Source organism: Pseudomonas fluorescens, assembly GCF_001307155.1.
In the GTDB taxonomy this organism is placed as follows: domain Bacteria; phylum Pseudomonadota; class Gammaproteobacteria; order Pseudomonadales; family Pseudomonadaceae; genus Aquipseudomonas; species Aquipseudomonas helvetica.
This window is the reverse complement of sequence record NZ_CP012830.1, coordinates 5,513,061-5,626,954: the sequence shown is the minus strand read 5'-3', so window position 1 is coordinate 5,626,954 and position 113,894 is coordinate 5,513,061. Positions and strand designations below refer to the sequence as shown.

Annotated in this window: 103 protein-coding genes, 1 tRNA gene, 7 pseudogenes and 2 riboswitches (2 of these 113 cut by a window edge); of the genes and pseudogenes, 53 read left to right on the top strand and 58 right to left on the bottom strand. The window is 58.3% G+C overall.

Features of this window, described 5'->3' with window-relative positions:
- The 5 genes from AO353_RS25510 to AO353_RS25490 form a co-directional block, all read right to left on the bottom strand.
- Positions 1-1,456: the 5' portion of an ArnT family glycosyltransferase gene (locus AO353_RS25510; protein WP_054597460.1), read on the bottom strand. The gene continues 80 nt to the left of window position 1, outside the view; 1,456 of the gene's 1,536 nt are visible here — the first part of the coding sequence; its start codon is at positions 1,454-1,456; its stop codon lies beyond the left edge, outside the window.
- 155 nt (positions 1,457-1,611) lie between these two features.
- The gene (gene arnT / locus AO353_RS25505) at positions 1,612-3,261 is read right to left on the bottom strand and encodes a lipid IV(A) 4-amino-4-deoxy-L-arabinosyltransferase (protein ID WP_054597459.1); all 1,650 of its coding nucleotides are present in this window, start codon (positions 3,259-3,261) and stop codon (positions 1,612-1,614) included.
- Between the two features lie 529 nt (positions 3,262-3,790).
- Entirely contained in the window at positions 3,791-4,471 is a 681-nt protein-coding gene (locus AO353_RS25500; protein ID WP_371917637.1) for a histidine phosphatase family protein, read from the bottom strand.
- A 296-nt stretch (positions 4,472-4,767) separates the two neighbouring features.
- Entirely contained in the window at positions 4,768-6,141 is a 1,374-nt protein-coding gene (locus tag AO353_RS25495; protein ID WP_054597457.1) for a sensor histidine kinase, read from the bottom strand.
- The gene (locus AO353_RS25490; RefSeq protein ID WP_054597456.1) at positions 6,119-6,811 is read right to left on the bottom strand and encodes a response regulator transcription factor; all 693 of its coding nucleotides are present in this window, start codon (positions 6,809-6,811) and stop codon (positions 6,119-6,121) included. The genes AO353_RS25495 and AO353_RS25490 overlap by 23 nt, the downstream gene beginning before the upstream one ends.
- 120 nt (positions 6,812-6,931) lie before the next feature.
- Here AO353_RS25490 and AO353_RS25485 point away from each other — a divergent pair, with 120 nt between their 5' ends.
- The 6 genes from AO353_RS25485 to AO353_RS25460 all read left to right on the top strand — a co-directional run bounded on the left by AO353_RS25485 (position 6,932) and on the right by AO353_RS25460 (position 15,173).
- On the top strand, positions 6,932-7,621 hold the full coding sequence (locus AO353_RS25485; protein ID WP_054597455.1) for a response regulator transcription factor: 690 nt from the start codon (positions 6,932-6,934) through the stop codon (positions 7,619-7,621).
- A 104-nt stretch (positions 7,622-7,725) separates the two neighbouring features.
- Entirely contained in the window at positions 7,726-9,126 is a 1,401-nt protein-coding gene (locus AO353_RS25480) for an efflux transporter outer membrane subunit (protein ID WP_054597454.1), read from the top strand.
- A complete protein-coding gene (locus AO353_RS25475) occupies positions 9,123-10,316 on the top strand; it encodes an efflux RND transporter periplasmic adaptor subunit (RefSeq protein ID WP_054597453.1) in 1,194 nt (397 codons plus the stop codon). Before AO353_RS25480 ends, AO353_RS25475 begins: the two co-directional genes overlap by 4 nt.
- Entirely contained in the window at positions 10,313-13,390 is a 3,078-nt protein-coding gene (locus AO353_RS25470; protein WP_054597452.1) for an efflux RND transporter permease subunit, read from the top strand. Before AO353_RS25475 ends, AO353_RS25470 begins: the two co-directional genes overlap by 4 nt.
- Positions 13,391-13,416: 26 nt before the next feature.
- Positions 13,417-14,709 carry a sensor histidine kinase gene (locus tag AO353_RS25465; RefSeq protein WP_054598336.1) on the top strand — a complete coding sequence of 431 codons (1,293 nt, stop codon included), beginning with the start codon at positions 13,417-13,419 and terminating at the stop codon, positions 14,707-14,709.
- 110 nt (positions 14,710-14,819) lie between these two features.
- Positions 14,820-15,173 (top strand): DUF1428 domain-containing protein, encoded by a 354-nt coding sequence (locus tag AO353_RS25460; protein WP_054597451.1) that lies wholly within the window; start codon positions 14,820-14,822, stop codon positions 15,171-15,173.
- Between the two features lie 70 nt (positions 15,174-15,243).
- On the opposite strand, the gene AO353_RS25455 is transcribed toward AO353_RS25460, so the two are convergent.
- The 8 genes from AO353_RS25455 to AO353_RS25420 all read right to left on the bottom strand — a co-directional run bounded on the left by AO353_RS25455 (position 15,244) and on the right by AO353_RS25420 (position 22,274).
- A complete protein-coding gene (locus tag AO353_RS25455) occupies positions 15,244-15,435 on the bottom strand; it encodes a hypothetical protein (protein WP_054597450.1) in 192 nt (63 codons plus the stop codon).
- 109 nt (positions 15,436-15,544) lie between these two features.
- Complete coding sequence (gene cynS, locus AO353_RS25450; protein ID WP_054597449.1) at positions 15,545-16,015, bottom strand: cyanase; 471 nt, start codon at positions 16,013-16,015, stop codon at positions 15,545-15,547.
- Between the two features lie 34 nt (positions 16,016-16,049).
- Positions 16,050-16,712, bottom strand: a complete 663-nt coding sequence (locus tag AO353_RS25445; protein WP_054597448.1) for a carbonic anhydrase — start codon at positions 16,710-16,712, stop codon at positions 16,050-16,052.
- A gap of 114 nt (positions 16,713-16,826) precedes the next feature.
- Positions 16,827-18,278 carry an amidase gene (locus tag AO353_RS25440; protein WP_054597447.1) on the bottom strand — a complete coding sequence of 484 codons (1,452 nt, stop codon included), beginning with the start codon at positions 18,276-18,278 and terminating at the stop codon, positions 16,827-16,829.
- A 61-nt stretch (positions 18,279-18,339) separates the two neighbouring features.
- Positions 18,340-19,386, bottom strand: coding sequence for an extracellular solute-binding protein (locus tag AO353_RS25435; RefSeq protein ID WP_054597446.1), 1,047 nt, complete (start codon positions 19,384-19,386; stop codon positions 18,340-18,342).
- A 27-nt stretch (positions 19,387-19,413) separates the two neighbouring features.
- The gene (locus tag AO353_RS25430) at positions 19,414-20,223 is read right to left on the bottom strand and encodes an ABC transporter permease (protein WP_162491293.1); all 810 of its coding nucleotides are present in this window, start codon (positions 20,221-20,223) and stop codon (positions 19,414-19,416) included.
- The gene (locus AO353_RS25425; protein ID WP_054597444.1) at positions 20,220-21,140 is read right to left on the bottom strand and encodes an ABC transporter permease; all 921 of its coding nucleotides are present in this window, start codon (positions 21,138-21,140) and stop codon (positions 20,220-20,222) included. Before AO353_RS25425 ends, AO353_RS25430 begins: the two co-directional genes overlap by 4 nt.
- A gap of 15 nt (positions 21,141-21,155) precedes the next feature.
- Complete coding sequence (locus tag AO353_RS25420) at positions 21,156-22,274, bottom strand: ABC transporter ATP-binding protein (protein ID WP_054597443.1); 1,119 nt, start codon at positions 22,272-22,274, stop codon at positions 21,156-21,158.
- Positions 22,275-22,523: 249 nt separating this feature from the next.
- On the opposite strand from AO353_RS25420, the gene AO353_RS25415 reads away from it, so the two are divergent.
- Positions 22,524-23,411, top strand: a complete 888-nt coding sequence (locus tag AO353_RS25415) for a LysR substrate-binding domain-containing protein (RefSeq protein ID WP_054597442.1) — start codon at positions 22,524-22,526, stop codon at positions 23,409-23,411.
- Between the two features lie 57 nt (positions 23,412-23,468).
- Here AO353_RS25415 and AO353_RS25410 read toward each other — a convergent pair whose 3' ends face one another.
- Positions 23,469-24,359 carry a LysR family transcriptional regulator gene (locus AO353_RS25410; RefSeq protein ID WP_054597441.1) on the bottom strand — a complete coding sequence of 297 codons (891 nt, stop codon included), beginning with the start codon at positions 24,357-24,359 and terminating at the stop codon, positions 23,469-23,471.
- Positions 24,360-24,663: 304 nt separating this feature from the next.
- On the opposite strand from AO353_RS25410, the gene moaB reads away from it, so the two are divergent.
- Positions 24,664-25,203 carry a molybdenum cofactor biosynthesis protein B gene (gene moaB / locus AO353_RS25405; RefSeq protein ID WP_054597440.1) on the top strand — a complete coding sequence of 180 codons (540 nt, stop codon included), beginning with the start codon at positions 24,664-24,666 and terminating at the stop codon, positions 25,201-25,203.
- Positions 25,200-26,405 (top strand): gephyrin-like molybdotransferase Glp, encoded by a 1,206-nt coding sequence (gene glp / locus AO353_RS25400; protein WP_054597439.1) that lies wholly within the window; start codon positions 25,200-25,202, stop codon positions 26,403-26,405. The genes moaB and glp overlap by 4 nt, the downstream gene beginning before the upstream one ends.
- 43 nt (positions 26,406-26,448) lie before the next feature.
- On the opposite strand, the gene moaE is transcribed toward glp, so the two are convergent.
- The 5 genes from moaE to moaA are packed head-to-tail and all read right to left on the bottom strand — an operon-like array spanning position 26,449 to position 29,660.
- The gene (moaE, locus tag AO353_RS25395) at positions 26,449-26,913 is read right to left on the bottom strand and encodes a molybdopterin synthase catalytic subunit MoaE (protein ID WP_054597438.1); all 465 of its coding nucleotides are present in this window, start codon (positions 26,911-26,913) and stop codon (positions 26,449-26,451) included.
- Positions 26,914-26,916: 3 nt separating this feature from the next.
- The gene (locus tag AO353_RS25390) at positions 26,917-27,168 is read right to left on the bottom strand and encodes a MoaD/ThiS family protein (RefSeq protein WP_054597437.1); all 252 of its coding nucleotides are present in this window, start codon (positions 27,166-27,168) and stop codon (positions 26,917-26,919) included.
- The gene (gene moaC / locus AO353_RS25385) at positions 27,165-27,671 is read right to left on the bottom strand and encodes a cyclic pyranopterin monophosphate synthase MoaC (RefSeq protein ID WP_054597436.1); all 507 of its coding nucleotides are present in this window, start codon (positions 27,669-27,671) and stop codon (positions 27,165-27,167) included. Before moaC ends, AO353_RS25390 begins: the two co-directional genes overlap by 4 nt.
- 46 nt (positions 27,672-27,717) lie before the next feature.
- Positions 27,718-28,617: a bestrophin family protein gene (locus AO353_RS25380; protein WP_054597435.1), complete on the bottom strand. Its 900-nt coding sequence runs from the start codon at positions 28,615-28,617 to the stop codon at positions 27,718-27,720.
- A gap of 44 nt (positions 28,618-28,661) precedes the next feature.
- A complete protein-coding gene (gene moaA / locus AO353_RS25375; RefSeq protein ID WP_054598335.1) occupies positions 28,662-29,660 on the bottom strand; it encodes a GTP 3',8-cyclase MoaA in 999 nt (332 codons plus the stop codon).
- 437 nt (positions 29,661-30,097) lie between these two features.
- Between moaA and AO353_RS25370 the strand changes: the two genes are divergently transcribed.
- The 4 genes from AO353_RS25370 (at position 30,098) to AO353_RS25355 (ending at position 35,179) form a co-directional block, all read left to right on the top strand.
- Positions 30,098-32,422: an FdhF/YdeP family oxidoreductase gene (locus AO353_RS25370; RefSeq protein ID WP_054597434.1), complete on the top strand. Its 2,325-nt coding sequence runs from the start codon at positions 30,098-30,100 to the stop codon at positions 32,420-32,422.
- 131 nt (positions 32,423-32,553) lie between these two features.
- Positions 32,554-33,975, top strand: coding sequence for a cytochrome ubiquinol oxidase subunit I (locus AO353_RS25365; protein ID WP_054597433.1), 1,422 nt, complete (start codon positions 32,554-32,556; stop codon positions 33,973-33,975).
- Positions 33,976-33,990: 15 nt separating this feature from the next.
- A complete protein-coding gene (gene cydB, locus AO353_RS25360; protein WP_054597432.1) occupies positions 33,991-35,007 on the top strand; it encodes a cytochrome d ubiquinol oxidase subunit II in 1,017 nt (338 codons plus the stop codon).
- Positions 34,994-35,179 (top strand): DUF2474 domain-containing protein, encoded by a 186-nt coding sequence (locus AO353_RS25355; protein ID WP_054597431.1) that lies wholly within the window; start codon positions 34,994-34,996, stop codon positions 35,177-35,179. The genes cydB and AO353_RS25355 overlap by 14 nt, the downstream gene beginning before the upstream one ends.
- 64 nt (positions 35,180-35,243) lie before the next feature.
- Here the strand turns inward: AO353_RS25355 and AO353_RS25350 are convergent, their stop codons facing one another.
- Positions 35,244-36,191: a Dyp-type peroxidase gene (locus AO353_RS25350; RefSeq protein WP_371917638.1), complete on the bottom strand. Its 948-nt coding sequence runs from the start codon at positions 36,189-36,191 to the stop codon at positions 35,244-35,246.
- 240 nt (positions 36,192-36,431) lie between these two features.
- Here AO353_RS25350 and mdcA point away from each other — a divergent pair, with 240 nt between their 5' ends.
- The 9 genes from mdcA (at position 36,432) to madM (ending at position 43,698) form a co-directional block, all read left to right on the top strand.
- Entirely contained in the window at positions 36,432-38,102 is a 1,671-nt protein-coding gene (gene mdcA / locus AO353_RS25345) for a malonate decarboxylase subunit alpha (protein ID WP_054597429.1), read from the top strand.
- A complete protein-coding gene (locus tag AO353_RS25340; RefSeq protein ID WP_054597428.1) occupies positions 38,102-38,977 on the top strand; it encodes a triphosphoribosyl-dephospho-CoA synthase in 876 nt (291 codons plus the stop codon). Before mdcA ends, AO353_RS25340 begins: the two co-directional genes overlap by 1 nt.
- Positions 38,977-39,276, top strand: a complete 300-nt coding sequence (locus AO353_RS25335) for a malonate decarboxylase subunit delta (protein WP_054597427.1) — start codon at positions 38,977-38,979, stop codon at positions 39,274-39,276. Before AO353_RS25340 ends, AO353_RS25335 begins: the two co-directional genes overlap by 1 nt.
- A complete protein-coding gene (locus tag AO353_RS25330; protein WP_054597426.1) occupies positions 39,269-40,120 on the top strand; it encodes a biotin-independent malonate decarboxylase subunit beta in 852 nt (283 codons plus the stop codon). The genes AO353_RS25335 and AO353_RS25330 overlap by 8 nt, the downstream gene beginning before the upstream one ends.
- Complete coding sequence (gene mdcE, locus AO353_RS25325; protein ID WP_054597425.1) at positions 40,117-40,920, top strand: biotin-independent malonate decarboxylase subunit gamma; 804 nt, start codon at positions 40,117-40,119, stop codon at positions 40,918-40,920. Before AO353_RS25330 ends, mdcE begins: the two co-directional genes overlap by 4 nt.
- Positions 40,914-41,534, top strand: coding sequence for a malonate decarboxylase holo-ACP synthase (locus AO353_RS25320; protein ID WP_054597424.1), 621 nt, complete (start codon positions 40,914-40,916; stop codon positions 41,532-41,534). The genes mdcE and AO353_RS25320 overlap by 7 nt, the downstream gene beginning before the upstream one ends.
- Positions 41,531-42,451: a malonate decarboxylase subunit epsilon gene (mdcH, locus tag AO353_RS25315; protein ID WP_054597423.1), complete on the top strand. Its 921-nt coding sequence runs from the start codon at positions 41,531-41,533 to the stop codon at positions 42,449-42,451. The genes AO353_RS25320 and mdcH overlap by 4 nt, the downstream gene beginning before the upstream one ends.
- A gap of 64 nt (positions 42,452-42,515) precedes the next feature.
- Positions 42,516-42,932, top strand: coding sequence for a malonate transporter subunit MadL (gene madL / locus AO353_RS25310; protein WP_054597422.1), 417 nt, complete (start codon positions 42,516-42,518; stop codon positions 42,930-42,932).
- A 1-nt stretch (position 42,933) separates the two neighbouring features.
- A complete protein-coding gene (gene madM, locus AO353_RS25305; protein WP_019690474.1) occupies positions 42,934-43,698 on the top strand; it encodes a malonate transporter subunit MadM in 765 nt (254 codons plus the stop codon).
- Between the two features lie 137 nt (positions 43,699-43,835).
- Here the strand turns inward: madM and AO353_RS25300 are convergent, their stop codons facing one another.
- The gene (locus AO353_RS25300) at positions 43,836-44,750 is read right to left on the bottom strand and encodes a LysR substrate-binding domain-containing protein (RefSeq protein WP_054597421.1); all 915 of its coding nucleotides are present in this window, start codon (positions 44,748-44,750) and stop codon (positions 43,836-43,838) included.
- 789 nt (positions 44,751-45,539) lie between these two features.
- On the opposite strand from AO353_RS25300, the gene AO353_RS25295 reads away from it, so the two are divergent.
- The 4 genes from AO353_RS25295 (at position 45,540) to AO353_RS25280 (ending at position 50,459) form a co-directional block, all read left to right on the top strand.
- Complete coding sequence (locus AO353_RS25295) at positions 45,540-46,949, top strand: circularly permuted type 2 ATP-grasp protein (protein WP_054597420.1); 1,410 nt, start codon at positions 45,540-45,542, stop codon at positions 46,947-46,949.
- A 3-nt stretch (positions 46,950-46,952) separates the two neighbouring features.
- Positions 46,953-47,903, top strand: a complete 951-nt coding sequence (locus tag AO353_RS25290) for an alpha-E domain-containing protein (protein ID WP_054597419.1) — start codon at positions 46,953-46,955, stop codon at positions 47,901-47,903.
- Entirely contained in the window at positions 47,900-48,697 is a 798-nt protein-coding gene (locus tag AO353_RS25285) for a transglutaminase family protein (RefSeq protein WP_054597418.1), read from the top strand. The genes AO353_RS25290 and AO353_RS25285 overlap by 4 nt, the downstream gene beginning before the upstream one ends.
- A 151-nt stretch (positions 48,698-48,848) precedes the next feature.
- Positions 48,849-50,459 carry a gamma-glutamyltransferase family protein gene (locus AO353_RS25280; protein ID WP_054597417.1) on the top strand — a complete coding sequence of 537 codons (1,611 nt, stop codon included), beginning with the start codon at positions 48,849-48,851 and terminating at the stop codon, positions 50,457-50,459.
- A 69-nt stretch (positions 50,460-50,528) separates the two neighbouring features.
- On the opposite strand, the gene AO353_RS25275 is transcribed toward AO353_RS25280, so the two are convergent.
- Complete coding sequence (locus AO353_RS25275) at positions 50,529-51,188, bottom strand: MliC family protein (RefSeq protein WP_054597416.1); 660 nt, start codon at positions 51,186-51,188, stop codon at positions 50,529-50,531.
- A gap of 500 nt (positions 51,189-51,688) precedes the next feature.
- On the opposite strand from AO353_RS25275, the gene AO353_RS25270 reads away from it, so the two are divergent.
- Entirely contained in the window at positions 51,689-52,129 is a 441-nt protein-coding gene (locus AO353_RS25270; protein WP_054597415.1) for a CBS domain-containing protein, read from the top strand.
- Positions 52,130-52,224: 95 nt separating this feature from the next.
- Positions 52,225-53,844 carry a methyl-accepting chemotaxis protein gene (locus AO353_RS25265; RefSeq protein ID WP_054597414.1) on the top strand — a complete coding sequence of 540 codons (1,620 nt, stop codon included), beginning with the start codon at positions 52,225-52,227 and terminating at the stop codon, positions 53,842-53,844.
- 112 nt (positions 53,845-53,956) lie between these two features.
- Here AO353_RS25265 and AO353_RS25260 read toward each other — a convergent pair whose 3' ends face one another.
- Together AO353_RS25260 and AO353_RS25255 are read right to left on the bottom strand one after the other, a co-directional pair.
- Positions 53,957-54,154 (bottom strand): YbdD/YjiX family protein, encoded by a 198-nt coding sequence (locus AO353_RS25260; protein ID WP_054597413.1) that lies wholly within the window; start codon positions 54,152-54,154, stop codon positions 53,957-53,959.
- Positions 54,155-54,169: 15 nt separating this feature from the next.
- Positions 54,170-56,227: a carbon starvation CstA family protein gene (locus AO353_RS25255; RefSeq protein ID WP_054597412.1), complete on the bottom strand. Its 2,058-nt coding sequence runs from the start codon at positions 56,225-56,227 to the stop codon at positions 54,170-54,172.
- 279 nt (positions 56,228-56,506) lie between these two features.
- Here AO353_RS25255 and AO353_RS25250 point away from each other — a divergent pair, with 279 nt between their 5' ends.
- Positions 56,507-57,868 (top strand): cache domain-containing protein, encoded by a 1,362-nt coding sequence (locus AO353_RS25250; RefSeq protein WP_054597411.1) that lies wholly within the window; start codon positions 56,507-56,509, stop codon positions 57,866-57,868.
- Between the two features lie 33 nt (positions 57,869-57,901).
- Positions 57,902-58,534, top strand: a complete 633-nt coding sequence (locus tag AO353_RS25245; protein WP_054597410.1) for a response regulator — start codon at positions 57,902-57,904, stop codon at positions 58,532-58,534.
- Between the two features lie 68 nt (positions 58,535-58,602).
- Here AO353_RS25245 and AO353_RS25240 read toward each other — a convergent pair whose 3' ends face one another.
- Both AO353_RS25240 and AO353_RS25235 read right to left on the bottom strand, forming a co-directional pair.
- Entirely contained in the window at positions 58,603-59,241 is a 639-nt protein-coding gene (locus AO353_RS25240) for a c-type cytochrome (protein WP_054597409.1), read from the bottom strand.
- Positions 59,242-59,252: 11 nt separating this feature from the next.
- Entirely contained in the window at positions 59,253-60,494 is a 1,242-nt protein-coding gene (locus AO353_RS25235; RefSeq protein WP_054597408.1) for a molybdopterin-dependent oxidoreductase, read from the bottom strand.
- A 363-nt stretch (positions 60,495-60,857) separates the two neighbouring features.
- Between AO353_RS25235 and AO353_RS25230 the strand changes: the two genes are divergently transcribed.
- From AO353_RS25230 to AO353_RS25220, 3 genes are read left to right on the top strand one after another with little or no spacing between them, the layout of a single operon-like run.
- Positions 60,858-61,526, top strand: a complete 669-nt coding sequence (locus tag AO353_RS25230; RefSeq protein WP_054597407.1) for a hypothetical protein — start codon at positions 60,858-60,860, stop codon at positions 61,524-61,526.
- Between the two features lie 30 nt (positions 61,527-61,556).
- On the top strand, positions 61,557-61,826 hold the full coding sequence (locus AO353_RS25225; RefSeq protein ID WP_054597406.1) for a hypothetical protein: 270 nt from the start codon (positions 61,557-61,559) through the stop codon (positions 61,824-61,826).
- A 57-nt stretch (positions 61,827-61,883) separates the two neighbouring features.
- Positions 61,884-62,153, top strand: a complete 270-nt coding sequence (locus AO353_RS25220; RefSeq protein WP_054597405.1) for a hypothetical protein — start codon at positions 61,884-61,886, stop codon at positions 62,151-62,153.
- 79 nt (positions 62,154-62,232) lie between these two features.
- Here the strand turns inward: AO353_RS25220 and dsdC are convergent, their stop codons facing one another.
- The 8 genes from dsdC to AO353_RS25180 all read right to left on the bottom strand — a co-directional run bounded on the left by dsdC (position 62,233) and on the right by AO353_RS25180 (position 71,544).
- Entirely contained in the window at positions 62,233-63,168 is a 936-nt protein-coding gene (gene dsdC, locus AO353_RS25215) for a DNA-binding transcriptional regulator DsdC (protein WP_054598334.1), read from the bottom strand.
- Between the two features lie 30 nt (positions 63,169-63,198).
- A complete protein-coding gene (locus AO353_RS25210; protein ID WP_054597404.1) occupies positions 63,199-64,551 on the bottom strand; it encodes a D-serine ammonia-lyase in 1,353 nt (450 codons plus the stop codon).
- Positions 64,552-64,595: 44 nt separating this feature from the next.
- Complete coding sequence (locus tag AO353_RS25205) at positions 64,596-65,939, bottom strand: gluconate:H+ symporter (protein WP_054597403.1); 1,344 nt, start codon at positions 65,937-65,939, stop codon at positions 64,596-64,598.
- A 391-nt stretch (positions 65,940-66,330) separates the two neighbouring features.
- On the bottom strand, positions 66,331-66,909 hold the full coding sequence (gfa, locus tag AO353_RS25200) for an S-(hydroxymethyl)glutathione synthase (protein ID WP_054597402.1): 579 nt from the start codon (positions 66,907-66,909) through the stop codon (positions 66,331-66,333).
- Positions 66,910-66,927: 18 nt separating this feature from the next.
- Positions 66,928-67,530: an NAD(P)H:quinone oxidoreductase gene (wrbA, locus tag AO353_RS25195; RefSeq protein WP_054597401.1), complete on the bottom strand. Its 603-nt coding sequence runs from the start codon at positions 67,528-67,530 to the stop codon at positions 66,928-66,930.
- A gap of 301 nt (positions 67,531-67,831) precedes the next feature.
- Positions 67,832-69,247: an amino acid permease gene (locus tag AO353_RS25190; protein ID WP_054597400.1), complete on the bottom strand. Its 1,416-nt coding sequence runs from the start codon at positions 69,245-69,247 to the stop codon at positions 67,832-67,834.
- A gap of 159 nt (positions 69,248-69,406) precedes the next feature.
- A complete protein-coding gene (locus AO353_RS25185; RefSeq protein ID WP_054597399.1) occupies positions 69,407-70,459 on the bottom strand; it encodes an ornithine cyclodeaminase in 1,053 nt (350 codons plus the stop codon).
- A 50-nt stretch (positions 70,460-70,509) separates the two neighbouring features.
- Complete coding sequence (locus AO353_RS25180) at positions 70,510-71,544, bottom strand: histone deacetylase family protein (protein WP_054597398.1); 1,035 nt, start codon at positions 71,542-71,544, stop codon at positions 70,510-70,512.
- Positions 71,545-71,663: 119 nt separating this feature from the next.
- On the opposite strand from AO353_RS25180, the gene AO353_RS25175 reads away from it, so the two are divergent.
- On the top strand, positions 71,664-72,164 hold the full coding sequence (locus AO353_RS25175; protein WP_054597397.1) for an Lrp/AsnC family transcriptional regulator: 501 nt from the start codon (positions 71,664-71,666) through the stop codon (positions 72,162-72,164).
- 177 nt (positions 72,165-72,341) lie between these two features.
- Here the strand turns inward: AO353_RS25175 and AO353_RS25170 are convergent, their stop codons facing one another.
- Positions 72,342-74,234, bottom strand: coding sequence for a sigma-54-dependent Fis family transcriptional regulator (locus tag AO353_RS25170; RefSeq protein ID WP_054597396.1), 1,893 nt, complete (start codon positions 74,232-74,234; stop codon positions 72,342-72,344).
- A gap of 343 nt (positions 74,235-74,577) precedes the next feature.
- Between AO353_RS25170 and AO353_RS25165 the strand changes: the two genes are divergently transcribed.
- From AO353_RS25165 to AO353_RS31715, 6 genes and pseudogenes are all read left to right on the top strand, one after another.
- Positions 74,578-75,678 carry an ATP-NAD kinase family protein gene (locus AO353_RS25165; protein WP_054597395.1) on the top strand — a complete coding sequence of 367 codons (1,101 nt, stop codon included), beginning with the start codon at positions 74,578-74,580 and terminating at the stop codon, positions 75,676-75,678.
- A complete protein-coding gene (locus AO353_RS25160; RefSeq protein WP_054597394.1) occupies positions 75,656-76,633 on the top strand; it encodes a thiamine pyrophosphate-dependent dehydrogenase E1 component subunit alpha in 978 nt (325 codons plus the stop codon). The genes AO353_RS25165 and AO353_RS25160 overlap by 23 nt, the downstream gene beginning before the upstream one ends.
- 33 nt (positions 76,634-76,666) lie before the next feature.
- Complete coding sequence (locus AO353_RS25155; RefSeq protein ID WP_054597393.1) at positions 76,667-77,686, top strand: alpha-ketoacid dehydrogenase subunit beta; 1,020 nt, start codon at positions 76,667-76,669, stop codon at positions 77,684-77,686.
- Positions 77,683-78,795, top strand: a complete 1,113-nt coding sequence (locus AO353_RS25150; RefSeq protein ID WP_054597392.1) for an acetoin dehydrogenase dihydrolipoyllysine-residue acetyltransferase subunit — start codon at positions 77,683-77,685, stop codon at positions 78,793-78,795. Before AO353_RS25155 ends, AO353_RS25150 begins: the two co-directional genes overlap by 4 nt.
- A 90-nt stretch (positions 78,796-78,885) precedes the next feature.
- The gene (locus tag AO353_RS25145; RefSeq protein WP_237143006.1) at positions 78,886-79,950 is read left to right on the top strand and encodes a 2,3-butanediol dehydrogenase; all 1,065 of its coding nucleotides are present in this window, start codon (positions 78,886-78,888) and stop codon (positions 79,948-79,950) included.
- A gap of 25 nt (positions 79,951-79,975) precedes the next feature.
- A pseudogene (locus tag AO353_RS31715) lies at positions 79,976-80,146 on the top strand (amino acid permease); the annotation flags it as partial.
- A 27-nt stretch (positions 80,147-80,173) separates the two neighbouring features.
- On the opposite strand, the gene AO353_RS25140 reads toward AO353_RS31715, so the two are convergent.
- The 6 genes from AO353_RS25140 to AO353_RS25115 all read right to left on the bottom strand — a co-directional run bounded on the left by AO353_RS25140 (position 80,174) and on the right by AO353_RS25115 (position 87,011).
- The gene (locus AO353_RS25140; RefSeq protein WP_054597390.1) at positions 80,174-81,166 is read right to left on the bottom strand and encodes a LacI family DNA-binding transcriptional regulator; all 993 of its coding nucleotides are present in this window, start codon (positions 81,164-81,166) and stop codon (positions 80,174-80,176) included.
- A gap of 75 nt (positions 81,167-81,241) precedes the next feature.
- On the bottom strand, positions 81,242-82,711 hold the full coding sequence (locus AO353_RS25135) for a glycoside hydrolase family 32 protein (RefSeq protein WP_054597389.1): 1,470 nt from the start codon (positions 82,709-82,711) through the stop codon (positions 81,242-81,244).
- A 29-nt stretch (positions 82,712-82,740) separates the two neighbouring features.
- Positions 82,741-83,886, bottom strand: a complete 1,146-nt coding sequence (locus AO353_RS25130) for an ABC transporter ATP-binding protein (protein WP_054597388.1) — start codon at positions 83,884-83,886, stop codon at positions 82,741-82,743.
- 27 nt (positions 83,887-83,913) lie between these two features.
- Positions 83,914-84,756, bottom strand: a complete 843-nt coding sequence (locus AO353_RS25125; protein WP_054597387.1) for a carbohydrate ABC transporter permease — start codon at positions 84,754-84,756, stop codon at positions 83,914-83,916.
- Positions 84,753-85,715 (bottom strand): carbohydrate ABC transporter permease, encoded by a 963-nt coding sequence (locus AO353_RS25120; RefSeq protein ID WP_054597386.1) that lies wholly within the window; start codon positions 85,713-85,715, stop codon positions 84,753-84,755. The genes AO353_RS25125 and AO353_RS25120 overlap by 4 nt, the downstream gene beginning before the upstream one ends.
- A gap of 21 nt (positions 85,716-85,736) precedes the next feature.
- Complete coding sequence (locus tag AO353_RS25115; RefSeq protein WP_054597385.1) at positions 85,737-87,011, bottom strand: ABC transporter substrate-binding protein; 1,275 nt, start codon at positions 87,009-87,011, stop codon at positions 85,737-85,739.
- Between the two features lie 168 nt (positions 87,012-87,179).
- Here AO353_RS25115 and AO353_RS25110 point away from each other — a divergent pair, with 168 nt between their 5' ends.
- The 4 genes and pseudogenes from AO353_RS25110 to AO353_RS25100 all read left to right on the top strand — a co-directional run bounded on the left by AO353_RS25110 (position 87,180) and on the right by AO353_RS25100 (position 91,738).
- Positions 87,180-88,745 carry a carbohydrate porin gene (locus AO353_RS25110; RefSeq protein ID WP_054597384.1) on the top strand — a complete coding sequence of 522 codons (1,566 nt, stop codon included), beginning with the start codon at positions 87,180-87,182 and terminating at the stop codon, positions 88,743-88,745.
- 13 nt (positions 88,746-88,758) lie between these two features.
- Positions 88,759-88,981, top strand: a pseudogene (locus tag AO353_RS30195) (helix-turn-helix domain-containing protein); the annotation flags it as partial.
- 64 nt (positions 88,982-89,045) lie between these two features.
- On the top strand, positions 89,046-89,954 hold the full coding sequence (locus tag AO353_RS25105; protein WP_054597383.1) for a carbohydrate kinase family protein: 909 nt from the start codon (positions 89,046-89,048) through the stop codon (positions 89,952-89,954).
- A gap of 569 nt (positions 89,955-90,523) precedes the next feature.
- Positions 90,524-91,738, top strand: a complete 1,215-nt coding sequence (locus AO353_RS25100; protein ID WP_237142930.1) for a sugar MFS transporter — start codon at positions 90,524-90,526, stop codon at positions 91,736-91,738.
- Positions 91,739-91,864: 126 nt separating this feature from the next.
- Here the strand turns inward: AO353_RS25100 and AO353_RS25095 are convergent.
- A pseudogene (locus tag AO353_RS25095) lies at positions 91,865-92,277 on the bottom strand (dihydrodipicolinate synthase family protein); the annotation flags it as partial.
- A gap of 309 nt (positions 92,278-92,586) precedes the next feature.
- Here AO353_RS25095 and AO353_RS25090 point away from each other — a divergent pair.
- From AO353_RS25090 to AO353_RS25080, 4 genes and pseudogenes are all read left to right on the top strand, one after another.
- Positions 92,587-93,218 (top strand): annotated as a pseudogene (locus tag AO353_RS25090) (dTMP kinase).
- 100 nt (positions 93,219-93,318) lie between these two features.
- Entirely contained in the window at positions 93,319-93,684 is a 366-nt protein-coding gene (locus tag AO353_RS25085; RefSeq protein WP_146016089.1) for a hypothetical protein, read from the top strand.
- 223 nt (positions 93,685-93,907) lie between these two features.
- A pseudogene (locus tag AO353_RS30975) lies at positions 93,908-94,137 on the top strand (IS3 family transposase); the annotation flags it as partial.
- Between the two features lie 16 nt (positions 94,138-94,153).
- Complete coding sequence (locus tag AO353_RS25080) at positions 94,154-94,480, top strand: histone-like nucleoid-structuring protein, MvaT/MvaU family (protein WP_054598333.1); 327 nt, start codon at positions 94,154-94,156, stop codon at positions 94,478-94,480.
- 231 nt (positions 94,481-94,711) lie between these two features.
- Here the strand turns inward: AO353_RS25080 and AO353_RS30970 are convergent.
- The 10 genes and pseudogenes from AO353_RS30970 to AO353_RS25045 all read right to left on the bottom strand — a co-directional run.
- A pseudogene (locus tag AO353_RS30970) lies at positions 94,712-94,842 on the bottom strand (short-chain dehydrogenase); the annotation flags it as partial.
- Between the two features lie 60 nt (positions 94,843-94,902).
- Positions 94,903-95,082: a DUF1289 domain-containing protein gene (locus AO353_RS30185; protein ID WP_081013822.1), complete on the bottom strand. Its 180-nt coding sequence runs from the start codon at positions 95,080-95,082 to the stop codon at positions 94,903-94,905.
- Positions 95,083-95,275: 193 nt separating this feature from the next.
- Positions 95,276-96,574: an MFS transporter gene (locus AO353_RS25075; RefSeq protein WP_054597380.1), complete on the bottom strand. Its 1,299-nt coding sequence runs from the start codon at positions 96,572-96,574 to the stop codon at positions 95,276-95,278.
- Positions 96,575-96,621: 47 nt separating this feature from the next.
- A complete protein-coding gene (tcuB, locus tag AO353_RS25070; protein WP_054597379.1) occupies positions 96,622-97,779 on the bottom strand; it encodes a tricarballylate utilization 4Fe-4S protein TcuB in 1,158 nt (385 codons plus the stop codon).
- Positions 97,766-99,217, bottom strand: coding sequence for an FAD-dependent tricarballylate dehydrogenase TcuA (gene tcuA / locus AO353_RS25065; RefSeq protein ID WP_054598332.1), 1,452 nt, complete (start codon positions 99,215-99,217; stop codon positions 97,766-97,768). The genes tcuB and tcuA overlap by 14 nt, the downstream gene beginning before the upstream one ends.
- 173 nt (positions 99,218-99,390) lie before the next feature.
- Positions 99,391-100,326, bottom strand: coding sequence for a LysR substrate-binding domain-containing protein (locus AO353_RS25060; RefSeq protein WP_054597378.1), 936 nt, complete (start codon positions 100,324-100,326; stop codon positions 99,391-99,393).
- 416 nt (positions 100,327-100,742) lie between these two features.
- On the bottom strand, positions 100,743-101,027 hold the full coding sequence (locus tag AO353_RS25055) for a hypothetical protein (RefSeq protein WP_237142928.1): 285 nt from the start codon (positions 101,025-101,027) through the stop codon (positions 100,743-100,745).
- Positions 101,020-101,154 (bottom strand): hypothetical protein, encoded by a 135-nt coding sequence (locus AO353_RS32270; protein ID WP_371917668.1) that lies wholly within the window; start codon positions 101,152-101,154, stop codon positions 101,020-101,022. Before AO353_RS32270 ends, AO353_RS25055 begins: the two co-directional genes overlap by 8 nt.
- A gap of 567 nt (positions 101,155-101,721) precedes the next feature.
- Positions 101,722-102,825, bottom strand: a complete 1,104-nt coding sequence (locus AO353_RS25050) for a GlxA family transcriptional regulator (RefSeq protein WP_054597377.1) — start codon at positions 102,823-102,825, stop codon at positions 101,722-101,724.
- A gap of 416 nt (positions 102,826-103,241) precedes the next feature.
- Positions 103,242-104,345 (bottom strand): GlxA family transcriptional regulator, encoded by a 1,104-nt coding sequence (locus AO353_RS25045; RefSeq protein ID WP_054597376.1) that lies wholly within the window; start codon positions 104,343-104,345, stop codon positions 103,242-103,244.
- 430 nt (positions 104,346-104,775) lie between these two features.
- Here AO353_RS25045 and AO353_RS25040 point away from each other — a divergent pair.
- Positions 104,776-105,062, top strand: a pseudogene (locus tag AO353_RS25040) (NAD(P)(+) transhydrogenase (Re/Si-specific) subunit beta); the annotation flags it as partial.
- 4 nt (positions 105,063-105,066) lie between these two features.
- On the opposite strand, the gene AO353_RS25035 reads toward AO353_RS25040, so the two are convergent.
- On the bottom strand, positions 105,067-106,035 hold the full coding sequence (locus tag AO353_RS25035) for a DNA-binding protein (protein WP_054597374.1): 969 nt from the start codon (positions 106,033-106,035) through the stop codon (positions 105,067-105,069).
- Between the two features lie 183 nt (positions 106,036-106,218).
- Between AO353_RS25035 and AO353_RS25030 the strand changes: the two genes are divergently transcribed.
- Entirely contained in the window at positions 106,219-107,199 is a 981-nt protein-coding gene (locus tag AO353_RS25030) for a site-specific integrase (protein WP_054597373.1), read from the top strand.
- A 47-nt stretch (positions 107,200-107,246) separates the two neighbouring features.
- Here AO353_RS25030 and AO353_RS25025 read toward each other — a convergent pair whose 3' ends face one another.
- On the bottom strand, positions 107,247-107,591 hold the full coding sequence (locus tag AO353_RS25025) for a cupin domain-containing protein (protein ID WP_054597372.1): 345 nt from the start codon (positions 107,589-107,591) through the stop codon (positions 107,247-107,249).
- A gap of 160 nt (positions 107,592-107,751) precedes the next feature.
- On the opposite strand from AO353_RS25025, the gene AO353_RS25020 reads away from it, so the two are divergent.
- Positions 107,752-108,381, top strand: coding sequence for a LysE family translocator (locus AO353_RS25020; RefSeq protein WP_054597371.1), 630 nt, complete (start codon positions 107,752-107,754; stop codon positions 108,379-108,381).
- A gap of 60 nt (positions 108,382-108,441) precedes the next feature.
- Here the strand turns inward: AO353_RS25020 and AO353_RS25015 are convergent, their stop codons facing one another.
- Positions 108,442-108,999 (bottom strand): ester cyclase, encoded by a 558-nt coding sequence (locus AO353_RS25015; protein WP_054597370.1) that lies wholly within the window; start codon positions 108,997-108,999, stop codon positions 108,442-108,444.
- A 103-nt stretch (positions 109,000-109,102) separates the two neighbouring features.
- On the opposite strand from AO353_RS25015, the gene AO353_RS25010 reads away from it, so the two are divergent.
- A complete protein-coding gene (locus tag AO353_RS25010; protein ID WP_054597369.1) occupies positions 109,103-110,026 on the top strand; it encodes a LysR family transcriptional regulator in 924 nt (307 codons plus the stop codon).
- A 3-nt stretch (positions 110,027-110,029) separates the two neighbouring features.
- On the opposite strand, the gene AO353_RS25005 is transcribed toward AO353_RS25010, so the two are convergent.
- Positions 110,030-111,022 (bottom strand): sodium:calcium antiporter, encoded by a 993-nt coding sequence (locus AO353_RS25005; RefSeq protein ID WP_237142927.1) that lies wholly within the window; start codon positions 111,020-111,022, stop codon positions 110,030-110,032.
- Positions 111,023-111,055: 33 nt separating this feature from the next.
- Positions 111,056-111,214: riboswitch (yybP-ykoY riboswitch) on the bottom strand.
- Positions 111,215-111,589: 375 nt separating this feature from the next.
- Positions 111,590-111,764, top strand: a riboswitch (M-box (ykoK) riboswitch).
- Between the two features lie 145 nt (positions 111,765-111,909).
- Between AO353_RS25005 and AO353_RS25000 the strand changes: the two genes are divergently transcribed.
- Complete coding sequence (locus AO353_RS25000; RefSeq protein ID WP_203226132.1) at positions 111,910-112,860, top strand: magnesium transporter; 951 nt, start codon at positions 111,910-111,912, stop codon at positions 112,858-112,860.
- Between the two features lie 59 nt (positions 112,861-112,919).
- On the opposite strand, the gene AO353_RS24995 is transcribed toward AO353_RS25000, so the two are convergent.
- Together AO353_RS24995 and selB are read right to left on the bottom strand one after the other, a co-directional pair.
- Positions 112,920-113,015 (bottom strand) — tRNA-Sec (locus tag AO353_RS24995).
- Positions 113,016-113,021: 6 nt separating this feature from the next.
- Positions 113,022-113,894, bottom strand: the 3' portion of a protein-coding gene (gene selB / locus AO353_RS24990) for a selenocysteine-specific translation elongation factor (RefSeq protein ID WP_054597368.1). The gene runs 1,047 nt beyond the window's last position; the window shows 873 of its 1,920 coding nt (coding positions 1,048-1,920); its start codon lies off the right edge, out of view; it ends in the stop codon at positions 113,022-113,024.

Here is a 113,894-nt window from a genome sequence, read left to right as displayed (position 1 = left end):
GCGTGACGACGGCCTGGTGGTCGACGCTGAGGTAGTTCAGCGGCAGCGTATCGCCACGTTTGTAGTGCGCGACAATGATGGTGCGCTGCGGGTTCCACTGCTGGCCGCTGTCCTTTTCCAGCCATGCCATGAACTGTGCGGTGGTGCCTTCGCGAGGGAAGTCCTTGCTTTCGGGCACGTAGTAGAAAGGCGCACCGTCGTTTTGCAGGTACATCGGGACTTTGTTGTCGACATCGACCATCACCATCCGCCATTGATTCCATGGCGCAATCAGGCTGGCCTGGGCCTTGACGTCCTTGCCGAATTGCACGACGCCGCCACCGGTGTTGCTCCAGGGCACGATAATCCCGAGGATCAGCAATAGCAGGGCCGTGGTGACGCCAAAGCCGATTTTCAGGCCGCGTCCTTCGGCTTTGCCGGCAGCGCGCCGTTCTTCCATGTGCCGGGTGACCCACCAGGCCGCCAACAGTTGGGCAAATGGTACCAGCGGCAAAACGTAGTAACTGCGTCGGCTACCACTGGCGGTGAAGAACAGGAACAACAAGCCCAAACCCCAGATCAACCAACGGGCATTGGGTTCGAGTGTGCGCCAGTTACGGGCCGCGACCCACAGCCCAAGCACCCAGTACGGTGCCCATGGCAGGGTATAAACCGGCAAGTAGATCAGGTAGGTGTAAATGGGCCCGATGTGGTCGAACGGCTGGAAAAACCGCACCACGTTTTCCCGGAAGACCAGCCCCAGACCGCTCTGGGCGGAGGTGGGCGCGCCGTAGATATTCGACAACACGAACGGCACCGCATAGACCAGGCCGGCAACCAGCAGGGCGACGCACAGGCGCAGGTTGAGGTGACGTTTCCAGCGGCCTTCTTGCAGCAGATGCGGCAACAGCACCAGGCCGGGCAGGATAAAGCCGATCAGGCCTTTGAACAGCGAGGTCACGGACAGCAGCAGGAAGAACACGCAGTAGCGCCCGAGTCGCGTGTCGTCCGGGCCGCGCCAATACCACCAGATTGCTGCCAGCACACCGCAGACGGTCAGAATGTCAGCCGTCGCGACTCGGGCCCAAAAGACGAAATAGAAGGTGGTTGCGAGCATCCAGCCGGCGATCAGACCGGTGCCTTTGCGAAACAGTTGCTCGCCGATCAAGTAGACCAGCCAGACACTCAGCCAGGCAGCAATCACCGAAGACAGACGCAAGGACCAGTGGCCCAGGCCGCCTGTAAACCAGGTGGTGGCGGTAATCAACCAGTAGGAGGGCAGTGGTTTGTCGTAATAGGAGCCGCCCATGAGGTACGGGTCGAAGTAGTTACCGCTTTGCAGCATCTGCAGCGTGATATTCGCCCAACGGGTTTCCGGGCCCCAAAGTTCCCGTGTGCCCAGTCCCAATAACAGGAGTAGCGCTGAAACCCCAAGCAGGATCAGCAGCGCGCGTGTTTCCGTTTCCCGCGACTTCATGTGGTATTTCCCTTCGGTCTCGACCGCCAGCTGCAGGATTGCGCCGTGCCTTTGAGCGCCGCGACCTGCGCGCCGGGGTCAGAAAATGCAGATCATCTACTTGCCGGGTGACGATCTGTAGATCGTCACCCGGTAAACCGGCGCATCAGGAATCGTCAGGGCAGTTTCGGGAAAATCAGGATCTCCAGTTCGCCCCGTTTGTAGTGCTTGCCGTCGATTGGCAGCAGCAAGACTTCCTGCTCTTCCAGGGCATTTTTCACCCGCATGACCACACCCACCGAACCCTTTTTACGGGCTTCGGTCATCCACTGCTGGACACTGTCCATGTCGACTTTGCGGTGTGCTGCCTCAGGGAAATCGGTACCGTACTTCAACTCACCCACAGTGTTGTACAGGTCAACTTGCGGGCGCTTCAGGCGCCAGGATAATGCCGAAGCCGCACCCAGGTCGTTACTCAGCAGCGAAGTGGTCTCGCTCAATTCCTGAACATGTTCGGCGATGAACTGGTCAGGCATTTTGCTGTTGACGATGACAGCTGGCATGGCGGCCGGCAACAGGGCGACCAGTAGCCAGATTCCCAGTGCCGGAGTGGCCCAATAGACCAGCGGCCGGAGTGCTTGCAAGGCGTTGGCGATGATCCAGCCGGCCAACACGATGAAGCCCAGCGACAGGGTGAACATTTCGGTGTTTTCAAAGATCGGCCGGGTGATCTGCAGATAGATCAGGACAATCAGGGCAATCGTCGCGATCGCTACGTTGATCAGGCCGTTGATACGAATCGCCCGGCCACGGGCCTCGCTCACCAGATCGATCAGGGTGCTGGCCATCAGCAAGGCCAGCGGCAGCAGGCACGGCATGATGTAGGTCGGCAGCTTGCCTTTGCTCAGGCTGAAAAATACCAGCGGCAGGAGCATCCACAGCAACAGGAAGCCGGTGGTGTTCTGAGTCTTGTTTTTCCAGGCCTGAACCAGTGTCGAGGGCAACAGGGCTGCCCACGGAAGGCTCGAAACCACCATGATTGGCAGGAAGAACCACCACGGCCGGGTGTGCTGGGCATCTTCGGCGGCGAACCGGCGAATGTGCTCGTGCCAGAAGAAGAACCGCCAGAAATCCGGTTCGTGACTATTGATCGCCAGTACCCACGGCAGGCTGACGATGATGGCGACGACCAGCGCTACCGGGCCATAGCGCAGCAACTCACCAAAGCGCTTTTGCCAGATCATGTAAGGCAGTGCGATCAACACCGGCAACAGCCAGGCAAGGAAGCCCTTGGTCAGGAAACCCATGCCGCAGGCGAAGCCGAGCAGGGCCCAGGCCCCGAGTTTGCTGCGTGGGGTTTTGTTATCCAGAGCAAACCACAGGGCAACCAGGCTCAGGTTGACCCAGAAGGTGAACTGCGGATCAAGGTTGGAGTAGCCAGCCTGGCCGGCGATCAGGCCGAAGCTCATGTAGAGCAGGGCAGCAGCGAAACTTTTGCGCGGATCGTTCCATAGGCGACGGGCGATCAGATACGCCAGCCACACACTCAGCCCGGTGGCGACTGCCGAGGCAATACGCACGCCAAACAGGTTCTCGCCGAAGATCGCCTGACCAATGGCAATCATCCAGTAACCGGCAATGGGCTTCTCGAAGTAGCGAAAACCCATGAAGTGCGGAGACACCCAGTCACCGCTCAGCAACATCTCCTGGCTGATCTGTGCGTAGCGGGGCTCGTCAGGAATCCATAGCCCGTGGCCGACCATCGGCAACAGGTAGAACAGGCCGAAGGCCAATAACAGGCAGGGTAGAGCCCAGCGCTTGATCATTTGACTCGTGCTCCCTGCGACTTCATTCGGCGGTTCGGATTGCTGCGAGAGCAATCAGTAAAGTGATGCGTAACGAATATTATTTTTCGCTTCATGGGACGGCCTTGATACCGGAAGACGTTGCTCGGTTTTTGGTGTTTTGGTTATGACGTTCGATGCTGCGCCGGCCTTCTTCAACAAAGACGCGTGCAGGGGCGCAGGCATCGCTGTGGCGAGCCGGCCGCATTACTCGGCAAAAGGATAAAGTCGGCGCATGACATTCCTGGGCCTCCTGGCAGCGGACTGGACGGGGGTAGGTGGGTAAGCCGCTGTGAGCGGGCACCGCATGCTACAAGTGGAGCGTCGAGTCTTCCATTGAGGATTTCCCCCAAACAGGCATTCAAGCGTGAAATCCCCGGATTTTCAGTAACTCGCTGAAAAAAATAAAGTTATTCAATTTGTTTCGAATGTACGCGAGCGCTGGCGAACTGCCGTAATGGCAATATTTTTTGAGTTCGTTAACAGCGCTGGCGTGTCCTGGCAAACCGTATTATTTGCTGGCGAATCGCTTATCAAGCACGGCTGGCCAGTCCCCGGAATTCACAATGCCGAGCACTTTCAGCTGCCCGTCAGCCGTCACCGAAACGAACAGGGAACTGGTGTACTGACTGGTGGGAGCATGCTTGAAGCCGGTTTGTTTCTCGAAGTCGCTGATACAGCCGCTGTGCGTGACCAGGACCAGGTTGCGATGTGCCGTTTTGTGTGCGACCACATCGTCACGCATGGTCTTGCCACATTGGGCCAGCCATTCCTGATTCGACGCCTCTTTGCCAAACATGTACTGCGCGGTTTGCATCGTGCGGGTCGCCGGGCTGCTGAACACATCCGCATGGTCCATGCCCAGGGCGTTGAACCCCTTGCCGACGTCCGTCGATGCCGCGCTGCCTACCTGGGTAATGCCATCGGCCGGGCCCAGGCACGGGTTTTTCGACTGATCGCAGCGTTCGGCATGTCGAACCAGCACCACCACATCGCCTGCCTGCCAGTGTTGGAATACGCCAGCCGTTGCCATGTGATCACTTTCCGCCAGCATCGCTGGAGACCGGGGCCACAAGGTGAACCCCGTGACCAGAGCGGCCACTATCACTGCCGACGCCGCTAGCGTGACCTTCAGAAACCGCTTGTTGACCGCTCGTTTAGGCGAGTCCTTGGGTAATACAGTATTAACCACGCCTTTCACCTGTAAGTCGTATTGAGACGAAGAATGTCGATTCCGTTCAAGCAGTCAGGATAGACAGTTCACGGAAAACGCGAGCATTGAAGGTCGATTTGTGATGATCAATGTAGAGGCGGGCAAGTGGGGGATAAGTGAAACGAATGTGAAAATTTCGCTGGAACGCTTAACCCACCCTTAACGACAGCTAATTGTTTGATTTTAATTGCATTGCCATCGACCAGAGAGGCCTGCGCCAAGACCTCGCGCGAGGTCGTCGGGAAGGCGGCAAGAGCCGCCCGAGACCGATTGTTTCAAGCTGTTTCGTGAGTCTGTTTTCCCAGCAGATCGATTCGGCAACCCGGGGCCGCGTCGTAGACCGCAAGCTTCATGTCGTGCAACCGCGCCACGGCCGACACCATGCTCAAGCCCAACCCGTTGCCGGGTGTGTGACGGCTCAGTTCTGAACGGTAGAGCCGGCGAAATACCGCCTCGCGCTCGTCTTCCGCAATTCCCGGACCGTTATCGACTACCCGAATACCGACGCCCGTTGCGTCGCTGATGACGCTGAGACTGACGCTGCTATGGTCGGGTGAGAACTTGATCGCGTTATCCAGCAGGTTGCAGCAGGCATCGAACAGCAGTTGCGCATCGCCAGCGATCAGCGTTGGCTGCGCGCCGGCATGGAACGCCAGGCTGATGCCGCGTTCCTCGGCCAGCGGTTCGTAGAGTTCGGTGGCATCGGCGCCAATCAGGTTCAGATCGACCGGCGCAAAGTGGCTGCGTCGTGCGCTGTCCTCAATCTCGGAAATGCGCAGCAAGGCACGGAACGTCAGCAGCAGGCCCTTGGCCTCGGTCAGGGCCGAATCAATGCTGGCGGCGTATTCGTCCTCGCGCAGACCCCGCCGTTGCGCGCGCTCAAGGCCGGCAATCAGCCGGGTCAGGGGCGTGCGCAGGTCGTGGGCGATGTCGTCGCAGACACCCTTGACCTCGCTCATCAAGCGTTCCAGTTCATCAAGCATGCCGTTGACGACGTTGGCGAGGCGGTCGATATCATCGTTGTTGCCCAGGGTGGGCAAGCGGCTGCTCAAGTCGCCCTCGATGATACCTTTGATCGAGTCGCTCAACTTGTCGAGACGGCGCCGCGCCGAGTAGCCGAGGCCGATCGCACCTAACAGGCCGACCACCAGCAGCAGGACCCCACCGGAAACCAGCGCATGAACCAAAAGTTCGTCGAACTCGCCGATATCATGCATGTCCTGGGCGACCAGCAAGGTTTTGCCGTCTTCCAGTTTATGAACGATGAACCGCACCGGACGGGAGCGATCATTGGTTTTTTGCCAGTCGAACTCGGCGGGGCGATCATATTTTCTGAACGGCGGCAGTTGATGAATGGCGCCGACAATGTACTGGCCGTTTTCATCGAACAAACTGTGGGGCAGGCGGCCTTCCGTGTCCGAAATGGCGTGTTTGCGGATTTCCTCTTCCCGCAGTTGCGGGGTTTGCTGACTGCGGTTCTCTACCTGACGATAGAGTGCAGTGTCGGCCTCGGTCTTCAGGTAAAACGCGGTCTGCCAGTAAATGTAGCCAAATAGCGCCAGAAACGAGCAACCGAACAGCCCCAGGAACATAAGGCCCGTACGAAAACTGATGGTGCGCGGAATCTCACTCAGGTGAACGGAGAACATAGCCGGCCCCCCGAATGGTGTGGATCATCTGCGGTTCACCTTCGGCGTCGATCTTGCGACGCAGGCGGCCGATGTGCACCTCGATGACATTGGTGCGCTCGTCGTAGCTGTAATTCCACACGGCTTCAAACAACATGGTGCGCGTGACCACCTGTTCGGCGTTGCGCATCAGGTGTTCCAGCAACGCGTATTCACGCGGAACCAGGTCGATGGTTCGATCGCCACGGCGCACACTGCGGCGTAACAGGTCGACGTGCAGGTTGCCGACGCGCAGTTGATTGTCCGGTTCGCGGGTGGCGGGTTCGGCACGGCGACGGCTTAAGGCGTCCAGCCGTGCGGTCAGCTCGATGAATTCGAAAGGCTTGGTCAGGTAGTCATCGCCACCGGCGCGCAAGCCTCGAACACGCTCATCCAGCGCGCTCAGGGCACTGAGGATCAACACCGGCGTGCTAACGCTCGCCGCTCGCAAGGCGGTCAATACGCCCAGCCCATCGATGCCGCCCGGCAGCATCCGGTCGAGCACGATCAGATCAAAGGGCTCGCTGAGGGCTTTGAGCAAACCGTCGCGGCCATTGTTCACGCACGTGACGGTAAACCCGTGGTCCTGCAGGGCTGCTTCAATTTCGCGGGCGGTGGAGCTGTCGTCTTCGACGACCAGAACATGGGTCATGGGAGTTGAACCGGTCACTTGAACGAGTGGAGAGATGGCATAGTGTGTCAAACCCAGGAAGACGCCAACGTCGCCGCCGGATAAATAAAAGTTTAGGTTCCTGTTAAGAGAGAAAGCTCCTTGCGCATTCTAGTCGTTGAAGACGATGCCCAGACCGCCACCTACCTGTTGCGTGGGCTGACGGAAAGCGGGCACGTGGTGGATGTCGCCGAAGACGGCAACGATGGTCTGGCCATGGCCCTGGAAGGTATTCATGACGCGTTGATTGTCGACCGACGCCTGCCGGGGCTCGACGGTATCGCCCTGGTGCGGGCGATACGCAGTCGCGGTTCACGTATTCCGGTGTTGATGCTCAGTGCTCAGTCGACCACTGCGCAAAAGGTCGAAGGCTTGCAAGCCGGTTGTGACGATTACCTGGCAAAACCCTACGCGTTCGCCGAGGTGCTGGCACGTCTCGACGCTTTATTGCGCGGCGCCGATCAACCGAGTGCAGCAGGGCGCAAGCTGCAAGTCGGCGAACTCGAACTCGACTGCGCGACCCGTACGGCGGTGCGTCAGGGCCGTAGCATTGTCTTGCAACAGCGAGAGGCGTTGCTGCTGGAAAAACTCATGCGCCACAGCGGTCAGGTGGTCACCCGCGACATGCTGCTCGACAGCGCCTGGGATTACGCCTTCGACCCCAATGACAATGTCATCGACAAACATATCCATCGCTTGCGGCGCAAACTCGATGAAGGTTTCGAGTACTCGCTGATCAGGACCATTCCGGGCGCGGGTTACAGTTTCCAGGGCCGTCGCGAGCCCGATTAAATAAAAGTTTACCTGCAGGCGAACGCTCTGCAAGGCGCTGTTGGCTATCTTCGGCTGATTCGTGGACAGGCTCCACAAACGTTTCAGCCGGAGATCGCGTGCCAATGTCAGTTGCAACCTCACCGAGGCGTAACTTTTTATCCCTATCGGTGCTGCTGGGCGTATTGATGCTCGGTGGCTGCTCGATGGTGCCCGCTTACCATCAACCGGAGCTGCCGCTGGCGGCAAACTGGAAGGGTACCGGGCAAACATCCGCCGCACGGGGAGGGCAGTGGTGGAGCGAATTCCACAGCGCTGAACTAAATGACCTGATCACCCGTGGCCTCTCGGCCAATTACACCCTTAAAGCCGCGGCCAGCCGCATCGAAGAGGCACGGGCTTCGGCTCAGGTGGTCGGCGCCGGGCAATATCCGACCCTGGCACTGGGCGGCAATGTCCAGCGTCAGAATAATTACGGCACCACCAAGAAAAGCAGCGTGTTCGCCCAAGCGACCTACGAGCTGGACTTCTGGGGCAAACAGCGCGCAGCCGCCGACTCAGCTGACGCGTTGGCCAATGCCAGTGTGTTCGACGCGCAAACCCTGCGCATGGGTCTGGGGGCGAGCATCGCCGACAGCTACTTCCAGGTCTTGTCACTGGAAGAACGGCTGCGCCTGGCCCAGTCAATTGCCGACGACGCCAAGCAGGTGCTAGATCTGGTCGAAGTCCAGGCCAGCCAGGGCGCCGTGTCCAATCTTGAAGTGGCGCAGCAACGAAACGCCCTGCAAACCTTCCAGGCGGCGATGCCACCTTTGCGTCAGCAGCGCGATCTGGCGCTCTACCAATTGGCGGTACTGGTGGGCGAGACGCCGCAAGGCTTTCACCTGAAAAGTTCCGGTCTTGACGGTTTGCAGATGCCGCGTCCGTCCGCTGGACTGCCCATCGGCCTGCTGCGTCAACGGCCTGATGTGCAAGCAGCCGAAGCGCGACTGGTTTCGGCCAACTTCGATGTCGGGGTCGCCCGTGCGGCGTTCTTGCCAAATCTGTCGCTGGACCTGATTGGCGGTATCGACACCATTGCTGGCGGCAACATCTGGAGCGTCGTCGGCACATTGACCCAACCGGTGTTCACCGGCGGCCAGCTCACGGGTCAATTGCACGTTGATCAGGCCCACGTGCAGGAACTCACCGCCAGTTACCGTGAATCGGTGATCGAGGCGCTGCAAGACGTCGAAACCCAACTGAGCGCTACCCGCGAACTGGATAAAAGCTTTGCCTTGAATCAGGCCGCAGTGGATTCCGCCCGCGAGGCTGCCAGGCTCGCGCAGGTGCGTTATCGACTGGGTTCCACCGATTTCCAGACCTTGTTGATCGTCGAGCGCACCCAGTATCAGGCCGAAGACACGCTGCTGCAGGTGCGCCTGCAACACCTGCAGGCCGCCGTCGGTTTGTTCCGGGCACTGGGCGGTGATTTCACCCCCGACACCCTTGCTTCCCTTTCTCCTTCTCAGGCGTCACACCCATGAATGCTAAGCAACGCGTTGCGAACCCTCGCCATCGAGCACTCTCTTGGGCGCTACTGATTCTCCTGTTGGGCGCAGGTGCAGGTGGATTTCAGTGGGTCAAGCGGGCTCAGGCGGCACCGGCCAAAACCGAGGCAGCCGCCGTGCCGGTGCAACTGACGCAAGTCAGCCAGCAGGACCTGCCGATCTGGCTCAGTGCGATTGGCAATGTCCAGCCGCTCAATAGCGTCAATGTGCGGGTTCGGGTGGATGGCGAGTTGCAGAAAGTCCTGTTCAAGGAAGGCCAGATGGTGAACGCCGGCAGTCTGCTGGCGGTGATCGATCCACGGGTTTACCAGGCTCAGGTGGCTCAGGCGCAAGCACTGGTGGCCAAGGATCAGGCGCAACTGTCGAACCTGCGGGTGAGCCTGGACCGGGCCAGCAAACTGGCGGCCGCCAAGGCCGGGCCGACCCAGGACGTCGACACCTATCGCGCCGAACTGGCAGCGCAACAGGCCACGGTGCAGGCTGATCAGGCGGCACTGGATAACGCGCGCCTGCAACTGGAGTTCACGCAGGTCAAGGCACCGCTGACCGGGCGTACCGGCCAGCGCTTGCTGGATGTCGGCGCCATCGCCCACGGAGCGGAAGCCACGGGCTTGGTGACCATTACCCAGATGAACCCGATCTCGGTGGCGTTCGCCGTTTCCCAGGACGAACTTCCACAGATCCTTGCAGAAAACGCCAAGGGCGCCTTGCAAGTGGTCGCCATGACCCGCGACGGCCATCAGGAAATCGCTCGCGGCCGTCTGAGCTTCATTGATAGCCAGGTCGCTGCCGCGAGTGGTCAGATCCAGTTGAAGGCCGAGTTCGACAACAGCACCAACCAGTTGTGGCCTGGCGAATTGGTCAGCGCACGCTTGCTGGTCAGCACCCGCCAGGACGTCACGGTAGTGCCGACCAATGCCGTGCAGTTCGGTCGTCAGGGCGACTTTGTCTATGTAGTCGGCGCCGATCAACGGGTGCAGCCGCGTCAGGTCGATGCCGCTGTGGTGGTCGATGGCAAGCAGTGGATTCGCCAGGGGCTGGCCGCTGGCGAAACGGTCGTCGTGCAAGGCCAGTCACGCATTGCACCGGGCGTCAAAGTTGCACCGATCAAGGCTGACGAAGCCGCTGCGCTGGCGGCCGCCACGCCAGTGGAGAGCGCACGATGAAAGGGCTCGCCGGACTGATTCAACGACGCGTGGGCCTGAGCCTGTTGGCGCTTGGGGTGATGTTGCTGGGGGCTTTCGCGTACTTCCAGTTGCCAGTGGCGCCTTTGCCTACGGTGGACTTTCCGACCATTCAAGTGACCGCCAAACTCTCCGGGGCCAGCGCCGAGACCATGGCTTCATCGGTTGCGACGCCACTGGAAAGAGCCTTTGCCGCGGTTCCGCAAGTCACCTCGATGACCTCCTCGAGCGCGGCCGGCAAGACTCAGGTGGTGTTGCAGTTCGACCTGTCACGGAACATCGACGGCGCTGCGCAGGATGTGCAGACCGCGATCAACACCGCGACCCCGAACCTGCCGAAGACCATGACCAGTACGCCGACCTTCAACAAGGTCAACCCGGCGGAAGGGACAGTGTTGTCACTGGCCGTGACCTCACCGACGCGCACGCTGCCGGAACTCGACCGTTACGCGGACAACTACATTGCCCAGCGTTTGTCGCAGATGCCCGGCGTCGGCCTGGTGGATTTCCACGGTGAGCAAAAACCGGCGGTGCGGATTCAGATCGATCCGGATGCGCTGGCCGCACGCGGCCTGAGCCTGGAAGACGTGCGCAGCGTGATCGGCGTCAGTACCGTCGATCAGCCCAAGGGCACCCTTGACGGGCAGACCCGTTCCGTCACGCTCGGCGCGACCGACCAGATGCTCGATCCACAGCATTATCGGGATCAGGTGATTGCCTATAAAAACGGCATGCCGATCAAGCTCGGTGACCTTGGCCGGGTAATTGCCGGTGCCGAAGATACCCAGCAAGCCGCGCAGTTGGGCGGCGAGCCGACAGTGATCGTCGACATTCACAAACAACCGGGTTTCAACCTGCTGTCGACCATCGCCACGATCAAGGCGAAGTTGTCCGAACTGACCGCGTCGTTGCCTCGCGACGTGCAGGTTCAGGTGGTCGGCGATCGTACCCAGACCATCGAAGCCTCGGTCAACGACATGCAATTCACCTTGCTGTTGTCGATTGCCCTGGTGGTTGTGGTGATCTTCGTGTTCCTGCGCAAGGCTACCGCCACGCTGATTCCCAGCCTGACCATTCCGTTGTCGCTGGTGTCGACCTTCGGCGTGATGTATTTGCTCGGCTACAGCCTCGACAATCTGTCGATCATGGGCCTGGCCATTGCCGTCGGCTTCGTGGTGGACGATGCCATCGTGGTGATGGAGAACATCGTGCGCCATCTGGAGATGGGCAAGTCGCGCCTGCAATCGGCGGTCGATGGTTTGCGCGAAGTGGCGTTCACCATTGTCTCGATGACGGTGTCGTTGATCGCGGTGTTCTTGCCGATCCTGTTGATGTCGGGGATCGTCGGGCGCTTGATGCGCGAGTTCGCGGTCACGGTCAGCGTGGCGATCATCATGTCTTGCATCGTCTCGCTTGCGATCACCCCGATGCTGTGTGCCTGGCTGCTCAAACCGCATGTCGAGAGCGAGGAGGGGCGTTTCGCCCAGGCTTGCGAGCGGGCGTTCACTGGCTTGCACAATGGCTATCGCCGCAGCCTCGACTGGGTGCTCGACCATCAGCGTCTGACCCTCGGCGTGGCATTGGCCACGCTATTGGCGACCGCAGTATTGTACGTGAGCATTCCCAAGGGCTTCTTCCCGCAGCAGGACAACGGCCTGATCCAGGGCGTTGCCGAAGCCGCTGCCGATATTTCGCCGATGGCCATGCGTGAACAGGTCAACCGTGTCGCTGAAGTCGTTGGTCATGACCCCGCGGTGGCCAAGGTGTATTTCTGGATCGGCCCGAACCCGACGGTCAGCCAGGGCAAGGTGATGATCAACCTCAAGCCGTTCGGCGAGCGCACCGACAGTGCCCAAAAGGTGATCAGTCGTTTGCAACCAGCGCTCGATCAGCTATCCGGGGTCAAGGTCTACTTGCAGGCTAACCAGGACATCCAGATCGGTGGCCGCGCCAGTAAAACCCAGTATCAGTACACCCTTCAGGACCCGGACAGCGCAGAGCTGGATCACTGGAGTGGGGTGCTGCTGGAAAAACTCAAGCGCTTGCCGCAACTGCAACATGTGACCTCTGACCAGCAACAGGCCATTGCTCAGGCAACCCTGGTGATCGACCGTGCCGCGGCGGCGCGTCTGGGCGTGACGGTGCAGGCCATCGACGACGTACTGTACGACGCCTTCGGCCAGCGTCAGGTCGCGACGATGTTCACCCAACTCGACCAGAACCATGTGGTTCTCGAACTGGACCCGCACTGGCAGACGTCCACGACCACGCTGGAACACTTATACGTACGCGCCAGCTCCGGAACCCTGGTGCCATTGAATCTGTTGGCGAGCATCAAGACCGAACAGGTGCCGATCATCATCAACCACCAAGGGGTATTCCCGGCCATTACCCTGTCGTTTGACCTGGCGCCAGGCCAAGCTCTGAGCGATGCGGTCAGTGCGATCAACCAGGCGTCTTTGGCGGTGGCGATGCCGGACTCTGTCGTCGGCAGTTTCCAGGGCACCGCCCAGGCGTTCCAGGACTCGTTGAAATCACAACCCTGGCTGATTCTGGCGGCGATCCTGACCGTCTACATCGTGCTGGGCGTGCTCTACGAGAACGCGATTCACCCGTTGACGATCATTTCGACCCTGCCGTCTGCCGGGTTCGGTGCACTGCTGGCATTGATGCTCTGTGGACAGGACCTGTCGGTCCTTGGGATGATCAGCATTATTTTGCTGATCGGCATCGTCAAGAAGAACGCGATCATGATCGTTGACTTCACGCTGTCGGCCCAGCAGCGTGGCTTGTCTGCCAGAGACGCCGTGCGTGAAGGGTGCCTGTTGCGCTTGCGGCCGATCCTGATGACCTCGCTGGCGGCACTGCTCGGCGCGGTGCCATTGGCGTTCGGCCACGGTGCCGGCTCGGAGCTTCGCCAGCCATTGGGCATTGCTATTGTCGGTGGCCTGGCGGTCTCGCAGATCCTGACGTTGTACACCACCCCGGTCGTCTACCTTTGGTTTGAGCGTCGGCGTCGCGGCCAAAAACTCGTCGCGCAGGACATCAAGGTGTGACGTCGGCATTCAAACACTGGAAAGACATGGATTCCAAACAAAGCCTGACAAAGAGGATTGTGATTGTTTTCGCACTGATGACTGCGTTTGTCGCAGGGGTCTTTGCGGTTGGCATTGTCGCGACTGTGCATATCGTTGAAAGAAAGCTCACCACCACCAGCCTGAGCGGTGGACTGCAACGCCTGCTGCTGATGGACAACACCGATGACTGGACCCATCGACCGGAAAAAGACGAGCTGTTTTTCTTTGAGGGCGGACTGGGTGAAATGACCCCGGACGAACAGCTCAAGGCGCTGCGGCCGGGGTTTCAGGAAATCGTCTTTGGCGGTGAGGACTACTACGCCATGGTGAAGGTGGTTGAAGGTCGCCAATACGTCCTGCTGAAAGATCAGCGAAGCCATGAACAACGCGAACGCGTGCTGTACGCGGTGGTGATTGTCGGGTTCGCGTTGAGCATTCTGCTGGCGATTCTGTTGGGCTGGCTGCTGGCGCGACGCGTCATGGCCCCGGTGGTCCGTTTGGCGCGTCAGGTGCGTCACCGTGATCAGCTACTGGAACTCGCGCCACCGCTGGCGCCCGAGTATGCCGTCGACGAGGTCGGCGAGCTGGCGATGTCCTTTGACCAAACCCTGGGCCGACTGCGCGAGGCGCTGGGCCGGGAAAAACTCTTCACCAGCGATGTCAGCCACGAATTGCGAACGCCGTTAATGGTGCTCGCCAGTTCCTGTGAGCTGTTGTTGAGCAATCGTGCCCTGGATCAGCGCTCGATGGCCCAGGTCAGCCGTATTGCCAGGGCCAGCGATGAAATGCGACAGCTGGTTGACACGTTCCTGATGCTGGCGCGTGACCGGGACAACGACTCCGCTAACGGTGGCAACGCCTCCTTGAAAGAGGTCGCCGATGCGTTGGCCGAGATTTGGGGCAGGCTGATCCGGGAAAAAGGCCTGGAGTTCATCTACCTCGACGAGCAGACCTCAAACAGCTACTACAACCTGACCTTCCTGCAATCGGTGATGGGCAACCTGCTGCGCAACGCCTGGCACTATACTGATCATGGCTTCATTCGCCTGACCCTGCGAGATCATGGCTTCAGCGTGGAAGACAGCGGTATCGGCATTCCGGAAGAAAAACGCCATGCGATGTTCCAGCCCTTTGTCAGGGGCGACGAACACCGGGGCGAAGGGCTGGGATTGGGGCTGTCGCTGGTTCAGCGGATCTGCACCAACCAGAACTGGCGAGTGGAACTCACCACCCGCGAACCCCACGGCTGTCATTTCGCCGTGGACCTGGCAGAGCGTCAGAAGCAACTCCTGCTCTAGCCAGAGCGGAAATGTCCGTTGGTCGGTTCGCCTGACAGGCCGGTCGATTTGCACGCTTGCAGATCGACTAACCGGTAAATCGATGACGCATTTCAAAGAGGAGAGTGATCATGTCCTATGTCGATGGCTTTGTTGCCGCCGTACCCACCGCCAACCGCGATAAATTCAAGCAGCACGCCGAGTTCATGGCCGGTATTTTCAAGGAAAACGGCGCACTGAGCGTGACCGAATGCTGGGGCGACGATGTGCCTCAAGGCAAACTGACCTCGTTCCCGATGGCGGTAAAACTCAAGGAAGACGAGACCGTGGTGTTCTCGTGGATCATCTGGCCGGACCGTCAGACGCGCGACACCGGTATGAAGAAGTTCATGGACGACCCCAGGCTTCAATCACTGGACAACTCAATGCCTTTCGATGGTCAACGGATGATCTTCGGCGGCTTCGAGATGATCGTAAACGTGTGAAGTATGTCGCAACATCCGGATGTCAGACGGGCCTGAAAAGGATGCAGGCCCGCCCCGGATGGCGCGCCGGTTATTCCGGAAGGGTGATTCGGCAGCTCTTGCGATTACGGATTTCGTTCTCCGTTGGCCGCTCTTTCACGAACTCGAAACGCGGCTCGCCCTCGTTGTAGGTGACCAGCCAACCCCACTCCAGTTCGGACTCATCTTGCCCAGGCTTCGGCGGTTCAGCCCACCAGGGTTCCTTGCTGACAATCTGGCGCATAGCCCCTCCACGTAGTTCGGGTCCTTTCAACTATAACGTGGATGACTGGAGGCGCCAGAAATGCGTTTTGAGTGGGCCGGCAGATTAATGTCAGCCCACGTTCGTCAGCTTAAAACGGTTTGTAAGGCAGGAATTTTCCGTCCAGGGTGATCACCGCGCGGGAGCCACCTTCGGGATCTTCGACCTTCTTGATGTCCATCTTGAAGTTGATGGCGCTGATAATGCCGTCACCGAACTGCTCGTGAACAATCGACTTCAGGGCGGTACCGTAGACCTGGATCATCTCGTAGAAGCGGTAGATGGTCGGGTCGGTCGGCACGCCGCTGGCAAGCGAGCCGCGAAGCGGGATGGTCTGCAATTGGGCGACGGCGTCGTTGTCCAGGCCCAGGTGCTGGACCACCACTTTGGCGGCCGCTTCCGGCAGTGGGTGTTGGCCGAGCAGGGCCGCCGTGACGTAGAGCAGGCTCAGGCCGGTGCCTTCGGTCAGGTTTTCCCAGGACAGGTCCTTGCGGGCCTTGGCTTCGAGGATTTTGCCGGTCAGGGCCAGCGTTGGGTCTTGATAAGCATGGGACTGTTGCATGGTGCTTCTCCTGCGGATTGATGGGGTGTGTGGTTCAAGCGACGTTGGCGACAGCCCGGGCAGGCATGGCGCAGGTGTCCGGGAAATCGGCAATCGATACAAATTGCCGAGAGACACCGTCGAGCGCGTCGATGCCGCCACTTTCGATGTCGTAGACCCAGCCGTGCAGATTCAACGCGCCTTGCTCCTGGGCCAGGCGAACGCTGGGATGAGTCTGCAGATTGGCCAGTTGAGCAATGACGTTCTCTTTGACCAGTGAGGTCAGGCGCGCTTCGTCACTGCTGTGAGGACGGCCGGCATTGATCACCTTGGCGCCTTCGGAGTAGCGCAACCAATTGGCGACGGCGGGCAAGTGGTCCAGGCATTTGCACTGGGCAATGGCGGTCATTGCACCGCAATCGGAGTGCCCGCAGATCACTACATCGGTGACGCCCAGCACGGCAACGGCGTACTCGACCGTGGCGGAGACACCGCCAGGCTCGGGCCCGTAGGACGGCACGATGTTGCCGGCATTGCGAATCACGAACAGTTCGCCGGGTTCTTGCTGAGTCAGCAACTCCGGCACGACTCGACTGTCGGAGCAGGCAATGAACAGTGTTTTAGGTGACTGGGTAGAGGCCAGGTGCTTGAACAGGCTGGAGCGCTGTGGAAACGCTTCACGCTGAAACTTGAGGAAGCCATCGATCAACTCTTTCATGGTGAAGTACCTTGCCGTTGTGGTTGGCTGAAAGAATGAACGCGCACAGCTATAGCGTCCAAGATCGATGACTTATGGTTTTTATAGGCTGGTCCTATAGCAGGAAGGGTTTGCTTATTTTAATAGCGGCGAAGGGCAGCGCTCGAACCAGCGGCTCGCCTGTTCGTAGGCATGGGCAAGCTGCAGCACCGCGAAGTCAGCCTGGTGTTTGCCGATGATTTGCAGCCCCATGGGCAGGCCGTTCCGGTTAAAACCTACTTGTACGTTTGCCACCGGACAGCCAGAGAGGGTGCCGGGAATCACCACCTCCATCCAGCGGTGATAGGTGTCCATGCTCACGCCTTCGATGGAGGTTGGCCAAGGGAGGTTTTTGTCGAACGGGAAGACCTGGGCGGTCGGTAGCAGCAGGTAGTCGAAGCGTTTGAACAGATTACTGATGGCGCGATACCAATGACTGCGTGCCACCGAGGCGGCGAACACGTCGCTGGCAGAGAGCCTGAGCCCGTTTTCCACTTCCCAGCATGCTTCCTCTTTCAGCCGTGCGCGTTGACTCGGGTTGGCGTAGGCGCTGCCGAGGGAGCCGGCGACCATCCAGTGCCGCAACGTGCGCCAGCTGTTCCAGAGCTGTTCCGGGGCGAAGTCGACAGAGGCCGGCTCGATGCTGCAGCCCAGGCTCTCGAAGTCGGTGAAGGCCTTTTGACACAAATCGAGAATGCCTTTTTCCATCGGCAGATAACCGTTGAAATCACCGAGCCAACCCAGGCGTGTGCCGCTGAAATCACGCTCCAGCGGAGCCGCGAACGCGGCACCGGACTCGGCGATCGACAGCGGTGCGCGAGCATCGGCGCCGGCCTGGACCGACAACAGCAACGCCGCATCGCGAACGCAGCGGCCCATGGGGCCTTCATAGCCGAGCTGGTCGATGAACAGGTCGGCGCTGTCGTCGAAGGGCACCCGGCCCTGGGACGGGCGAAAACCGAAGACATTGTTGAACGCCGCCGGATTGCGCAACGAACCCATCATGTCGCTACCGTCGGCCACCGGCACCAGGTGCATGGCCAGCGCCGAGGCGGCACCGCCACTGCTGCCGCCGGCGGTTTTGCTCGGGTCGTAGGCACAGCCGGTGGCACCGAACAGCGGGTTGTAGGTTTGCGAACCGAGGCCGAATTCCGGGGTGTTGGTCTTGCCGATAATGATTGCCCCGGCCGCCTTGATCCGCTCGCACATGATGCCGTCGCGGTCGGGCAGGAAATCCTCGAACAGCGGTGAACCGAAGGTGGTGCGAATGCCACGCGTCAGCGACAGATCCTTGATCGCGTGAGGCAGACCGTGCATCCAGCCACGGTACAGGCCGCTTGCCAGTTCGGCATCGCGCTGGTCGGCCTGGGCCAGAAGGTCTTCCGGTGCTTGCAGGCTGATCAGCGCATTGACCCACGGGTTGAAGCGCTCGATGTGGCTCAGGTAAGCCTGCATCACCTCCCGGCAGGAGACCTGACGCAGGCGAATGCAGTCGGCGAGTTCATGGGCCTTTAGCAGGACCAGTTCGCTGATAGGAGTAGAAGTCATTGCGACACTGCCTTGTAGACGACGGGAGAAACGCCCCGCTGCACCAGCGGGGCGGTAAGGATCAACGCATCAGGTTGGTCCACAGGCGGTCGGCCAGGCGGATCGCGCCTTCACCGCAGGTCTTGCTGAAGACCACCTGGGTGCCTGCCGGGATGTGCAGTTCCGGCGCGTCCTTGAGACCGGCGTCGAGGAACGGCTCCACGCCCTTGATCGGACTCTGGTGCTTGAGGAAGTTCTGGGTCATTGCAGCGTTTTCAGGCTGGCTGAGGAAGGCGATGAAGGCCTTGGCATTCGCCGGATTCTTGCTGCCGTTGGGAATGACCATGTTGTCGACCCAGGCCAGCACACCTTCTTTCGGGTAGAGGTATTTCAGGCTCGGTTTCATCTCCCGCGCCCGCATCGACGAACCGCCCCAGAAGGTCGACATGTCGATTTCACCCGAGGCCAGGTTCTCGCGGATCGAACCGGCCTTGGAACTGTAGGTTTTGATGAACGGTTTTTGCGCCTTGAGCAGGGTAAGCACTTGCTGCATCTGCTTCGGATCTTCACTGCACAGCGGAATGTTCAGGTACAGGCTGGCCATGTCCACCACGTCGCTGACCGAGTCGAACATATTGATCCGTCCTTGCAGCTCAGTCGGCGGTTCATAAAGCACCTTGTAGCTGTCGGCCGGGCCTTTATAACGCTCGGTGTTCAACACCACGCTGGTGGTGCCCCAGATGAAGGGCACCGAATATGCGCCTTCCGGGTCCCAGGTAGGTTTTTTCAGGTTGTCGACGACATTCGCGTAATAGGGCTCCTTGACCGGGTCGAAGCGTTCCAGCAACTGTTCCTTGATCAGGATCGGCACAAACTGGTGCGAAGGAATCGCCACGTCATAACCGGCGCCACCCTGTTTGAGCTTGGCCAGCAGGGTTTCGTTGGAATCGTAGGAGTCCACCGTGACTTCAATGCCGGTCTGCTTCTGGAACTTGGCAAGAATCTCTGGCGAGAAGTAGCCACTCCAGCTCACCACGTTGAGTTTTTCCGCGGCCTGAACGCTGCCGGCCATCGTCAGTGGCAATGTCAGTAACAACGAGGTGCCGATGCTTGCAATCAACTTGCTCATACTTATTCCCCACGGTGTTTGGAAGGTTCAGGTTTTCTTTTTGCCCAGCAGATAAGACAGGCTGACGAACAACACCGAGACGCCGAGGATCAGCGTTGAAACGGCGTTGACGTCGGGTGTCACGCCCATGCGCAACAGGCCGAAGATGAAGATTGGCAAGGTCGTGGTACCGGCCTGGGCGACCATCATCGAAATCACGAAGTTATCCAGCGAGACGATGAAGGCCAGCATTAGCCCGGAGACGATCCCCGGCATCAGCAGCGGCAGCGTGACCTTGCGAAAGGTCCGCCAGGGGCCGGCGTACAGGTCGGCCGAGGCTTGCTCCAGCGACAGGTCCATGTCATTGAGCCGTGCGCGGATCGGCAGGTAGGCGAAGGGAATGCAAAACACTGTATGAGCGATGATCAGGTTGCCGTATCCCAGCGACAGGCCGACCGTGGAAAACAGCGCCAGGGTGGCGACACCGACCACGATCTCCGGCAATACCAGCGGCAGCATGATTGCGCCCATCGACAGTTGCATGCCCTTGAATTTCGCACCCCGCGAGGTGCCGAGCGCGGCGAGGGTGGCAATCGCGGTGGCGATCATGCTCGCGCAGACCGCAATCAGCAGGCTGTTGCCGGCGGCCTGGCGCAAGGCCTGATTGGCAAATGCGGCGCGGTACCAGTCCAGGCTCAGGCCGGTCCAGACCGTGGCCGACTGGTTGGCGTTGAACGAGAACACCACCAGCACCACGATCGGCGCATAGAGGTACAGGTAGAACAGAAAACTGAAACCGCCGAAGCCCGGAAAGTCCTGAACGCTGAGGCCGGTTCGCTTGAATAGACGCTGCATTATTCACCTCCCTTGGCGATGCGCTGGCGCTCGGCGCGCAGGGCATACACGGTCAACACCAGCATCACCGCCGCCATCAGCACCAGCGACAGGGCGGCTCCGAACGGCCAGTTCCGCGCATCGCTGAACTGCCGGAAGATCAGGTTGCCAAGCATCATTTTGGTCCCGCCACCGAGCAGCTCCGGGGCAATCATCGCCCCCAGGCACGGTACGAAGGTGAGGATGGCGCCAGCGAAAATTCCCGGCTTGGCGATCGGCAGCACGACTTTGACCAGCGTTCGCCAGCGTCCGGCGTAGAGGTCTTGCGCCGCTTCCAGCAGGCGGATGTCCATCTTTTCCAGGGTCGCGTAGATCGGCAGCACCACGAACGGCGCGTAGGTGTAAACCAGCCCCAGCAGCACTGCGCCGTCGGTATAGAGCAACTGCAGCGGCTGATCGATAATGCCGAGTCCCATCAGGCTGTTGTTGATGACCCCGGTGTTGCGCAGCAGCAGAATCCAGGCGTAGGTGCGAATCAGCAGGTTGGCCCAGAACGGCACGGTGATCAGGAAAATCAGCAGCCCACGCCGGTGTGCCGGTTGCATCGCCAGCCAGACCGCGACCGGGAAGCCGATCAACAAGGTAATCACGGTTGTCAGCCCGGCGAGGCCAATCGAGCGCAGGGCAATGATCAGATAGGAATCGGCGAAAGCCAGGCTGTCATCCAGTTGTCGCTCGAACAGCAGGGAAGTGTAGGCATCGCTACTGAAGACCTTGTTGACCCCGCCATAGGGGTTGGCTTCCATCAGCGAATAACCGATGACGATCAGGATCGGCACGATCAGAAACAGGCCGATAGCGAGCAGTGCCGGAGTGACCCCGAGAAAACTGCCAAAGGCTTTACGTCGTGCCAGGGTGTTGGATATCGGTAGAACGTGCATGACAAACCCTCGTGCTCAATCCAGCAGGACACTGGCGCTACCGCGGTCGAACAGCAGGCCGGCCTGGCTGCCGACAGCAAAGCGCAGGCTTTGGTCGACGCTGTTGGGCGTGCGCACCGTCAGACGCGAACCGTCGTTCAGGCTGACCTGATATTGCAGGTCGGTGCCGAGGTAGATTTGCGCATCGATCCGGCACGGCAAGGCGCCGTCCGTGTTGGCGGGCAACAGATGCAGGCGCTCGGGACGCACCGAGAGCGCCACCGTTGCGCCCACGTTTACGTCGCTGCAGGGTTGAGCGGGAAGCGGGTGACCCGCCGGCCCGGCGAACCAGGCCAGGCCTGCTTCGACATGGGTGACCGTGCCTTCGATGAAGTTGGTCTCGCCGATGAAGTCCGCGACGAAGCGATTGCGCGGACGTTCGTAGATATCCTCTGGACGGCCAACCTGCTGCACCTCACCTTCGGACAACACGGCGATGCGGTCGGACATGGTCAGGGCTTCTTCCTGATCGTGAGTGACGAAGATAAAGGTGATGCCGGTCTTCGCCTGAATCGCCTTCAACTCTTCACGCATGGCCTGGCGCAGTTTGAGGTCAAGCGCCGAGAGCGGCTCGTCAAGCAGCAGCACTTTAGGATGGGGCGCCAGGGCCCGGGCCAGGGCGACTCGTTGTTGCTGGCCGCCGGACAGTTGCGTCGGGCGCCGCGTGGCGAAGCGTTCCATTTGCACCAGCGCCAGCATCTCGCGCACTCGTTCGGCGATCTGCGCCTTGCTCAAGACCTTGCCCATCGGGTGGGACTCAAGGCCGAATGCCAGGTTCTCGGCAATGGTCATGTGCGGAAACAGCGCGTAGTGCTGGAACACCGTATTGACCGGACGCTGGTAGGGCGGGCGGTCGGCGATGTTTTCGCCATAGAGCAGGATCTCGCCCTGGGTCGGAAATTCGAACCCGGCGATCATCCGCAGGAGGGTGGTTTTACCGCAGCCCGAAGGGCCGAGGAGGGTGAAGAACTCGTTGTCGCGGATATCCAGGTCGATGCTTTTCAGCGCCACCGGACCACTGTGAGGATCACCGTAGACTTTGCGTACAGCGCGAATTGACACAGCCAGCGTTTGCAGCGAATGCAGGGCATTCATGCGTTACCTCCGATTCCCCCATCGCCTGTGCCGGTATGCTGCAAACAGCCGTGCCGTCAGGCCATGGATATTATTTTTTTGGGCAGGATCGAGATCTGTTCGGGTGTGCAGCGAGCCGCTTCGTCGGGCTCTTTGGAGATTCTTGTTGTTCTTTAGTGGGTCGATTATCAGTGAGGGGTTGCGGGGGCGAAACTTCAATTTTAACATAGCACCTGTTAAATAATTTAATAGCAAAAGGCGTCCCAAGCCATGCCTGACCACCGTTTGCCACCGCTTAACGCGGTGCGTGCCTTTGATGCTGCTGCCCGCTTGGGCAGCTACGTCGAAGCCTCGAAGTCGCTGCACGTGACTCAGCCAGCCATTGGCCGACATGTGAAGCTGTTGGAGGAGTGGCTGGGGACCCAACTGTTTGAGCGCACCTCGCGCGGCGTCACGCTGACCACTGCCGGCGAGAAGTACCACCGCAAAATCGCTTCGGCGCTGCAATTGATCATCGAGGCCGGGAGGGAGCTGCAACCCAAAGACTCAGAGCGATGGCTGCGAATCATGGTCGTGCCGGGTTTCGCCAAACGCTGGTTGACCCCAAGATTGGAAGCGGCACGGCGTCTTCGCCCTGGATTGAAGTTCGCCATCGAACCTAACTCGACGTTCACCGATGTCGACGGCAAGACCGCTGACCTGGGGATTGTCTATGGCCTTGATGGGGAATACGCCCATTCCCGAGCCACCCTGATCTGCCCGCGGGTGTTTCCGATCTGTACGCCGGGCTACCTCGCCAGCATCGAACCGATCACCTGCCTCGCCGATCTGCTGAAACACAACCTGATTCACTTCGACGGCGAGTGGTGGAACATGTGGTTTGCCGCCAATGGCCTGGATGTTCACCTCACCTCGGACGTGTTGTACGTCAACAACGACCACGCGCTGTCGGTGGCGGAAAGCGGGCAAGGCATTGCGCTGGCGAATGAAGTGCTGGTGCGCGAAGAGCTCAAGGCCGGCACACTGGTGCGGGTGCTTGAAGAACAGGTAAAGCTGGAAAGCTACCGGGTGCTGACACCGTCGGCTGAACTGTCGGCGGATGCGCAGTGGTTCATCCAGTGGCTGACGACCGAGTTGGGACGCGAGTTTAGCGATTGAAGGCGCTTGAGAACCCACTGCACGGTCAATGCAGTGGGCGTGTGCCAAACCCTCGAATCAGCTCTTTGCAGCAAACAGCTTCAGGGCTTCAGCAAAACATTTCTCGGCAATGGCCGAGCGAGGTTCGGTTTTGCGCATCACCAGACCCAGGGGCGCGAGAACACTTGCATCTGGAAGGTTGATAAAGGCCAGATTCTCGATAGGGTTTTCCAGGCCACTGCCCAGCGGCATGATCGAGCAGCAAAAACCGTCGTGAATCGCCTGGAACAACTGATACGTCGAATCGGTTTCGAGTATTGGCTGTGGGTCCAGCCCACGGCTACGAAAACTCAGGTCAATGGATTTCCGATAGTGCATGCCATTGCTGATCATCCCCAATGGCAGCTCGGCAGCGTCTTCCCAGCTCATTTCCGTTCCTTCGAAATGGAAGTGGCGCGTGTCGTACAGCAAGCCGACGCGGGTTTCTCCAATTTCGAAAAAATCCAGATAGTTGGAATTCACGTGATCGAGATAACAGATGCCCAGATCCAGTTGGTTGTTACCAATCCCTTCGATTATTTGGTCCGAGCTCATCGATGACAGACTGAACTTGAGCTCCGGGAATGTACGGGAAAGCTCCTGAACGTAGCTGATCGGATTAAAGCCGCTGAGAGGCACCAGGCCCAGGCGCAAATTGCCGACTAACTGACCGCGACACGCGGCGGCTTCGGCGAACAGCCCGTCATGTGCGGCGAGCAGTGTTCTCGCCCAGGCCAGCACGCGTTCACCGGCCTGGGTGAAACCTTCAAAACGCTGGCCTCGAGTGACCAGTTCCAGACCCAATTCATCCTCAAGATTGCGCAAGCGCATGGACAGCGTCGGCTGAGTAATGTGGCAGCGCGCAGCGGCTTGCCCGAAATGTCGAGTCTGTTCCAGGGCGATCAGGAATTTGAGTTGCTTGATGTCCACAATGGCACCTGTCGAGGGATGAATGTGATGTCAGTAAAGCAGGTAAGTGTCCTGATTTAAAACACCGATAGTTGGGTCAGCAAACGATCTCACTGTCCCGCTTGTCAGTCCAATCACATGTATTGACCGACCGATTGGTTAGCTCTATCACGAGCGAATTTAGTTAAAACTACTAATCGTTGCGGGTGAGAAAGCTTTCGATAGAGGCGCTCGATAAACCGGTAGGCCAGAGTGATTAGACAGTGACTGTTTTAGCGAATTAGCCTCTGGCAATTGCTTTCATTATTGCCTGCCGGAGAATGACATGAGCGTTAAGTCGGATGCGTTATTTGTACCGTTGAATATGGCTGTGCTGACCGTCAGTGATACCCGTGAATATGCCAACGATACCTCTGGGCAATTGCTGGTCAGTCGATTGCTGGAGGCGGGGCACACCCTGAGTGAGCGTAACTTGCTCAAGGATGATCTGTATAAAATCCGCGCGCAGGTAGCCACCTGGATTGCCGATGAACATATTCAGGTCGTGCTGATTACCGGGGGGACCGGGTTTACCGGGCGCGACAGCACACCTGAGGCGGTGGCCTGCTTGCTGGATAAACAGATTGATGGCTTTGGTGAGCTGTTTCGGGCGATTTCCATCCTCGATATCGGCACCTCCACGGTTCAGAGCCGGGCCTTGGCCGGGCTGGCCAACGGCACGCTGGTGTGCTGCCTGCCAGGTTCGACCGGCGCCTGTCGAACTGCGTGGGAAGGCATTCTTGCCGAGCAGCTGGATGCACGTCACAGGCCGTGCAATTTCGTGCCGCACCTCAAGCCTGTGCAAGCCTGCGGGACACGGGGATGAGCCCGTCACAACTGATGCCTGTGGAGGAGGCCATCGACAGATTGCTGGCGATGGCCGAAGCGCAGCGTCTTCATGATAGCGAGTCGGTACCGCTGAGTGACGCACGGCAACGGGTGTTGGCCAGTGACCTGGTGGCAACTCTCGATCTTCCGCCTTGGCCGAACAGTGCCATGGATGGATATGCCTTGAATGTGGGCGACTGGAGCGGACAGCCGTTTGCCGTGTCACAACGAATTCTTGCCGGTCAGGCCCCCGAAGCGTTGCTACCGGGAACCTGTGCCCGAATCTTTACCGGAGCGCCGGTACCCGAGGGTGCCAACAGTGTCGAGATGCAGGAAAACGTCGAGCTTTTGGAGGACGGCCGGGTACGTTTCAAACAGTCGCTGACGGCAGGCCAGAATATTCGACCGCAGGGCCAGGAGAACCGTGTCGGGCAGGTTTTGCTTCGTGCGGGCAAACGACTGGGGCCTTTTGAGTTGGCTATCGCCGCGGCCCAGGGATATACGCATGTGCATGCCGTACGGCGCCCACGGGTTGCGCTGCTCTCCACAGGCGATGAACTGGCCGAACCGGGCACGCCTTTGAAGCCTGGCTGTATCTACAACAGCAATCGCACCTTGTTGAGCCACTGGTTAAGTGCACTGGGTTGTGAGGTCATCGATGCCGGCATTCTCCCCGATAGGCCACAGCAGACGCGGCTCAAACTCGAACAGTTGCAACACGCAGCGGACGTGATTCTCACCACTGGCGGCGTGTCCGCAGGTGACGCCGATTGTCTCGGGCAGGTGCTGCGTGAATGCGGTAAACCACTGTTCTGGAAGTTGTCGATCAAGCCGGGGAAACCACTGACAGTGGGACACTTTGGCACGGTGCCGGTCATTGGCCTGCCAGGAAACCCGACGTCGGCGCTGGTGACATTTGGACTGTTGGCCCGCGCCTATCTGTTGCGTATCCAGGGCGTCGAAGAAGTGACGCCATTGAGCTTCCCGATGAGCGTCGGTTTTGATTGGCCAAAAGCCGGAGGCCGCAGGGAATACCTCAGAGCCAGGCTGGAGGCGGGGCGCGCCATCCTCTATCCGAACCAGAGTTCAGGCGTGTTGCTCGGCGCATCCTGGGCTGATGGACTGGTCGAGATTCCAGAGGGTTGCACGCTGCAGGCCGGTGACACGGCGCGGTTTATTCCGTTCTGCGACTTGTTCTAATCGATCTATCCACCCCCTCAATTATTTGAGGGGGCTCCTACCGCTAGCACCCATCGCCACCTTCCCAGCGACGTGCTGCCAGCCGATCACTCTCTCTGCCGCATACCCAACGGTCACCGGAGCCGGTTTCTTCACGCTTCCAGAAGGGCGCTCGTGTTTTCAGGTAGTCCATTAAAAAAGCGCAGGCATCAAAGGCCGCCTGTCGATGCTCGCTGGCAACGCCGACAAACACGATGGGATCACCGACGTTCAAAAGACCCACGCGGTGAACGATGTTCACTCGCTGAAGAGGCCACCTGTCATTGGCCTGGTCGACGATGCGTTGCAATGATTGCTCGGTCATTCCTGGATAATGTTCGAGAAACAGGCTGCTGACCTTTTCCCCCTGATTGATATCCCGGACATAGCCGACGAAGGTGGCCACGGCACCAACGCCAGGGTCTTTGGCGTGCAAACGGCTGTTCAGTTCATTCAGGTTGAATAGCTCGGTCTGGACCTGAACAGTCATCGCTCAACCCCCCGTCACTTGAGGGAAGAAGGCGATCTCATCGAAGTCTTCGATGGCGGCGTCGAGCGTACACAACTCCTGGTTCAGCGCGCACATGAGGCTGGTTTCACCGAGGACTTGCTCCCACACCTCGCCTCTGGCGATCAGCAGTTTTCTGACATCGTCAATGCTCTGCAATGACGCGGTCAGCGCGATTTTTTCTCCGCCAATGCCGAGTTGTTCTCGATAACGCGCAAAGTAGTTGATAAGAATCATTGAGCGACACTCGCTTCAAAGTTACCGGATTTTCCGCCGTGTTTTCTGAGCAGCTGGATGTTCTCGATGATCATCCCTCGGTCGACGGCTTTGCACATGTCGTAGATCGTCAGTGCCGCCACACTCGCCGCCGTGAGGGCTTCCAGTTCGACACCTGTTCTGCCGTTAAGTCGGCAGGTGCTCACAATCCTTATGCGATCGGGCTCGATGGCCTGCAGTTCGATGTGAATGGCGCTGAGCATCAAGGGGTGGCATAGCGGGATGAGTTCATGGGTTTTCTTCGCCGCCATGATCCCGGCGATACGAGCGACCGCAAACACGTCGCCTTTGGGGTGCCCGTTTTGCTGGATAAGTTTCAACGTGGCGGGTTGCATCCGTATCCAGGCCTGCGCTTGAGCTTCACGGTTTGTCGGATCTTTTTCGCTGACATCGACCATGTTGGCCCGGCCCTCGGCATCCAGATGAGTCAGCGTCGCGGAATCGGATTGATTGAATTCGTTCATGTTTATCCTTCACCCCAGCGGGTGCCTGATGGGAAGTGGGGGCGAATCAGTCCAGCACGAAGTCCACTGGCTGAAGCAGCGGAGGGAGTTCTGTCGCACCCAAGGCGTCAAGCACTTCACGCTCGATGGTGCGCACAATGGCATTGGTTGGAAGGTCGTTTTCATCTCGACCAAAGGGGTCTTCCAATTCGTCGCCAATGGCATCCAGCCCAAAAAACGTATAACTCACAATCGCGGTGAACACCGGCGTTAGCCAACCCAGTGGCTCGGCCATCGCGAAGGGCAGCAAGATGCAAAATATGTAAATGGTCCTGTGCAGCAGGAGTGTGTAAGGGAACGGGAGTGGGGTGCTCTTGATTCGCTCACAGGTCGTTTGCGTGGTGGTCAGATTGGTCAGGTGATTGGCCATCAGCGTGTAACGCCATTCGTTGATCTCACCGGATTCGGCGAGCGTCGAGCACTGTTGGCCGACGTGGCGCAGGATCCGTTCAGGGATGTTCGGGGTGTTGGCTGAGGGCAACCTGCTGAGCCACGTACTCGCGGCACTGAGTTCGTCTTCTTTGCGAAGCTTGGCGTTAAGCGCATGGGCAAACCCGCAGAGGTCGAGCAATACCTTGCTGCGTTGCTGTTTGTCCTTGATGACCTGGGTTTCCCTGATCATCGAGCGTACATCCATCACCATCGCACCGAGCGCTTTGCGCGCTTCATACCAGCGGTCGTAGCAGGCGTTGTTGCGAAAGTTCATGAAGATTGAAAGTGATAACCCCAGCAGCGTGAAGGGGGTGGCATTGACCTTCGAGAAGTACGCGGGATGGAGTGTCTCGACCAGGACAATAGCAGAGGCCAGGAGAGTCACCAGAAGGCTGCGCAGCGCGATACGCTTGGCAATCGAGCCTTTGAGTGAAATCAGGACATTGATCAGATTAGGTTTGGCTCTAACGATCATGGGGGACAGCCTTCTAGAGAGTAATGATCTGAAAACGGGGCAGGCTATCCGCCGGTCATGTTCATGAAACGGACAACTTGCACCTCATCATTGAGTTCAAAGTTGTGTCGGTACGGCTTGATCTTCATCGACTCGATGATTGCCTTCTCCAGGCGCTCCGGCTCTCCTGGAAAGCGGCGAAGTACTTCCTTCAGGTCGACGGAATGCTCATTGCCCAGACACAGCAAGAGCCGGCCTTCGACGGTCAGCCGAACACGATTGCAGGTAGCGCAAAAGTTGTGGCTGTGGGGCGAGATGAACCCCAGGCGAATATCCGGTGCCTGGGCCAGGCGCCAATAGCGCGAAGGGCCTTGGGTCGATTCCGCGGATTCGATAAGGGTGTAGCGCTCGGCAATACGCTCGCGCACCTGCGCGCTTGAAAAGAACGCGTCGGCACGGCTGTGCTCGCTGATAACGCCTAGCGGCATCTCTTCAATGAAGGAAATATCCAGCCCACGATCAATCGCAAAGCCTACGAGATCATTTATCTCGTGATCATTGCGGCCTTTCATGACGACGCAGTTGAGTTTGGTATGTTGAAAACCTGCCGCATTCGCTGCGTCAATTCCGCCGATGACGGTAGCCAGATCACCCGTGCGGGTCAGTTCGCGGAAGCGCTTGGCGTCCAGGCTGTCGAGGCTGATATTGAGGCGCTTGAGCCCCGCATCGAATAACGGTGCCGCGAGCTTGCCCAGCTGTGAACCGTTTGTGGTCATGCACAGTTCACGCAGCCCCGGCAGCGCGGCAATCCGTTTACAGAGATCTACAACGCCGGGGCGAATCAACGGTTCACCACCGGTCAGGCGGATTTTACGGGTGCCCAGCGCCACAAAGCTTTCAGCTAATTGATAGATCTCTTCCAGCGTCAATACGCGCTGTCGCGGCAAAAACTCCATGTCCTCGGCCATGCAATAGACACAGCGGAAATCGCACCGGTCGGTCACAGACATTCTGAGATAGTCGACCCGCCGGGAAAAACCATCCATCAACATTCGATCTGACATCTCAACCTCCATCAGCGCTCCAGGTCTATCGAGCATGGCGCTGGTTTTGGAAAGCCACTGCTATATAGGGCCTTGTTGAGGCAAGACTAAGGTCATTTAAAGTCGTCGTCTAATCACTATTAACAACTGATTGATCAATGGGGTCTATCGAGAGAAAAGTGGTTCCTGTTTATGTTGATTTAAATATTTAACTCATTGATTTGTATTGATTATTTTGTTGATAGATTATTTTGATGATCTGGTCATTATTAACGATTAGACAGGCATGTAGTACGCGGAATAGTCTGGGTTCGTACCCCTGGGTCGGGCCCTTGAAGTGATTAACTGCGAATAACCTACCGCTAAATAAATCCGCATTTTTATAGGCGCACAACAACAGCAATTAACAACGACTTGACATCAGGTTGACGCCTGCGTGCACGTCTTGGAGAAGTATCATGAGCGAAGTTGAACGTTATAAACCGTATAAGGGGGCGGCCGCTGGCTGGGGCGCGCTGATTGCTGTGACCAAAAACTGGCTGGGCAGCGAAAACGCGTTCAAGAACATTCGAGCCATGCTCAAGACCAACCAGAACGGCGGCTTCGACTGCCCGGGCTGTGCCTGGGGCGAGTCGCCGGAAAATGGCATGGTCAAGTTCTGCGAGAACGGCGCCAAAGCGGTCAACTGGGAAGCTACCGGCCGCCTGGTCAACCCGGCGTTTTTCAACAAATACACGGTGTCGTCGCTGGCGGCGCAAAGTGACTATTGGCTTGAATACCAGGGGCGCCTGACTCACCCCATGCGCTATGACGCCTCTGCTGATCGTTACGTCGAAACCAGCTGGGACGATGCGTTTGCCTTGATCGCCAAACACTTGAAAGGGCTGACGTCGCCGGATCAGGCCGAGTTCTACACCTCCGGTCGGGCCAGCAACGAAGCGGCTTACCTCTATCAGCTATTCGTTCGCGCCTACGGCAGCAACAACTTCCCTGACTGTTCGAACATGTGCCATGAGGCGAGCGGCCTGGGCATGGATGACAGCGTCGGCGTGGGCAAAGGCACGGTCACGTTCGATGACCTGGAGGAAGCCGATGCGATTTTCGTCATCGGCCAGAACCCTGGTACCAATCACCCACGGATGCTTGAGCCTCTGCGCGAAGCGGTGAAGCGGGGCGCGCAGGTGATCTGTTTCAACCCCCTGAAAGAGCGTGGGCTGGAACGCTTCCAGCACCCGCAGCATCCACTGGAAATGCTCACCAACGGCTCCGAACCGACCTCGTCTGCGTACTTTCGTCCGGCATTGGGCGGTGACATGGCAGCGATGCGCGGCATCGCCAAGTTTTTGTTGCAGTGGGAGCGCGAAGCGCTGGCGAACAACAGCGAGGCAGTGTTCGACCGCGCGTTCATCGCCGAGCACACCTCGGGCCTGGACACCTACCTGGCCGAAGTCGACGCCACGACCTGGGAGCACATCGTCGAACAGTCCGGCCTGTCGCTGGCGGACATCGAACTGGCGGCCCGCATGTACCGCAAAGCCAAGCGGGTCATCATGTGTTGGGCGATGGGGGTGACCCAGCACACTCACTCGGTGGTGACCGTGCAAGAGATCATCAATGTGCAGTTGTTGCGTGGCAATATCGGTCGCCCGGGGGCAGGGCTGTCGCCGGTGCGCGGGCACAGTAATGTGCAGGGCGACCGCACCATGGGCATCAACGAACTGGCGCCGCCTGAGTTTATTGATGCGCTGGAAGCACGCTTTGCCTTCAAGGCACCGCGCCGACACGGGCATAACACGGTGATGGCGATTGCGGCGATGGAAGACGGGCGCTCGAAGGTCTTCATCGGCCTGGGCGGCAACTTTGCTCAGGCAACTCCCGACAGCCCGCGCACTCATGACGCACTGCGCAAGTGTGACCTCACGGTGCACATTGCGACAAAGCTCAATCGCAGCCATCTGGTCACTGGCCGTGAGGCCTTGATCTTGCCGTGCCTGGGGCGCACCGATATCGACATTCAAGAGGAAGGTCCGCAAGGCGTGACGGTAGAAGACACCTTCAGCATGGTGCACATTTCCCACGGCCAACTGAAACCCAAATCACCGCTGATGCGTTCGGAGCCGGCGATCATTGCCGGGATTGCCAACGCAACCCTGGGTAAGCACCCGATTGACTGGCTCTGGGCGGTCGCCGATTACAGTCGCATCCGTGACCTGATTGCCGACACCATTCCCGGTTTCGAGGATTTCAATAATAAACTGCTGCACCCCGGTGGCTTTCACCTGGGTAACGATGCCGCCAAACGCATCTGGAATACCTCGACTGGCAAAGCGCAGTTTGCCCCCAGCGAATTGCCGGAACACCTGGTCAGCGAAGGCGTGCGTAACCTGGACGTGAAGCCGGATCTGATCCTGCAAACCATGCGCTCCCACGATCAGTACAACACCACCTTGTACGGACTGGATGATCGTTATCGCGGCGTCTACGGCATGCGCGATGTGGTGTTCGTCAACGAGCAGGACATTCGCAAACTGGGTTACGAGCCGGGGCAAAAGGTCGACATGATCTCGCTGTGGGGCGATGGTCGTGAGCGTCGAGTGAGCGGTTTCACCTTGATCGCCTACGACATTCCGCCTGGTCAGGCCGCTGCCTATTACCCGGAAACCAACCCGCTGGTGCCGCTGGAAAGCTACGGCGACCGGACGTTCACGCCGACCTCGAAGTTCATCGCGATTCGCCTTGAACAGGCACAGGCCAGCAACCTGATCCAGTCCTTCGGCGCTTGAGTCTGGCCGGGGTGGCGTGATTACCACCCCGGCCTCACCAGATCATTGGAAATCTGTTCGCTGCGAGCCATGAGGCTCATTGCGGCCGGGCTCTGTGTGCACGTGCATCGGGCCACTATGAGGGTATTGTCATGTTAAATCCGGGAGCGCTCGACCTGGCGCGAATTCAATTCGCGTTTACGGTCTCGTTTCACATCATATTTCCCGCCATCACTATCGGGCTTGCCAGTTTCCTGGCGGTCCTCGAAGGGCTCTGGCTGAAAAGCAACAACTCGGTTTACAAGGACCTGTATCACTTCTGGTCGAAAATCTTTGCCGTCAACTTCGGTATGGGAGTGGTCTCCGGGCTGGTCATGGCCTACGAGTTCGGCACCAACTGGAGCCGGTTCTCTGACTTCGCCGGGAGTATTACCGGGCCATTGCTGACGTATGAGGTGTTGACGGCGTTTTTTCTCGAGGCCGGCTTCCTTGGGGTGATGTTGTTTGGCTGGAACCGGGTAGGGCGAGGGCTGCACTTCTTTGCCACGGTGATGGTCGCCATCGGTACGTTGATCTCGACCTTCTGGATTCTGGCCTCCAACAGCTGGATGCAGACGCCACAGGGGTTCTCGATCGTGGATGGGCGGATCATGCCGATGGACTGGCTGGCCATCGTCTTCAATCCGTCGTTCCCATTCCGACTGGCGCATATGGCCATCGCTGCGTTTGTGGCCACGGCGTTCTTTGTCGGCTCTTCCGCGGCCTGGCATTTGCTGCGCAAAAATGACACGCCGCAAGTGCGCAAGATGCTCTCGATGGCGTTGTGGATGGCGTTGATCGTGGCGCCGATCCAGGCGGTGGTCGGTGATGCCCATGGTTTGAATACCCTGGAACATCAACCGGCGAAAATTGCCGCCATGGAAGGGCACTGGGAAAACATCGGTAACGAGCCGACGCCGCTAGTGCTGTTCGGTATCCCGGACATGGCGGCCGAGAAGACCCGCTATGCGCTGGAAATCCCTTACCTGGGCAGCCTCATCCTGACTCACAGCCTGGATAAACAGATCCCCGCCCTCAAGAGTTTCCCAAAAGAGGACCGTCCTAACGCGACCATCATCTTCTTCAGCTTTCGGATTATGGCCGGGCTTGGAATGTTGATGATCCTCACCGGTTTGCTGGGTCTTGTTTTACGTCGTAACGAGGCGCTGTACCGCAACCGCCTGTTCCTGCGCCTGGTGTTGTTCATGGGGCCGACCGGTCTTATCGCGATGTTGGCGGGCTGGATCACCACAGAAGTAGGCCGTCAGCCATGGGTCGTCTACGGGCTTCTGCGAACCGCCGATGCGGCTTCCAACCACACGGTCACGCAGCTCAGCGTTTCGCTGGCGTTGTTTGTGTTGATCTACTTCTCGGTGTTCGCGGTGGGCATCGGCTACATGATGAAGCTGGTACGCAAAGGCCCGCAGCCACATCACGAGCATCCGCCTCAAGGCGGTCTGGACCAGGAGCGCACGCCACGCCGCCCCCTGTCCGCCATCTCCGAGACGTTCGCGTCCGGCGATCACGTCAACTGAGCAAGGGGATAGATCATGGGTATTCAAGGTATAGATCTGTCGTTGATCTGGGGCGTCATCATTGCCTTCGGGGTGATGATGTACGTGATCATGGACGGCTTCGATCTGGGGTTGGGCATCCTGTTCCCGCTGATCCCGGACAGGCAGGAACGCGATGTGATGATGAACACCGTCGCGCCGGTCTGGGACGGTAACGAAACCTGGCTGATACTCGGCGGGGCGGCACTTTACGGTGCGTTTCCGTTGGCTTACTCGGTGATTCTGGAGGCGTTGTATCTGCCGCTGATTTTCATGCTGGCCGGGTTGATATTTCGCGGTGTGGCGTTTGAATTCCGCTTCAAGGCCAGTCCTGAAAAACGTCACATCTGGGACATGGCCTTTATCGGCGGCTCGCTCCTGGCAACGTTTTGCCAAGGCATCGTGATTGGCGCCTATATCGCTGGAATTCCGGTGGTCAATAGGCAGTTTGCAGGCGGCACCCTGGACTGGCTGTCAGCCTTTCCACTGTTCTGCGGTTTCGGGTTGATCGTCGCCTACGCGCTGCTCGGCAGTACCTGGTTGCTGGTCAAGACCGAAGGCATGCTTGAATCACGCATGCGTCACTACACTCGCCCGCTGGCGTTCACCCTCACGGCGGTCGTGGCGGTGCTCTGTGTCTGGACACCGATGCTGCATCCGGAGATTGCGATTCGCTGGTTCACGCACGCGCATACCGTGGTCTTTGGCGGGTTGTTGATCCTCGGAGTGCTGGCGCTATTCGGGTTGCTCAGGTCGTTACGCCACTACCACTCGCACTGGCCATTTGTGTTCACGTTGGCGCTGGTTTTCCTGGGGTATATCGGTCTGGCCTTCAGCATCTGGCCGAATATCGTACCGCCCTCCATCAGCCTGTGGGAGGCCGCATCGCCGCCTTCAAGCCAGCTGTTCATCTTGATCGGCACGTTGTTCATTCTGCCAATCATCCTGATGTACACCTGCTGGAGCTACTACGTGTTCCGCGGAAAAGTGAGGATCGGCGATGGCTACCATTGACAGCAAAAGCGCTCTGACGAGTGAAGAGTCGGTCACGCAAAACCAATCCTCCCCTTGGTATCGACGGGTTCTTTGGTTGATCGCTATCTGGTTCGGCAGTGTGATTGCGCTGGGGGCAGTGGCGAGCTTGTTCCGGCTGATGATGCATATGGCCGGAATGACCACTCATTGATGACTGGTTTCATACGATAAAGGCCCGGCGCGATCTTTCGCGCCGGGCTTTTTTTACCAATGGCCTAAGGCTCGCGATCAGCGAGCTCTTCGAGCAGGTCTGCTGACGGAACGAAGAACAAGCCTCCGGTGACCGCCGTGCTGAAATCGAGCAACCGGTCATAGTTGCCCGCGGGTCTGCCGACAAACATGTTCTCGAGCATCTGCTCGATCGGTTCTGGGGAGCGCGCATAGCCGATGAAGTAGGTACCGAACTCGCCTGCGCCTGGCCGACCGAACGGCATGTTGTCGCGCAGGATTTTCACTTCCTGTCCGTCCTTGGTGATGGTCGTCAAGGAGCTGTGCGAACAGCTCGGTTTGACCGAGTCATCGAGTTCGATATCGGAGAGTTTTTTGCGTCCGATAATGCGTTCCTGAGCCTCGACGGATAACTCGTTCCACGCGCTCATCTTGTGCAGGTATTTCTGTACCAGCACATAGCTGCCACCGCTATACGACGGGTCTTCATCACCAATGATCGTGAAGTCGACAGCATGGCGACCGACCGGGTTTTCGGTGCCGTCGACAAAACCGACCATGCTGCGCATGTCGAAATAACGGAAACCCTGAACTTCATCAACGACCGAGACTGCATCGCCAAGCGCTGAGAGCAATTGCGTCGCCAATTCGAAACAGAGGTCCATTTGATCCGCACGAATGTGCAGCAAAATGTCGCCCGGCGTTGCGACGGCTCGACGTCCCTCTACACCGAACTCGCGGAATGGATGCAAAGAGGCGGGACGCGGGCTGCCGAACAAGGTATCCCAGGCACTGGAACCGATGCCGCAGACACACGACAAATTGCCCGAGGGAACACGTTTACCGACCGATCGCGTGAGGGCCGCGACGTCTGCGCACCAGGCCCGCACTTTAGCGGCAGATTCATTCCCAGGCGCTAGTGTGGCGACGATGAAAATCGCGCTGCTGGTAATGGGACTACAGACGGATTGAGGATCAGGCGTTTTATTATCCATTGGCATCAGTTTTGTCATTGATAATTCCACATGCGGCGCAGCGGGAGTGAAAGACAGTAGCAGGTAATGCTTTCAAAACAGCAATCGACGTGGACGAGCAGTCCATGCGGCGTACCTCACTCATCGTGGCTTTCATGGAAAACGTTAACCTGAGCGTAACGGTTCGCCGCTCATCTTGATTGATGCCTCCCTCCGTTAGCTCCTAAGGTAGCTCCACGTAAGCGAACCCGTGGAGTGAGCATGACAACAACAATATCCCCCGACTCGCGCTGGACGCGGCGGCGCAGTGAAAAACAGCGTCGCCTGGAGCAGGTGCGGGGTCTCGCCGATGGCGTGGTGTTGCCCACCGACAAGATCGTTGCGGCGCTGGAGGCATTGATTCTGCCTGGCGACCGCGTGGTGCTGGAGGGCAACAACCAGAAGCAGGCGGACTTTCTTTCCCGTTCCCTGGCCAAGGCCGATCCGGCCAAGCTGCATGACCTGCATATGATCATGCCCAGCGTCGGCCGCTCCGAGCACCTGGACCTGTTCGAACGAGGCATCGCGCGTAAGCTCGATTTCTCCTTCGCCGGCACCCAAAGTCTGCGCATCAGCCAGTTGCTTGAAGATGGTCTGCTGGAAATCGGCGCGATCCATACCTACATCGAACTCTACGCCCGACTGGTGGTGGACCTGATTCCCAACGTGGTGCTCTCGGCCGGTTTCATGGCCGACCGTGCCGGCAATATCTACACCGGGCCGAGCACCGAGGACACTCCGGCGCTGATCGAGCCGGCGGCCTTCAGCGACGGCATTGTGATCGTCCAGGTCAACCAGTTGGTGGACGACGTCAGCGAGTTGCCCCGCGTGGACATTCCCGCGTCCTGGGTGGATTTCGTGGTGGTGGCCGACAAGCCGTTCTACATCGAACCGTTGTTCACCCGCGACCCTCGGCACATCAAACCCGTGCATGTGCTGATGGCGATGATGGCGATCCGCGGGATTTATGAAAAACACAACGTTCAGTCGCTCAACCACGGTATCGGTTTCAACACTGCCGCCATCGAATTGATCTTGCCGACCTACGGCGAATCGCTTGGACTCAAGGGCAAGATCTGCCGCAACTGGACCCTTAACCCGCACCCGACGCTGATTCCGGCCATCGAAAGTGGCTGGGTCGAAAGCGTGCACTGCTTCGGTACCGAACTGGGGATGGAGAACTACATTGCTGCGCGCCCGGACGTGTTTTTCACCGGCCGCGACGGTTCCCTGCGTTCGAATCGAATGTTCTGCCAACTGGCCGGGCAGTACGCGGTGGACCTGTTTATCGGCGCAACCTTGCAGGTGGACGGCGACGGCCATTCTTCCACCGTGACCCGTGGACGCCTGGCCGGTTTTGGCGGCGCGCCGAACATGGGCCACGACCCGCGTGGCCGCCGCCACGGGACCCCGGCCTGGCTCGACATGCGCCACGACGATGCCCCCGAAGCGCTGCTCGAACGGGGCAAGAAGCTGGTGGTGCAAATGGTCGAGACTTTCCAGGAGGGCGGCAAACCGACTTTCGTTGAAACCCTCGATGCGGTTGAAGTGGCGAAGAAAAGCGGCATGCCGCTGGCGCCGATCATGATCTACGGCGACGACGTCACTCACCTGCTCACCGAAGAAGGCATCGCCTATTTGTACAAGGCGCGCTCCCTGGAAGAACGCCAGGCAATGATCGCGGCCGTGGCCGGGGTCACCGCCATCGGCCTGCGCCATAACCCCAAAGACACTGCGCGGATGCGCCGCGAGGGCCTGATCGCCTTGCCCGAAGACCTCGGCATCCGCCGCACCGACGCCACCCGCGAATTGCTGGCGGCGAAAAGCGTCGCCGATCTGGTGGAGTGGTCGGGTGGCTTGTACAACCCGCCCGCCAAATTCAGGAGCTGGTAATGCACGCACTTAATCTGCAACCCAAGCGCCTGACCCTGGCCGAACGGCTGGCGGACCTGGCTGTAGACGCGCTGATCGACGAAGCCGACCTGTCACCCAAACCGGCGCTGGTCGATCGTCGCGGCAACGGTGCCCACAGCGATTTGCACCTGGGGCTGATGCACGCTTCGGCACTGTCGCTGTGGCCGGCCTTCAAGGACATGGCGCAAGCAGCTATCACGTTTGGCGAAGTCGGTCTGCCGCTGCGCGAGGCCCTCGGGCAAATCGGTCGCGACGGTGAACAAACGATGCTGGCCACCACCGATGGCGTGAACACCCATCGCGGAGCGATCTGGGCCTTGGGCCTGTTGGTCGCGGCCGCCGCGCTGGAACCTGAATCCAGTGGTGCCAGCGCGGTCACTGTGCGCGCCGCGCGTCTGGCTTTACTCGAGGATCGCCATGCGCCACGGCCGTTCAGCCACGGCGCTCAAGTAGCACAACGTTACGGGGCGCGGGGCGCTCGGGAAGAGGCACAACTAGGCTTTCCGGCCGTGATGCAATTCGGCTTGCCGCAACTCCAACGTAGCCGCGCCAATGGCAGCGGCGAACAGAACGCCCGGCTCGATGCCTTGCTGGCGATCATGAGCACGCTCGCCGATACCTGCGTGCTGTACCGCGCAGGCGAGCAGGGGTTGCAAACGATGCAACTCGGCGCCCGCTCGGTGCTGGAGGCGGGCGGCAGTGCCAGCCTGGCCGGTCGGCGCCGGTTGCATGAGCTGGACCAACAATTAATTGCGTTGAATGCCTCACCCGGCGGCGCTGCGGATTTGCTCGCAGCCTGCCTGCTTATCGACCGCATCTCATCCTGCGACGGCGTCACCCAGGGAGCTTTCTGATGGAAACCTTATCCTTTGAATTCCCCGCCGGGCAGCCGGCGCGGGGCAGGGCGCTGGTCGGCTGTGTCGGCTCGGGCGATCTCGAAGTACTGCTCGAACCGGGACAGGCCGGCACCCTGACGATCCAGGTGCAGACCTCGGTCAATGGCAGCCAACAGCGCTGGCAGCATGTGTTCGCACGGATGTTCGACGGCCAGACACCGCCGGCGATGACCATCGATATTCATGATTTCGGGGCCACGCCCGGCGTGGTGCGTTTGCGTCTGGAACAAGGCTTCGAGGAGATCGGCCATGACTGACAGCGCAGCGCTCCTGAACAAACACAGTTTCGTCGAACTTGGCGCTCGGCAACGCGCCAAGGCCTTGCTCGACGCCGGGACCTTCCGTGAATTGCTCGACCCGTTCCAGCGCGTCATGTCGCCATGGCTGTCGCGTCAGGGCGTGGTACCGCAAGCCGATGACGGTGTGGTCATCGCCAAGGGCAGCATCGGCGGTTTGCCAGTGGTGATCGCCGCCATCGAAGGCGCCTTTCAGGGCGGCAGCCTGGGTGAAGTCGGCGGGGCGAAAATTGCCGGCGCGCTGGAACTGGCAGCCGAGGACAACCGCAAGGGCATCGCCACCCGCGCCGTGCTGTTGCTGGAAACCGGCGGCGTGCGTTTGCAGGAAGCCAACCTCGGGCTGGCAGCGATTGCCGATATTCACGCGGCGATTGTCGATTTGCGCCAGTACCAGCCGGTGATCGGTGTGGTGGCCGGCAGCGTCGGTTGTTTTGGCGGCATGTCGATTGCCGCCGGGTTGTGCAGTTATCTACTGGTCACTCAGGAAGCGCGCCTTGGCCTTAATGGTCCGCAGGTGATCGAACAGGAAGCCGGGATCGAGGAATACGACTCGCGCGACCGTCCGTTCATCTGGAGCCTGACCGGCGGCGAGCAACGGTTCGCCAGTGGGCTGGTGGATCGGTATGTCGCCGATGACGTGGCGCAGATTCAGCAACAGGTCAGCGAGTTGTTGCAGCAGGGGTTACCCGCTGAACAGCGCAGTCGCCAGGCGGATCTTTTCCTGCAACGCCTCGCGCGCCTGGACGCGGTGCCACAAATCGAGCCGGTGACGGTTCGCGATCTGTACCAAGGAGCGCACTCATGAGCAGTTATTCCCTGAGAGGTTTGCACTGGTTTGACGCCTTGAGTGCCGGCGCCACCGTCGTCGACGGATTGCCCGCTTCGTTGAAAGTCGCCGATGGCGTGCTGCGCGAGCAGCCCGTGCGGTTTATCGCGGTGGTGGCCGATCCGCAGAACCGCTTTGTCCGCGCCCGTCACGGCGAGGTCGGTTTGTTGGAGGGCTGGGGTCTGGCCAAAGCGGTGGATGAAGTCATTGAAGCCGATCGCGCCAAACCGCAAAAACGCGCATTGATCGCCATCGTCGATGTGCCGAGCCAGGCCTACGGTCGTCGCGAAGAAGCCTTGGGCATCCACCAGGCGCTGGCCGCTGCTGCGGACAGTTATGCCCGTGCACGACTGGCCGGGCATGCGGTGATTGGTTTGCTGGTGGGCAAGGCGATGTCCGGGGCGTTTCTGGCCCACGGTTATCAGGCCAACCGGCTGATTGCCTTGCGTGACCCAGGGGTAATGGTTCACGCCATGGGCAAGGTCTCGGCTGCGCGGGTCACCCTGCGCAGTGTTGAAGAACTCGAAGTGCTGGCTGCCAGCGTACCGCCGATGGCCTATGACATCGACAGCTATGCCAGCCTTGGCCTGCTTTGGGAAACCCTGACGGTGGAGCAGATCGAGCAGCCGACCGCGAGCGATCTGGCTCGGGTCAGCGACTGTTTACGCCAGGCCATTGGCGACGTTGAAAGCACCGGGGCTGATTTGAGCTCGCGTCTGGGGGCGGCCAATCGTGCGGCGTCAAGCAAGGTTCGCCAACTGTTGCGTGAGCAATGGTGAACGCGTTTCTGGCCCATGACCTGCTCTGGGGCCTGACCGCGGAGCAGTTGCCAGCGGACGCGCCACGCTGGGCCGTCGAGGTGACACGCAAGGGTCACCCCGTCGTGGTTCGACGCGCCATGAGTGCCGCCGATCAGATTGCGGTGGGTGTACGAGGAGCGTTGCGCGAGCAACGTTATGCCACGTGGATGGCGGTCGAGGCGATCCGGCAGCGGATTCGACCGGAAGATCTTTGCCATGTCGAGGGTGATCGCGATCTGCCGGCCTTGCAGGCCCTGGTGCAATTGCGACCGATGCTCGATGCCTGCGGTTGGGTCTGGGGCGTCAGCGGCAGCGCCGGGTTTGAATTGGCCTGTGGTGTGACGGCCTTGCATGAGCGCAGCGATCTCGACTTGATCCTGCGTACGCCGCAACCGTTGGATCGGGTTAAGGCTCGGGAACTGCTGACGTGGCTGGACGCCGCTGCGTGCCCGGTGGATATGCAATTGCAAACGCCACTGGGCGCGGTTGCCTTGCGCGAATGGGCCGGTCCGGCACAGCGGGTGCTGCTCAAAAATGCCCACGAAGCACGGTTGGTGACCGACCCTTGGTATCCACAGGAGCAAACGGCGTGAGCAGCCTGTTGGTGTTTCCCGGCCAGGGCGCGCAGCAGCCGGGCATGCTCCATCGTTTGCCCAAGGCGACCGTGATCGAGGCGAGCGAGGTGCTGGGCGAAGATGTTTTGCTACTCGATTCCACCCAGGCGCTGAAGTCGACCCGTGCGGTTCAGTTGTGTCTGCTGATCGCGGGAACCGCGGCGGCGCGCAGCTTGTTGCAGCAGGGATGTACAGCGGATTACGTGGCCGGGCTGTCCATCGGCGCGTACCCGGCGGCGGTGGTGGCGGGGGCATTGCGTTTCAGCGATGCGCTGCATCTGGTCAGCCTGCGGGGTGAGTTGATGCAACAGGCCTGGCCGCAGGGCTACGGCATGACCGCGATCATCGGTCTGGACCTTGCGACCGTGGAAGGCTTGCTGGCGCAGGTTCACAGCAGCGAGACGCCGGTTTACCTGGCCAACATCAATGCCGATAACCAGCTGGTGATTGCCGGCAGTGATGCGGCGATGAACGCTGTCGCTGAATTGGCCAAAGGCTGTGGCGCAGGGTTGGCTAAACGGCTGTCGGTCAGCGTGCCGTCGCATTGCCCGCTGCTCGATGAGCCCGCGCAGGTACTGGCCGAGGCGTTTGCCAAAGTGCCATTGAAGCTACCGACAATCGGCTACCTGAGTGGCAGCCGCGCCCGGCCGATCCGTTCGGTCGAGGCGTTGCGCGAGGATCTGGCGTTCAACATGTGCCGGGTGGTGGACTGGCGCGGCACCGTACAAAGCGCCTACGAGCGTGGCGTGCGGTTGCACATCGAACTGCCGCCCGGTGCAGTGCTGACAGGATTGGCCCGACGGGTGTTTGAACAAGGCACGGTCATCGCCTTCGATGGTGCTCGCCTGGACACGTTGCAAGCACTGCTGCGTGAGGAGGGACGTCGCCAACCCTAGACACCGCTCACGCTGCGAAGGACAAAAACAATAACTTCGACGATGCACTTTGAGGATAACAACAATGATTATTTACGGTGTGGCGCTGCTGGCGATCTGTACGCTGGCAGGGGTGATCATGGGTGACATGCTCGGCGTGTTGCTGGGCGTCAAGTCCAATGTCGGCGGGGTTGGTATTGCGATGATCCTGCTGATTTTCGCGAAGCTGTGGATGCACAAGCGCGGCGGCATGACCAAGGATTGCGAGTTGGGTGTCGGCTTCTGGGGCGCCATGTACATTCCGGTGGTGGTGGCCATGGCTGCACAACAGAACGTTGTCGCCGCCTTGCACGGCGGCCCGGTGGCGGTGTTGGCGGCCATCGGTTCAGTGGTGATCTGTGGTTGCACTATCGCCTTGATCAGCCGGACCCACAAAGGCGAACCGTTGCCGGACGAGCCGGTCGACAGTGTCTCGATCACCGCTCCAGCAGGAGGTCGCTGATATGTGGAACCTCATGGAAGCGGGTCTGAAACATAACGATCTGGTCACCGCGTTCGCATTCGTCGGGGTGATCATGTGGATCTCCGTCGTGCTCTCCAAACGCCTGACGTTCGGACGGATTCATGGCTCGGCGATTGCCATCGTCATCGGCTTGGTGCTGGCCTGGGTCGGCGGCACGCTCACCGGTGGGCAGAAAGGCCTGGCGGACGTCGCGGTGTTTTCCGGCATCGGCCTGATGGGCGGCGCCATGCTGCGGGACTTTGCGATCGTCGCCACGGCGTTCGAGGTGCAGGCCACCGAAGCACGCAAGGCCGGGCTGATCGGCGCGCTCGCGCTGCTGCTGGGTACCGTGCTGCCGTTTATTGTCGGGGCGAGCATCGCCTGGATGTTCGGCTATCGCGATGCGGTGAGCATGACCACCATTGGCGCCGGTGCGGTGACCTACATCGTTGGCCCGGTGACGGGCGCGGCGATTGGCGCCAGTTCCGACGTGGTCGCGCTATCGATTGCCACCGGCTTGATCAAGGCGATTCTGGTGATGGTCGGCACACCGATGGCGGCGCGATGGATGGGGCTTGATAACCCGCGCTCGGCGATGGTCTTCGGTGGGTTGGCCGGCACCGTCAGCGGTGTGACGGCGGGCCTGGCGGCGACGGATCGGCGGTTGGTGCCTTATGGGGCGCTGACGGCGACCTTTCATACCGGGCTGGGCTGCCTGCTGGGGCCGTCGTTGCTGTACTTCATCGTTCGCGGGATTGTCGGCTAGGTTGAGGATTTGACTCGCCTGTGATGCCGTCATCGCGGGCAAGCCTTGCTCCTACTGGTTTTGCGTAAGCCGCAGGATTTTGGCGCGACATATGACCCGTAGGAGCAAGGCTTGCCCGCGATGGGCTCGCCTCGGTTTCAGGCCTGCCGATTGGCATACATCCGACACTCCGCCAACAACGCCAGCAGGTTCGGGTCGCGTTCCTTGGCTTTCAGAAACACCACCCCAATGTGCTGCTGCAACCGATAGCGTTCCTGCAACGGGATCAGCTTCACCCGGTTCTCGTACACCGCAGCAATCCGCCCTGGCAGCAGCGCATAACCGACCCCGGAGCTGACCATGCTCAGCAGGGTGAAGATGTCGTTGACCTGCATCGCCACCTTGGGCTCGAACCCCGCCTGTTGGAAAACCCGAATCCCGTCCTGGTGCGTGGCGAAGCCCTGGGTCAGGGTAATGAAGGTCTCGTTGCGCACTTCGGCGAGGTCGACTTCGGCGCGTTGGGCAAACGGTGAGTCGGCCGGTGTGGCAAGGAAGATGTCGTCGGAAAACAGCGGGATCTGCTCGCAGTCCGGGTCGTTGACGGTGTCGTCCAGGGACACCAGGATCGCGTCGACTTCCATGTTCTTGAGCTTGTACAGCAGGTCGATGTTCGAACCGAGGATCAGGTCGATGTTGAGTTCGCTGCGGCGGATCTTCAGGCCCATGATCAGCTGCGGCACAGTCTTGACCGTCAGTGAATACAGCGAGCCGAGTTTGAAACGTTCGGCCGAGAACCCCGCGGCTTCGCGGGTCAGGCGTACGCTTTCGAGCACATCCTGAATCAGCTTCTGCGCCCGCTCTTCGAGTACATAGGCGCTTTCCAGCGGCGTCAGGTTACGCCCTTCATGCTTGAACAGCGGGCAGCGCAGTGCGCTTTCCAGCGAGTGAATGGCCCGGTGCACGCTGACGTTGCTGGTCTGCAGTTCGGCCGCCGCACGGGCCAGATTGCCGGTGCGCATGAACGCCAGGAACACTTCCAGTTTTTTCAGGGTCAGTTCTTCGTCGATCAGCATGGCCATCACTCTTTTTCAGTCCGCTGATTATGCCCATGCGCTGTTGCGTTGTCCGATGTGCGGTTGCGTTCCTGTCAGGTCGGTGTTGACCGTCGTAACCTGCGACTTGAAGCGCTCATTCAACCGAATAATGTGATGAGTGCTTTTATGCGTCATCAGCAGGCACTTCGGTTCCATGCGCAGCCATAGTGTGCGTTTGTGTGCGCATTAATGGTGCAAGGATGAAATTTGATGTACGGGTCTGAAGGTTTGGTATTACAAAGCTCATAAAAAAGAGTGGGTAAAAATTTCCCGTTTACAGGGCAATAAAGTCAACTTATTTACCCAATGCACCGATTTTGTTCGCGCCAGAGTTGTGCAAACGATAAGTGCAATAAACGTTTCAGCGTGTTACGAGAAAAACACCGTAAAAATGAACGGAAATGTCGCCTCAATATCATTGCTGGGGCTTTTTCCGATTTTTAGCGGCCCTGGCGTTGCGTGGGCACAGCCCTTGCAAAAGCACTTTCAAACCACCGGAAGTGTGGTTTTTGCGAAAAAAAGAAACTGGGGGCGTTACAAGTAGGAGCGCCAGTAAGCTAATCCGGAAACGGCCAGATCTCTGACGCCAGAATGCGTCAAGACGCTGTCGGAATCGTGAGCTTCCAGCTTCATAAAGGGACAGGAAGTTCACGGTGCACACTGAGGTGCTTTACAGAAACAGTACTCACTAAAACAACGTAAGGCTTCATCTATTGGAATGACAAAGTTATAAAAAAATGCCGGCTGTATCGCGGCAAGGAGTGGGGTATGTCCCGAGCTTTTTTTAATGAAATGTATGATGCGAGTGGTGGCTGCCGGCCACATTACCAGGAGTTTGCGCGCTGGTTGGCGGACACGCCCCTGGAGCTGCTGGATCAGCGTCGTCGCGAAGCCGACCTGCTGTTCCATCGAGCCGGCATCACCTTCACGTTATATGGGGACGAGCAGGGCACCGAGCGGTTGATTCCGTTCGACATCATTCCACGCAGCATCAAGGCCAGCGAATGGCAGATGGTCGAGCGTGGCTGCATTCAGCGGGTCCAGGCCTTGAACATGTTCCTGGCCGATATCTATCACGGGCAACGGATTCTCAAGGAGGGCATTATTCCGGCCGAACAGGTGTTGGCCAACGAGGGTTATCAGGTCGCCATGCAGGGCCTGAATCTGCACCGCGGTATCTATGCGCACATCTCCGGGGTCGATCTGGTGCGCGATGGCGACGGCAGTTACTACGTACTCGAAGACAATCTGCGCACGCCCAGCGGCGTCAGCTACATGCTCGAAGACCGCAAGATGATGATGCGCCTGTTTCCCGAACTCTTCGCCGCCCAGCGTGTGGCGCCCATCGACCACTACCCGAACCTGCTGCTGGACACCCTCAAGAGCTCCAGCCCCCTGGACAACCCGACGACCGTGGTACTGACCCCCGGCCGCTTCAACAGCGCCTACTTCGAACACGCGTTCCTGGCCCGTGAAATGGGTGTGGAACTGGTTGAAGGCGCCGATCTGTTCGTTCGCGACGATCATGTCTACATGCGCACCACCGCCGGCCCGAAACAGGTGGATGTGATTTATCGGCGCCTCGACGATGCGTTTCTCGACCCGCTGTCCTTCAACCCGGACTCCATGCTGGGCGTGCCCGGGCTGGTGACGGTTTATCGCGCAGGGAACGTGATCCTCGCCAATGCCATAGGCACCGGCGTGGCGGATGACAAGTCGATCTACCCGTATGTCGGTGACATGATCCGCTTCTACCTCGCCGAGGAACCGATCCTCAAGAACGTACCGACCTGGCAGTGTCGCAAACCGGAAGAGCTGTCCCACGTGCTGGCCAATCTTCCCGAACTGGTGGTCAAGGAGACCCAGGGTTCCGGTGGCTACGGGATGCTGGTCGGCCCGGCGGCCACAGCGGCGGAAATCGAGGACTTCCGCGCGCGTCTCAAGGCCCGCCCCGAAGCGTATATCGCCCAGCCGACGCTGTGCCTGTCCACGTGTCCGACCTTTGTCGAAAGCGGCATCGCCCCACGCCACATCGACCTGCGCCCGTTTGTGCTGTCGGGCCGTGAAACCCGCCTGGTGCCCGGCGGCCTGACCCGCGTGGCATTGCGCGAAGGCTCGCTGGTGGTGAACTCGTCCCAGGGCGGCGGCACCAAAGACACTTGGGTAGTGGAGGACTAAGACATGCTTTCAAGAACCGCTTCGGACCTCTACTGGATGTCCCGTTATCTGGAGCGCGCCGAAAACCTGGCGCGCATGCTCGAAGTCAGTTACTCGCTGTCGCTGATGCCCCAGGCCGGGCGCACCGATGGCCATGCCGAGCTGTCGATGTCGCTGTTGGCCGCCGGCACGCTGGACGACTACAACCAGCGCTACGGCGAACTCAACACCGAACGCATGCTGCATTTTTTCGCGCTGGATGAAACCAACCCCGGCAGTATCTATTGCTGCCTGCAGGCGGCGCGGGCCAATGCCCACGCGGTACGTGGACGGATCACCGCCGACATGTGGGAGAACATCAACGCCACCTGGCTGGAGATGCGCAACATCGCCCGCAATGGCCTGGGACGTTATGGCATCAGCCATTTCTGCGAGTGGGTCAAGGAGCGTTCGCACCTGTTCCGCGGGGCAACCTCCGGCACCATCATGCGCAACGATGCCTACTGCTTCATTCGACTGGGCACCTTCCTCGAACGCGCCGACAACACCCTGCGCCTGCTGGATGCGCGCTACGAAATGTACGGCGAGGAGTCGGAGGAGGTGAGCGACAACTCGGCCCGCGGCTATTACCAATGGAGCGCCTTGCTGCGTGCCTTGTCGTCTTTCGAGGCGTTCAACGAGCTCTATCGCAATGCGCCGAACGCCGAGCAGGTTTCCGAGATGCTGCTGTTGCGCGCCGCCGTTCCGCGTTCGCTGCACGCTTGCATCGAGGAACTGGACCAGATCCTCGCCAGCCTGCCAGGCAGTAACGGGCGGGCGGCCCAGCGGCTGGCCGCCGAACTGAATGCGCGGCTGCGCTACACCGGGATCGACGAGATTCTCGGTTTCGGTCTGCACCTCTGGCTGACTGATTTCATCTCCCAGGTTCGCCATCTCGGCCAGACCGTCCACGAATCCTATCTGGAGGTCGTATGAAACTGTCCATACGCCACGACACCACCTACAGCTACACCGACGAAGTCTGCACCAGCATCCAGTTCCTGCGTTTGACGCCCAAGAACACCGAGCGCCAGCACATTCTGGAATGGCACCTGGAACTGCCGCGCCTGGTACGTAGCCAGCTCGACCCTTACGGCAACATCCTGCACGTATTGACGATGGATGAGCCTCACGGCGCCCTCGTGCTGACCGCTTATGGTCAGGTTGAAATCGACCAGATGCTGGAGGTGGAACACGACAGTCAGTCGCCGTTGCCGTTCTTGCGCACCAGCCATCTGACCAAGGCTGACGACGCCCTCAATGCCTTTGCCATACAGCGGTGCGGCACGCGGCGTGATCGCAGGGCGTTGATTGACTTGATGCATGGCCTCGCCGAACACATGGTCTACAGCCCGGGCGCTACAGCGGTGGACACCACCGCAGCCGAAGCCTTTGCCGCCGGCGTCGGGGTCTGCCAGGACCATACCCATGCCTTCCTGGCCTGCGCTCGCAGCCTGGGCATTCCTGCGCGCTACGTCTCCGGTTATCTGTGCACAGAAGATGAAAGCCATTTGGCCAGCCATGCCTGGGCCGAAGCCTGGCTCGACGATGGTTGGTACAGCTTCGACGTCACCAACCGATTGGCGCGACCCGAGCGCCATCTGAAACTGGCGGTGGGCCTCGAGTACCTTGACGCTTGCCCGGTGCGCGGCATGCGTCGCGGGGGAGGGGCCGAGCACATGCTCGCGCGGGTCCAGGTGTCGTCCCAGTTGCAGGTTCAGCACCAATAAAACTCGTTCGCACCGTCACCATAACCGGCTATACCGTCTCCATGACGGTATGGCCGCTCATCATTCAGATCTTCGGCCAGCCGCGCCCGCACCCACGCCTTTCTTGGTCGGGTGCTGTGAGCCCGAGCATCCCTAATGTGTGAGACCTGCCATGTTCAAATTTTCTGCCCATGAGTATCCCTACGCCTCACAGCGCCAAAGTGTTTTCGCAAAACGCGGCATGGTCGCGGCCTCGCAGCCGTTGGCTGCCGAAGCCGGTATCGAGATCATGCGGCGTGGTGGCAACGCGATTGACGCCGCGATTGCCACCGCAGCAGCGTTGACCGTGGTCGAGCCGACCGGTTGCGGTATCGGTGGCGACGCCTTTGCACTGGTCTGGACTCAGAACAAACTGCATGGTTTGAGCGCCAATGGCGGCGCCCCGCAGGCCCTGAGCATTGAAGCGGTGAGAGCCGCCGGCCACAAAAAAATGCCATTGCATGGATGGACACCCGTGACAGTTCCAGGCTGCCCGTCGGCCTGGGCTGAGCTGTCCAAACGGTTCGGTCGTCTGCCCTTTGCCGATGTGTTGCAGCCAGCCATCAGTTTGGCAGGCGACGGCTTTCCGGTTTCGCCAGTGGTTGCTCTTCAATGGCAAACCGCGTTGGAGAACTTCACCCCGAGCCGCAACGAAGTGCTCGATAGCTGGTTCGAAACCTTCTTGATTGACGGACGAGCGCCCCGCGCCGGCGAGATGTTTTACAACCCGGCCCAGGCGCGGACCTTGACGGAACTCGCGGCCACAGGTTGCGAAAGCTTTTATCGGGGGGCGCTGGCGCAACGGTTGGACGCCCATTCCAGGGCGACCGGCGGGTATTTGCGCGCCAGTGATTTACAAGGTTACCGCGCCCAATGGGTCGAGCCGATCAAGGTCAATTATCGAGGCTATGACGTCTGGGAGATTCCGCCGAGCGGCCAGGGCCTCGTGGCCTTGATGGCCTTGAAGATTCTCGAGGGTTTCGACTTCGATCACCGCGACAGTCAGCAGACCTGGCACCGTCAGCTTGAGGCCATGAAACTCGCTTACAGCGACGGCCTGCATTACATCACTGACCCGCAGCACATGCGGGTCGCGGTGGAGGATTTACTCAGCGAAAACTATGTTGCCCATCGTCGGGCACAGATCGGTGAGCAGGCGATGGCCCCACAACCGGGTGATCCTCACGCCAGCGGCACGGTGTACCTGGCCACCGCCGATGCCGAAGGCAACATGGTTTCGTTCATCCAGAGCAACTACCACGGCTTTGGCTCCGGCGTGGTGTTGCCCGACAGCGGCATCGCCCTGCAAAACCGCGGTGAAGAGTTCAGCCTTGATCCGGCGCACTCGAACTGCCTGGCGCCCGGCAAGAAAACCTTCCACACCATTATCCCGGGGTTTCTCAGCAAGGACGGTGTGGCGATGGGCCCCTTTGGCGTGATGGGCGGCTACATGCAGCCCCAAGGGCATGTGCAGATGGTCATGAACCTGGTGGATTTTGGCCTCAACCCGCAAGCGGCGCTGGATGCACCGCGTTGGCAGTGGCTGGGCGGGCTGCAGGTCGGCATCGAGCAGGACGCTTCGCGGGACATGGCTGCAGCGTTGGCGCGCCGGGGGCATCAAGTGCAAGTGGCCTGCGACCGGACCCATTATGGGCGTGGACAAATCATCCTGCGCGATGCTGAAACGGGCGTGTTATGTGGCGGAACCGAGCCGCGAACGGACTCGCATATCGCTGTTTTTTGAGGGACAGGTGAGTGGCGAGGGTGCTGCATCCTCGCCTGCCGGTCTCCAAACGACCTTGCGCCAGAGCCATCAGCCGGCCGGCTCGGCCGTACAGCTCATTTCGGCGGAGCCTGGTTTTTGGAAAAGGACCACGTTGTCGTTTTGCCAGAAGCTGTAGTTGCCCTGGAAATCCTTGCCCGTGTATTGGGTTCCCGAGTCACTCGGCACCTGGCTCAGGGTGATCGAAGTATTTGCCCATTTCAGGTACACGACACCCGGTTGCGTGCTGAAGAAGGTGGCGGTAATCAGCGTGTTAAACCCCGTACAACGAATAGCCAGGGGGCCTTCGGTGAGCCGGTCTGGATCCTTGGTTCTCACAATTGCCGAGCCTCGGCGCAACTGGTGCGCGCGTTCGGCATAACTTCGGATCGTGCACGCCTTGGGCGCAGGCGCGGAGGCGCATTGATTACGGGACTTGATCCAGAACTGCTGGTCGATCATGACGGTGTCTGGAGGCGGTACTGAATGTTCATCCGTGAGCGCCAGGCGATAAAGACGCGTCAGTTCGATATCCATCTGTGCCAGTTGCGGATCGCGACAGATCAGCTTTTCGATGGATGCCCTTGCCTGGGCGCAGTCGAAACTGGTCTTGAAGATTGGCGAAGGAGGGGCCGCGTTCACACAGGTGCTTGTCGCCGCGCACACGCTGGCAGCGAGCAGACAGGTGAAAAGGGCCATGACCGTCTTCATGTTGGTTTCACCCGGATCATGAGGTGATGCCACGGATTGCCGTGGGACCTGTCGATCCGTTGAACAGTCGTATTGGGTGTATCGCAGTGTAAGGCAGTGCTCAGAACTTGCCACACCGCTCGGCGGTACCGGGTCAACCGCCTGGATGCACTTTTATAAAGCGCTATGCGTAACGATTTGCACCAGCGGGAGACAGTGCAATGAGCTTTCGCCTCCCTCTAACGCTCGGGAGCCTGGGTTCGCACACTGGATGAAGCTTCCTGCCGCCGACTGGCACAAAGGCTGCAAGGCTCGTATCAAGTTCATCTGGAACGGACTCCAGTGGACAGCCCCTCGGTCAACGATGATCGATTGGCCGAACAGGTCATGGGCAACTTCGCAGCATCAGGCATGGACGTCTGGTTTTAACACCGCACAAGAACAGGCAAAGGCGCCTGGAACCGAAAGGTTTCAGGCGTTTTTTTTTGCTTTTTTAAGCGTGATTGACGTCGGAGGTCCGTATGAAAACAGCCGCACAATTGCTGAAGCTGAAGGTCGTGCAAAACCAGCAAGTACATAGCATCGCGCCAGACCAGATGGTCCTTGAAGCGCTGAAATTCATGGCCGAAAAGAACGTCGGTGCTCTGCCCGTCATAGAGGAGGGGCAGGTAGTCGGCGTCATCAGCGAACGCGACTATGCGCGCAAGGTTGTTTTGCAGGGGCGCTCTTCGGTCGGTACGCCGGTCAGGGACATCATGAGCGCGCCCGTGGTGACGGCAGACAGTCAGCAGAGCATCGAGCGTTGCATGGAGGTCATGACCGACAGTCATTTGCGCCATTTACCGGTGCTGGAAGGCGACCAGTTGATTGGCCTGTTGTCGATTGGTGATCTGGTCAAAGAAGCGATCGCCGAGCAGGCCGACCTGATACGGCAACTGGAACACTACATTCGCGGACATTAAAGCGACCATGGGCGAGCTGGATTCAAGGCTTATTGGTACATGAAGTTTTCAAGTGCGCTGTCCGTCGGGCAGGTACTCATCAGGGAGCATTTGATTTGGCCAAGTTAAGCACGGCTCAACGTATCGTCATCGGCTTTGCAATCGCGCCGTTGGTACTGACAGGCCTGGCGTTCTATGCGTTGCACGATCTGGCAACGCTGAAGGACCAGGCGATGGTGATCGTCAAACAGGACTGGCCGAAAATCGATCCGATCATGGTCATTGCCACAGGTGTTCGGGACAACGCCAGGAACACCCGGGACCTGTTGATCGACAAAGACAATCAGCAAGCGCAACAGGCCATCGATGCCACCAAAAAGCGCATCAGCCAGGCACTTGAAGCGCTTGAGCCGTTGTTCGACCTGCCAGAAGGCAAGACTGCGTATATGGCCCTGAAAAGGGATCGCGAAGCTTATGTCGCCGCATTCACCCAGGTGCAGGCGTTGATCAGGCAAGGTGCCTTTGATGCTGCGATGGCGCAGTTGAAACAGCAAGTGATCCCCGCCGAACAGCAGGTTTATAAAAGCCTGGACATGCTGATGGCACAGCAAGGGCAGATCTTCGCCGATCGTGAAAGGTCGGCGCAGGCCCTGTACAGCGATGCGCGCCTGAACATGCTGGGGTTGCTGGTTTTCTGCCTGGCCTCGGTCATCGCCGCGGCGGTCATTGTGACGCGCAGTGTTACCCGGCCCTTGGGGGGAGAACCCGATGTTGCTGCGCGGGCACTGAGTCAAATTGCGCAGGGCGATCTGACGACTCAAGTGCCAGTGAAGGCCAATGCCGACGGTAGCGTGATGATGAACATGCACCAGATGCAGCAAAGCCTGAACGCGATGGTTAAACACATCGCGGCGTCGGTCGATCAGGTGGCCAGTTCGTCCGAAGAGCTGAGTGCGGTCAGCAGCCAGACCCGTGACAGTTTGCAGTTGCAGGGCCTGGAGATCGAGCAGGCTGCGGCGGCGATCAATCAAATGACCGCGGCCGTCGACGAGGTCGCACGCAATGCCGTCAGTACCAGCGAGGCGTCCCGGGTGTCCGAGCAAACCGCGCAGCGCGGCCGCGAACACGTTCAGGAAACAGTGGCCTCGATAGGCACGCTGGCTGATGGCATGACGGATACCTCACAGCGTATCCAGCAATTGGCCGGGCGCGTACAAGACATCAGCACGGTGCTGGAGGTGATTCGCAGCATTGCCGAGCAAACCAATTTGCTGGCCCTCAACGCTGCGATTGAAGCAGCCCGTGCCGGCGATGCCGGACGTGGTTTTGCGGTGGTCGCCGATGAGGTGCGGGCACTGGCCCATCGCACTCAGGTGTCGACCCAGGAAATCGAGCAGATGATTGGCAACATTCGGCTCGATACCGGGCACGCGGTGACCGCCATGCAAAGCAGCGGTTACTTGGTGCAGGCAACCCTGGAAGTCGCGCAACGCTCCGGCGAGGCACTGGAAGCGATCACCCGGTCAATCTCGCAGATCAATGAGCGCAATTTGATGATCGCCAGCGCCACGGAGGAGCAGGCATTGGTTGCTCGTGAGGTGGATCGCAATCTGGTACGCATTCGTAACGTGTCCGGGCAGGTCTTGCTGGGTGCCCAGCATACCCACACCGCCGGTCTGGAATTGGCGCAGATGGCAGGAACACTGCACCAGACGGTGGCGCGGTTCAAAATCTAGAATGGAATGGATCACTAACGAAAAATGGGAGCTGCTCCGTGTGGGAGCGAGCAGGCTCGCTCCCACAAAAAACCTGCTCCCACATCACATTTGGTAACCCGCCGTCAGCGGGTCAACAGCACTTCGGCCCAGCCTTGCTGCCATAACGAGCCTCCTGGCGTTCCCGGAAGAACGCCTCGTAGCTCATCACCGGCTTGTCCGGGTGTTGGGTTTGCAAATGCTCGACGTAGGTGTCGTAGTCGGGCATGCCGACCATCAGGCGCGCGGCCTGACCGAGGTATTTACCGAGGCGACTCAGGTCATTGAACATGCTTTCAACCCTCGATTACGCTTCTGGAATCGCCTGGAATGGCGATTCTTTATCCGTGCGTTCTTTGCTGCCCCAGGCCGAGATACCGACCTTGATCGCATAGAACAGGATGCTGAAGACCACGAAGAGGAACAGCGCCGTCAGCGTTGCGTTGGTGTAGGCGTTGTAGATCACGTGCTGCATCTGCGTGATGTCCTTGGCCGGGGCGAGGATCTGACCGTTGGCCAGGGCATCGCTGTATTTCTTCGCCAGCGACAGGAAGCCGATCGCCGGGTTGGCGTCGAACAGCTTGATGAAGCCTGCGGTGGTGGTGCAGATCAGCAGCCAGGCGGCTGGCAGCAAGGTCACCCAGATGTAGCGTTGGCGTTTCATTTTGATCAGCACCACCGTGCTAAGCATCAGCGCGATACCGGCCAGCATCTGGTTGGAGATACCGAACAGCGGCCACAAGGTGTTGATGCCGCCCAACGGGTCGATCACGCCTTGGTACAGCAGGTAACCCCACATTGCCACGCAACCGGCGGTCGCGATCAGGTTGGCGGTCCAGGACTCGGTGCGTTTGAGCGCCGGAACAAAGGAGCCGAGCAAGTCCTGCAGCATGAAACGCCCGGCACGGGTGCCGGCGTCGACCGCCGTCAGGATGAACAGCGCTTCGAACAGGATCGCGAAGTGGTACCAGAACGCCATGGTGTTTTCGCCTGGCAGAACGCTGTGCAGGATCTGCGCGATACCGACCGCCAGGGTTGGCGCACCGCCGGCACGGGCCAGCACGGTGGTTTCACCGATGTCCTTGGCCACCGCTTGCAGGGCTTCGGGGGTAATCATGAAGCCCCAGCTGCTGACAGTCTGAGCCACCTGTACCACGTCACCGCCGACGATTGCCGCCGGGCTGTTCATCGCGAAGTACACACCCGGTTCGATCACCGAAGCCGCCACCATCGCCATGATGGCCACGAAGGACTCCATCAGCATGCCGCCGTAACCGATGTAACGGGCATGGCCTTCACTGGCCAACAGTTTCGGGGTGGTCCCGGAAGCGATCAGCGCATGGAAACCCGAGACTGCACCGCAAGCGATGGTAATGAATAGGAACGGAAACAACCCGCCTTTCCACACCGGTCCGGTGCCATCGATGAACTGGGTCAGCGCCGGCATTTTCAGCTCGGGCATGGTAATCAGAATGCCGATTGCCAGGGCCATGATGGTGCCGATCTTGAGGAAGGTCGACAGGTAGTCACGTGGCGCCAGGATCAGCCAGACCGGCATTACTGCCGCGACGAAACCGTAGCCGATCAGCATCCAGGTGATCTGGATCCCAGTGAAGGAGAAGGCCTTGGCCCAGACCGGATCAGCGGCAATCTGACCGCCCAGCCAGATCGAGCCGAGCAACAGCAGCACGCCGACAACGGAAATCTCACCGATGCGGCCCGGGCGGATGTAGCGCATGTACACGCCCATGAACATCGCGATCGGGATGGTCGCCATCACCGTGAACATGCCCCACGGGCTATCAGCCAGGGCCTTGACCACGATCAGCGCCAGCACCGCGAGGATGATGATCATGATCAGGAAGCAGCCAAACAGCGCGATGGTCCCGGGGACACGGCCCATTTCTTCCCGGACCATGTCGCCCAGGGAGCGACCGTTGCGGCGGGTCGACATGAACAGGACCATGAAGTCCTGAACGGCACCGGCCAATACCACGCCGGCGATCAGCCAGAGCGTACCGGGCAGGTAACCCATTTGCGCCGCCAGTACCGGGCCGACCAGTGGCCCGGCGCCGGCAATGGCCGCAAAGTGGTGACCGAAAAGAATGTGTTTGTTGGTGGGTACGTAGTCCAGACCATCGTTGTTGACGACGGCGGGGGTGGCTCGACCGGGATCGAGCTGCATCACCTTGTTGGCGATAAACAGGCTGTAATAGCGGTATGCGACAAGATAGATAGCGACTGCTGCGACTACGATCCAGAGGGCGTTGATGGCTTCGCCGCGGCGCAGGGCCACGACACTCAGCGCAAAAGCTCCCAGGACAGCCACGGCAAACCAGGCGAGGTGTTTAGCCAGACGGGTCATTGCGTGTCTCCTGCCGACAGCCAGTGGACTGCGGCGGTAATTTTTATAATTGTGTCCGCTATGCGGAGCTGACCCAATATCCACGCATGCCGTCCACAAATAAATCCGCACGACTACGTACGCACAATCTGCGTAGTTCTACGTAGACGTCGCCGCTCCCACAGATTTTGTATTTCAACTGAGCCACAGGTCATTCCGTCCAGCGCCGCTACTGGGCGCGCGTATCTTTGGCATATGATGCCGAGCCTTCGTTTTCCCTCGGTCCGGTCAGGAGCACAGATGCAGCTCAAACATAAAATCGTCGCGCTCGGGATTCTGCCGCTGGTGTTGGCGATTGCTGTCATCTGCGCGCTGGTGATTTCCCTGAACCGCCAACTGGGTGATCAACAGACGCAACTGATCGAAGACAGCATTCTGGCCAGCAAGCGTGCAGAACTGAAAAACTACGTCGAAATGGCGCAAAGCCTGATCGCGCCGCTGTACGACAACGGCAAGGGTGACGCGCACGCACAGCAACAAGTCCTGGAAGAACTGCGCAAGCTCAGCTTTGGTATCAATGGCTACTTCTTCGTCTACGACCGTCAGGGTCGTAGCCTGATGCACTCGCGACAGTCGGAACTGGTGGGCAAATACCTGTGGGACATGAAAGACCCACACGGTCTGCCGGTGATCCAGGCGCTACTGAAAAGTGCGGAATCAGGAGAAGGCTTTCAACGCTACGCCTGGAACAAACCCTCTTCCGGTCAAGTGACCGACAAGCTCGCCTATGTCGTGATGCTGGATCGTTGGGGCTGGATGCTCGGTACCGGCATCTACCTCGAGGACGTTGAGCGCGCCACACAGCAGGCGCGTGACGAGGTGGCTCAGGGCATCCGCAAAACGATGCTCGCCATTGCCATCGTAGCCCTCGTGGCAGTGCTGTTGGTCTTTGCCAGCGGCATGACGCTGAACGTCAGCGAACATCGCTTGGCCGACAAAAAACTCCAGCGGTTGACCCAGCGTATCGTCAGTTTGCAAGAAGAAGAGCGATCACGGGTTTCCCGTGAGTTGCACGACGGTATCAGCCAGGTACTGGTGTCCATCAAGTTTCAGTTCGAACTGGCCAGCCATGTGCTGGAGAGTGGGCAGGACACGGGCTTGAGCATTTTAAGAGAGGCCACGGAGCGTCTCGGAGAAGCGATTGGCGAGGTTCGCAGCCTTTCACACAACCTGCGCTCGTCGCTGCTCGACACGCTGGGTCTGTCGGCGGCGATTGGTCAACTCGCCGCAGAGTTCGAGCAACGTAGCGGACTCGTGGTGACCTACAACAACAACGAATTCGAGTGCCATCTGGTCGACGGCGCAGCGGTCTCGTTGTTTCGCATTGTGCAAGAAGGCCTGACCAACATCGAACGACATGCCCGGGCCCAAAACGTATCCATTACACTGCACGGGTCCGAAGAGTCCCTACGGCTGACGGTGGTCGATGACGGTGTCGGTTTCAACGTCGCTCAAATCGAACGCCGTCACTCCGGTATAGGGCTGCGGAACATCCGCGAGCGGGTCGAGCATTTTGGCGGGCGATTCGAGCTTGCATCGACGCCGGGAAGAAGTGTCCTGGAGGTTCTGCTGCCAATGAAAATGCCCGGTCCGAAACACTGACTCAGCCAATAACAACAAGAGTGAATGCCCCTGATGAACCTGTCCTACCCAATCCGCGTCGCCCTGGTCGACGATCATTCCCTGGTCCGTGACGGGATCAAGGCGCTGCTGGCGGTCATGTCTCCCCTGGAAGTGGTGGGGGAAGCCGAGAGTGGAGCCGAAGCGATTGAGATGGTGAGACTCTGTCAGCCGGACCTGTTACTCGTCGACATCAGTCTGAAGGACATGAACGGACTTGAGCTGACCCGGGTGTTGAGCAAGCAATATCCGTTGCTCAAGATCCTGGTACTCAGCATGTACGACAACTATGAGTACGTGAGTGAGTCTGTGCGTTCTGGCGCCAGCGGCTATGTGCTGAAGAACGCACCTTCACGGGAAATCATTGCGGCCATTGAAGCGATTGCCAGCGGTGGAACGTTTTACAGTGCAGAGATCGCACAGAGGCTCATCGCCGACAAGAACACCGAGAACGAGCTGACGCCGCGCGAGAGTCAAGTGCTGTGCAAGATGGCTCTGGGAATGAACAACAAGGAAATGGCCCGCGAGCTGGACATCAGCGTTCGGACGGTGGAAACCCATCGTTTGAGCATCCGTCGCAAACTCAACATCGACAAGCCCGCGGCCTTGGTCAAGTACGCGATGGACCACGGGATCATTTCGCATTAGAGCCTGTCAGGCCCGATCGTTTGGTGAGGCTAATCAGTCGCTGATACCTCACCGAGCCGCAAGTGTGCTCATTGACGCAGCACAAAAGTCGCCAGGGTGTGCAGATCGTCCGGGCTTAACTGCGTGAAAGGCGGCATCGGGATATTCCCCCATTTGCCGGTACCGCCTTGCTGAATGCTGGACGTTACCTTGGCCAGTGCCTGCGGGTCATTGGCATACTTTGCAGCCACATCGTGATAGGCCGGGCCTACAACCTTATGATCGGTCGCATGACAGGACAGGCAGGAGTTGCTCTGTAGCAAGGCCATGGCGTCGACTTTGGCTAAAGGCGCAGCCGGGGTTTGGCCTGCCGATGGATTTGAGGCTGCCTGTACATCGGCATCGCTCGCATGGGCACTGCCGTAGGTCACCGCAAGATAAGCGCCGATGATGCTCACATCCTGATCGCTGATCGGAGCACCATATACATGCTGCATCTTGCTCGCTTCCCCAGTCCACTGCGCCAGGCTCATGCCGGGAGGCTGGAAGTTGATGTAGTCGGCAGAATGGCAGGTGGAGCACTTCTGTTGAGCCAATGGGTAGCCGGGCAGGGCATTGGGTTTGAGCACAGCCGTTTCGGGCGGCAAGGTGATCGACAGTGGCGCTGCGTTAGCCATGGTCGCCAAACAAACCTGAACTGCGCAGAGCAAGGTGGTCATGCGTTTCATGCGGGGCCCCCTCAGGCGACGGTCACGTGGCTGGTTTCTACAACGTGGCGGCGGTAGCCACCGGGGTTCCAGTCGGCTCGCAACGGCTGTGTCTCGCCCGCACGGTTACTGGCCCGCACCATCAATTGTGTGGCGCCCTTGCTGGTAAAGGTGATCGGCAGGGTCCACTCACGGAAGGAGAAACGGCCAAGATCCTGCCCAAGCTTGGCTTCGCGCCAACTTTTCCCGCCGTCGATCGACACTTCCACCTTGTTGACCCCAACGCCACCGTCGAACGCAATGCCCTTGAGCAGCACGCTTTTTTTCAAGGGCAACACATCGCCGTGTTTGACGCTGGTGATAAAGCTGCGTACCGGCAACCTGGAAATTGGCGTCGTTTGCGCGGCAGTGGTGCCGGGGGCGACACAGAAACAATCGTTGTCCGGAACGCGGTAACCTTTAGCCATGAAGAAACCGTCGTAGGTATGGTCGACGACTTCGATCTCACTTAGGTGCTTGACCCAGTACGTACCGAAATAGCCTGGCACCACCAGACGTATCGGGTAACCGTTGAGGAATGGCAGGTCGGCACCGTTCATCGACCAGGCGATCATGGGCTCGCCGTCCATGGCATGGCTGATGTCCAGGGCCTTGATGTACTCCGGCGTGCTCGGCAGCACTGGCTTGTCGAGACCACGGAATGTCACTTGCCTGGCCTCGGTTTTCACCCCGGCCTTTTCCAATACCGCCTTGAGCGGTATTCCCACCCAGCGGGCATTGCCCATTGAACCATTGCCCAGTTGAGCGCCGAACACGCGAGGCATCGAGAAGCCGCGGCTGTTACCCGAGCATTGATTGACGGCCACCACTTCTACCGGTTCGGCCAAAGCCTTGAGTTCTGCCAGGGAAAGCGACAGCGGCGTGTTGACCGAGCCCTTGATCGTCAGGCGGTAACTGTCCGGATCGATGCTGGTAGGGATATTGGCCAAATGGTAACGCACAAAAAACGCGTCATTCGGCGTGAGGGGCCCTTCGTTGAAGATGGGAAATGGCGTCTCAAGGTGCGGCGGGCGGGTGGTCACCAGGGTCAACGGACGTTTTTGCGGGTATTGCACCAGCGGCCGTGGACCGGCAGCAAAGGTCACTTCTTCCGGTGTTTCGTCGGCTGCCTTGGCAAGGTTAGCCAATGGCGAAGCTGCCAAAGCCAGGGCGAAGGCATCGCGTAGAACGCGTCGGCGACTCGGGTTGCCGTTATCAACAAGACTGAACTTCATGCTGTTCTCTCTTTGTTTTTTTACTGAGATGTAACTGACAGCACCCCCACATACACGAACGGGGAGGAGGGCATCCGACGTCATGGGTATATGGGATTTCAATTAACTGATCGACGTCGATCAGCAAGCCAGTATCGTCACGCGCAAAGCGACTGCTTTTCATTGAGCGTCAGTGACTTGGCATTTGATGACAAACGATACCGACAAGTGAGGTATAGCCTGTCCGGGCTCACCACAACTGTAGCTCATGGGTTTTCCACCATTCGTTCAGTCGATAGTTATCATCACGGAATGCAAGTTCTGTTTTTCCGCCAAAGGAGGAGGATGGCGCTATACCGAAGCCGCTTCTGAAGGAACTGCGCGATGAGAATCTCTACCTTGCTGGCACTTGTCGCCGTTTTGACCGGCAGTGTAGCCGCCACAGCACCGACCTACGCGGCCGAACAGTCCTGCCATTTTCTACCCATGGCCGACAGCACCATCGGCCTGCAGCACACTCAATCGGTGGGCGTGCTCTACAGCGAAAACACCCTCAACACCCTCGAATACCTGGAGCAGTACCATTCGGTAGCGCTGAACGGCGCGAAGAACCCTGCGCTCGATTCGCGTATCAGCAACGCGTTCGTCAACAGCTCCGATCCGAAACTCGCGATCAACTGGCTCATGGCTTCGCTACAGAAAGAGTTCGCCTCGGTGACCGTCTACGACAACCTCGACGCGGTGGTGCAAGCCCATCCTGACGTGGTGGTGATGCTGGACACCTACAGCCGTCTGGTGTCCAAGCGCAACAACCAGGTTGAAGCGCGATTCATGGCCAAGTTCTACGACTCGAACCTGCAGTACATCGGCAAGGCCGAAGGCTCGCGTGAACAGCAAATGCCTTCGGTCTGGGTTCATGGCAAAGCGGCGCCAGAGATCGCCGCGCAAATCGACCAGCAGACGGCGTTGCAATTGAACGCGCTGAAGCAGTTTGATGCGTCACTGAAGGCGCTTGTGTCGTCCAGCGAAGTGGCTCAGCTCGCAAATAACTGATGAGCGCGATTACGCATTTATGAATAGCCAATGCCTTACATCTCGCACAGTCAAATGCGGACATACATTCCACTTGAGTTTGATAGCTTAAAGCCATTCAGCGGCGTACCCAATAAGCAAAAACCGCTCAGACAAGACACGGAGGTCTGGCTGTCGTCATTCATTGATGACCGTTTCTGTCAGGGACAAGGATCTGAAGCTGGCGACTACTACCTTTTCCTCCATGGCCATACGTTCGCGCATGCCTGCCACTTGATGGCCTGCGTTGCAGCACAATGGATTCCGGAAACCATCAAATAAACGGGGCGAACTCCGAAAAGCCAGACGAGTAGGAACTTATATATGGAGATATATCGTATGTCGGCTCAAGAAAATCTTGTTGGCGGATGGACTCCTTACCACGAACTGACTCCAAAGGATCAGGAAGTATTCGATGAAGCCCTGGCCGGGCTCGTGGGTGTGCACTACACCGCTGAGCTGGTTTCGACCCAGGTCGTTAATGGCACCAACTATCGTTATCAGGCGAAAGCAACGCAGCCTGGTTCGCCAAACAGCTGGCAAGCGGTCGTGGAGATTTACGCGCCGATTAACGGCAAGCCGTATGTCACCCAGATCATCCGGATCTAAGCACGTCTCAACCCCGTCGGGTCGCGCATGGGATGCGCGACCCGACGTCTACATTTCTGTGTTCAGAATCCATGAAACGTCACATATCCACTTGCTCGATAAGCCAATCGATCAGCACCTGGAGCCTTCTTGGCATCGTTTCGTGAGCCGGATGAACCAGGTAGTAGCCATAGTTAACCGCTTCTCTAAATCCACCGAACGGAAGTACGAGTTCGCCATCCTGAATTCGCTTGCGAACCAGTTGTTCCCGTCCAATCGCCACACCTGCATGATTGATTGCGGCCAGGGTGCTCAAGTCCGAGCGGTCAAACGTCATGAAACGACTGGGAAGCTCGGTGGGCTCGCCAACCGCATCAAGCCATAGACGCCATTCCGCATCGAATGAAATGTTGTCCCACGCCGCGACATCATGCAGCGCAGTGCATTGTGACAGGCGCTCCGGATGTCCCACCAGACCATGTGCCTCGGCGTATTGCGGGCTGCACACTGGCGCAATTCGCTCTGGCATCAGTCGAACGCTTTCAAGGCCAGGGTGCTCGCCATTCGAATAGCAAAGCACCAGGTCAATACGTCGGGTTCGATAGTCGATCGGTTCATTGCCAACCCGAACATCCAGTTGAATCCCGGGATAGCGTGTAGTGAAATCGGATAGCCTCGGAACCAGCCAGCACTGTGCTACCGAAGGTCTGGCATAGAAGCACAGTTGCCCTTCGATCTGAGCGTGCGAACGCTCCTGCACAGCCTCGGACAGCTTATCCATGGTCTGCTGCATGACCTTGAAAATCCGCTCACCATCATCGGTCAGCTCGACCTTTCTAGGTAAACGGTGGAAAAGCTTGAGCGATAGCTCCTCCTCCAGACGAGCTATCCGGTGACTGACTGCGCTGGCGGTCAGGCACAGCTCCTCCGCTGCGCGGGCGAAACTGAGATGGCGCGCGGCGACGAGAAAAGTATGCAGGTTGGACAGATGGGCTCCGTTAAGCTTCGGAGCTTTCGTAAGACCAAGTTCTGGCATTGCTGTACCCCCACGAACCATGCGTTGTCATTACTGCGCAGGATGTTGCAGAGCACGGCCCTTATCAAGGTAGGTGGCGAACTCTGCGGCGGGCACCATGCTTCCGCCTGTTCCCCAAATCAAGTGCGTTGCGTTGGCTAACTTAGCCGTAGAGACACCGATGCGCTCCAGATACTTCTCATCATTGAGTACCCGCACAACTCCTGGCGCACCTGCCAAGGCCGATGGTTCCAGTTTTACATTTTCAAGCTCATGGGCCAGGAACATCAGGCGATAAAGCTCTTCATCCGTGACGGTATAGTAACCATCGATAAGTCGCTGCATCGCCTTTCCTACGAAGCCGGAGGGGCGGCCAACAGCTAATCCGTCAGCTGCGGTGACGTTGTCGATGCCGAACTCCTGGACACTCACCTCATCATGCAGGCCGGTGTAGACCCCGAGCATCATGCAGGGGGAGTGGGTCGGTTCTGCGAAAACACAGTGCACCGCGTCGCCAAAGGCAAGCTTCAATCCAAACGCAACGCCTCCAGGGCCTCCGCCAACACCGCAGGGCAGATAAACGAAGAGAGGATGATCGGCGTCCACTCGCACACCCGCGAATTCGAACTGTCGAGCCAGGCGCTCGGCTGCAACCGCATAGCCCAGGAACAGATGTGGCGAGTTCTCATCGTCTATGAAGTAGCAGGCAGGATCTTTTTCGGCTTGCAGGCGCCCGTTTTCGACCGCAACGCTGTAGTCGGACTCGTACTCGACCACTGTCACACCACTGGCCCGTAGCTTATCCTTCTTCCATTGGCGGGCATCCGACGACATGTGGACAGTTGCCTGAAAGCCCAGCTTGGCGCTCATGATGCCGATGGATAGTCCAAGATTGCCCGTGGAGCCGACCGCAATCTTGTAGCGGCTGAAGAACTCAAGCGCGGAGTCGCTGGCCAATGCCTCGTAGTTATCGTCCAGCTTGATCAACCCTGCTTGCAGGGCGAGGTCTTCAGCGTGTTTGAGCACTTCATGGATACCCCCTCTCGCCTTGATCGAGCCAGAGATAGGCAAATCGCTGTCTTTCTTGAGCCACAGCGAACCGACGCCAGGAAGGCCGGCTTCACTCAGAAGCCTTTGCTGGAATTTTTTCAGTGGCTGGATACCGGACTCGATGATCCCGTCCGCCGCTGCCGTTTCCGGAAACACCTTGGCGATGTAGGGTGCAAAGCGGCGGAGGCGTTCACTGGCATCTTTGACGTCGTTATGGTTCAGGCCTACATCGCCCAGTGCGATGGACACCGATGCAATAGCTGGATTGAACCAGGTGATTTCCTGAAGTGAAACCAGCTCCTTGATAATGGGATGGCTTTCATACCAGGCGTCTAGTGTTTTACCTTGAATCATAGGAACTACCTTTCGATAAGTCGTAGGTGAAGAGGGAAGGCTCATCATACAAATCTGGAAAGTATTAGCGTAAATACCAGCGCCGCAGAGGAGGCGAGTACGGTGGCGCCAGTGAATTTCTTGATGGCCTCAGACAAGGGAATACCCAGGTATTCTTTTACGACCCAGAACGCTGAGTCAGTGACATGGGTCCAGCCGATTGCACCTGCACCGATGGCGATAACAAGGATTTCAGGGCTGTATTCAGGGTGCTGACCCAAGATAGGTAGAACCATGCCTGCGGTGCTAATCATGGCGACCGTGGCGGAGCCAACAGCGAAGTGCATTAACCCAGCGATCAGCCATGCCAAAATGATCGGGTTGATTTGGGACTGCCCCAGCACGTCCGCCAGCGCCTTCCCAATACCGCTGCCTACCAACATGTCGTTGAACGCGCCGCCGGCTCCGATAATCAAGAGAATGCCAGCCAGTGGCGGGAAGCAGCGGTTGGTCAGATTGAGCAGGGCGCCCATGCCAAGCCCACGTCGCAGGCCTAGCGACCAGTACGCGAAGCAAATCGACAGCGCGAGAGCAATCAGCGGGTTGCCAATGAAAGAGACCCACTCAAGCGTCATTGAGCCTTTCGTTAGCAAAGGTGCAGCAAGTGTCTTGCCCACCATCAGTGCCAACGGCAGAAGCACCGTCACCATCGCAATACCGAAGCTTGGTGCCTTGCTGTCGTCTATGACCGCTTCGCTACGGGCAGCCAGAAACTGAGCTTGCCCCTCAGGGGCCTCCCGAGTGCAGGTCAGCCTCACCCAGATAGGCCCGGCAATAACCGCCGTTGGCAAGCCGACGATAAGGCCGTACAGAATCACCTTACCGATGTCGGCATTCAGCATGCCTGTAATGGCAGTGGCGGCTGGGTGCGGAGGGAGAATGCAGTGGACAACCATCAGTGAGATGGCCAACGGTACTCCCAGGTACAACACGTTGATCCTGGTCTGACGGGCGACGACATAGATCAGGGGAATCAGGAGGACAAATCCGACCTCGAAGAAAACGGGAATACCTGCGATGAAGCCGACCAGCATCATTGCCCAAGAGGCATTCTTCTCACCCAGCACCCTCAAGAGTGTGGTCGCAATACGTTTGGCGCCACCAGACTCCTCAAGCAGCTTGCCGAGAATGCTGCCTAAACCGATGATGCCGGCAAGGAAACCTAGCGTGCTGCCCATGCCTTTCTCAAAAGCCGAGACGATTGCCGTTGGGGCCATTCCTGTCCCGATCCCCACTAGCAGGCTTGCTGCGATAAGGGATAGGAACGGATGGACACGGAATTTACCGATCAGGACTACGATCAGCAGGATTGACGCTCCCAGGGTCAGTAGGGAATACGTAGGGGTCATGTTTGGATCTGCTCCATCGCAGTTCACATCCTTGCGAGTTATTGTTAGTTGTTTGCGATGGATTAGATTTCAGGGCTATAGCTGGTACAAACGATGATTCCTCAGGCTGTAGATGACGCTCCGTCACTTATCGTTTTTACACATCACTTCCTAAGAGGAGGTATGACAGTGCATAACACGATCTTCGCCCAGACACTGGCGCATAGCGTCGGTGTAGATTCGGGCGACAGGAGCGGGGTGGGTGTAGACGCCGACGCACATACCGATGTCGTCCGGCAGCCACTGCTTGAGCCGAAGGCCACGGCTCGAACCTGTGGGTACGATCCGCTCAGACGCGTTTTTTGGGATGCCGGGGCCGCGGCCCGACGAAGAAACCGCGGCGGCCGATCACTCAGGCGGCGGGGAGCAGGCCTTTCTGTTTGGCGACATGAGTCGCCATTGCGTCCATCAAGTCCGGGGACAGGCAGTCATAGGGCTCCAGGCCGATCGAGCGCAGGCGTTCACGGATGGCCTTCATTTGCGCTGGCGGCGTGCCGGTTTCGATGATGGAGGACACGAACGCTGCGAAGCTCGGCGCAGCCCATCCGCTCTGGGGAGAGAGTTCGGTGTGGACGAAGTCCAGACCATAAAACGCATGGTCCTTGTTCTCGATGCGTCCGAAGAGATGGGCGTGGCACTGCTTGCAGGCGTGCCGCTGGATGGTGGCGGTTTCGTCGACAATTGACAGTTTTTCACCGTGGGCAGTGACGCTGACCTTATCCCGAGGTACTACGGCAATGACGGCGAATATCGCGTTTTGCGGTTTCCAGCATTTGCTGCAGCCACACGCGTGGTTATGCAGGGTTTGTGCGTCTATCTTGATCTCGACCTTATCGGTCGCACACAGGCATTGCAGGGTGCCACCTGTGAAATTAGCGGCAGCAGGTTGGATACCATTGTCCAGTGCAGGGTGAAGTTTCAAGGTGCTCACGTTGGCTTCTCCGTTTCGTTAACCCGCGATCTTTATTGCAAGCTCAGCGACGTGTTTACCCTGGAAACGCGCAATATCCAGTTCATTTTGTGACGGTTGCCGTTTACCGTCAGTGCCTGCCAGGGTGGTCGCGCCATAGGGCGTACCGCCGGTGATCTCGCTCATGTTGGTCAGCCCTGCGCAGGTGTAAGGCACACCCACGATGACCATCCCCTGATGCAGGAGTGTGCTGTGAAACGACGTAATAGTGGTTTCCTGGCCACCGTGCTGGGTGCCGGTCGATGCAAAGACACTGCCGATTTTTCCGACCAGCGCGCCGCTCATCCACAGTCCGCCGGTCTGATCGAGAAATGTGCGCATCTGTCCCGCCATATTGCCGAAGCGCGTCGGTGTGCCAAAGATGATGGCATCGTAATTGCCCAGCTCGTCAGGTGTTGCCACCGGTGCCTTCTGGTCAAGTTTGACGCCAATGGCTGCTGCCTGTTCGGCCGGAATGGTTTCAGCGACACGCTTGAGCGTTACGTCGGTGCCGGGTACAGATCGTGCGCCTTCGGCTACTGCGCCAGCCATCGTTTCGAGGTGACCGTACATTGAGTAATAGAGAACCAGTACCTTCGCCATGATTTTTCTCCTGGATTAAGCTCCATTCGATGGATTAAGAAAATCTTGGGTACACCACTGCCAACGAACCGCAGCGGCAGGCGTAGCACTTGGTCACGAACAAAACTGCGGCTCACACCCACCCGACTGCTGGGACTTTGACGGCATGCGGATTAACACTAGCAGCTCCGTATGCTGCCTGCTGGGCAGACAGAGACGCTTTTATTGCCCCTCCGCCTCGAGATAGAGAGGAAGGGTGCGCAGCAAATCCCGCATTGCGCTCAAGCTTACTGCGTCGGCACCTAAAGGCAGCAGGTGAACATCAGCTGTACTGATTGGCCGAACCAGCAGCGGATCTTAGCTTCCTGGAATGGGTCAGCTGATAAGCAATGGCCAGCCAAATGAACCACCCTGGCATGACCAGTAGGGCAATACGAGTGTCAGGTCTTAATGCCAGCAGGCAGAGTACAAATCCCAGGAACGTCAACGAAAACCAGGCCATCGGCACGCCACCAGGCATCTTGTAGACCGATTTCGCATGCAGGTCGGGTCGGCTTTTACGATAGGCAATGTACGACGCGAGGATGGTCGACCAAGTGAAAATCACCAGGATTGCCGACACGGTAGAGACGATGGTAAACGCTGTCATGACCTCCGGAACGATGAACAGCAAAAGTACCCCAACCAGCATCAACAATGTGGTGAACGCCAAGCTCAGCAGAGGCACGCTATTACGCGACAAATGCCGAAATATCCCGGGAGCATTGTCGTGACTGGCCAGTCCAAACAGCATGCGACTCGATGAAAATACGCCACTGTTAGCCGATGAGGCGGCAGACGTCAGTACCACAAAGTTGACGATACCTGCTGCTGCGGGAAACCCTGCCACCAGAAACAGTTCGACGAAAGGGCTCTTGTTGGGCGAAACCTGTTGCCAGGAAGTCACCGCAATAATGCAGGCCAGTGCCAGCACATAAAACAGGATGATTCTCAGCGGAATCGAGTTGATGGCTTTCGGCAGAGTCTTCTCGGGGGAGCGAGTTTCGGCGGCAGCAGTACCGATCAGCTCGGTGCCGGCAAAGGAGAAAATTGCCATCTGGAATCCGGCAAAGAAACCAAACAGGCCGTTGGGGAAGGCTGCCTGTTTATCCAGCAGGTGGTTCAGGGATGCAGTAACGCCACTGGGTGATACAAAGGAGCTGGCAATCATCACCAGGCTAACGCCAATCAGGGTGACGACGGCAATGATTTTGATGATTGCGAACCAGAACTCCACTTCACCAAAAAGCCTGACGGTCAGCACGTTTAAGGCGAACAGCGTCATTAACATACCGACGGCTGGAATCCAGGCGGGTACATCGGGGAACCAGTACTGAAAGAATCCACCGACCACTACGGCATCACCCACCACCGCGACGCTCCAGCTCAGCCAGTACGACCAGCCGAGGAAGAATGCCGCTCGCGGGCCCAGGTAGGCACCGGTAAAGTCCGCGAAGGTTTTGAAGTTCAAGTTGGAGAGCAACAGTTCGCCCATGGCGCGCATGACGAAGTAGACGAACATCCCGATGATCATATAAATGAGGATGATCGACGTGCCTGAGAGGGCAATGATCTTCCCGGAACCCATGAACAGACCTGTACCGATGGCACCTCCCATGGCCATTAACTGAATGTGACGATTGCTGAGCGTGCGCTGCAGCGCGGGCTGTTCAACCCGCTCGGACGGAGTAGATTTCATTACAAAACCTCTTGATTTTATGTTTTTGAGTTTTGGCAGAAAGTCGGTGTCTAGCGTTGTTGTTAGAGATGCAACGGCTACTGACGGTGGTGGTTTTTGGGGTTTACAGGACGGTGAGTGGCCCCTTGGCACGCTGCTCGGAGGCATCACCTGCGGTTATCAGGTGGCTGTGCGCAGACGCGCCGGTTTGGCCGGTTGCTGATCAAGCAGTTGGTAAAGGTCTTTTATGTTGGCGGGTGTCGGCACTAGATGGATGCGCTCGCCGATCCCGTGCTCTCGCGCCAGGTCGTGCAGGTAGCGCAGCGACGAAAAATCTTCGAGAGCAAAACCCACCGAATCGAACACGGTGACTTGGGCATCATTCTCACGCCCCGGAACTTCGCCCAGCACAATGCGGAAAAACTCGACGACGGGCGAGTCGGCTTCCAGTTGTTGAATGTCGCCTTCAATCCGGGTTTGCGGTTCAAATTCAACGATGATCCGGGCGTTGCGCAGGATCTCGGCGTGCAGTTCGGTTTTTCCCGGGCAGTCACCACCGACAGCGTTGATATGCATGCCGGGTTCGATCATCTCGGGTGTCAGAATCGTTGCATAAGCCTTGTCGGCGGTGACTGTAGTGACAATGTGCGCGCCCTTGACCGCTTCCTGTACAGAGCTGGACAGAATCACTTCAATACCCGGGAATGCCGACAGGTTGTGCTTCAACTTGAGTGACGCATCACGATCAATATCGAAAATGCGGATTTCCCTGATCGACAGCATTTCGTGGAAGGCGATGGCTTGAAATTCGCTTTGAGCGCCGTTGCCAATGATTGCCATGACACTTGCACCAGGGCGTGCCAGGGACTGCGCGACCAGCGCGGATGTCGCGGCGGTGCGCACGGCAGTGGTCAGCGTCAATTCACTGAGCAAGGTTGGATAGCCACTGTGGACATCGGCGAGAACACCGAAAGCCATCACGGTCAGCAAGTCCCTTTGACCATTGCCCGGGTGGCCATTCACGTATTTGAACGAGTACTGTTGGCCATCGTCGGTGGGCATCAACTCGATCACACCGTCGGCGGAATGATTGGCGGTGCGAGGCGACTTATCAAACTGCGCCCAGCGTGAATAGTCAGCTTCGATGTATGTGGCCATCTCGCGGATTGCCCGACGGATACCCACCTTGGCGAACAGGCGTGCGGCATGATCGACATCGATAAAAAGAGTCATGTTTTTATTTTCCGATTCAGTAATTGAAATGCTGTAGGGCAGGGGATGGCTCAGGCGCGTTTGCTCTCGAAGCCATGCAGCACGTTGACCGCATTGATCCCGATTTCATCGACCATGTAGCCACCTTCCATCACGAACAGGGTGGGGCAGCCGACGCCTGCTATCAGTTCGCCAATGCCGATGAAGTCTTCGCTTTCCAGCAGGAAGTGGCTGATCGGGTCGTCCTTGAACGTGTCGACGCCGAGTGAAATAACCAGCACTTCAGGGGCGAATTGCTGGAGTTTCTTGCAGGCGTGGAGCAGGGCATTGCGGTAGCTTTCCCAGGTGGTGTTCTTCGGCAGCGGATAGTTCAGGTTGTAACCTTCGCCGTGGCCTGCACCGACTTCGTGGCTGAAGCCTGAGTAGTACGGATAGGACACCGTCGGCTCACCGTGTAGCGAGACAAACATGACGTCACTGCGCCCGTAGAAAATGTTTTGGGTGCCGTTGCCGTGATGAAAGTCGACGTCCAGTACTGCAACACGTTTGGAACCTTGGGTAATGGCCTGTTGTGCAGCAATGGCGGCGTTGTTGAGATAGCAATAGCCGCCCATGTATTCACGCGCTGCGTGATGGCCGGGCGGACGGCACAGGGCAAAGGCACTGTCGTGGCCTTCATCGATCAGCGCCAGGCCGGTGAGGGCGATGTCTGCACTGGTTTTTACCGCTTGCCAAGTGGTGGCGGTAATCGGGGAGCCGGCGTCCATGGCGTAGAAACCGAGCTTGCCGTCGATGAACGTCGGGACTTGCTCGTTGGACAGGTCGCGCACTGGCCATACCAGCGGCAGCGCATCGTGGGTGCGCCCAGTCGCGCACCATTCCGACCAGGCGCTCTCCAGAAAACTGACGTAGCGCTCGCTGTGCGCATTGACGTAACACGACCGGTCAAATATTCGCGGTTCGACGATCTGGCCAAGGCCTACCTGCTTGACGCGGTTATGGACAGTATCGGCCCTACTGGGCTGTTCGAACGACGGCTTGAGCACACCGTCTTTCAATTCGGTGCCGTGGTGCAAGCGATGGGAATCACTGAAAACTGTAAACATTCTGCGCATCCGTTAATGTGAGCCAGTGCAAATATTCTGTTCCGGCCGGGACGCGCTTTCTTTGCTTTGTTTTCGTGGTTTGCTAGATTATTCGGGCGTTTTTACTCAGGAATGGCGTAATGCAGAAAAAATCATCCAAACGCATCAGCCTCGACGAGACCGACCTGGCGATACTCACGTTGCTGCAGGAAGATGCGAGCATTTCCAACGCCGAGCTCAGTGAGCGTCTGTCGTTAAGCCTGACGCCTTGCTGGCGAAGGCGTAAGAGAATGGAGGAGGCTGGCGTAATCAAGGGCTACCAGGCCAATCTTGATCGACGCATGCTTGGGCTGGACATTTTGGCGTTCGTGCACATCCGTTTTTCCACCCATGCGGATCATGCTCCCGACGCCTTCGAGGCGGTGATTGCGCAATTGCCCGAGGTGTTGTCTTGTCACAAGATCACTGGAGATGCCGATTACGTGTTGCAAGTGTTGGCAGAGGATCTTGATAGTTACAGCGACTTTATCGAGCACGTGCTCAGGCGTCAGATGGGTATTGCATCCATTCAGTCCAGTCTGGCTTTGCGCGAGGTTAAGACCAGTAGCCGTATTGCGATACCCAAATCGCTCAAGGACTGAACGGGCAGATGGCGTCAGGTGAGCATCTCATGGGCCGAGGTAGCGCCGGCAGACGTGCCGGACGTGTGTTCCATGCCAAGGTTTTAGCCGCACCCTGATGCCGCAGTGACGAGTGCATTTCTGTTGAACGGGTCGATACGCGCGCTCATTAAAGCGGCTTGCCAGGGGCACCAGGCTTTACACCTGGCTTCTGCCAGGCATGTCGATGCCATGCTGATGCACCCGCCGATACAGGGTTGCCCGGGAGATGCCCAAAGACTTTGCAGCAGCGGTGGGTTTCCAGCGGTGACGCACCAAGGCATCGAGCAATGCCTGGCGCTCCGGGCTCGCGCAGCAATCAATGGTGTCGCCAGAGCCTGGGCCATCAAGTCGGTGATCTTGCAGTTGCTCGGGCAAATGGCTGACCTGAATCAGGTTTGAATCGCACACCGCACAGGCATATCGCAGCACGTGCCGCAACTGGCGAACGTTACCTGGCCAGCGGTAGCCAAGCAGGCATTCCAGAGCTGCACCTCCCAGGTGCATAGGTTCTGCGCAAAGCGTCGATTCCTCATCGAGAATCCGGTTGATCAGCGCCAGCCGGTCACTGCGTTCGCGCAGCGGCGGCAACTGGAAGCGCGCTCCATTCAAACGAAAGTAGAGGTCTTCGCGAAACTCGCCCGCGGCGACCAGTCCTTCCAGATCGCGGTGGCTCGCGCAGACGACCTGAAGGTCGATCGCTTTGCGCCGTGAGGCTCCCAGAGGCGCCACTTCACCCTCGGCCAGAACCCGCAGCAGCCGGGTTTGCAAGGACAGGGGCATGTCGCCGATTTCATCGAGAAACAGAGTGCCGCCATCGGCCTGTTCCAGCAGACCTTGCATGCCCTTGCTCGAGGCGCCGGTAAAGGCGCCAGCGACATAGCCAAATAATTCGCTTTCGATCAGGTTCTCGGGGATCGCCGCGCAGTTTACTGCAACGAACGGCCGCTCGCGGCGCTGGCTGGCTTGGTGCAACTGACGGGCGAAGACTTCCTTGCCGGAGCCGGTCTCGCCCTGGATCAGCACCGGCAGGTTGCGGTCTTTAACCCGCACTGCAAGGCGCAGGCTTTCTTCCAGTCGCGGGTCGAGTTCGGCGGGTGTCAGTGCCAGTCGCGAAGCGTTGCGATTCACCCGCCGTGGCACGCTGAGGCGACCATGCAATTGCGTGTGGCCACCCTGGCTGTGCAACAGGCATAGCGATTCGTCACTGATCCGATGCAGCAACTGCTGATCGAACACTTGGCCAATGTGTTCCGGCAGTTGACCAAAACGGTGCAACAGCCATTGCCGCGCAGCCGGGTTCAACGCCTGCAAGCAGCCGTCGTTGTCCCAGGCGAGCAAGTAATCGGGTTGGCTGTCGACGTAGCCAGGGCTGCTGTGGGCTCGCAGCACCCAGTAACCCTGGGCGCTGCTCATGAAGAATGCCTGTTCGATTTCACGCGCGCTCTGCACCACCATCTGCCGGATCAGGTGTTGGGAGCGGCGGTCGTCGGGTGAGCGCACCGCCGACACATCAAGCACCCCGAGCAGCTCGCCCTTGGGGTCGAAGACTGGCGCCGCTGAGCAGGTGAGTCCGATAAACGCGGCGCGAAAATGATCGCGCTTGTGAACAGTGACCGGCGTTCGCGCAGTCAGTACCGCCGCCACGCCACACGTACCTTCCTCACCTTCCGACCAGCAAGTGCCCAAGTAAAGACCGGCCTTGCGGCAGTCATTGCGAATGGAAGTTTCGACGCGGTAGTCGATGGTCTGGCCCTGAGCGTCTGTGAGCAGGACGCAGTAGTCGGCATCGCGGACCCGACCGTGGAGGCGGGCGACTTCCTCACTGGCGATGCGCAAGAACAACTCGGAGCGCTCGCGGCATTCCTGCAGCACGTTCTGCGAGAGGATCCGTGGTCCTTGTAGCGAGCCGGGATCCAGGTGGTGTTGCTCCATGGAGCGACGCCAGGAGTCGAGAATCAAGTCCGACACAGGCAGCTGCGGCAGGTGCCCGGCATTCTTCAAAACACGGCTGACGCAATCCACATGCGCCTTTGAGTGTGCGGAAAGCATTCAGGCCTCCGGTTCCATCTTCTTTTAGTTGTGCGGCTATTAAGCGCCGTTCATTGACCGCAGACAAGCGTCGGGTCAACCGGGGCTGGCGGTGAGACGCGATGTCTCACGGTCTCGCCGCCACCTCGTGCAGCCTGACATCACGCGTTTCATTCGGGTTTGATTTCGGCCACCCCCGGGGTCCCATCGGAGCGCTCTACGACGGGGTTGTGCAGGTTTTTTTGCGGATCTGGCACCGGCCTTGCTCTAGCTCTGGCAACCAGCCTGACTGGCAACCCAATAATAAAAAGAGGTGCCCGATGTCCTGCCGAAATCCTTTTCCTGTTCTGCCCGTGGTGGCGTCATGAGTCGTGCGCCGCTGACCGTAGGTATCATTGCCAATCCGGCATCCGGCCGGGACGTGCGGCGCCTGACCGCCAACGCCGGGTTGTTTTCCAGCACCGACAAGGTCTCGGTGATCCAGCGCTTGCTGGCAGCCTTTGGCGCCACGGGTGTCGAACGGGTGCTGATGCCCACAGACATGACCGGCATCGCCGCCGCCGTGCTGAAAAACAGCCACGGCCGCCAGGCTCGCAGCAGTCACTGGCCAACCCTTGAGTTCCTCGACCTGACCCTGCGCCAAAGCGTCGAGGATACCCGTCACGCGGCACGCTGGATGGCCGAACGGGGCGTTGCGCTGATCGCCGTGTTGGGTGGCGACGGTACTCACAAGGCGGTGGCCGCCGAGGTCGGCGACATTCCGCTGCTGACGCTGTCCACCGGCACCAACAACGCCTTTCCGGAGCTACGTGAAGCCACCAGCGCCGGGTTGGCCGGCGGGCTGTTTGTCAGTGGGCGGATCCCGCTCGAGATCGCTTTGCGCCGCAATAAACGCTTGTTGGTGCGCGAGCCGAGTCGTGGCCTGTGCGAGATGGCCCTGGTGGACGTGGCGGTGTCCTCGTTGCCCTTCGTCGGCGCACGGGCCATCAGTCGCGGGGGCGATCTGGCCGAGGTGTTTGTGACCTTCGCCGAACCTCAGTCCATTGGCATCTCGGCCCTTTGCGGCTTGTGGTTTCCCGTATCGCGTCAGGCTCCGGGTGGGGCCTGGATGCGCCTCGATGCGCAATCTCCGAAAGCGCTGCTGGTGCCTCTGGCTCCCGGCCTGCTGCAAGGCTGCGGCGTACTCGCTGCGGGAAGCCTTGAACCCGGTGTCGCCCATAGTCTGTGCCTGGCCAGCGGAACCCTCGCTCTGGATGGCGAGCGCGAGATCGAATTCAACACCCATGACCGGCCCACGGTCACCCTCGATTCCAGCGGTCCGCTCAGCATCGATGTCAATGCGGTCCTGGACTATGCAGCGCAACAGCGACTTCTGGCCATCGGCCGTGAACACCCGCAGCACCCTCTGAACCTCTCGTCTCAAGACACCCTGGAGAATAAAAATGTCGACACAGCTAACCGCTGATCAATTGCTGCATGCCTATCAGGTGATGCGCACTATCCGCGTCTTTGAAGAGCGCCTGCACGTGGAATTCGCCACCGGTGAGATTCCCGGTTTTGTCCATCTGTATGCCGGCGAAGAGGCCTCGGCCGCCGGGGTCATGGCTCATTTGAGGGATGACGATTGCATTGCCTCCAACCACCGTGGTCACGGCCACTGCATCGCCAAAGGCGTCGATGTAGACGGGATGATGGCCGAGATCTACGGCAAGAAAACCGGGGTCTGCCAAGGCAAGGGTGGCTCCATGCACATCGCCGATTTCGAGAAGGGCATGCTCGGTGCCAATGGCATTGTGGGGGCCGGTGCGCCGCTGGTCGTGGGCGCGGCCCTGGCCGCCAAACTCAAGGGCACCGACAGTGTTGCGGTGGTGTTCTTTGGTGATGGCGGCTCCAACGAAGGGGCGGTGTTCGAAGCGATGAACATGGCCTCGGTATGGAATCTGCCGTGCCTGTTCATTGCCGAGAACAACGGTTACGCCGAAGCCACGGCTTCCAACTGGTCGGTGGCCTGCGATCACATCGCCGACCGCGCTGCCGGTTTCGGCATGCCCGGGGTCACGGTGGACGGTTTCGACTTCTTCGCCGTTCACGAAGCCGCCGGTGCCGCAGTGGAGCGGGCCAGGGCCGGGGAGGGGCCATCGCTGATCGAGGTCAAGCTGACTCGCTATTACGGTCACTTTGAGGGCGACGCCCAGACCTATCGGGCGCCGGACGAGGTCAAGCATTTCCGCGAGCACAACGACTGCTTGATGCAGTTCCGCGAACGCATCATCCGTGCCGGGCGGGCGCAGGCCAGCCAGTTGGACCAGATCGACAGCGAGGTGGAGCTGCTGATCGAGAACGCCGTGCTCAAGGCCAAGTCCGCCCCCAAGCCGAGCGCGGCCGATCTGCTCTCCGACGTCTACGTTTCCTATCCCTGAACGCCCCCTATAACAAGAATCGAGACCTTCATCATGGCGAGAAAAATCAGTTATCAGCAGGCAATCAACGAAGCTCTGGCCCAGGAAATGCGCCGCGATCCCAGCGTGTTCATCATGGGTGAGGACGTCGCCGGCGGTGCCGGTGCCCCCGGTGAAAACGACGCCTGGGGCGGGGTGCTGGGCGTGACCAAGGGCCTCTATCACCAATTCCCTGGACGAGTGCTGGACACGCCATTGTCGGAGTTGGGCTATGTCGGTGCTGCAGTGGGCGCCGCGACCTGTGGCGTGCGCCCGGTATGTGAGTTGATGTTCGTCGACTTCGCCGGTTGCTGCCTGGACCAGATCCTCAATCAGGCAGCCAAGTTTCGCTACATGTTCGGCGGCAAGGCCTCCACGCCACTGGTGATCCGCACGATGGTCGGCGCCGGGTTGCGAGCCGCTGCCCAGCACTCGCAAATGCTGACCTCGTTGTGGACCCACATTCCAGGGCTGAAAGTGGTCTGCCCGTCGTCACCTTATGACGCCAAGGGTTTGCTTATCCAGGCAATCCGCGACAACGACCCGGTGATCTTCTGTGAACACAAAATGCTCTACAGCATGCAGGGTGAAGTACCGGAAGAGCTCTATACCATCCCCTTCGGCGAAGCCAACTTCCTGCGTGATGGCAAGGACGTGACGCTGGTCTCCTATGGCCGCACGGTCAACACCGCGATGGACGCCGCGCGCAATTTGGCCGCGCGCGGCATCGACTGCGAGGTGATCGACCTGCGCACCACCAGCCCGCTGGACGAAGACAGTATTTTGGAAAGTGTGGAGAAGACCGGACGCCTGGTAGTCATCGACGAAGCCAATCCGCGTTGCTCCATGGCGACTGATATTTCGGCGTTGGTGGCGCAAAAAGCATTCGCCTCGCTCAAGGCGCCGATCGAGATGGTGACTGCTCCGCATACGCCGGTACCGTTCTCCGACGCCCTGGAAGACCTCTACATTCCCGACGCGGCGAAGATCGAGAGCGCCGTGCTCAAGCTGATCGAGTGGAGCAAGCGTTCATGAGCCAGATCCATACCTTGACCATGCCCAAGTGGGGCCTGTCCATGACCGAGGGCCGGGTCGATGCCTGGCTCAAGGAGGAAGGCCAGGTCATCGCCAAGGGTGACGAAGTGCTGGATGTCGAAACCGACAAAATCTCCAGCAGTGTCGAGGCGCCTTTTTCTGGAGTGCTTCGTCGGCAGATCGCCCGCCAGGATGAAACCCTCGCGGTGGGCGCATTGCTCGGCATCGTGGTCGACGGCGAGGCCAGCGAGGTCGAGATCGATGCAGTCGTCGAGCAGTTTCAGGCCACGTTCGTGCCCGGGGACGACGCCGAGGAGGACCGCGGGCCGAAGCCGCAAAAAGTCGAGCTGGACGGGCGGTTGATCCGTTACTTCGAGCGCGGCGAAGGCGGGGTGCCGTTGGTGCTGGTGCACGGCTTTGGCGGTGACCTGAATAACTGGATGTTCAATCATGAAGCATTGGCCGCCGGGCGCCGGGTGGTTGCCCTGGACCTGCCGGGCCATGGCGAGTCTACCAAGCAGCTTGAGCGCGGAGACCTGGATGAGCTGAGCGGCATAGTGCTGGCACTGCTTGATCACCTGGACATTCCCGCAGCGCATCTGGTGGGTCATTCCATGGGCGGAGCGGTGTCGCTGAACATTGCGCGTCTGGAACCGCAGCGGGTACGGTCCTTGATCTTGATCGGCAGCGCAGGTCTGGGGGAGGGCATCAACGGCGATTACCTGGAAGGTTTTGTCGAGGCTGCCAACCGCAATGCCCTCAAGTCACAGTTGGTGAAACTGTTCTCCAATCCCGAGCTGGTCAACCGGCAGATGCTCGAAGACATGCTCAAGTACAAGCGCCTGGAAGGAGTGGGTGCGGCCCTGCGCCTGCTGGTATCAGGCGTGTTCAAAGACGGATCGCAACAGCTCGATCTGCGCGGCGTGGTGCAGGACGGCCAGCAGCCAGTGTTGCTGATCTGGGGCAGTGACGACGCGATTATTCCGGCGAACCATAGCGCCGGGCTGAAGGCTCAGGTCGAGGTCCTGCCAGGTCAGGCGCACATGGTGCAGATGGAAGCGGCCGAGCAAGTCAATCGATTGATTCTGGACTTTGTACAACAGCACTGACGCCCCTCCTGGCGACCTCTCGCGGGGTGCCAGGAGCAACTATTTCAAGGAGATTTCGCTATGAGCATTTCAATCAATCCGCAACGCAGTATGCGTGCCGCTGTCTGGCACGGCCGCCACGATATCCGTGTCGAAGACGTTCCGCTGCCAATAGCGCCACCTGCCGGCTGGGTGCAGATCCGCGTGCAGTGGTGCGGCATTTGTGGGTCCGATCTGCATGAGTACGTGGCTGGGCCGGTGTTCATACCGGTTGACGCACCGCACCCGCTGACCGGGATCAAAGGCCAGTGCATTCTCGGTCATGAGTTTTGTGGCGAAATCGTCGAGCTCGGTGCCGGTGTTCAGGGTTTCAGTGTCGGCGAACCGGTGGCGGCCGATGCCTGCCAACATTGCGGCACCTGCTACTACTGCACCCACGGGCTGTACAACATCTGCGAGAACCTGGCGTTCACCGGGCTGATGAATAATGGTGCCTTCGCTGAACTGGTCAACGTGCCGGCCAACCTGTTGTACAAGTTACCGGCGAACTTTCCTGCTGAAGCCGGGGCACTGATCGAGCCCCTGGCGGTGGGCATGCACGCGGTGAAAAAAGCCGGGAGCCTGCTCGGGCAGAACGTTGTAGTCGTTGGTGCAGGCACCATTGGCTTGTGCACCATCATGTGCGCCAAGGCTGCCGGTGCGGCTCAGGTGATCACTCTGGAAATGTCTGGAGCGCGCAAGGCCAAGGCCCTGGAAGTGGGTGCGACCCATGTGCTCGATCCCAATGAATGCGATGCCTTGGCTGAGGTACGGCGCCTGACGGGTGGGCTCGGGGCAGATGTCAGCTTCGAATGCATCGGCAACAAACACACCGCCAAGCTCGCGATCGATCTGATCCGCAAGGCCGGAAAATGCGTACTGGTGGGGATCTTTGAGGAGCCCAGCGAGTTCAACTTTTTCGAGTTGGTAGCTACCGAAAAACAGGTGCTGGGTGCGCTGGCCTATAACGGTGAGTTTGCGGACGTGATCGCTTTTATCGCTGATGGTCGGCTGGACATCACTCCGCTGGTGACTGGGCGCATTCAGTTGGAGCAGATCGTGGGGCAGGGCTTCGAGGAGCTGGTCAACAACAAGGAGCACAACGTCAAAATCATCGTGTCGCCCGCTCGAGTCTGAAGCGGCTGAGTCGGACGATGGACTCTTCGTTGTGATTACTGCTGCCTTGTCATCGTGCAATGGCAGCATTTACAGCACTGGCCGTATGCTCATGAACCTGACTGAGCAAAAGCAGGCTCCTGCTCTTTTTGAGAAAACCGCCGTCCACGTTGTGCCCCGACGGGCGTTGGTGCTGACGGTGGCTGGAAAATTGATCGCGGCTTTCCCCGAATCAACCAATCCCTTATAGCGATGCCCTGGCAACCAATGGACAATCAACTGGCCGGGTTCCTGATACGTCGAGGGCTTCGATCAGGTGCCGGGCAGCCCTGCGACCGATCTCGTAGTACGGCAGTTGTACCGTTGTCAGCGGTGGGATGAACAGTTCAGCGATACCGATCATATTGTCATAGCCGAGCACGGCGACATCATTGGGGATTTTCAGCCCACGGCCCAACAACACCTGATAGGCACAAAAAGCAATACGGTCGTTGCCACAGATCAGAATGTCGAATTGGGGACGACTATCAATGATGTGCCGGTCGAGGATGGCTGCGGTTTCACCATAGGCGTCATGATCGGCAAGGTCATATTGCAGGAGTGCGTCAGGCAACAGCCCGAATGCCTGACAGGCACGCTGCATGCCTCTTTGTCGCAGACCCCAGGCCAGGCTCTGTTTTGGAAGATTGATAAACAGAGGGCGCCGATAGCCTCGACTCAATGCGTGATGTACGGCTCGATACTGCCCCATTTCGTCGTCGGGCACATAACTGACCAGGCGACTGTCATCCGCCAGGCAATTGGCGAGTACCAGGGGGGTGCTCTTCAATCGCTCGGGAATGCACACCTGGCGCAGCCCCATGGCGCTGAAGATCAACCCGTCGGGACGGTGCGATAACATCAGGTCGATGTTCTGGTCGGTGGGCGGGTTGCTTAACAGGTTGAGGATAAATACATTCCAGCCTGCTTGCTGCGCAGTCTGTTCGATGGACAGCAGCAGCTCGACGGCGAACGGTGTAGTTGCGGTGTCCAACGCGAACACACCGATGGTTCGCGTCTGGAGGTTGTCGCCGCGAATTCTTCGCGCTGATAGGCTCGGCACGAATTGCAATTCGTCAATGGCGCGACGCACCCGTTGATAGGTTTCGGGGCTCAATTTTTCCGGATTGTTGAGTGCTCGAGAAACCGTCATCAGGGACACGCCGGCTAGCTGTGCAACGTCTTTCACTGAAGTCATGCGAGGCGAAGCCGGTCAGGTTGAGGCAGAATCATGACACATGGCCTGCGCTTCTCGCGATACGAATGACGCTGCTCATAGCCATCCCGAGGCAAGTGGCCACGCCCTTGGAATGGAGACACGCCCGCCGCTCCCGCTTGCAAGGAGCTTCACGCCCAGACTGCCGGGCTGCGGATAGAGGCGACTGCTGAGGCTGAAGCGCCCGTTTTCGTCAAACACCTCGATGGACGAGCGATCGAGGAACACACGCAGTTCGAGTCGCTCTTGTGTCGGGTCTATCGACACGCTTCGCTGACCTGTGGCTTGCGCACCCGAGCGGCTACGGTCAAGCACCAGACGCTGTAGCGACGCATCGTAGTAGAGCAGGGTTTCTTCATAGCCATCGTCGCTGCAGCGCAAGGCGATTCCCAGGTGGCCGTCGGTGCAGCCGAGCAAATCCAGATGCACATGGATTTCGAGCATATCGCCTTTTACCTCCGGCACCCACCGGGTTCCCGACTCATCCCACCAGGGTGTACCAGGCAATGGCGCCTTGCGTAGAGCGGTGAGCTCCCGTGCCGGATACACACAAAGGCGATCTGCGCGCAGTTCAAGTTCGCGCGGCAAACCGAGCATGCCGCACCAGTGATGGGCCTTGCTCGGCATCGGGCTTTCCCACATGTCGAGCCACGCCCACAAAAGTCGCCGACCATCGGCGGCCAGTAGCGTTTGCGCTGCATAGAAATCGTGACCGTTATCGAGCTCGATAAAAGGCCCGCCAGTGAAGTGCCATTCGCTATCGAGTCGACCCACTCGATAACCAGTCTGGTACTTGTTGAGCCGTTCGTAACCTTGGGGTTGCATGCCTTGGGGGGAGTACAGCAGTACATCGCGTCCGTTCAGTCGAAACAGATCCGGGCATTCCCACATATAGCCATCGCCCTCGCTGCCGCCGGACACATAGCCAAGGAACTCCCAGGCGTGCAGATCCGTGGAGCGGTACAACGGGAGCAGCGGTATATCGCCAAGACGTGCGCCGGCAATCAGGTACCAACAGTCATCCTCCTTCCATACCTTGGGGTCACGAAAGTGCATGATCGTGTCTTGCGGCGGGGTCTCGATGACTGCGCCATGCTTGACGAAGCGGATACCATCGATACTGGTGGCCAGGCACTGGACTTGACGGATCGAGCGTTCGTCACCCGCTTCCCCCAGCCAGGTGTGCCCGGTGTAGATCAGTGCCAGGGTATCTCCACACACCACCGCGCTACCGGAAAAACAACCGTCACGGTCAAAGTCATCGCCGGGTGCCAGCGCAATGGGGAGATGCTGCCAATGAACCAGATCGGCACTCTTGGCATGCCCCCAATACATCGGGCCCCATTTCGCCTCGAAGGGGTAATGTTGATAGAAAACGTGATATTCGCCACGAAAGTACACCACCCCGTTAGGGTCGTTCATCCAGCCTGCCGGGGGAGCAATATGATAACCGGGTCGATAATCGTGGATGACGCGAGACAGGCCGTCACTCAGTGCACGCTGCGCAAGGTCAAGGGAAGAAGACATTGGATCACTCATGGAATTCAAGGACAAGGTCAAAGGGCGCCTGCTCGTACCGAGCGCAGAGAGACTCCATCTGGCAGGGTTTCAATGGCTTGTGGGGGACGCCTCAAGGCCGTGCCGTCGGCGTCGAACAGGTGCAGATTACCGATGTCCAGCTGCAGCTCGACCCGATCGCCGACCTGCCATCCGGCGTTGACCTCACAACGACAGATCAGTGGATCGTCCTGCCCGGTATCGAGGTGCACATAGGTTTCGCTGCCCAGGTATTCGACCCCGGTCACGATGACGCCGACGGTTCCATCCGCCGCTTTGAGCGATACATGCTCCGGGCGAACCCCGAGGCTCAGCGGAGTGTCCGCCGCCAGGTTTGAGCTGTCGAAGGGCAGGGAGGTCATACCCAAAACCGGGGTGTCAACCAGGCTGGTTTCGCCTGGGGCATGCAGGCGCGCCGCCAGAAAGTTCATTCTGGGGGAGCCCAGAAAACCGGCGACAAAGCGGCTGGCGGGGCGTTCATAGAGTTCGCGCGGCGAGCCAACCTGCTCTACGCGACCGCCATTGAGCACGACAATTTTGTCCGCCAGGGTCATCGCTTCCACCTGATCGTGGGTGACGTAGATCATGGTCGAGCCCAGTCGAGCATGCAGACGGGCGATTTCGTTGCGCATCTGCACCCGCAAGGACGCATCCAGGTTGGAAAGCGGCTCATCGAACAACAAAATGTCCGGTTCCCGCGCCATGGCTCTGCCCATGGCCACACGCTGACGCTGCCCTCCAGAGAGTTCCTTTGGCTTGCGTTGCAGCAGTTTGTCCAATTGCAGGATTTGCGCAGTTCTCAGCACCCGCTCGCGCAAGCTGCTCTTTTCAGTCTTGGCCAGTTTGAGACCAAAACTGATGTTGTCGTAGACGCTCATGTGCGGGTACAGCGCATAAGACTGAAACACCATGCCGACGCCACGCTCGCGCGGTTCCAGGTCGTTGACCCGTCGCTCGTCAATCAGCAGGTCGCCGGCGCAGATCGAGTCCAGTCCGGCGATCAGTCGCAACAGGGTCGACTTTCCGCAGCCCGAAGGGCCAACGAACACCACGAATTCACCCGCAGCGATCTCCAGGCTGACGTCGCGAAGAATCCGTACGCCGCCCAATTGTTTGTTCACGTTGTCTAGCTTCAATTTGATCATGATGCTGTTCCTTGTATTTGTTGGGCATCAACCCTTTAACGCGCCGGCAGTGAGACCGGAAACGATTCGGCGCTGGAAGATCAGCACCAGAATCACCAGTGGGACGGTGACCAGCACCGATGCGGCCATCAACAGCCCCCAAGGCAGCTCATGGGGACTCCCGCCGGAAATCAAGGCGATGGCGACCGGCACCGTGCGTTGCGTGTCTGTGAGGGTGAAGGTCAGGGCAAACAGGAACTCGTTCCACGCTGCGATAAAAGCCAATAAGCCAGTGGTGACCAGTGCAGGCCAGAGCAGCGGCAACAGCACACGGGTAAGCGTGACCCAGGGCGAAGCGCCATCCATGATTGCCGCTTCTTCCAGTTCATGGGGCAGTTGCCCCATGAACGTGGTCAGCACCCAGACGGTGAAGGGCAGGGTGAAAATCGTGTAGCTCAGGATCAATGCCCAGGACGTGTTGTACAGACCCAAGGCGCGGATCACTTCGAACAGCCCCGACAGTACAGCGACCTGGGGAAACATCGAGACGCCAAGAACCATCATCAATACCGTGCCACGCCCACGGAACTTCACCCTGCCCAAGGCGTAGGCGGCGGTCAGGCTGAGGAACAGCGCCAGCGTCACCACGCAAAGCGCAACCACCAGCGAGTTACCGATAGCTCTCAGGAATGAGGATTGGTGGAGTACCGCCGCATAATTGGAGAAGTCGGGACTATCGATCCAATAGCTCACCTCGAACAAGGCGCTGGATGGCTTCAGCGAAGTCACGATGGCGTAGTAGAAAGGGAAGACCGCATACAGCAGCAAAATCCCGATCAGACACCAGAACCCGAGGCGCAACAGCGCTTTTTTGAGTAGACGCTGGCTCATGAGCGAACCTCCAGTTGACGGCGTCCGAGGTAGAGATAAAGCATGGCGATCACCGCAACGACCAGAAACAGCAGAGTCGAGGCCGCGCTGCCATAGCCAACGTCTTGGAACTCCACCAGGTGCTGGCGGGCATAGACCGACATACTCATGGTGCTCGAAGAGTTCGAGGTCAGCACATAGATGACATCGAATACCCGCAGGGAATCGAGGATGCGGAAGATCGCCGCCACCAGCAATGCAGGCATCAACAGTGGAAGCGTGACACGCCAGAACACTTTCAGCGGATGAATGCCATCGACTCTGGCGGCTTCGTAGCAATCGCTCGGCAACATCTGCAAGGCAGCCAGCATTAGCAGCGTGACAAAAGGTACGGTCTTCCAGACGTCGACGATGATGACCGCCCACATCGACAGATCCGCATCTGCCGTCCAGGCCAGTGGAGCATCAATCAGTCCGAGGCTCAGCATCAGATGATTGATGATGCCGAACTGGTCGTTAAGCATCCATGACCAGATCTTCGCCGAGACAATGGTAGGAATCGCCCAGGGAATCAGAATCAACGCACGCACCAGGGAACGGCCGGTGAACTTGATGTTTAGCAGCAACGCCACCAGCAGCCCTAGCACGATTTCCAGTCCCACCGACACCACGGTGAAATGCAACGTGTTGCGCACAGCGTTCCACCATTGTGGATCGACCAGAATGCCCGACCAGTTGGAACCGTCGTGGAACAGATAATTGCTCAAGCCTACGAAGGAGCCGCCACTTGTGTCCGCCAGGTTGGCGTCGGTCAGGCTGAACCAGAATGTGCGCAGTAGCGGCCAGGCCGCCACCAGGGCCAGACACAGCAGCATTGGCGTCAGAAACAGCCAGGCGGCGCGTACTCGGCGACGCTGTATGGGCGTTTCCCTGGTGAGCAGGAGCTCGTCACAGGAGGCATGGGTAGTAGAGACAGACATGGTGATTTCCTTCCTTGTGGCTTACCAGTTCCGGCGTTTGATGCGCGTGAGTTCGCTTTCCAGTTCGGCCAGCGCCTGATCGACAGGCAACTCACCCGCCAGCACGCCATGCACTCGATCGAAGAACGCATTGGAGACCCGTGGATAGCGATCGGCGGTTATTGAGGCGGGGCGCATGACCCCATCGTTGAGAATGCTGTGGAGCTGACCGTAGTAAGGCATTGCCGCGAGCAGTTCGGGATCCTGATACAGCGACTCGATAACCGGGTTATAGGCGCCTATCAGAGCACGATGTTTTTGCTGTTGGGCACTGGTCAGGTAGCTCACCAGATCTGCGGCAAGTTTTGGATGGGCGCTGTAACGCGATACCGCCAAGCCCCACCCGCCGAGAGTGGATGCATGGTTGCCGGTCTCGCCGCCCCGGGGTAGGGGAGCGACCCCAACCTTGTCTTTTACGGCACTGTTCTGGCTTTGCACCAGGGCCCAGACATAAGGCCAGTTACGCATGAACAGCGCATTTCCCGACTGGAATACGCCACGTCCTTCTTCCTCGGTGTAATTGAGCACGCCACGCGGGGAGATGTCTCCCACCCAGCTTTTCGCCAGGGTCAAAGCAGCTCTTGAGGCCTGACTGTTGACCACGATGTCTCCTCGTGGATTGACCAGTCCGCCTTCCGGTTGGCTGCTGATCCACTCCAGCGCATTACACGTCAGCCCCTCGTAGGCGCGTCCCTGAAATATGTAACCCCACACATCGGGGTTACCGGCGTTGCGTTCGGCCTGTTGAACATCCCTGGCAGTAGCGGTCATTTCCTCCCACGTCTGGGGAACCTGCTTGTTGTACTTCTCGAGCAAGTCCTTGCGGTAATACAGCAGGCCCGAATCGGTGAACCACGGCATCGTCACCAACCGTCCGTTTACCGTGGCGTTATCTACCTGGGCCTGGAAGTAGCCTTGGGTAGCGTTGGCTGGAAGCACCTCGCGCAGATCCATCAGATGTTTGGCCAGCATCCCCGGCCACACCATATCGATTTGAATGATGTCGATGTCGGTGGACTGCGCACTAAGGATCTGTTGGTAGAACGACAACCTCTCGGTCGCCGAGTTAGGCGTGGAAACCACCTCGACATTGTTGCCGGTCTGTTTCGACCACGCCTCGACAGCCTCCTTGCAGAGTTGTAGCTCTGCACCCACCGCACCGCAGGAGATCGTCAAATCGGCGGCGCTCGATACGGATGGAAGCCCGGCAAAGAGGGTGAGTAGCGCAGCTGGAAGGAGAGTTTTTAGCTGTTTCATAAAGTCCTCTTTATTTTTGTTTTTAGAAAAGTTAACGTTAACACGCTCAATGTAGCAGCGTATTTGCGATGAGGCATCTTTTTTTTTGTCGATTTGGACAATTCACAACTCACGAAAAAACAGCCTGTCGCTGGAACAAAACAATAAAAACAAAACAGGGAAATCCACATGCAGAAAGCATCAAGATGGCTACTCGCAGGCGTGCTCAGCACCTCGGCGGCGACCTCTCAGGCCGCGACTCTGGAAGAACGCATGGCCGCGTTTGAAGCCCGTGCCAGCGCAGCGGAAAAGCGTGCGGCCGCAGCCGAGCAGCAAACCCAGGCACTTGCGAGGGAATTGCAGCAGATCAAACTCACCACTCCCGCTTTGCAGCCCGCTGCATCCACTGCATCCCAGGCAACAAATCCCGTTCTGGACACCCGACTGGCAAAACTCGAAGCCCGCCAGGAAAGCATGGAAAAACAGGCCAGCACTTCAAACCTCACTGATGGGTTCAGCTTCAACGGCTATGCCCGCTCTGGATTGCTGATCGACGAGGGGCTTGGTGGTGGCCGTGGCGGGCCTTATACAACTCCGGCCGGATCGGTTGGTGGTGCAGTAGGGCGACTCGGTAACGAAGACGACACCTACATGCGTATAGACCTGTCGAAAGAAATCTATGCGCAAAATGGCACCCGTTCCAAATTCACGGTCTCCATCGCCGACGGTGTGGAAAGCTCCAATGACTGGACGGCCGACGAAAGCAAACTGAACGTGCGCCAGGTATTCACAGCGCTCGACCATGTCGCTGCGTTCAAGGGCAATCCAGTGTTCGAGAACGCCACCCTGTGGGCAGGTAAGCGATTTGATCGGGATAACTTCGATATCCACTGGCTGGACTCGGACGTCGTCTACCTGGCCGGTACCGGCGGTGGAATCTACGATATGCAGATGAACAAGAATTGGCGTTCGAATTACTCCTTGATTGGGCGTAGCTACGGGGATTTCAGTCAAGGGGGTATTAATGCCGATGTGGCGAGCTACATCCTGACCTCCAACCAGTTCTTTGAGGATGGTCAGTGGCAGTGGATGTTCAATGGCATCGGCGCAAAGAAAAACGATTTCGGTACCCGCACCAATAAAGCAGGTCTGACGCCTGCGGAATCCGGCTTGCACAGCATGCTGGCCAATCACCAGAAAAACTTTTTCGGCAGAGAAGGCTTCTTCAAAACGGCGCTGCTCTATGGGCAAGGTCTGGGAGCAGAGGTCAAGAACGTCGGCTCGGATGGTGAACTGATTGACGATGCCCGCGCTCTGCGTCTGGCACTTTACGGCGAGACACCCCTTGCGCCTGACTGGCGTATCGGGCCCAGCTTGCTGGCCGAACAGAGCAAGGATAGATACGTCAAGGGTGACGACTACCGCTGGCTGACCCTGAACGTGCGATTGGCTAACACAATCAACAGCAACTTCGAGATGGCCTACGAAATGAGCTGGCAAACCATGAACCTCGACCCCAAGGGCTATCTACAACGTAATGCGGTCGACGGTAACTTCTGGAAATTCACGGTCGCCCCGACATTCAAACTGGACGTTGGAGACCTTCTCACACGTCCCGAATTGCGAGTGTTCGCAAGCTACATGAATTGGTCTTCCGATCTGGACAGATACAGTACCTCAGACTCCTTCGGCAAGACGGACTTCAACGCCGGAGGTATATGGCAATACGGTATACAAATGGAAACCTGGTTTTAATATTTGAACGCGCCGGCCAACACGCCTTCAGCGCGCCTGCAGGCTGTTGTTGCAAACAGAGATGTCGGTTGCAGACATCTGCTTTGAGGTTGGCTATGAAAATCTCCCTAACTTCAACAGATACTTTCGCATCGAAAAAGAACAGACACCGATCAAATATCGTCGCGGAACAGCGATGACGATTATTCAATCGAAACGGTACTCATCGATCCCGGCCTTTCACCAATGCGCATTGAGTGATTACCGGTCGAAACTGATCAGCCAGCTGTTATCCCTATGACAAAAATTGAGGAAATGACGATGGTATTGCCTCGCGCGGTAGTATTTGGCGAAGCCCTGACCGACCTTGTCCAAGGCACTCCTGGACAGTGGAAGGGCTACCCAGGTGGTGCTCCCTGGAACGTTGCACGATCGCTAAGCCGCTTGGGTGTTAGCAGCGCTTTTGCTGGGGCGGTGAGCATAGATTCACTGGGTGACGAGATAGTTGCGCAGTCGGAAGCGGCAGCGTTAGATATGAGCTTTATCCAACGAGTAGATCGAGATCCTTTGGTCGCCATCGTTCCATCGAGCCGTCCTCCAAGATACTTTTTTGCTGGAGATGCCGATCTGTTTTTTGACCCAGATCTGATGCCCGAAGGATGGATCAACAAAGCAGAGCTGTGTCATTTCAGCTGCATCAGTTTAGCTCGACAGCCACTCGCAGACAGGCTGGTTAAAATTGCTCAGCAGGCCAAAGAAGCCGGTAAACGGATTAGCTATGATCCGAACTGGCGCAATTTAATGGATAGTCATTATCGGGAGCAGACCTTCCCTACGATGACCACCCTTGCTGACATGATTAAGCTTTCCGACGAAGACCTTCGGCACATTTATCCAGGGCTGACCGAACACCAGGCAATGGATGAACTTCGCGCTCTTAATCCTCAGGCACAGATATTGTTTACCCGAGGGGAACACGGGATGATTCTCCACACCCCGGACAGCCAACTCGATCAGCCGGCTATTGCCGTGAAAGTGGAAGACACGGTTGGTGCAGGAGACGCTTGTATGGCTGGTTGGCTGGCTGCGGAGTTGCTGGGGATCGCAGACTTGAGAGAGCGCCTGCGATTTTCAGCGGCTTGCGCATCCATATCTTGCCGCCATGCCGGAGCACATGCTCCTGCGCTAGCGGATGTGGAAGGTTTGCTGAAGTTGCTAATAGATACCTGACATAACTTGATCGTTGAGTGCTACTTCAGTATTGGCTTTGAATTGAGGGGAGCAAAGAGCATGCCGTGATAAGGCAAAAATCTGGACATTCGCGTCGCAAGCGTTGTTCTATAAAGGCTTGCGTGCAAACCACCTCAATTCCTCCTAAATGGCTGGCCACCTCGGCCAATCCGCGGACGCCTATTGCGTTGTCCCCGGAATTTTCAATCCCGACAAATAGTTGCCTGCAGACCAAATGAGCAAGTTTACCCCTCATCTCGGCATACCCCCCAAAAGATCCAGCGGCTTGCCAAACGAAAAGTCAGACACTAAGGTAGCGCCCCCTAACGACTGGCCCCGGACTTTGGGTGAGTGGTAACGGCTACAGACAAAAAATTAGATGGCAGCGCACCCTCCTTTGGCGAGTACTTCACCGCAAAAAGATAGCGCTGTCTCACTGTCAAGGTGACTGAGGCTCGATAGAGCTTTCCTTGAAAGTGACAATCACAAGAAAGAGGAAGCCCGTGATGACGAACGCTAGTGCTAGCGCAACTGTCTCCAACAGTTCGGCAACACCCCACGCCCAACGGATGAGCACCTACGTGTTCTCGCTGTTTTTCATCCTCGGCAGCATCACCAGCCTTAACGATGTCCTGGTGCCAAAACTCAAGCACCTCTTCAGCCTCAGCTATACCGAGGCCATGCTTGTGCAGTCGTCATTCTTTTTTGCCTATTTCATTTTCGCCATACCCGCAGGCCTGCTCATTTCGCGAATCGGCTACATGAGAGCGGCCGTCCTCGGGTTGCTGCTGATGGCTGGTGGATGCCTGCTCTTCATTCCCGCCACCCAGTCCGCATTGTTTCCAGCCTTCCTCGGCGCCCTCTTTGTGCTTGCGATTGGCGTGACAACCGTTCAGGTCGTTGCGAACCCGCTGCTTTCGCTGCTCGGAACCGCCGCAACGGCCCCTAGCCGCCTCACCCTCGGCCATGCGTTCAATTCGCTGGGAACCACTGTCGCGCCGTACCTGGGTGCCATACTGATCCTGGGCTCCCTCAATGCGGTAGATACCTCCGCATTGTCGCCAGCAGAACTGACGTCCTTCCTGTCGCAGGAAGCCAGCGTGATCAGCAACACCTATGCAAGCATTACGCTCTTCATCTGCATGGTCGCCTTGATCGTCTGGCTGAAAAGAAATGAGCTGCAACCGTCAACAAGACCTGAGCGTCTCAATCCACTCGCTGCGCTCAACCTTCTAAAGCAGCCGCGCTTTGCACTCGGCACCGCTTCCATATTTCTCTATGTTGGCGCCGAAGTCACGATTGGCAGCCTCATTACCGACTACCTCATGCTGCCGACAACCCTGGCCCTTCCCGCCGAAGCCGCGGGCAAGCATGTTGCCTTCTATTGGGGTGGCGCCCTGGTTGGCCGCTTTATCGGCTCGGCGTTGATGCGCACTTTCGCACCAGGGAAACTGCTGGCCTTTGCCGCCACGGCAGTCATTGTGCTGTTGACGATCTCTGCCACCACACAAGGCGTTGTTGCCGGATGGTCGCTGCTGGCCGTCGGGCTGTTCAACTCCATCATGTTTCCGACGATCTTTACCCTTGCGACCGCAGGGCTCGGTCATCGCGCGGCAGAAGGTTCGGGCCTGTTTTGTTGCGCCATTGTTGGCGGGGCATTTATTCCGCCATTGACAGGGTATGCGGCCGACCTCTCGACACTCGCGATGGCATTGAGCGTGCCAGCGACCTGTTATGCCTGCATCGCAATTTACGGTTGGTATGCCCGCGTTCCGAAGCACTAGCATTCCCTGGCGCGCGGCTACCCGGGTGGTCACGGGTTACTTCAATTACCACGCGGTGCCGGGAAATCTGATACGTCTTGGTGGATTTCGTCTGGTGGTTTGCCGTCTATGGCGGCAAACCCTCAAAAGGGTATTGGATTGGTTGCCGCCGCAGTCCTTGATCGCGACGACGCGCTCATGGGCGACGATGTTGAGCAGGGTCGCCTGTTCGAAAGCCACGCCGGTGCGGTACGGGATGTCGTAAAGAATGATCGGGACGCTGGAGGCATCGGCAACAGTTTTGAAAAACACTTCAAGGCCGGCCAGGGAAGGGCGGATGTAATACGGTGGCGGCACCAGCAAGCCCGCTACGGGACGTTTGAGGATTTCATTCTGGAACTGCAGCAGCTCGGCCAGATTGTTGCCGGCCAGGCCCATGACCATCCGTCGACGCCTTTTTCCAGCAGAGGGCCGACCCGCCGCCGCAACCCGACGAAATCGATGGCGCCGTTCTGAAGGGGTGGAACGAGTGGAACCCGGATACCTTGAAACGAGGACATACACTTACTCCTGAAAGTTGACCGATGTAGTCACCGTCAGAAGCGTAGAAGGAGGTAAGCAGGGGGAGGGTGCCCGTCGCGCTCAATGTCCTGTCAGCTCATCTGACGGGACAGCGCGCCCCGGTCACATGAGCGACTGTTTCTTCGATTTGAGGGCGTGTGCAACGCAACCTTGCGCCTTGGCAATCAAGCCAAATGGGTGTCCGGAATCATTAGACCACTACATGCACTCGATTCGCATAGTCGCGCCAAGCGATTACAGCGAACGAACCGGGCAAGAAAAACCGTAAATCAATCGTTATGTGAAGAATGAATCGTGCGCTGTTTGTTTCTCTAGATGGGCCCAAGGGAACCGGTAAAACCACACTGTTGGAAGCCGTTACGAAAGTACTGAGGGCAGACAACAAAAAGGTTATCCGACTTTGCGAGAAAAAAAGCGATCCCTATAGGGGGAAATAATGACCCTCGTTAACAAACTCGTCAGAAATCCCACCCGGGATTTGGAGTTGAGGGTTTGTGAGCGCTTTGCTGATAGCCGTACCTGGATTTCCCAGCACGTATTGGCTAAACAGCCACCAGGCAGCATCATCTTGATTGATCGCTGGTACCCGTCTGATGCCGCGTTTCGCCGGATAATCCCGTTTGCAGAGATTCTACAGTTGAACATTGATCGAAACGTGCGAGTGCCAGACCTGCATGTCGGGGTTGTCACCGCCCCTGATATTTCATGGGCGAGGGCAGCGGCACGACGGCGTGGGCTGAGCAGCACGGTGATCCATAAGCTGGAAGAACATGTCGCTTGTACCAAGGCGTTCGAGCGAGCGACTGCAGATCACGGCTGGGCTTTATGCCGTAATGAAGGAACGATCGAAGACGCAACGATGCAGGTGATTTCTGAGATCTATAGAGTCCTTCGATGCTCCGCAGACGAAGTTCGCTGAACCGGTCTTGATGCGGTTGAGATAGCCGTTGCGCGGAGATGAGTTGGCTCCCTTTGTCCGGTAGTATCACGGACCGCACATTGGAAAGATGGACTTCGCTGTGAACAATATGATTGCCAACCTCATCGAAAGCCGACTGGACTCGCCTGAGATGGCGCGCGATTCGCTACACGCAGCGCTCCAGTTCGGCGATGAATTCGAGCAAGCCTGCCTGGGCAGCCCGTTGAACGGGAAGGCCATTCGCGAGAAATTGATTCCATTCCGGTACGGTATTGAGTCTGGCCACGATTACGAACTGAGACGGCTGGCAAAGCTTCTGAAGGCAGATGCTACATTCACGCTGGCAAACATGTACCTGTCGGGAAGCGATAATCAGGATATCTGCAGGGCCGCGGAGGCTACCCCGGGCTGCAATCTGGACTTACAACTTCGTGGCGAACTCTTCAGCGAAGACATCGGGTTGTAATCCATCGAAGTGTGGTAGCAACGTTGTGTTCAAAGCTGCCTCACTGGACGCGCCCAATCTCCTCGCCACGTCGTGATTGGGTCGCCAGCACGCCAACAGGTTGCAGGCCTCATCGCATTAATGGCAACTCTACATCGCGCCAGCAACAGCTCATCATTCCCGCTCAGTCCAGATCCCAGCTCCTCCAGAACGCGTCGTAACAGCAATATCAGACTGCTTTACATCCCGTAGGGGCCGAAGTTTTGGCGTGCCGCGTTGCTGCCCCGATTCGTCTCGTCATGAACCCATCCGGCTTCAAGGGCAATGGCTCACTCGGGTGGGCTACATGACGGCTCAAGAAGCGCACCGAGACATCAGCCATTACCTGATGGGATTCTGCCCCATCAATTCAACGGTGGGCTGGCGCCAGCTCAGGCCGAGAAAAAACTTAACGTCGTGTCCGGGATTAGTTGACCACTACAAACAACAACTGGCCGCCCAGCTCGCAGAGCTTGAGTCGATGAAAAGTGATTCCGACCTTAAGAAGGAAATGGAGTTTGAGAGCAAACTGCGCCATTTGCTTGGTGAGTACGGCTACAGCCTGAAAGATGTGATCAAACTGCTTGATCCACAAGCCGGTCGCCGTGCTCCAGCCGTTGAGTCCAAAGTCGGCAGCCGTAAGCCACCCGAAGTGAAGGTCTACAAAAACCCGCACACCGGCGAAGTCGTTGAGACCAAAGGCGGCAATCACCGGACGCTGAAAGAGTGGAAGGCTGAATACGGCTCTGCCACGGTCGAGTCCTGGCTGACCAAGTGATGTTGGATTGAGTACAAAGCGGCCTTGCTTACTTGAGCTGCAGGTTGCAGAACCCATGTTGGGTGGACACCTGATGCACCTGCTCGACTGAGGCCCTTTTTTCCGACGCCTGTCTCTTCCATCCGCTAACCAACACCCGCCCACAGCCCCGTGTATGCCATCTGGGGCAGTAGGCGAGCGGGCGCGCCAACTAGAAGTGAACCGCCCCCTTCTGACGGGATCACACACGCGCTACTTATCGTCGCCATACCAGTATTGGGCCGTCACACCGTCGTCCATGAGGAGTCACTGCCGGTGATAAACGTTCTTTCAGGCCCCATGAGCAGGGCAGCTACAGCACCTACTTCATCGGGCGTTCCTCCGCACTTGGCTGTCGGAAATGCAGTTACCGAGCCAAAGCGGTTATCTAGGGCAGATGACTATCAGTGTGCTTTCTTTAGACTCTTCAAACGCACATTCGCCCTTTGCACAGCGGCCATTTTTTCAGGCCGCTTCATGCGTTTCCACTTCCTGATGTCTTCCTTGCTACGCCCGCAACTCACACACAGATCGCCGCTCAACTGGCAAACCGAAATGCATGGATTTTCGATTTCTTTAGCCATCGTCAATAACCCTGGGTCACGCGTGACTGCGCAAGGCGCTTCTGCCAATCGCCACCATGAGTGCGTTGGCATTCTTCCTCAGAGTCGAATCGGACAGTGTGATCTGATGGCGTCACGTAGACGAGTCAATGCAGGCCAAGGCGCGATATTTATTCAGCGCAACGTCCTGAGATCCACCGAGCCCTCTCTTTCATCAAACGTTGACTGGCACTGCTTTTTGCCTGCGATACAGGATCGTCGTCGCTGTGAACCCACACAACGCAGCAAACATTAGCCAGTAGGCGGGCGACGCCTTGTCACCTGTTGCCTGCACCAGGATTGTTGATACGGCGGGTGTAAAACCGCCAAACACAGCCGTTGCCAAACTGAATGCCAGTGAAAATCCTACAACTCGTACGTTCTGAGGCATTACCTCAGTCAATGCTGCAACCATCGCGCCGTTGTAAATGCCAAAGAAAAAAGAGAAGTACAGCAGCACGGCGAGCAGTCGTTCGAAGCTTGCCGCCGCGGCCAGCCAATGCATGGCGGGATAGGCGGTGAAGATGCACAGCAAGGTGACCGCCAGCAACAAGGGGCGGCGTCCAATGCGATCAGAGATCGTACCGCCGATGGGCAGCCAGATGAAGTTGCTCAGGCCGACGAAGAGCGTGACCACCAGACTGTCGCTGGTGCTCAGGTTCAGTACAGACCGGCCGAAAGTCGGGGTGTAGACGGTAATGAGATAGAACGTGGTCGTGGTCATCGACGCTAACAGACCACCAGCCAGTACCGTGCGCCAGTTGTCCCGCATCGAGCGAAAGACTTCACTGGCACTTGGGTGATGGCTGCGCGCTTTGAATGCATCGGTTTCCTGTAGCGAGCGGCGAATGATGAAGATGAACGGGATAATCAGGCAACCAATGAAGAATGGGATACGCCAGCCCCAGGCTGCAACGTCGGCGGCCTCCATAGACGCGTTAATCGTATAGCCCAACGCAGCCGCAAGAATGATCGCCACTTGTTGGCTGGCCGACTGCCAACTGGTATAGAAACCCCGGCGTCCGGGCGTGGCGATTTCAGCCAGGTACACGGAAACACCACCCATTTCCGCACCTGCGGAGAATCCCTGCAACAGTCGCCCGAGCAACACCAATATCGGCGCTGCGATGCCTATGCTGGCGTAGCCCGGAACCAAGGCGATCAAGACCGTGCCCGCGGCCATAATCGACAGCGTCACGATCAGCCCCTTTCGCCGGCCCACCTTGTCGATGTATGCGCCCAGCACGATAGCGCCGAGCGGCCGCATCAGAAATCCCGAGCCGAATACGGCGAAGGTCATCATTAACGAGGCGAACTCGCTGGTGGTAGGAAAGAACGTCTGGGAGATGTAGGTCGCGTAAAACCCGAACAGAAAGAAGTCGAACTGTTCGAGAAAATTGCCGCTAGTGACCCGCAGGATGGCGCCCAGTTTCGACCCCTTGGATCGGGTGTCTTGAGTTGTTGTTTTCATCATGGCTACCGTGGTGATCAATATTGTTTTTGGAATGAATGGATCGCCGATCAGTCGCTACCTGCGTTGATCGGGTTGGGTTGGCGTTTTTCGATGGAGTACTTGAGCAGCGCGGCGCTGCGGAAGATGCCATGGGCGAATTTGCTGTAGGGCATTGTCAGGAAAAAAGCCATGACCAGGCCGAGATGGATTGCCAGCAACAGGCCCAAGGCTGCGGTTTCACGGAACGCCAGGAGTGCCAGGCCGCTGGCGCTGACCAGGAACAGCAGCGCGATAAAGCCGCGATCCATGGGTTTCTGATTGTCGTCGCCGTGCTCAGGGTTGCGACGCAGGTTCAACCACAACAGGCCTGCGGGACCTATCAGCAGACCGACTCCACCTGCGATGCCCAGCATCACCGGCAAGCTCAGGACGGGGTAGGGCGCCGACCAGTCCAGAAGGAAATGGTAGAGCGTGGCGACCCCAGTGGCTGCGAAACACAGCATGAAGCCGTAGAAGGTGAAGTGGTGGAAGCGCCGCCGCCACAAGGTGAATCGATCATCAGCGTTATTGCAGCCCTCGCCATGGCCACCGTCCAGAAATTTGAGCCGGGCGACGTTGGCCGTGGCCTCCAGTGCAGCGGCTGTCTTTTCCTGCTGGGGCGCATCCGCCGGTGAAACGTTGCGCCAGAAACGCCGCACTCCAATCGTCAACGCAAGTACCGCGAATCCGAAAACTGCACCGAACATTACGGCCAGGGTGTTGTGCGGGAAGATCCCGTAGAAATTTCCCCCGGGCATCGCCGTGAACAGGTTGCCCATCACCATCAACGTGAGACACAGGAACAGTGCCAGCCCGGCACCGGCGGACAGTGCCAGAGTCAGTCCGTTGCGCCGGTATAGTGTGCCCATCACCTGTGGCCAGGCGTACTCGGCGTAAGTGTCGAGGCGGACTTTGGCCATGGCCTTGGGCACATTGATTTCGAATTCATGAGGTGCGGCGTACTGGCAGGCATGCAGGCATGCGCCGCAGTTATGGCAAAGGTTCGCCAGGTAATGGATATCGGCCTGGGAAAACTCCAGACGTCGTGTCATGGCCGGAAATACAGCGCAGAAGCCCTCGCAGTAACGGCAGGCATTGCAAACGGTCATTTGTCGCTGAACTTCGCTTTCATCAAGGTTGAGTACGGGAATCAAATTACCCGGTGCCTTGGGATCAAACAGCTGCATGTTGGGGCTCCGTGGAGGAAGGGGTCAGGAAGCCGGCCGCAGCCGCGGCTTGCACACCGGCGATGCGACCGAATGCGGTGCCAATGGCCATGCCGATGCCGGCGGTATAGCCCTTGCCCAATACGTTGCCCGCCATCATTTCTCCTGCGACAAACAGGTTGGGGCTAGCCTCGCCGTTGAAGTGAACGGCGGCGGTATCGTCGGTAGCCAGCCCCAGATAGGTGAAGGTCACGCCTGGCTTAAGTGGGTAGGCGCAGAAGGGGGGCTTTACCAATGGGCGGGCCCAATGGGTTTTGGCGGGAGTCAAACCTTCGGTGTGGCAATCGTCCAACGCGGTGTGGTCGAACGTGCCGATACGGCAGGCCGCGTTGTATTCCTCGATGGTTTTGACGAATTGCGTAACGGGAAGCTTCAACTGGCGGGCCAGTTCTTGCAGGGAGTTGGCTTTAGTACCCGGAAACACCGGAGGCATGAAACGGCCGAGGGCTTGTTGGTCGATGATCGAGTAGGCCTGTTGACCGGGTTGACCGGCCACCAGGCGGCCCCAGATCGCATAGCGCTTGGGCCAGAAATCTTCGCCCTCGTCATAGAAGCGTTCGCCGTCGCGATTAACCACCACGCCCAGCGATACGCAATCGATACGGGTGCAGATACCACCGTCATACAGGGGGGCTCGGGCGTCGATGGCCACCATGTGCGCTTGGGTTGGGTCGCCGATAAAATCGGCGCCCAGGCTCTGCATGCGCCGAAGCAGTACGCCGGTATTGAAGCGCGTCCCGCGAATCAGAAAGTTGTCTGAGGGCCATTCTCCGCGCTCGTTTTGACCCCAAGCTTCGCGGAGCCATTCGCGGTTCGACTCGAAACCGCCAGCCGCCAGAACGCAGGCTTTGGCCTGAATACGCTCGGCGGGTAAAGGCTGACCATCGACCTCACGTTCACCGATGTACGCCGCGACGAACTCTCCGCCCTTCATCTCAATGTCAGTGACTTGAGCGTTGTAGCGGATCTTGACGCCCAGCCGCTCGGCGCTACGGAAGTACGAATTAACCAACGCTTTGCCGCCGCCCATGAAAAACGCATTGGTACGCGCAACATGTAGGGCACCAGACAACGACGGCTGAAAATGCACACCATGGGAGCGCATCCAGTCACGGCAGTTCGACGAGGCGCGGATGACAATACGTGCAAGCTTTTCGTTAGTAATCCCACCGGTGACTTTCAGCAGATCCTGCCAATATTCTTCTTCGGGATAGGCATCGACCAACACATCTTGCGGTGCGTCGTGCATACATCGCAGGTTTCGGGTGTGTTGCGAGTTGCCACCGCGCCAGATTTTCGGTGCGCCCTCCAGCAGCATCACGCTAGCGCCAGCCTCTCGCGCCATCAACGCTGCACACAAGGCGGCATTGCCGCCGCCAATTACTAATACGTCGATCATCATCACTCCTCAATCGCAAGGAGGCATGAACGAAGTGCTCCTCGCGAGTGGGGAGAAGGTAGAGCTGTCAGCTTATTGTCGAAAGGCGCGAAATGAGTGGGGGTGTTTAGTTTTCGTAAAGGCTTTGGTGCGGACACCCCAGTATTGGAAACCGGGAAGAGGGTGCGCCGGGATCATGACGCGACGTCCTCAATCCACGACGCTCCCGGCCAATGTTGATCAACGACCAACTGTCGAGCGACATCGGTGATGACCAGTCGCGCCGCCAGAGCAGCGGGAGACAGCTCATCATCAGGCAGTGTCGCCAGCAGGTTTCGTCGACCTACGTGAGCATCGGAAATTTCCACCACTGAAAGTCCCGACTCACCTTTGAGCGCCGCTGCCGCACCGGGCTGGATGGTGGCAGCATGACCTGCGCGTACGGCGTTCATCAATACGGCAAGACCATCCACTTCCATGATGATGTTGGGAGCCAATCCCGAACGTTCAAACGCAACCATCAGCGTAGAACGCAAACCGTGTTGCGCACTCGGCATTACCAGTGGAAGTTGCCCCAGATCCGCCAGATGCACGCTGGTTCCTTGTGGTGCGTGGGGCAGGTGCGGTGAGCTGATGACAAATAGTTTTTCGTCGAGCAGCGGTGTCACGCTCCAGCGCTTACCACCTTCGAGTTGAAACAGAATGGCCAGGTCGATCTGGCGAGCATTGAGTTGTGTGGCCAAATGCCCGGACAGCATCTCGACCAGGTGCAATTGGATATCCGGGTAGCGCTCTCGCATCGCGTTGATCAATGGCAGGGCAAGAACAGTGGCAGTCGTGGGCGCCATTCCGACGGTGACGTACCCACTCATTCGCCCACGGTGAGCGGCCATGATCGCATTTTCGGCTTGCCGCAAACACAGCTGGGCATGGTGCAGGAACGCCATACCGGAGCTGGTAGGTGTGACGCCAGTAGTGGTGCGATTAAGGAGGCGGGTTGACAGCTCACTTTCAAGTTTCGCGATCTGTTGGCTAAGGGCTGATACGCCGACGTCCAGTTCAAGAGCTGCGCGTCCCAAGCTGCCGTGTTCGAGGATTTTTACGAAATATCGCAGTTGTCTTAATTCCAAACGTCGCCGCTCCACGTCAAATTGTTGTTGGAATGCCTATCGATTACCGCGGCGACCACCAAACCGCAAGACAATATAGGAGAGGGCCTGAAAATGATTTTGAGATTCGTTGTTGTCCCTGATCGCCTTATTGGCTTGCTCAGGAGTCCAACTGTGGGCCAGCCAAGCAAGATATCGCTGGCAGTACCTGAAGAGAGATGTCTAAGCTCATGAAAAACCAGTCAGCACAGGTTCGTGAAAAAACCGACACAGAATCGCGGAAATGGACAAGGAGGAAAGTTCCGCTCAGACACATGATTTAACATAATATACATTATGCGCCTATTCGCATTCTTACGTGGGAGGCTCGGGTGGTCACATTTGAAGCCTGGCACTGTCTCTCACCGGCGTTTTCGCGGATGCGAAAATCAAAGCCCTCACAACCGGATGCTGACTGGTTGACGCGTCATTTCCTCCAGCACCTGGTCCAGATGCGGTGCGAGCTTCAACACATCGAGGTCAACGGCTTGAACCGAATCGGCTTCATATGGATATCGAGTGCCAACAAACAGCTTCGAACACGCCGTGATCCATTTTTCCAATGGAAAACCTGGAGCCAATCGCTCTGACGTTTCCCTCAGCTGGTTGGCCAGATCCGTGGGAATGGCATTGTACAGATCGATCAGACCATGCCTGTTCCAGGCAAGCCGGCGATTAAACACAGATGCCCCTCAGGATCATATTCAGTCCTTGGAAAACGAGGGTCAGCCTCAAAAGCACAAGCTCTGTACTGCTTGATACCGTCGAGCTGCTGGTAAATAACCATTTTAAGCCTGGAATCTTGCCCAAAAACGGAACACTTTTAATGACTGTGGTATCGACGTCAGAATAAATCCCCCCCAAACAATGGTCTGGCCGAACGGAGAAAAAACCGGGAAGTCAACGAGGTTGTGTTGATTGGCGGCACGTCGTTCGTGGTGTAGGGATAATCAGGCTCATTCTTTGAAAGAGTGATATCGAGCAGCACACCTTTACCGTTAACGATCGTCGTCACGTCGAGCGACAGTGCAGTCTCTTCAAAAGATGTAGACGTTGATCCTTCACCGGCTGATTGCTGATAAGGAACTTAGGATCCTTTAACTATCTTGGCTTGATGACGGTCGGAAGTATAAACACGAGGGCTGGAAATTACCTTGCCCCTGCCCTCCTGTACCATAGCTGACAGCCTGGCATCGAGAAATTACCGTTGGTTGTACTTTCTTGTAATTGCGGTAGCCGTGGCAGGAAAAAATGCGCGCGGGTTCGCGCTAACACCAGTCGGTGAGTCAATTCTGTTTTATGTAAGGCAACTGAAGCAGCATGCAAGGGAAGCTCTGGGGTACTAATCGATACCCCAGAGTTTTGCGTGATATAAATCTATACCCGGACGCTGGCAAAGGTTGATTCGTTGCGGGCCTGGCTGAGCGTCGACATTGCTCTAGACAATGGGGACAGCACCAAGGCTTGTGGCAACGGAATCAACGCCACTTGTTGCGCGGTGTTGGAGCCGACGCGCTCGTCGCGTGGCGGAATGCCATAGTATTCGCGATAGCACTTGGAGAAGTGTGGCGTGGATATGAACCCACAGATAGACGCCACTTCAATGATCGACATTGGTGTTTGCTTGAGCAGTTGCCGCGCACGCACCAAACGCAGTTTCAGGTAATAACGCGACGGCGAGCAATGCAGGTATTTCTGGAATAGCCGCTCCAGCTGACGACGTGATACCGCGACGTACACCGCCAATTCATCGAGGTCGATCGGCTCTTCAAGGTTGGCTTCCATCAGCGCGACGATTTCCTGCAACTTCGGCTGATTGGTGCCCAGCATGTGCTTGAGCGGCACGCGCTGGTGATCTTGTTCATTGCGGATGCGCTCGTAGACGAACATTTCCGAAATTGCTGCCGACAATTCGCGGCCGTGGTCGCGGCTGATCAGGTGCAGCATCATGTCCAGTGGCGCGGTGCCGCCGGAACTGGTGAACCGGTTACGGTCGAGGGTGAATAAGCGAGTGCTCATCGCCACCCGCGGGAAAGCTTCCTGCATCGACGCCAGACATTCCCAGTGTACGCTGCAATCGAAACCGTCCAGCAGACCGGCGCAGGCCAGGGCCCAACTGCCGGTGCAGACCGCACCGAGACGGCGCGACTGACGGGCCTGGCTTTGCAGCCACGACACGTGTTCACGGGTCACGGTGCGTTGAATGCCGATGCCGCCACAGACAATCACCGTGTCCATGGGAGGGGCTTTGTGCATGGACGCATCTGGTGTGATTTGCAGGCCGTCACTGGCCCAGACCTGACCGCCGTTGGCGGTGAGGGTCGTCCAGCGATACAGCTCACGCCCCGATAGTTGGTTGGCCATGCGTAGCGGCTCGACCGCCGAGGCCAGGGAAATCAGCGTGAAATTGTCCAGCAGCAGAAAACCGATGGATTGTGGGGGGCGGTCCTGGGGTTGGGCCCCGGAGTTGTGCGACATCATCGAGGTATCTCCTCACACAGGACAGGTGATGGCCCCAGACGCAGGCTCTTTTTATTATCTGTCCAGCAAATGGCGGGCTACTGGTGATGATGCGGGCAAGCGTCATGCCAAAGTAAAATTGAACTCCAATGAATTTTAGAAATTAACACCACCACTTTTTTATTATAAGGGGTCGCAAGAGCAAATAGTTACAAGCGGAAAGGCTGAGTTAGCACCTTTGTTCATGAACAGTGAGCTATTCAGTAGTATTAGGCACTACCATCCCTTGGCGGATTGCAGTGCAGGCGCCTTCATGCACCCGGTAACGCGGGTCAGCAACTTATGCGCCGCGCTTTCCAGGTGAGGCCCGACAAACTCATGCACCAAAACTTCCTTGAAGCGTACTGACTTGCGCGAGGCCAGTGCATGCCTGACATCTATATCCGGACGCTGGCAAAGGTTGATTCGTTACGGGCCTGGCTGAGCGCCGACAGCGGTCGGGACAACTGCGACAGCACCATCGCTTGCGGGATCGGCATCATCGTCACTTGTTGCGTGGTGTTGGAACTTACACGCTCGTCGCGTGGTGGAATGCCGTAGTACTCGCGGTAGCACTTGGAGAAGTGTGGCGTGGACACGAAGCCACACACCGAGGCCACTTCGATGATCGACATTGGCGTTTGCTTGAGCAACTGTCGGGCGCGGATCAGCCGTAGCTTGAGGTAGTAGCGTGACGGCGAGCAGTGCAGGTATTTCTGGAACAGCCGCTCCAGCTGACGCCGCGACACGGAGACGTACACCGCCAGTTCGCCGAGGTCGATCGGCTCTTCTAGGTTGGCGTCCATCAGCGCCACTATTTCCTGTAACTTCGGCTGATTGGTGCCGAGCATATGCTTGAGCGGCACGCGCTGGTGATCCTGCTCGTTGCGGATGCGCTCATAGACAAACATTTCCGAGATCGCCGCCGACAGCTCACGGCCGTGATCGCGGCTGATCAGGTGTAGCATCATGTCCAGTGGCGCGGTACCGCCGGAACTGGTGAAACGGTTACGGTCCAGGGTGAACAGACGCGTGCTCATGACCACACGCGGGAAAGCTTCCTGCATGGCCGCCAGGCACTCCCAGTGCACGCTGCAATCGAAGCCGTCGAGCAAACCGGCACCGGCGAGGGCCCAACTGCCGGTGCACACCGCACCCAGGCGTTTGGACTGACGCGCCTGACTCTGTAGCCATGATACGTGTGCGCGGGTCACCGTCTGCTGAATGCCTATACCACCACAGACGATCACCGTGTCCAGCGTCGGGGCTTTGTGCATGGCGGCGTCAGGGGTGATCTGCAAGCCGTCACTGGCCCAGACCTGACCTCCGTCGGCGGTGAGGGTTGTCCAGCGATACAGCTCGCGACCGGACAATTGGTTAGCCATACGCAAGGGTTCGACGGCGGAAGCCAGAGAAATCAGTGTGAAATTGTCCAACAGTAAAAAGCCGATGGACTGAGGCGCATGGTTATGGGGTTTAGTTCCGGAGTTGAACGTCGTCATCGCGGTATCTCCTAACACAAAGCAGGTGAATGGCCTCAGGCGGAGGCTCTTTTTATTGCCCATTCAACCAAAGCTGGGTGGGCTTTTTGTAATTACTTGCAAGAGTCACACCCAAGTTAACTGGACCTTTCCACACATTCAAAAAACGACACCGCGATGTCTCTATTTGGAGGGTCGCAAGGGCTTGGGTTAAAAGTGGAAAAACCTGAGTCAGTGCCTCTGTTTATAAGCGGTGGGCATTACGGTAGCAGTTGTAGGAAAAGGACTTCTGGAAACGACAACGTGTTTGTCACCGACACGCAGCGGTCGGTTTTCGAACAACGCATCCGCCCATTTCTGATCCAACACAAACCGAGCAAAAAACGCTTGCTGATCCCCAAATGCACTGACGAGCAAAAATGCTTTGAATGCGACCACCGCCCCTACAGCCCGCCCGGTGAAATCCGGTTCGGCGGACGACGTCACTTTCCTGCTGACCAACGCCGACACCGTGATCATCGTTCCAGGGTGTTCGAGATGGAAGACATCAACTCCGAGTTCGGCCAGGCCGATGTGGTACTGGTGCTCGGCGCCAACGACGTGGTCAACCCGGCAGCGAAGAACGACCCGAAATCGCCGATTGCCGGCATGCCGATTCTCGAAGCGTTCAAAGCCAAGACCATCATCGTCAACAAGCGCTCGATGGCCAGCGGCTATGCCGGTCTGGATAACGAGATGCACCTTAGCCATCGACTTTTTTTGCGATAGTTGCTCGAGCAGCATCCAGCTCTTCTGCCAGTTCGTTCGCCTCTAGTGATCTCTTCTCCAGAGCATCAGCCAGCTCATTAATGTTGTGCTGCAAAGTGCTGACCTGATCCAGCAACACCTGTTTGCCACCCTCGCCTTGCGCGACCAGGGTTTTGAGCGAGTTTATTTCACCCGTCTGGCGCTCCTTGACCAATTCCTGATCCAGATACGCCTTCTGCTGCTGGCGAGCTTCCGTCAGTAAACGCTCGTTATCCCGATTCAACTGAGTCAGCTCATCCTGTTTGATGATCAGCGTTTGCTGCAGATGACGCAGCTCCATCTGGACCTGTTGCAACTGCCCTTCATGGCGGCGTTGTTCCTGCTCGCGCTGCTCCTTGATCGCTCCACGGTAGTGCTCTAGCGCATCACGTGCATGCAGGTGCTTCTCCTCCAGCGAACGAATCTGTTCGTCTTTGTCTTTCAGTCGCACTTCAATATCCAGGTTGGACTGACTCAGCCGGGCATTGCGGGTTTGTTCGGCCTGTAATGTCGTACGGCAGGTCTGCAGTTCAGCTGACTCCGTATCCAGGGCGCTGCGCTGGATATCGAACTGCTGCTGGAGCTGCCGCAGTGCATCCTGACTGGCCTGAAGCTGTTCGAGTAACTCGCTTTTCTCGACCCGCGAAGCCGCCAGTGCCTGTTCAATCTGCTCCTCGCCCTCCTCTGCCAGGCGCTGCGCCACCCGTGCCACCAACTCGTTCAATTCGTCGCTCAGCCCCTGTTGAGGCGCCTTTCGGCGCTGATCAAGCTCATCCAGCTCCTTCAGATAACGATGAATTGTGGTTTTCGAGCCGGTATTTCCAAGCTCAACCCGTACGGCATCAATGCTCGGATTCTCTCCGCGAGCCAGCAGCGCCTCGCGTGCTTTCTGCACGATTGCCTTGTTTATGCCGCCGCGGGCCATTTTGTACTCCGACGATTTCGTACTGTTTTACATACCATGTATTTACGTTCTATTTTCGTGTGAAGTAAAGGCCTATAAAACCGCAGTCATCTGATAAAATAATTGAGCGTTATCGCATCAGATAGACAAAAATCGTCTTTTCCAAGGTCGGAAAAGGTACGGTCGCGGGGGGGATGGGTCGATATGAGCAAGGTTGATCGCTACCTGCAGGCGGGCACCCGGGAAAACACCCGGCGCAGCTACCGCGCCGCAGTGGAGCACTTCGAAGTGACCTGGGGCGGGTTCCTGCCCGCGACCGGGGACAGCATCGTGCGCTACCTGGCGGAGTACGCCGACCAGCACACCGTCAGCACGCTCAAGCAGCGTCTGGCCGCCCTCGCCCAGTGGCATATCACCCAAGGCTTTCCCGATCCGACCAAGACGCCCGCCGTGCGGCAGATGATCAAGGGCATTCGCACCTTGCATCCCGCCCAGGAAAAGCAAGCGGCGCCCCTGCTCCTGCAGCACCTGGAACACGCTGTTCAGTGGCTGGAACGAGAGGCGGAACAGGCCGCCGCGCGGCACGACCTGACGGGGATGTTGCGCAGTCGGCGGGATATTGCGTTGATGCTGATTGGCTTCTGGCGCGGCTTTCGCGGCGATGAGTTATCGCGATTACAGGTGGAGCACACCCAAGCGCAAACGGGTGTGGGCATCACCTTCTACCTGCCGCACAGTAAAGGTGATCGTCAGCACTTGGGAACGACCTTCCGCACACCGGCCTTGAAGAAGCTCTGCCCTGTCCAGGCCTATGTGAACTGGATTACCGTCGCCGGCATTGCGAAGGGTCCGGTCTTCAGAAAGCTCGATCGTTGGGGACACCTGGCGGAGGATGGCCTGAATGCCAACAGCCTGATCCCTTTGCTGCGTCGGGTGTTTAGCCGAGCAGGCGTGCCCGGCGAGCTGTACACCAGCCACTCATTGCGCCGAGGGTTTGCGACCTGGGCTACCGCTAATGGCTGGGATATCAAAGCGCTGATGACGTACGTCGGCTGGAAGGACATGAAATCGGCCATGCGCTATATCGACACGGCCGATTCATTTGGGGAATTGGCCATGGAGCATTCGCCCTCTCCTTCGCCAATGCCTCGAAAACATTCCAGCGCTCTTGCCGGAAAGCTCTAGGAAGTGGCATTAATTCAGGTTGCCTGATAACCGCTCAACAGCTGAGCTCACTCTTGCCTGACAATATCGACCGAGATCTCCACCGCCGCAATCATTCCTCTGTTTTCAAGCCAGTGTGTGGTGTTCCTGTCCTCGGGCCAGCCCACTCCGGGTCCATAGTCCGTGGCGACTCCATTTCGATGGTCAGTGATCGTGCCTTGCAGAATGAAGACAATGCCAGGTCGGTCTTTATGGTTGTGAACCGGACCGAAGACGCCTCCAGGCTCGATGGTCACCATACGCATTCTAAGCTGACGCCCTGCCATGCCCTCGATCTCAGGACCCAGGTCAACGGTGGCAAGTAACTTCACCGCCACACCTTTCGTCTCGGGTGCTACCTGTTCGCGACTCATCGTGTTCTCCTCTCTGTGCAGACAGGGACTAACTGGAAGTAGGCCCCCAAAAGGTTAACCGGGTATCCTATCGTAACGCTTCGGGCCATAACTTTGCTGATGCCGTTAGCTGTATTCGCCTTACCCCAACCCAACCGCACGAACACTGGATTCTTACACGATGGATGCATCTACTCTTTTCCTCTACATCATTACGGTAAGCGTGGTCATGATGACGCCGGGACCCTCAATGCTCCTGGCGCTGAGTAATGGTGCCTCTAAAGGTATGCGGGTGGCGTCCTTTGGCATGGCAGGCGCGGCATTGTCGGATCTTATATTGATTGGCGCGGTGGGCTGCGGTCTGGGCGCCTTGCTTCAAGCCTCTGAGCAGTTGTTCATCCTGGTGAAATGGGTAGGCACCGCCTATCTGCTCTATCTGGCATGGGTACTCTGGCACGCGCCGACACGTGCACTCTCCGAGGCGTACACGCCGAGCGCGGCAACCGGGAGGTCGGCCTTCCTGCGAGCACTCCTGGTTGGCTTGTCCAATCCCAAGGGTTTGCTGTTTTTTGCGGCCTTTCTACCGCAGTTCATCCGCCCCTCTGAACCCGTCGCCCAGCAGTACGTGCTCCTTGCCATAACCAGTGCGTTGGTCGACTGCGTGATGATGAGCATGTACGCGTTTGGTGGACGGCTTGCCATGCGCCGGTTTTCCTCGCAAGTCATGCAGTGGATCAACCGCAGCTGTGCCGGAATGCTGGCTCTACTCGCGCTGGGCCTGACCTTGTACCGGCGCAACCCGTCGCATTGATGTTCAAGTGAGCGCGTGTCCGACTGCTTCATGGCCACGCGCAACGATCTCCTGATCCCCTTACTTCACCATGCCGAGCTGTTGCAGCAGGGTCAGGTTATCTTCGAGGTGCCAGTTCTCGGCGATACGACCCTCGACGACGCGGTAGATGTCCGTCGCGATGAAGTCGATCGTCTGCCCTGTGCCCTGAACGCCCTTGAACTGGCCAGTAAAGTGACCGGTGAAACGCAAATGCGCGATGACCCGGTCGCCGACCACCATCATCTGTTCCACTTCGCACTGGATATCAGGAATCGCCGCGTGAATGGTTTTCGATGCCGCGATCGGTCCGGTGATGCCTTGGGGGCGACCTGGCGGCAGCGTCGAATCCTTGAAGTCGGGTGCCAGGGCGGCGCGAGCGAGCGCTTCGTCGCCGGTGGTCCAGAACGTGCCATAACGGCGTGCGGCCAGGATCTGCGCGTCGGCCTGTGCCTTCGCAAGACTATGGTCGACGATCACCGTGCGGGGCTGGACGAGTGGATCGGTCGCGGCGAAGACGGGGCTTACCGCGATGGCGACCAGGGAAGAGAGCAACCAGCAACGTGCGTGGGTCAGGCGTGCAACGGGGAAAAGTGACATCAGGAGTCTCCAATCGTTGATTGATGTCGCCATTCTGAGCAGTTCCAGCTAATTTGATAATTGACGTACTATTTGAATCACTTTCAAAAAATATCGAAATATCATGGACTACCTGGGCGACATCCGGCTGTTTGTCGAAGCAGCCAATCTGGGCGGTTTGTCGGCCGCTGGTCGCAAACTCGGACTATCCCCCGCTGCCGCCAGTGCGCGCCTGGTCAAGCTCGAGTCGGTGTTGCATACGCGTCTGTTCGAGCGCACGACACGCCACCTGCGCTTGACGGATGAGGGGCTGGCGTATTTGGCCTATTGTCAGCAGGCACTCCAGGCACTCGACGATGGCCATGCCTTTCTACAGGCTGGGAAAAGCGTCGTGGGAGGCAAGGTGCGAATTTCCGCAACCTCGGATTTCGGTCGCAATGTGCTGAAGGATTGGCTTGACCAGTTCAACACCCAATACCCCGAGGTGAAGTTCGCGTTGGTGCTGTCGGATTCGCTGTCGCATTTGTTGCAAGACGATATTGATCTCGCCATCCGATTCGGTGTGCCGCCGGACAGTTCCTTCGTTGCCCGTCCCCTGGCACCCAACCGGCGCGTGTTGTGCGCGTCGCCCGACTATCTGGCAAAGCACGGCGCCCCCGAACACCCACGGGATCTGGAGCGTTTCGACTGTATTGTCCTCAACTCTGTCACCGGGCCAGCGAACGACTGGCGCTTCACCCGCAATGGCAAAGTTGAAAACTATACGGTCCCGCTCGCAAACGCTCGCGAGACGAATGACGGCGCGGTCGCCCGAGAATGGGCGGTCCACGGATACGGCATTGCGATGAAATCGCTGTGGGATATTGGCCCAGACCTGCGAGCAGGACGCTTGAAGATCCTGTTGCCGGAGTGGCGAACTGCGGAGGCGCCGGTACATGCCGTGTATCAACGCAACCGGTACATGGCGCCTCGCGTACGTGCCCTTCTGGATTTTCTGGTCGAGCGCTTTGCAGAAGAATCCAGCCACCTGGAAGACTACTTGAGCTGACAGCTAAGCCAGATCAAGAACCTTCAAAAGGACTGCAAAGAGGATGTACAGCAACACCATCGATGCCAATAGCCAGCGCGAGATGATGCCCTTTCGGAAAGCGAAGAACATGATGCCCACACCTATCAGGGTGATGATTGCCGCCAGAACCAGCGACGTATCCAGCGCCCAAGGCGTAAAGAACAGCCCGAATGCAGTGGGCACTGTGGCTTGAATCATCATGGCGCCGCTGATGTTGGCCAAGGCGAGTCGGTGTTTACCCTGGCGTACCCAAATGATCGCATTCAGCGTTTCAGGCAGTTCGGTAGCAATTGGGCTGAGCAACAGCGCCAGCAATTGAGGATGAATACCCAGCATGGGGCCCAAGGCATCGAGTTGTCCGACAAAGAAGTGAGAGGCCGCAAAGATAACCGCTAATGCAATAAGCGTTTGAATCACCGCCGCCGAGGTCGACGGAGTCGCTTTGCCTGGCGCAAGTTTCAGGGGCTCGAGTTCATACTCTTCTTCATCCTGCTCACCGCGCATTTCCTTCCAGAAATACGCCGCATAGGCCGCCAGGAAAAGAATACCCAACCAAGGTTTGTAGGCAAACACGACAAGACCGAGCGCAATCTTCGCAACGAAGATTGCGAGGAACCATCCTTGATCACGGCTGAGTCGCTTGAAGTCCTGACGGATAGCCTCGGTATTCGCTAGGCGCTGGCGACACAGCAAGAGTGTTACACCGACTACCGCATAGGCGATCGTCGCCAGGACCAGAGGGCCGCCAAGTGCAGCACCGACGCCGAGGGATTTCTGCTCTGGCGTGTCACCAAACACAACGGCAATAAACGTGATGACGCTTTCCGGTAATGCCGTACCAAAGGCTGCCAGAATGGACCCCGTGGCTTGTTGCCCGACCGCAAGTTTGCGACCGACCCACTCGATGCCATTAACGAAGTATTCACAAGCCAGATAGATGACAACCGCGGAGCCCAACAGCAACGCAAACGTCATGGGCATTGAATGCATGAGGAAACCTGAGGGGCCGGACACAAGAGCCAATGGTTCAGACACCCGCGTCCGACCCACAGACAGGTATCTTCACCAATGGTCTTGCCAAGTCATATGACCGGTCACGCCATGGCTTGCGAGCCAAGTATGTTGACGTGACCCCTTCCGGAAACGAAGGCGGCTACTCCCCAAGGGAGCGGCGATCCTAAAGATCAGGTACTAATGCGTCAACGGCTTAGTTGCGAGCCTTCAAACTCTAAACCTCATTATTTTGCTGCAAACTCATATATAGCTAGAGCGTGCGGCACTTTAAACGTTTGGTGCAAGTATTTGTAACATGCTATGTCTTGAAAGACCTTCAGCATCACTTTCTGAATGAACGCTGAACACTTTCCATCGAGTGGGTTACAGCAAAAGCAATCCCTCTTATTCTTGTTTCGGAAGTAATCCTTCAGGGGGTATCAAATACCCTTTAATGGCAATTGTTATTCAGGAGGTCATTAAACAGCAGCAAACTCACACCGGCGCTGCCCGACTCCAGATCGGCACCGCCCTGGTTTATTTAATGTTGCAGTATCTCGTTCGGCGAGGCTCCTGTACAAACACAGGTCACTGATCTGACGACGTCGAGAGACGCCCAAGGTTAAGACAGGCTCTATCGGATTAAGGTTTAGCCCAAGTGACTTCCGGCCAACATGGCCCGGATACGTTGTACAGTGCCAAAACCTAGACGTGGAGATCGCTTTCTGCACTCTCTTCTCTGGTTTACGCCCCTGTGTGAGATCTGTTTGTGGTCAAAACAGCTATGGGGACTACCTCAAATGTCAATGGCAAGCGCTACCCCTTCCACCTTCAAGGACATCCGCCTGAAAGACACAGTAGTGTCTTACATGAGCCCTCTGCTCATTACCGTGACCGGCAACATGACGGTTATCCAGGCCAGGGAACATCTGCTCAAGCAACTGCCGGACGATGATATTCCGGCCCACATCTTTGTCACCGACCCGCGCAGCGCTTTGCATGGCCAGCTGTCGGTGAAAACACTGCTCACCGAGAAAAACACCGATCTTTGCGTCCGCGATCTGATGCTGCCCATCCGCTTTTCGGTTTCGCCGAATCAGCTCCGGCACGATGTTGCGCCCGAGCTGATCGAGAAAGGCGTGGACATCGTTCCCGTGGTCAGCGAAGGCCGGTTATTGGGCGTGCTGTATGAAAAAGAAATCGCCGCGCTGATTCAGGACGAAGGCACCGACGACGCTCAACGCCAGGGTGCCAGCCTGCCGCTGGAAACGCCCTACCTCAGCACCAGCCCGTGGAGTTTGTGGAAAAAGCGCTTACCGTGGCTACTGCTGCTGTTTCTCGCCGAAGCCTATACCAGCACCATCTTGCAAGTATTTGAAGAGCAGCTCGAAGCCGCCATTGCCCTGGCCTTCTTCATTCCCCTGCTGATCGGCACTGGCGGCAACAGCGGCACCCAGATCACCTCCACGCTGGTACGGGCCATGGCCCTGGGCGAAGTCAGCCTGCGCAATGTCGGCACGGTGCTGCGCAAGGAAGTGACCACTTCCTTCATGATCGCGCTGGCCATCGGTGTCGTGGCCTGGATTCGGGCATGGATGCTCGGAGTGGGATCGGAGATCGCCATGGTGGTCTGCCTGACGCTGGTCGCCATCACCATCTGGAGCGCCGTTGTCTCATCGATCATCCCGATGCTGTTAAGAAAACTGCGCATCGATCCGGCAGTGGTCTCTGCCCCCTTCATCGCGACCTTTATCGACGGTACCGGCCTGGTCATCTATTTCAACATCGCCAAACTGGTGATGACCGACCTGCCGGCTTAAGGCACTCACCAGACAGCCCCGAATCGCCAGATGCCGGGGCCGTCTTGTTTGTAAAAAAATGGCGGAAGGCAGCAGGAGTCGAACCTGCCCGGGAACGGCTGCCGTCCCCAACCGGGTTTGAAGCCCGGCCGCGCCACCGGACGCGATTGCCTTCCTTGAAATCAGCCCTCGGGTCGCTGTGCCAGGGCATTCTCCGCACGGATGCAACGCTGGTCGCCAAGCCTGCGAGTCAAGCCGATCCGGTCGAAGAACTCGAGTATCTGGATGCTGCGCTTGCGGCCGATCCCTACCCTGTCGCGAAACGCCGCCACCTGAATCAACGAATGGTTGTCGACCAGTTGCAACAGCATAGCCGCCAGTTGGTGCACCGACGCGTCGAGGTAAAACAAGTCACGGACGACCTGGTGAACCAGCCCTAATCTCGCCATTTTGCGCAGCAGCAAGCGCACCGCAGCTTCGTCACGGCCAATGGCGCTGGCCAGGTTGCGCACCCAGGGTGGATCGAAGCCAGCTTGTTCGAACAATGGCTGCAACTGCTGCCACATGGCCTCGTCTTCTTCACTCAGTCGCACCTGGTGTTCGGGTAAGTGCAGCCAGGGTCCACTGACGGCAATGGCGCCGCTGGACAGCAGTTCGTCGAGCAGACAGATGAACGTCGGTCGGTCCAGCGACATGGCCGAAAACCGCCGCAAGCGATCCCGGTCCGGGCCCAGCTCATCCGGTTCCAGTTGATGAAAGTGCGCCAGATGCTCCAGCAACGAACCTTTCAGCGCCTCCCAGCGTTCGGTGTTGAACAATAACGGACCTTGGCGTGTGGCAATGACACGGACATCCACCGGCAAATGCCAGGTGCTGCGCAGGCGATTGAACTGGCGTTCCAGGCGCAGTGGGTCAAGCCCCGTCTCACTATTGGCAAGCAGCACTGGCAGTATTTGCTCCAGGCTTTCGCCGGTGGCCAGCTCTTGCAACTGTGCCAGCCTCGCCGGACTGCGGCGCTGGCGGGCCGGGGCAAACGGATCGAGTACCCGTCCGCC

Bases quoted from the DNA above. Each gene is read 5' to 3' on its own strand.
- AO353_RS25300 (WP_054597421.1), bottom strand. From the start codon at position 44,750: ATGCTGATCGACGAAGAACTGACCCTGAAAAAACTGGAAGTGTTCCTG.
- AO353_RS25465 (WP_054598336.1), top strand. From the start codon at position 13,417: ATGGATTCCAAACAAAGCCTGACAAAGAGGATTGTGATTGTTTTCGCA.
- mdcE (WP_054597425.1), top strand. From the start codon at position 40,117: ATGAGCAGTTATTCCCTGAGAGGTTTGCACTGGTTTGACGCCTTGAGT.
- AO353_RS25330 (WP_054597426.1), top strand. From the start codon at position 39,269: ATGACTGACAGCGCAGCGCTCCTGAACAAACACAGTTTCGTCGAACTT.
- AO353_RS25020 (WP_054597371.1), top strand. From the start codon at position 107,752: ATGGATGCATCTACTCTTTTCCTCTACATCATTACGGTAAGCGTGGTC.
- AO353_RS25415 (WP_054597442.1), top strand. From the start codon at position 22,524: ATGCCTGACCACCGTTTGCCACCGCTTAACGCGGTGCGTGCCTTTGAT.
- moaA (WP_054598335.1), bottom strand. From the start codon at position 29,660: ATGTCAGATCGAATGTTGATGGATGGTTTTTCCCGGCGGGTCGACTAT.
- AO353_RS25235 (WP_054597408.1), bottom strand. From the start codon at position 60,494: ATGAAGTTCAGTCTTGTTGATAACGGCAACCCGAGTCGCCGACGCGTT.
- AO353_RS25275 (WP_054597416.1), bottom strand. From the start codon at position 51,188: ATGAAGACGGTCATGGCCCTTTTCACCTGTCTGCTCGCTGCCAGCGTG.
- AO353_RS25025 (WP_054597372.1), bottom strand. From the start codon at position 107,591: ATGAGTCGCGAACAGGTAGCACCCGAGACGAAAGGTGTGGCGGTGAAG.
- AO353_RS25045 (WP_054597376.1), bottom strand. From the start codon at position 104,345: ATGACGACGTTCAACTCCGGAACTAAACCCCATAACCATGCGCCTCAG.
- AO353_RS25420 (WP_054597443.1), bottom strand. From the start codon at position 22,274: ATGAATGCCCTGCATTCGCTGCAAACGCTGGCTGTGTCAATTCGCGCT.
- AO353_RS25145 (WP_237143006.1), top strand. From the start codon at position 78,886: ATGCGTGCCGCTGTCTGGCACGGCCGCCACGATATCCGTGTCGAAGAC.
- AO353_RS25320 (WP_054597424.1), top strand. From the start codon at position 40,914: ATGGTGAACGCGTTTCTGGCCCATGACCTGCTCTGGGGCCTGACCGCG.
- AO353_RS25190 (WP_054597400.1), bottom strand. From the start codon at position 69,247: ATGAAATCTACTCCGTCCGAGCGGGTTGAACAGCCCGCGCTGCAGCGC.
- AO353_RS25285 (WP_054597418.1), top strand. From the start codon at position 47,900: ATGAAACTGTCCATACGCCACGACACCACCTACAGCTACACCGACGAA.
- moaB (WP_054597440.1), top strand. From the start codon at position 24,664: ATGAGCGTTAAGTCGGATGCGTTATTTGTACCGTTGAATATGGCTGTG.
- AO353_RS25100 (WP_237142930.1), top strand. From the start codon at position 90,524: ATGAGCACCTACGTGTTCTCGCTGTTTTTCATCCTCGGCAGCATCACC.
- AO353_RS25050 (WP_054597377.1), bottom strand. From the start codon at position 102,825: ATGATGTCGCACAACTCCGGGGCCCAACCCCAGGACCGCCCCCCACAA.
- AO353_RS25350 (WP_371917638.1), bottom strand. From the start codon at position 36,191: ATGGATAATAAAACGCCTGATCCTCAATCCGTCTGTAGTCCCATTACC.
- AO353_RS25135 (WP_054597389.1), bottom strand. From the start codon at position 82,711: ATGTCTTCTTCCCTTGACCTTGCGCAGCGTGCACTGAGTGACGGCCTG.
- AO353_RS25425 (WP_054597444.1), bottom strand. From the start codon at position 21,140: ATGCACGTTCTACCGATATCCAACACCCTGGCACGACGTAAAGCCTTT.
- AO353_RS25260 (WP_054597413.1), bottom strand. From the start codon at position 54,154: ATGTTCAATGACCTGAGTCGCCTCGGTAAATACCTCGGTCAGGCCGCG.
- AO353_RS25175 (WP_054597397.1), top strand. From the start codon at position 71,664: ATGCAGAAAAAATCATCCAAACGCATCAGCCTCGACGAGACCGACCTG.
- AO353_RS25110 (WP_054597384.1), top strand. From the start codon at position 87,180: ATGCAGAAAGCATCAAGATGGCTACTCGCAGGCGTGCTCAGCACCTCG.
- AO353_RS25160 (WP_054597394.1), top strand. From the start codon at position 75,656: ATGTCGACACAGCTAACCGCTGATCAATTGCTGCATGCCTATCAGGTG.
- cynS (WP_054597449.1), bottom strand. From the start codon at position 16,015: ATGCAACAGTCCCATGCTTATCAAGACCCAACGCTGGCCCTGACCGGC.
- AO353_RS25340 (WP_054597428.1), top strand. From the start codon at position 38,102: ATGCACGCACTTAATCTGCAACCCAAGCGCCTGACCCTGGCCGAACGG.
- AO353_RS25475 (WP_054597453.1), top strand. From the start codon at position 9,123: ATGAATGCTAAGCAACGCGTTGCGAACCCTCGCCATCGAGCACTCTCT.
- moaC (WP_054597436.1), bottom strand. From the start codon at position 27,671: ATGAACGAATTCAATCAATCCGATTCCGCGACGCTGACTCATCTGGAT.
- tcuB (WP_054597379.1), bottom strand. From the start codon at position 97,779: ATGCAGCTGTTTGATCCCAAGGCACCGGGTAATTTGATTCCCGTACTC.
- AO353_RS25010 (WP_054597369.1), top strand. From the start codon at position 109,103: ATGGACTACCTGGGCGACATCCGGCTGTTTGTCGAAGCAGCCAATCTG.
- moaE (WP_054597438.1), bottom strand. From the start codon at position 26,913: ATGACTGTTCAGGTCCAGACCGAGCTATTCAACCTGAATGAACTGAAC.
- AO353_RS25205 (WP_054597403.1), bottom strand. From the start codon at position 65,939: ATGACCCCTACGTATTCCCTACTGACCCTGGGAGCGTCAATCCTGCTG.
- AO353_RS30185 (WP_081013822.1), bottom strand. From the start codon at position 95,082: ATGGCTAAAGAAATCGAAAATCCATGCATTTCGGTTTGCCAGTTGAGC.
- AO353_RS25105 (WP_054597383.1), top strand. From the start codon at position 89,046: ATGGTATTGCCTCGCGCGGTAGTATTTGGCGAAGCCCTGACCGACCTT.
- AO353_RS25155 (WP_054597393.1), top strand. From the start codon at position 76,667: ATGGCGAGAAAAATCAGTTATCAGCAGGCAATCAACGAAGCTCTGGCC.
- AO353_RS25120 (WP_054597386.1), bottom strand. From the start codon at position 85,715: ATGTCTGTCTCTACTACCCATGCCTCCTGTGACGAGCTCCTGCTCACC.
- AO353_RS25225 (WP_054597406.1), top strand. From the start codon at position 61,557: ATGCCTTACATCTCGCACAGTCAAATGCGGACATACATTCCACTTGAG.
- AO353_RS25440 (WP_054597447.1), bottom strand. From the start codon at position 18,278: ATGACTTCTACTCCTATCAGCGAACTGGTCCTGCTAAAGGCCCATGAA.
- AO353_RS25335 (WP_054597427.1), top strand. From the start codon at position 38,977: ATGGAAACCTTATCCTTTGAATTCCCCGCCGGGCAGCCGGCGCGGGGC.
- AO353_RS25185 (WP_054597399.1), bottom strand. From the start codon at position 70,459: ATGACTCTTTTTATCGATGTCGATCATGCCGCACGCCTGTTCGCCAAG.
- AO353_RS25355 (WP_054597431.1), top strand. From the start codon at position 34,994: ATGGCTACCATTGACAGCAAAAGCGCTCTGACGAGTGAAGAGTCGGTC.
- AO353_RS25460 (WP_054597451.1), top strand. From the start codon at position 14,820: ATGTCCTATGTCGATGGCTTTGTTGCCGCCGTACCCACCGCCAACCGC.
- AO353_RS25075 (WP_054597380.1), bottom strand. From the start codon at position 96,574: ATGATGAAAACAACAACTCAAGACACCCGATCCAAGGGGTCGAAACTG.
- AO353_RS25490 (WP_054597456.1), bottom strand. From the start codon at position 6,811: ATGACCCATGTTCTGGTCGTCGAAGACGACAGCTCCACCGCCCGCGAA.
- AO353_RS25480 (WP_054597454.1), top strand. From the start codon at position 7,726: ATGTCAGTTGCAACCTCACCGAGGCGTAACTTTTTATCCCTATCGGTG.
- AO353_RS25255 (WP_054597412.1), bottom strand. From the start codon at position 56,227: ATGACCCGTCTGGCTAAACACCTCGCCTGGTTTGCCGTGGCTGTCCTG.
- AO353_RS25015 (WP_054597370.1), bottom strand. From the start codon at position 108,999: ATGTCACTTTTCCCCGTTGCACGCCTGACCCACGCACGTTGCTGGTTG.
- AO353_RS25380 (WP_054597435.1), bottom strand. From the start codon at position 28,617: ATGATCGTTAGAGCCAAACCTAATCTGATCAATGTCCTGATTTCACTC.
- AO353_RS25455 (WP_054597450.1), bottom strand. From the start codon at position 15,435: ATGCGCCAGATTGTCAGCAAGGAACCCTGGTGGGCTGAACCGCCGAAG.
- tcuA (WP_054598332.1), bottom strand. From the start codon at position 99,217: ATGATCGACGTATTAGTAATTGGCGGCGGCAATGCCGCCTTGTGTGCA.
- AO353_RS25165 (WP_054597395.1), top strand. From the start codon at position 74,578: ATGAGTCGTGCGCCGCTGACCGTAGGTATCATTGCCAATCCGGCATCC.
- AO353_RS25035 (WP_054597374.1), bottom strand. From the start codon at position 106,035: ATGGCCCGCGGCGGCATAAACAAGGCAATCGTGCAGAAAGCACGCGAG.
- AO353_RS25245 (WP_054597410.1), top strand. From the start codon at position 57,902: ATGAACCTGTCCTACCCAATCCGCGTCGCCCTGGTCGACGATCATTCC.
- AO353_RS25290 (WP_054597419.1), top strand. From the start codon at position 46,953: ATGCTTTCAAGAACCGCTTCGGACCTCTACTGGATGTCCCGTTATCTG.
- AO353_RS25030 (WP_054597373.1), top strand. From the start codon at position 106,219: ATGAGCAAGGTTGATCGCTACCTGCAGGCGGGCACCCGGGAAAACACC.
- AO353_RS25370 (WP_054597434.1), top strand. From the start codon at position 30,098: ATGAGCGAAGTTGAACGTTATAAACCGTATAAGGGGGCGGCCGCTGGC.
- AO353_RS25250 (WP_054597411.1), top strand. From the start codon at position 56,507: ATGCAGCTCAAACATAAAATCGTCGCGCTCGGGATTCTGCCGCTGGTG.
- AO353_RS25180 (WP_054597398.1), bottom strand. From the start codon at position 71,544: ATGTTTACAGTTTTCAGTGATTCCCATCGCTTGCACCACGGCACCGAA.
- AO353_RS25390 (WP_054597437.1), bottom strand. From the start codon at position 27,168: ATGATTCTTATCAACTACTTTGCGCGTTATCGAGAACAACTCGGCATT.
- AO353_RS25240 (WP_054597409.1), bottom strand. From the start codon at position 59,241: ATGAAACGCATGACCACCTTGCTCTGCGCAGTTCAGGTTTGTTTGGCG.
- arnT (WP_054597459.1), bottom strand. From the start codon at position 3,261: ATGATCAAGCGCTGGGCTCTACCCTGCCTGTTATTGGCCTTCGGCCTG.
- glp (WP_054597439.1), top strand. From the start codon at position 25,200: ATGAGCCCGTCACAACTGATGCCTGTGGAGGAGGCCATCGACAGATTG.
- wrbA (WP_054597401.1), bottom strand. From the start codon at position 67,530: ATGGCGAAGGTACTGGTTCTCTATTACTCAATGTACGGTCACCTCGAA.
- AO353_RS25445 (WP_054597448.1), bottom strand. From the start codon at position 16,712: ATGAAAGAGTTGATCGATGGCTTCCTCAAGTTTCAGCGTGAAGCGTTT.
- AO353_RS25115 (WP_054597385.1), bottom strand. From the start codon at position 87,011: ATGAAACAGCTAAAAACTCTCCTTCCAGCTGCGCTACTCACCCTCTTT.
- AO353_RS25495 (WP_054597457.1), bottom strand. From the start codon at position 6,141: ATGTTCTCCGTTCACCTGAGTGAGATTCCGCGCACCATCAGTTTTCGT.
- AO353_RS25150 (WP_054597392.1), top strand. From the start codon at position 77,683: ATGAGCCAGATCCATACCTTGACCATGCCCAAGTGGGGCCTGTCCATG.
- AO353_RS25125 (WP_054597387.1), bottom strand. From the start codon at position 84,756: ATGAGCCAGCGTCTACTCAAAAAAGCGCTGTTGCGCCTCGGGTTCTGG.
- AO353_RS25140 (WP_054597390.1), bottom strand. From the start codon at position 81,166: ATGACTTCAGTGAAAGACGTTGCACAGCTAGCCGGCGTGTCCCTGATG.
- AO353_RS25005 (WP_237142927.1), bottom strand. From the start codon at position 111,022: ATGACGTTTGCGTTGCTGTTGGGCTCCGCGGTTGTCATCTATCTGGCT.
- AO353_RS25270 (WP_054597415.1), top strand. From the start codon at position 51,689: ATGAAAACAGCCGCACAATTGCTGAAGCTGAAGGTCGTGCAAAACCAG.
- AO353_RS25130 (WP_054597388.1), bottom strand. From the start codon at position 83,886: ATGATCAAATTGAAGCTAGACAACGTGAACAAACAATTGGGCGGCGTA.
- mdcA (WP_054597429.1), top strand. From the start codon at position 36,432: ATGACAACAACAATATCCCCCGACTCGCGCTGGACGCGGCGGCGCAGT.
- AO353_RS25365 (WP_054597433.1), top strand. From the start codon at position 32,554: ATGTTAAATCCGGGAGCGCTCGACCTGGCGCGAATTCAATTCGCGTTT.
- AO353_RS25170 (WP_054597396.1), bottom strand. From the start codon at position 74,234: ATGCTTTCCGCACACTCAAAGGCGCATGTGGATTGCGTCAGCCGTGTT.
- AO353_RS25000 (WP_203226132.1), top strand. From the start codon at position 111,910: ATGAGCCCTCTGCTCATTACCGTGACCGGCAACATGACGGTTATCCAG.
- cydB (WP_054597432.1), top strand. From the start codon at position 33,991: ATGGGTATTCAAGGTATAGATCTGTCGTTGATCTGGGGCGTCATCATT.
- AO353_RS25220 (WP_054597405.1), top strand. From the start codon at position 61,884: ATGTCGGCTCAAGAAAATCTTGTTGGCGGATGGACTCCTTACCACGAA.
- AO353_RS25470 (WP_054597452.1), top strand. From the start codon at position 10,313: ATGAAAGGGCTCGCCGGACTGATTCAACGACGCGTGGGCCTGAGCCTG.
- AO353_RS25210 (WP_054597404.1), bottom strand. From the start codon at position 64,551: ATGATTCAAGGTAAAACACTAGACGCCTGGTATGAAAGCCATCCCATT.
- dsdC (WP_054598334.1), bottom strand. From the start codon at position 63,168: ATGCCAGAACTTGGTCTTACGAAAGCTCCGAAGCTTAACGGAGCCCAT.
- AO353_RS25280 (WP_054597417.1), top strand. From the start codon at position 48,849: ATGTTCAAATTTTCTGCCCATGAGTATCCCTACGCCTCACAGCGCCAA.
- madL (WP_054597422.1), top strand. From the start codon at position 42,516: ATGATTATTTACGGTGTGGCGCTGCTGGCGATCTGTACGCTGGCAGGG.
- AO353_RS25295 (WP_054597420.1), top strand. From the start codon at position 45,540: ATGTCCCGAGCTTTTTTTAATGAAATGTATGATGCGAGTGGTGGCTGC.
- AO353_RS25230 (WP_054597407.1), top strand. From the start codon at position 60,858: ATGAGAATCTCTACCTTGCTGGCACTTGTCGCCGTTTTGACCGGCAGT.
- AO353_RS25435 (WP_054597446.1), bottom strand. From the start codon at position 19,386: ATGAGCAAGTTGATTGCAAGCATCGGCACCTCGTTGTTACTGACATTG.
- madM (WP_019690474.1), top strand. From the start codon at position 42,934: ATGTGGAACCTCATGGAAGCGGGTCTGAAACATAACGATCTGGTCACC.